This is a genomic window from Cupriavidus sp. 05T41 (assembly GCF_056396525.1).
The window spans coordinates 1-86,657 of the sequence record NZ_JBFTLQ010000030.1; the positions used below are offsets into that span (position 1 = coordinate 1).

Annotated in this window: 84 protein-coding genes and 5 tRNA genes; 28 read left to right on the plus strand and 61 right to left on the minus strand. The window is 66.0% G+C overall.

Translation table 11 applies throughout. The annotated features are described in order from the left end of the window. Window positions 1-202: 202 nt before the first annotated feature. The 6 genes from AC1DKV_RS18795 to AC1DKV_RS18820 all read right to left on the minus strand — a co-directional run bounded on the left by AC1DKV_RS18795 (window position 203) and on the right by AC1DKV_RS18820 (window position 6,324). Window positions 203-1,933: an ABC transporter substrate-binding protein gene (locus tag AC1DKV_RS18795; RefSeq protein ID WP_477137820.1), complete on the minus strand. Its 1,731-nt coding sequence runs from the start codon at window positions 1,931-1,933 to the stop codon at window positions 203-205. A gap of 156 nt (window positions 1,934-2,089) precedes the next feature. Continuing rightward, complete coding sequence (locus tag AC1DKV_RS18800; protein WP_477137770.1) at window positions 2,090-2,398, minus strand: DUF2160 domain-containing protein; 309 nt, start codon at window positions 2,396-2,398, stop codon at window positions 2,090-2,092. 10 nt (window positions 2,399-2,408) lie between these two features. After that, entirely contained in the window at window positions 2,409-3,230 is an 822-nt protein-coding gene (locus tag AC1DKV_RS18805) for a carbohydrate ABC transporter permease (protein ID WP_477137771.1), read from the minus strand. After that, window positions 3,223-4,107, minus strand: coding sequence for a carbohydrate ABC transporter permease (locus tag AC1DKV_RS18810; protein WP_477137821.1), 885 nt, complete (start codon window positions 4,105-4,107; stop codon window positions 3,223-3,225). Before AC1DKV_RS18810 ends, AC1DKV_RS18805 begins: the two co-directional genes overlap by 8 nt. A gap of 5 nt (window positions 4,108-4,112) precedes the next feature. Further along, complete coding sequence (locus tag AC1DKV_RS18815; protein ID WP_441624014.1) at window positions 4,113-5,219, minus strand: ABC transporter ATP-binding protein; 1,107 nt, start codon at window positions 5,217-5,219, stop codon at window positions 4,113-4,115. A gap of 1 nt (window position 5,220) precedes the next feature. Beyond that, complete coding sequence (locus AC1DKV_RS18820) at window positions 5,221-6,324, minus strand: ABC transporter ATP-binding protein (RefSeq protein WP_441624016.1); 1,104 nt, start codon at window positions 6,322-6,324, stop codon at window positions 5,221-5,223. Window positions 6,325-6,492: 168 nt separating this feature from the next. On the opposite strand from AC1DKV_RS18820, the gene AC1DKV_RS18825 reads away from it, so the two are divergent. Next, window positions 6,493-7,260, plus strand: a complete 768-nt coding sequence (locus AC1DKV_RS18825) for a DeoR/GlpR family DNA-binding transcription regulator (RefSeq protein ID WP_441624018.1) — start codon at window positions 6,493-6,495, stop codon at window positions 7,258-7,260. A gap of 130 nt (window positions 7,261-7,390) precedes the next feature. On the opposite strand, the gene purU is transcribed toward AC1DKV_RS18825, so the two are convergent. Further along, a complete protein-coding gene (purU, locus tag AC1DKV_RS18830; protein ID WP_477137772.1) occupies window positions 7,391-8,257 on the minus strand; it encodes a formyltetrahydrofolate deformylase in 867 nt (288 codons plus the stop codon). Window positions 8,258-8,286: 29 nt separating this feature from the next. After that, window positions 8,287-9,174, minus strand: coding sequence for an NUDIX hydrolase (locus tag AC1DKV_RS18835; RefSeq protein WP_477137773.1), 888 nt, complete (start codon window positions 9,172-9,174; stop codon window positions 8,287-8,289). A gap of 57 nt (window positions 9,175-9,231) precedes the next feature. Between AC1DKV_RS18835 and glpK the strand changes: the two genes are divergently transcribed. From glpK to AC1DKV_RS18855, 4 genes are all read left to right on the plus strand, one after another. After that, a complete protein-coding gene (gene glpK, locus AC1DKV_RS18840; protein WP_477137774.1) occupies window positions 9,232-10,806 on the plus strand; it encodes a glycerol kinase GlpK in 1,575 nt (524 codons plus the stop codon). Window positions 10,807-10,899: 93 nt separating this feature from the next. After that, window positions 10,900-12,504: a glycerol-3-phosphate dehydrogenase/oxidase gene (locus AC1DKV_RS18845; protein ID WP_477137775.1), complete on the plus strand. Its 1,605-nt coding sequence runs from the start codon at window positions 10,900-10,902 to the stop codon at window positions 12,502-12,504. Between the two features lie 31 nt (window positions 12,505-12,535). Next, entirely contained in the window at window positions 12,536-12,910 is a 375-nt protein-coding gene (locus AC1DKV_RS18850) for an MliC family protein (RefSeq protein ID WP_477137776.1), read from the plus strand. A gap of 76 nt (window positions 12,911-12,986) precedes the next feature. Beyond that, complete coding sequence (locus tag AC1DKV_RS18855) at window positions 12,987-13,373, plus strand: hypothetical protein (protein WP_441624030.1); 387 nt, start codon at window positions 12,987-12,989, stop codon at window positions 13,371-13,373. A gap of 665 nt (window positions 13,374-14,038) precedes the next feature. Here AC1DKV_RS18855 and AC1DKV_RS18860 read toward each other — a convergent pair. Both AC1DKV_RS18860 and AC1DKV_RS18865 read right to left on the minus strand, forming a co-directional pair. Then, window positions 14,039-14,314, minus strand: a complete 276-nt coding sequence (locus tag AC1DKV_RS18860; protein WP_441624032.1) for a hypothetical protein — start codon at window positions 14,312-14,314, stop codon at window positions 14,039-14,041. Window positions 14,315-14,404: 90 nt separating this feature from the next. Continuing rightward, window positions 14,405-14,632, minus strand: a complete 228-nt coding sequence (locus tag AC1DKV_RS18865) for a hypothetical protein (RefSeq protein WP_477137777.1) — start codon at window positions 14,630-14,632, stop codon at window positions 14,405-14,407. 168 nt (window positions 14,633-14,800) lie between these two features. Between AC1DKV_RS18865 and AC1DKV_RS18870 the strand changes: the two genes are divergently transcribed. Continuing rightward, on the plus strand, window positions 14,801-16,081 hold the full coding sequence (locus tag AC1DKV_RS18870; RefSeq protein ID WP_477137778.1) for a serine hydrolase domain-containing protein: 1,281 nt from the start codon (window positions 14,801-14,803) through the stop codon (window positions 16,079-16,081). Between the two features lie 73 nt (window positions 16,082-16,154). Here AC1DKV_RS18870 and AC1DKV_RS18875 read toward each other — a convergent pair whose 3' ends face one another. The 6 genes from AC1DKV_RS18875 to acs all read right to left on the minus strand — a co-directional run bounded on the left by AC1DKV_RS18875 (window position 16,155) and on the right by acs (window position 21,908). Then, window positions 16,155-16,370 carry a hypothetical protein gene (locus tag AC1DKV_RS18875; RefSeq protein ID WP_441624036.1) on the minus strand — a complete coding sequence of 72 codons (216 nt, stop codon included), beginning with the start codon at window positions 16,368-16,370 and terminating at the stop codon, window positions 16,155-16,157. Between the two features lie 82 nt (window positions 16,371-16,452). Continuing rightward, complete coding sequence (locus AC1DKV_RS18880) at window positions 16,453-16,656, minus strand: hypothetical protein (RefSeq protein WP_441624038.1); 204 nt, start codon at window positions 16,654-16,656, stop codon at window positions 16,453-16,455. Between the two features lie 78 nt (window positions 16,657-16,734). Next, complete coding sequence (locus AC1DKV_RS18885) at window positions 16,735-17,106, minus strand: DUF5594 family protein (RefSeq protein WP_477137779.1); 372 nt, start codon at window positions 17,104-17,106, stop codon at window positions 16,735-16,737. 512 nt (window positions 17,107-17,618) lie between these two features. Continuing rightward, window positions 17,619-17,709: transfer RNA gene (locus AC1DKV_RS18890), tRNA-Ser, on the minus strand. Between the two features lie 59 nt (window positions 17,710-17,768). After that, window positions 17,769-19,820 (minus strand): VC_2705 family sodium/solute symporter, encoded by a 2,052-nt coding sequence (locus tag AC1DKV_RS18895; RefSeq protein WP_477137780.1) that lies wholly within the window; start codon window positions 19,818-19,820, stop codon window positions 17,769-17,771. Between the two features lie 105 nt (window positions 19,821-19,925). Next, window positions 19,926-21,908, minus strand: a complete 1,983-nt coding sequence (gene acs, locus AC1DKV_RS18900; protein WP_477137781.1) for an acetate--CoA ligase — start codon at window positions 21,906-21,908, stop codon at window positions 19,926-19,928. Between the two features lie 305 nt (window positions 21,909-22,213). Between acs and AC1DKV_RS18905 the strand changes: the two genes are divergently transcribed. The 4 genes from AC1DKV_RS18905 to murI all read left to right on the plus strand — a co-directional run bounded on the left by AC1DKV_RS18905 (window position 22,214) and on the right by murI (window position 26,495). Beyond that, a complete protein-coding gene (locus tag AC1DKV_RS18905) occupies window positions 22,214-23,170 on the plus strand; it encodes a DMT family transporter (RefSeq protein WP_477137782.1) in 957 nt (318 codons plus the stop codon). 124 nt (window positions 23,171-23,294) lie between these two features. After that, window positions 23,295-23,849: a TIGR00645 family protein gene (locus AC1DKV_RS18910; RefSeq protein ID WP_477137783.1), complete on the plus strand. Its 555-nt coding sequence runs from the start codon at window positions 23,295-23,297 to the stop codon at window positions 23,847-23,849. 205 nt (window positions 23,850-24,054) lie between these two features. Next, window positions 24,055-25,578, plus strand: a complete 1,524-nt coding sequence (locus AC1DKV_RS18915) for a fumarate hydratase (RefSeq protein ID WP_477137784.1) — start codon at window positions 24,055-24,057, stop codon at window positions 25,576-25,578. A 104-nt stretch (window positions 25,579-25,682) separates the two neighbouring features. Next, on the plus strand, window positions 25,683-26,495 hold the full coding sequence (murI, locus tag AC1DKV_RS18920) for a glutamate racemase (RefSeq protein WP_441619456.1): 813 nt from the start codon (window positions 25,683-25,685) through the stop codon (window positions 26,493-26,495). Between the two features lie 29 nt (window positions 26,496-26,524). On the opposite strand, the gene AC1DKV_RS18925 is transcribed toward murI, so the two are convergent. Then, window positions 26,525-28,825: an AAA family ATPase gene (locus AC1DKV_RS18925; RefSeq protein WP_477137785.1), complete on the minus strand. Its 2,301-nt coding sequence runs from the start codon at window positions 28,823-28,825 to the stop codon at window positions 26,525-26,527. A 499-nt stretch (window positions 28,826-29,324) separates the two neighbouring features. On the opposite strand from AC1DKV_RS18925, the gene AC1DKV_RS18930 reads away from it, so the two are divergent. From AC1DKV_RS18930 to AC1DKV_RS18945, 4 genes are all read left to right on the plus strand, one after another. Then, window positions 29,325-29,981, plus strand: a complete 657-nt coding sequence (locus AC1DKV_RS18930) for an energy transducer TonB (protein WP_477137786.1) — start codon at window positions 29,325-29,327, stop codon at window positions 29,979-29,981. A 29-nt stretch (window positions 29,982-30,010) separates the two neighbouring features. Next, a complete protein-coding gene (locus tag AC1DKV_RS18935; protein ID WP_477137787.1) occupies window positions 30,011-30,745 on the plus strand; it encodes a MotA/TolQ/ExbB proton channel family protein in 735 nt (244 codons plus the stop codon). A gap of 29 nt (window positions 30,746-30,774) precedes the next feature. After that, the gene (locus tag AC1DKV_RS18940; RefSeq protein WP_477137788.1) at window positions 30,775-31,188 is read left to right on the plus strand and encodes an ExbD/TolR family protein; all 414 of its coding nucleotides are present in this window, start codon (window positions 30,775-30,777) and stop codon (window positions 31,186-31,188) included. 260 nt (window positions 31,189-31,448) lie between these two features. Next, entirely contained in the window at window positions 31,449-31,778 is a 330-nt protein-coding gene (locus tag AC1DKV_RS18945; RefSeq protein ID WP_477137789.1) for a hemin uptake protein HemP, read from the plus strand. Window positions 31,779-32,001: 223 nt separating this feature from the next. Here the strand turns inward: AC1DKV_RS18945 and AC1DKV_RS18950 are convergent, their stop codons facing one another. The 3 genes from AC1DKV_RS18950 to AC1DKV_RS18960 form a co-directional block, all read right to left on the minus strand. After that, window positions 32,002-32,412 (minus strand): heme-binding protein, encoded by a 411-nt coding sequence (locus AC1DKV_RS18950; protein WP_477137790.1) that lies wholly within the window; start codon window positions 32,410-32,412, stop codon window positions 32,002-32,004. 183 nt (window positions 32,413-32,595) lie between these two features. After that, window positions 32,596-32,859: a hypothetical protein gene (locus AC1DKV_RS18955; RefSeq protein ID WP_441619445.1), complete on the minus strand. Its 264-nt coding sequence runs from the start codon at window positions 32,857-32,859 to the stop codon at window positions 32,596-32,598. Between the two features lie 281 nt (window positions 32,860-33,140). Continuing rightward, window positions 33,141-33,491 (minus strand): hypothetical protein, encoded by a 351-nt coding sequence (locus AC1DKV_RS18960; protein WP_441619444.1) that lies wholly within the window; start codon window positions 33,489-33,491, stop codon window positions 33,141-33,143. Window positions 33,492-33,687: 196 nt separating this feature from the next. Here AC1DKV_RS18960 and AC1DKV_RS18965 point away from each other — a divergent pair. Then, window positions 33,688-33,774: transfer RNA gene (locus AC1DKV_RS18965), tRNA-Leu, on the plus strand. Between the two features lie 16 nt (window positions 33,775-33,790). Here AC1DKV_RS18965 and AC1DKV_RS18970 read toward each other — a convergent pair. After that, a complete protein-coding gene (locus AC1DKV_RS18970) occupies window positions 33,791-34,882 on the minus strand; it encodes a YeiH family protein (RefSeq protein WP_477137791.1) in 1,092 nt (363 codons plus the stop codon). A 127-nt stretch (window positions 34,883-35,009) separates the two neighbouring features. Between AC1DKV_RS18970 and AC1DKV_RS18975 the strand changes: the two genes are divergently transcribed. Then, complete coding sequence (locus AC1DKV_RS18975; protein ID WP_441619441.1) at window positions 35,010-35,939, plus strand: LysR family transcriptional regulator; 930 nt, start codon at window positions 35,010-35,012, stop codon at window positions 35,937-35,939. Window positions 35,940-35,945: 6 nt separating this feature from the next. Here the strand turns inward: AC1DKV_RS18975 and AC1DKV_RS18980 are convergent, their stop codons facing one another. Both AC1DKV_RS18980 and AC1DKV_RS18985 read right to left on the minus strand, forming a co-directional pair. Further along, window positions 35,946-37,181 carry a cation:proton antiporter domain-containing protein gene (locus AC1DKV_RS18980; RefSeq protein WP_441619439.1) on the minus strand — a complete coding sequence of 412 codons (1,236 nt, stop codon included), beginning with the start codon at window positions 37,179-37,181 and terminating at the stop codon, window positions 35,946-35,948. A 404-nt stretch (window positions 37,182-37,585) separates the two neighbouring features. Continuing rightward, on the minus strand, window positions 37,586-39,136 hold the full coding sequence (locus tag AC1DKV_RS18985; protein ID WP_477137792.1) for a methyl-accepting chemotaxis protein: 1,551 nt from the start codon (window positions 39,134-39,136) through the stop codon (window positions 37,586-37,588). Between the two features lie 50 nt (window positions 39,137-39,186). On the opposite strand from AC1DKV_RS18985, the gene AC1DKV_RS18990 reads away from it, so the two are divergent. Together AC1DKV_RS18990 and AC1DKV_RS18995 are read left to right on the plus strand one after the other, a co-directional pair. Beyond that, window positions 39,187-39,375: a hypothetical protein gene (locus AC1DKV_RS18990; RefSeq protein ID WP_441619435.1), complete on the plus strand. Its 189-nt coding sequence runs from the start codon at window positions 39,187-39,189 to the stop codon at window positions 39,373-39,375. Window positions 39,376-40,159: 784 nt separating this feature from the next. Next, window positions 40,160-40,477 (plus strand): hypothetical protein, encoded by a 318-nt coding sequence (locus AC1DKV_RS18995; RefSeq protein ID WP_441619433.1) that lies wholly within the window; start codon window positions 40,160-40,162, stop codon window positions 40,475-40,477. 140 nt (window positions 40,478-40,617) lie between these two features. On the opposite strand, the gene AC1DKV_RS19000 is transcribed toward AC1DKV_RS18995, so the two are convergent. The 5 genes from AC1DKV_RS19000 to uvrC form a co-directional block, all read right to left on the minus strand. Then, window positions 40,618-40,691, minus strand: a tRNA-Cys gene (locus AC1DKV_RS19000). Window positions 40,692-40,799: 108 nt separating this feature from the next. Beyond that, window positions 40,800-40,875: transfer RNA gene (locus AC1DKV_RS19005), tRNA-Gly, on the minus strand. Between the two features lie 78 nt (window positions 40,876-40,953). Continuing rightward, window positions 40,954-41,029, minus strand: a tRNA-Gly gene (locus tag AC1DKV_RS19010). A 166-nt stretch (window positions 41,030-41,195) separates the two neighbouring features. Continuing rightward, window positions 41,196-41,798 (minus strand): CDP-diacylglycerol--glycerol-3-phosphate 3-phosphatidyltransferase, encoded by a 603-nt coding sequence (gene pgsA / locus AC1DKV_RS19015; RefSeq protein ID WP_441619431.1) that lies wholly within the window; start codon window positions 41,796-41,798, stop codon window positions 41,196-41,198. Window positions 41,799-41,902: 104 nt separating this feature from the next. Beyond that, window positions 41,903-43,939 carry an excinuclease ABC subunit UvrC gene (gene uvrC, locus AC1DKV_RS19020; protein WP_477137793.1) on the minus strand — a complete coding sequence of 679 codons (2,037 nt, stop codon included), beginning with the start codon at window positions 43,937-43,939 and terminating at the stop codon, window positions 41,903-41,905. A gap of 113 nt (window positions 43,940-44,052) precedes the next feature. On the opposite strand from uvrC, the gene earP reads away from it, so the two are divergent. After that, a complete protein-coding gene (gene earP, locus AC1DKV_RS19025) occupies window positions 44,053-45,255 on the plus strand; it encodes an elongation factor P maturation arginine rhamnosyltransferase EarP (RefSeq protein WP_477137794.1) in 1,203 nt (400 codons plus the stop codon). A 191-nt stretch (window positions 45,256-45,446) separates the two neighbouring features. Then, complete coding sequence (gene efp, locus AC1DKV_RS19030; protein ID WP_477137795.1) at window positions 45,447-46,007, plus strand: elongation factor P; 561 nt, start codon at window positions 45,447-45,449, stop codon at window positions 46,005-46,007. 118 nt (window positions 46,008-46,125) lie between these two features. Here the strand turns inward: efp and nagZ are convergent, their stop codons facing one another. The 23 genes from nagZ to AC1DKV_RS19145 all read right to left on the minus strand — a co-directional run bounded on the left by nagZ (window position 46,126) and on the right by AC1DKV_RS19145 (window position 66,200). Continuing rightward, complete coding sequence (nagZ, locus tag AC1DKV_RS19035; protein WP_477137796.1) at window positions 46,126-47,175, minus strand: beta-N-acetylhexosaminidase; 1,050 nt, start codon at window positions 47,173-47,175, stop codon at window positions 46,126-46,128. 5 nt (window positions 47,176-47,180) lie between these two features. Then, on the minus strand, window positions 47,181-47,621 hold the full coding sequence (gene acpS / locus AC1DKV_RS19040; RefSeq protein WP_441619421.1) for a holo-ACP synthase: 441 nt from the start codon (window positions 47,619-47,621) through the stop codon (window positions 47,181-47,183). After that, window positions 47,618-48,400: a pyridoxine 5'-phosphate synthase gene (gene pdxJ / locus AC1DKV_RS19045; protein WP_477137797.1), complete on the minus strand. Its 783-nt coding sequence runs from the start codon at window positions 48,398-48,400 to the stop codon at window positions 47,618-47,620. The genes acpS and pdxJ overlap by 4 nt, the downstream gene beginning before the upstream one ends. 10 nt (window positions 48,401-48,410) lie before the next feature. Further along, on the minus strand, window positions 48,411-49,289 hold the full coding sequence (gene recO / locus AC1DKV_RS19050; RefSeq protein WP_477137798.1) for a DNA repair protein RecO: 879 nt from the start codon (window positions 49,287-49,289) through the stop codon (window positions 48,411-48,413). Further along, window positions 49,282-50,217, minus strand: coding sequence for a GTPase Era (gene era, locus AC1DKV_RS19055; RefSeq protein WP_477137799.1), 936 nt, complete (start codon window positions 50,215-50,217; stop codon window positions 49,282-49,284). The genes recO and era overlap by 8 nt, the downstream gene beginning before the upstream one ends. Then, window positions 50,214-50,984 carry a ribonuclease III gene (rnc, locus tag AC1DKV_RS19060; protein WP_020205117.1) on the minus strand — a complete coding sequence of 257 codons (771 nt, stop codon included), beginning with the start codon at window positions 50,982-50,984 and terminating at the stop codon, window positions 50,214-50,216. The genes era and rnc overlap by 4 nt, the downstream gene beginning before the upstream one ends. A 1-nt stretch (window position 50,985) precedes the next feature. Next, a complete protein-coding gene (locus AC1DKV_RS19065) occupies window positions 50,986-51,309 on the minus strand; it encodes a DUF4845 domain-containing protein (protein WP_441619413.1) in 324 nt (107 codons plus the stop codon). A 131-nt stretch (window positions 51,310-51,440) separates the two neighbouring features. Next, the gene (gene lepB / locus AC1DKV_RS19070; protein ID WP_477137800.1) at window positions 51,441-52,340 is read right to left on the minus strand and encodes a signal peptidase I; all 900 of its coding nucleotides are present in this window, start codon (window positions 52,338-52,340) and stop codon (window positions 51,441-51,443) included. A gap of 76 nt (window positions 52,341-52,416) precedes the next feature. After that, window positions 52,417-54,210: a translation elongation factor 4 gene (gene lepA, locus AC1DKV_RS19075; protein ID WP_477137801.1), complete on the minus strand. Its 1,794-nt coding sequence runs from the start codon at window positions 54,208-54,210 to the stop codon at window positions 52,417-52,419. A 219-nt stretch (window positions 54,211-54,429) separates the two neighbouring features. Further along, window positions 54,430-54,690, minus strand: coding sequence for a glutaredoxin family protein (locus AC1DKV_RS19080; protein ID WP_477137802.1), 261 nt, complete (start codon window positions 54,688-54,690; stop codon window positions 54,430-54,432). An 11-nt stretch (window positions 54,691-54,701) separates the two neighbouring features. After that, entirely contained in the window at window positions 54,702-56,156 is a 1,455-nt protein-coding gene (locus AC1DKV_RS19085; RefSeq protein WP_477137803.1) for a DegQ family serine endoprotease, read from the minus strand. Window positions 56,157-56,305: 149 nt separating this feature from the next. Further along, on the minus strand, window positions 56,306-57,379 hold the full coding sequence (locus tag AC1DKV_RS19090; RefSeq protein WP_477137804.1) for a MucB/RseB C-terminal domain-containing protein: 1,074 nt from the start codon (window positions 57,377-57,379) through the stop codon (window positions 56,306-56,308). Between the two features lie 8 nt (window positions 57,380-57,387). Next, entirely contained in the window at window positions 57,388-58,014 is a 627-nt protein-coding gene (locus AC1DKV_RS19095; protein ID WP_441619401.1) for a sigma-E factor negative regulatory protein, read from the minus strand. 128 nt (window positions 58,015-58,142) lie between these two features. Then, window positions 58,143-58,742: an RNA polymerase sigma factor RpoE gene (gene rpoE / locus AC1DKV_RS19100; protein WP_441619399.1), complete on the minus strand. Its 600-nt coding sequence runs from the start codon at window positions 58,740-58,742 to the stop codon at window positions 58,143-58,145. 129 nt (window positions 58,743-58,871) lie between these two features. Next, window positions 58,872-59,327: a hypothetical protein gene (locus AC1DKV_RS19105; RefSeq protein ID WP_477137805.1), complete on the minus strand. Its 456-nt coding sequence runs from the start codon at window positions 59,325-59,327 to the stop codon at window positions 58,872-58,874. Window positions 59,328-59,391: 64 nt separating this feature from the next. Beyond that, complete coding sequence (gene fabF / locus AC1DKV_RS19110) at window positions 59,392-60,624, minus strand: beta-ketoacyl-ACP synthase II (protein ID WP_477137806.1); 1,233 nt, start codon at window positions 60,622-60,624, stop codon at window positions 59,392-59,394. A 199-nt stretch (window positions 60,625-60,823) separates the two neighbouring features. Beyond that, complete coding sequence (gene acpP / locus AC1DKV_RS19115; protein WP_008644813.1) at window positions 60,824-61,063, minus strand: acyl carrier protein; 240 nt, start codon at window positions 61,061-61,063, stop codon at window positions 60,824-60,826. 170 nt (window positions 61,064-61,233) lie between these two features. Next, window positions 61,234-61,983, minus strand: coding sequence for a 3-oxoacyl-ACP reductase FabG (gene fabG, locus AC1DKV_RS19120; RefSeq protein WP_441619394.1), 750 nt, complete (start codon window positions 61,981-61,983; stop codon window positions 61,234-61,236). Between the two features lie 16 nt (window positions 61,984-61,999). Next, window positions 62,000-62,935, minus strand: coding sequence for an ACP S-malonyltransferase (gene fabD, locus AC1DKV_RS19125; RefSeq protein WP_477137807.1), 936 nt, complete (start codon window positions 62,933-62,935; stop codon window positions 62,000-62,002). A gap of 77 nt (window positions 62,936-63,012) precedes the next feature. Beyond that, a complete protein-coding gene (locus AC1DKV_RS19130; RefSeq protein WP_477137808.1) occupies window positions 63,013-63,993 on the minus strand; it encodes a beta-ketoacyl-ACP synthase III in 981 nt (326 codons plus the stop codon). A gap of 59 nt (window positions 63,994-64,052) precedes the next feature. After that, complete coding sequence (plsX, locus tag AC1DKV_RS19135) at window positions 64,053-65,129, minus strand: phosphate acyltransferase PlsX (RefSeq protein WP_477137822.1); 1,077 nt, start codon at window positions 65,127-65,129, stop codon at window positions 64,053-64,055. 165 nt (window positions 65,130-65,294) lie between these two features. Then, complete coding sequence (rpmF, locus tag AC1DKV_RS19140) at window positions 65,295-65,474, minus strand: 50S ribosomal protein L32 (RefSeq protein WP_010814675.1); 180 nt, start codon at window positions 65,472-65,474, stop codon at window positions 65,295-65,297. A gap of 120 nt (window positions 65,475-65,594) precedes the next feature. After that, on the minus strand, window positions 65,595-66,200 hold the full coding sequence (locus AC1DKV_RS19145; RefSeq protein WP_441619390.1) for a YceD family protein: 606 nt from the start codon (window positions 66,198-66,200) through the stop codon (window positions 65,595-65,597). Window positions 66,201-66,422: 222 nt separating this feature from the next. Between AC1DKV_RS19145 and AC1DKV_RS19150 the strand changes: the two genes are divergently transcribed. Then, window positions 66,423-67,022, plus strand: a complete 600-nt coding sequence (locus tag AC1DKV_RS19150; RefSeq protein ID WP_477137809.1) for a Maf-like protein — start codon at window positions 66,423-66,425, stop codon at window positions 67,020-67,022. Between the two features lie 45 nt (window positions 67,023-67,067). Further along, window positions 67,068-67,799 (plus strand): SAM-dependent methyltransferase, encoded by a 732-nt coding sequence (locus AC1DKV_RS19155; protein WP_477137810.1) that lies wholly within the window; start codon window positions 67,068-67,070, stop codon window positions 67,797-67,799. An 85-nt stretch (window positions 67,800-67,884) separates the two neighbouring features. Here the strand turns inward: AC1DKV_RS19155 and AC1DKV_RS19160 are convergent, their stop codons facing one another. The 4 genes from AC1DKV_RS19160 to AC1DKV_RS19175 form a co-directional block, all read right to left on the minus strand. Continuing rightward, window positions 67,885-69,054 carry a S49 family peptidase gene (locus AC1DKV_RS19160; RefSeq protein WP_477137811.1) on the minus strand — a complete coding sequence of 390 codons (1,170 nt, stop codon included), beginning with the start codon at window positions 69,052-69,054 and terminating at the stop codon, window positions 67,885-67,887. Between the two features lie 65 nt (window positions 69,055-69,119). Beyond that, a complete protein-coding gene (locus AC1DKV_RS19165) occupies window positions 69,120-69,530 on the minus strand; it encodes a Rieske (2Fe-2S) protein (protein ID WP_441619382.1) in 411 nt (136 codons plus the stop codon). Further along, on the minus strand, window positions 69,523-70,182 hold the full coding sequence (locus AC1DKV_RS19170; protein WP_441619380.1) for an HAD-IA family hydrolase: 660 nt from the start codon (window positions 70,180-70,182) through the stop codon (window positions 69,523-69,525). Before AC1DKV_RS19170 ends, AC1DKV_RS19165 begins: the two co-directional genes overlap by 8 nt. A gap of 19 nt (window positions 70,183-70,201) precedes the next feature. Further along, window positions 70,202-71,203: an RluA family pseudouridine synthase gene (locus AC1DKV_RS19175; RefSeq protein WP_477137812.1), complete on the minus strand. Its 1,002-nt coding sequence runs from the start codon at window positions 71,201-71,203 to the stop codon at window positions 70,202-70,204. 768 nt (window positions 71,204-71,971) lie between these two features. Between AC1DKV_RS19175 and AC1DKV_RS19180 the strand changes: the two genes are divergently transcribed. From AC1DKV_RS19180 to AC1DKV_RS19200, 5 genes are all read left to right on the plus strand, one after another. After that, window positions 71,972-75,127 (plus strand): Rne/Rng family ribonuclease, encoded by a 3,156-nt coding sequence (locus AC1DKV_RS19180; RefSeq protein WP_477137813.1) that lies wholly within the window; start codon window positions 71,972-71,974, stop codon window positions 75,125-75,127. A gap of 222 nt (window positions 75,128-75,349) precedes the next feature. Then, window positions 75,350-76,474: a GTP 3',8-cyclase MoaA gene (gene moaA / locus AC1DKV_RS19185; protein WP_477137814.1), complete on the plus strand. Its 1,125-nt coding sequence runs from the start codon at window positions 75,350-75,352 to the stop codon at window positions 76,472-76,474. A 103-nt stretch (window positions 76,475-76,577) separates the two neighbouring features. Then, window positions 76,578-77,177 carry a molybdenum cofactor guanylyltransferase MobA gene (gene mobA / locus AC1DKV_RS19190; protein ID WP_441619370.1) on the plus strand — a complete coding sequence of 200 codons (600 nt, stop codon included), beginning with the start codon at window positions 76,578-76,580 and terminating at the stop codon, window positions 77,175-77,177. Between the two features lie 33 nt (window positions 77,178-77,210). Then, complete coding sequence (moeA, locus tag AC1DKV_RS19195) at window positions 77,211-78,488, plus strand: molybdopterin molybdotransferase MoeA (RefSeq protein WP_477137815.1); 1,278 nt, start codon at window positions 77,211-77,213, stop codon at window positions 78,486-78,488. A 162-nt stretch (window positions 78,489-78,650) separates the two neighbouring features. After that, window positions 78,651-78,917, plus strand: coding sequence for a hypothetical protein (locus AC1DKV_RS19200; RefSeq protein WP_043347933.1), 267 nt, complete (start codon window positions 78,651-78,653; stop codon window positions 78,915-78,917). 106 nt (window positions 78,918-79,023) lie between these two features. On the opposite strand, the gene AC1DKV_RS19205 is transcribed toward AC1DKV_RS19200, so the two are convergent. The 6 genes from AC1DKV_RS19205 to AC1DKV_RS19230 all read right to left on the minus strand — a co-directional run bounded on the left by AC1DKV_RS19205 (window position 79,024) and on the right by AC1DKV_RS19230 (window position 85,776). Beyond that, entirely contained in the window at window positions 79,024-80,508 is a 1,485-nt protein-coding gene (locus tag AC1DKV_RS19205; protein ID WP_477137816.1) for a DNA recombination protein RmuC, read from the minus strand. A gap of 43 nt (window positions 80,509-80,551) precedes the next feature. Continuing rightward, entirely contained in the window at window positions 80,552-81,550 is a 999-nt protein-coding gene (locus AC1DKV_RS19210) for a 2-hydroxyacid dehydrogenase (protein WP_477137817.1), read from the minus strand. 10 nt (window positions 81,551-81,560) lie between these two features. Continuing rightward, window positions 81,561-82,979 carry a sodium:proton antiporter gene (locus AC1DKV_RS19215; RefSeq protein WP_477137818.1) on the minus strand — a complete coding sequence of 473 codons (1,419 nt, stop codon included), beginning with the start codon at window positions 82,977-82,979 and terminating at the stop codon, window positions 81,561-81,563. Window positions 82,980-83,187: 208 nt separating this feature from the next. After that, complete coding sequence (locus AC1DKV_RS19220) at window positions 83,188-83,874, minus strand: LutC/YkgG family protein (RefSeq protein ID WP_441619360.1); 687 nt, start codon at window positions 83,872-83,874, stop codon at window positions 83,188-83,190. 58 nt (window positions 83,875-83,932) lie between these two features. Further along, a complete protein-coding gene (pncB, locus tag AC1DKV_RS19225) occupies window positions 83,933-85,111 on the minus strand; it encodes a nicotinate phosphoribosyltransferase (protein WP_441619358.1) in 1,179 nt (392 codons plus the stop codon). Window positions 85,112-85,227: 116 nt separating this feature from the next. Further along, window positions 85,228-85,776 (minus strand): hypothetical protein, encoded by a 549-nt coding sequence (locus AC1DKV_RS19230; RefSeq protein ID WP_441619356.1) that lies wholly within the window; start codon window positions 85,774-85,776, stop codon window positions 85,228-85,230. Window positions 85,777-86,135: 359 nt separating this feature from the next. Here AC1DKV_RS19230 and fdxA point away from each other — a divergent pair, with 359 nt between their 5' ends. After that, window positions 86,136-86,459 carry a ferredoxin FdxA gene (gene fdxA / locus AC1DKV_RS19235; protein WP_477137819.1) on the plus strand — a complete coding sequence of 108 codons (324 nt, stop codon included), beginning with the start codon at window positions 86,136-86,138 and terminating at the stop codon, window positions 86,457-86,459. Window positions 86,460-86,657: the final 198 nt, after the last annotated feature.

Here is an 86,657-nt window from a genome sequence, read left to right on the forward strand (position 1 = left end):
GAATATTATCTACTGGTAGATAGATAGTCAAGGAGTTTTCAGAAGAATCTTTGGATGGGGCTTGCGCGTCTGCAATGGCGCACTTTTGCACGAATGCTGTCGCGCCTCCCCGCCATCCCCCAAAAAAAGCGGCGCAACCGACTGCGTTGCGCCGCCCGGCCGGACCAGGACGCCTGCCGCGTCCTGCCGGTTCACACCGTGCCTACCTGACCTTGCCTTCCTTCCAGGCCTGCAGCAGCTTGTCGTAGGCGATGGTCTCGCCCTTCGGTTTCTCGTTGGCCAGCTTCTTCCACGGCGCGTGCTCGTCCGACAGCCACTTGGCGGGATCGCTCTTGGGATTGAGCTTGGGCGCGCAGTTGCTCATGCCGGCGCGCTGCAGCCGTCCCATCACCTGGTCCATCTCGTCGGCCAGGTTGTCCATCGCGGCCTGCGGGGTCTTCTCGCCGGTCACGGCGGTCGCCACGTTCTTCCACCACAGCTGCGCCAGCTTCGGGTAATCCGGCACATTGGTGCCGGTCGGCGTCCAGGCCACGCGTGCCGGGCTGCGGTAGAACTCGATCAGGCCACCGTACTGCGCCGCGTTCTTGGTGAGGTAGTCGTGGTGGATATCGMTGTCGCGGATAAAGGTCAGGCCGGTGAGCGACTTCTTCAGCGACACCGTCTTCGAGGTCACGAACTGCGCGTACAGCCACGCCGCCGCGAGCCGGTTGGCATCGGTGTTCTTGAAGAAGGTCCAGGAGCCCACGTCCTGGTAGCCGTTCTGCATGCCCTGCTTCCAGTACGGGCCGTATGGCGACGGCGCCATGCGCCACTTGGGCGTGCCGTCGGCGTTGACCACCGGCAGGCCCTTCTTGGTCATGTCGGCGGTGAACGCGGTGTACCAGAAGATCTGCTGCGCKACCTGCCCTTGCGCCGGCACCGGGCCGGCTTCGGAGAAGGTCATKCCCATGGCCTGCGGCGGCGCGTACTTCTTCATCCAGTCGATGTACTTGGTAAGCGCATAGACCGCGGCCGGGCTGTTGGTGGCGCCCCCGCGCGACACCGAGGCGCCCTCCGGCGTGCACTTGTCCGCGCCGACGCGGATGCCCCACTCGTCCACCGGCATGCCGTTGGGCAGGCCCTTGTCGGCCGCGCCCGCCATCGATAGCCACGCGTCGGTGAAGCGCCAGCCCAGCGACGGGTCTTTCTTGCCGTAGTCCATGTGGCCAAAGACCTTCTTGCCGTCCAGCTCCTTCACGTCATTGGAGAAGAAGTTGGCGATGTCCTCGTAGGCCGACCAGTTGGTGGGCACGCCGAGGTCATAGCCGTACTTCGCMTTGAACTTGTCCTGCAGGTCCTTGCGCGCGAACCAGTCGGCGCGGAACCAGTACAGGTTGGCGAACTGCTGGTCGGGCAACTGGTAGAGCTTGCCGTCGGGCGCCGTCGTGAACTTCGTGCCGATGAAGTCCTTCACGTCCAGGTCGGGATTGGTCCATTCCTTGCCGGCGCCGGCCATGTAGTCGGTCAGCGGCAGGATGGCGCCGTAGCGGTAGTGCGTGCCGATCAGGTCGGAGTCGGAGATCCAGCCGTCATAGATGGACTTGCCGGACTGCATCGAGGTCTGCAGCTTCTCCACCACATCGCCTTCCTGGATGATGTCGTGCTTGACCTTGATGCCGGTGATCTCCTCGAACGCCTTGGTCAGCGTCTTGGATTCGTACTCGTGGGTGGTGATGGTTTCCGAGACCACGCTGATCTGCGTGACGCCCTTGGCCTTGAGCTTGGCGGCGGCGTCGATGAACCACTTCATTTCGGCGAGCTGCTTGTCCTTGGAGAGCGACGACGGCTGGAATTCGCTGTCGACCCACTTCTTGGCCTCCGCCTCGCCTGCCCATGCGGCATGGCCGCAGACAAGCGCCGCCGCGCAGKCCATGGCCGTCATKCCCAATTTCACGTGCACCTTCATGAACGTCTCCTCGAGAATCCCCCTCCCTGCTCTTTGTCTGGGTTGCGGTCCGGGGAAGGTGCAGGCCGCCATGCCCATTGACGAGATTTCCGTCGCTTTATTCCTGTCGTCGCGCTGCTCCCGTCCTGGCTTGTTCCACCAGCATCAGCCCTTGCGCATCACCAGTGCCAGCACCAGCATCGAAGTCACGAAGCTGATCCAGATCGACGGTTCYTCSGCCAGCSMRAACCAGGYCWSCATCTTCTCGCCCAGCCCYACCCASGCCAGGTTGATCCACGCGGCGMACATCAGSCCGATGAACAGGCGGTCGCCGCGCGTGGTGGCGATGGGCAGGAAGCCCTTGCGCTCCAGCGTGGGTGMGCGCGCCTCCCAGACCGTCATGCAGATCAGCATCAGCACCACGCAGATGAAGAACACGGCCACCGGGGTGGTCCAGACCATCCAGCTCAGCATGCACTCCCCCTTACACGCGGCCCATCGCGAAGCCCTTCGCGATGTAGTGCCGCACAAACCAGATCACGATGCCGCCCGGCACGATGGTCAGCACCCCCGCCGCGGCCAGCACGCCCCAGTCCATGCCCGAGGCCGAAACCGTGCGCGTCATGGTGGCGACGATCGGCTTGGCGTTGACCGAGGTCAGCGTGCGCGCCAGCAACAGTTCCACCCAACTGAACATGAAGCAGAAKAACGCGGCCACGCCCACGCCCGCCTTGATCAGCGGCAGGAAGATGGTCAGGAAGAAACGCGGGAACGAGTAGCCGTCCACATAGGCGGTCTCGTCGATCTCGCGCGGCACGCCGGACATGAAGCCCTCCAGGATCCATACCGCCAGCGGCACGTTGAACACCAGGTGCGCCAGCGCCACCCCCAGGTGCGTATCCATCAGGCCGATGGTCGTATAGAGCTGGAAGAACGGCAGCAGGAACACCGCCGGCGGCGTCATGCGGTTGGTGAGCAGCCAGAAGAAGACGTGCTTGTCGCCGATGAACTGGTAGCGCGAGAACGCATAGGCCGCGGGCAGCGCCACCGTGATCGAGATCACGGTGTTCATCGCCACGTAGATCATCGAGTTGATATAGCCGGAGTACCACGACACATCCGTGAAGATGGTCTTGTAATGCTCCAGCGTGAAGTCGTTCGGCCACAGCGACAGCGTGGAGACGATCTCCTCGTTGGACTTGAACGACATGTTCAGCATCCAGTAGATCGGCAGGATGGCGAACACCAGGTAGACCAGGAGAAAGACCGCGCGGCCGTAGGTCGCGCGCTGCTGGGCGTCACGCATGGGGCATGTCCTCGCTGCCGGCGGTGCCCGCGCGCTGCATCCAGTTATAGAGGATGAAGCACATGAGCAGGATKATGAGGAAGTAGACGATGGAGAACGCCGCGGCCGGGCCCAGGTCGAACTGGCCCACGGCCTTCTGCGTCAGGTACTGTGACAAGAAGGTGGTGGCGTTGCCCGGCCCGCCGCCGGTCAGCACGAAGGGCTCGGTGTAGATCATGAAGCTGTCCATGAAGCGCAGCAGCACCGCGATCATCAGCACGCCGCGCAGCTTGGGCAGCTGGATATAGCGGAACACCGCCAGGCGCGAGGCGCCGTCGATCTGCGCAGCCTGGTAGTAGGCGTCGGGGATCGCGCGCAGCCCGGCGTAGCACAGCAGCGCCACCAGCGGCGTCCAGTGCCACACGTCCATCACCAGCACCGTGACCCAGGCGTCCAGCGCACTGCCGGTGTAGTTGTAGTCGAAGCCCATGCCGGCAAGCGCCGCGCCTAGCAGGCCGATGTCGGTGCGCCCGAAGATCTGCCAGATGGTGCCCACCACGTTCMACGGGATCAGCAGCGACAGCGCGATCACCACCAGCACCGCCGAGGCCTTCCAGCCCCTGGCCGGCATCGACAATGCCAGCAGGATGCCCAGCGGGATCTCCACGGCCAGCACGGCGAGCGAGAAGCCGAGCTGGCGCAGCAGCGCATCGTGCAGCTCGCCGTCGCGCAGCACGGTGCGGAACCACTCGGTGCCGACGAACACGCGCCGCTCGGGCGAAATGATGTCCTGCACCGAGTAGTTGACGATGGTCATCAGCGGCAGGATGGCGGAGAACGCCACGCACAGCACCACCGGGATCACCAGCAGCCAGGCCTTCTGGTTGACGGGCTTCAGCGTGCTCATGCCACCAGCTCCTCGTTGACGTAGTAACAGGTATGACGGTTGAACACGGACAGCCACACGGTCTGGCCCTGCGCCAGCCCGGCGGCCTCGTTGCCGAGCCGCGCGCGGATGATGGCGGGCTCGCCGCCGGGCTCCTGCACGGTGGCGGTGACCAGCCAGTAGGTGCCGATGTCCTGTGCGCGCTCCACGCGCGCGGGCACCGCCTGCGGATCGGTGGCCGCGGCCAGGCGCAGGTACTCCGGGCGCACGCCGACCTTGAAGCCGCCGGCCGCCTGCAGCGCCGCCGCCGTCGTGGACGAGAACTCCGGCATATAGCGCCGCCCGGCGATCTCGAGGGCACCGTCGCGCCACGACCCGGCCAGGAAATTCATCCCCGGCGAGCCGATGAAGTTGCCCACGAACGTATGCGCCGGGCGCTCGAACAGGGCATCGGCCGAGCCCACCTGCACCGCCTTGCCGCGCGACATCACCAGCACCTGCTCGGCGAAGGTGAGCGCCTCGGTCTGGTCRTGSGTSACGTAGATCAGCGTSAGSCGGAAYTCGTGGTGGATCTCCTTGAGCTTGCGSCGCAACTGCCATTTCAGGTGMGGATCGATCACSGTSAGCGGCTCGTCGAACAGGATCGCSGAGACGTCCTGGCGCACCAGCCCGCGGCCCAGCGAGATCTTCTGCTTGGCGTCGGCCGCCAGCCCGCTGGCGCGCCGGTCCAGCGACGAGGAGAGATCCAGCATTTCCGCGACGCGGCCCACCCGCTCCCTGACCTGGGCCGGCGCCACGCCGCGGTTGCGCAGCGGGAAGGCCAGGTTCTCGCCCACGGTCATGGTGTCGTAGATCACCGGGAACTGGAACACCTGGGCGATATTGCGCGCCTGCGGCGTGGCCGCGGTCACGTCGCGCCCGTCGAAGGTGATGGTGCCGTGCGAGGGGCGCAGCAAGCCGGAAATGCAATTGAGCAGGGTGGTCTTGCCGCAGCCGGACGGCCCCAGCAAGGCATAGGCGCCGCCGTCGTCGAAGCTGAACTTCAGCGGCAGCAGCGCATAGTCTTCGTCCGACTGCGGGTCCGGCCGGTAGGAATGGGACAGGTCGAGGTCGATGCGCGCCATGTCAGGCTCCCTGCCCCGCGGTCACCGGCGTCGCCACCCGGAGCGGCCGGCTGGGCGCGTGGATGCGCTTGCCGGCGGCATCGAACAGGTAAAGCTGGGTCGGGTCGAGATGCAGCGTGAGCGGCGCGCCGAGCTGCAGATCCACCACCCCGGGAAACTGCGCCACCAGGTTGCCCACCGGCGAGTCCAGGTGGACGAAGGTGTCGGAGCCCGACAGCTCGGCCAGCGCMACCTTGCCGGCGAGCGGCACCGTGCCGGGCACGGCATCGAGCCGCAAGGCGCCGGCGCGCACGCCGACAGTCACCGGGCCGCCGTGGCCCGCGGCTTCCGGCAGCGGCAACGCAATGCCGCCCTGCAGGGCCACGGTGCCGGCTTTCAGCTCGCCGGACATCAGGTTCATCGGCGGATCGCTGAAGGCGCGCGCCACGCGCAGCGAGGCAGGATAGTGAAAGACTTCGGGCGTGGGTCCGTACTGCAGCAGCTCGCCGGCATCCAGCACCGCGGTATGGCCGCCCAGCAGCAGCGCCTCGGCAGGCTCGGTCGTGGCATAGATCACGGTGGCATCGCCGTGCGCGAACAGCTGCGTGAGTTCCTCGCGCAGTTCCTCGCGCAGCTTGTAGTCCAGGTTCACCAGCGGCTCGTCCAGCAGCATCAGCGGCGCGCCCTTGGCCAGCGCGCGCGCCAGCGCCACGCGCTGCTGCTGCCCGCCGGACAGTTCAGCGGGATAGCGCTCGAGCAGATGCTCGATATGCAGCCGCGCCGCCAGCGCCCGTACCTGCGCATCCATATCCTTGGCGCGGCGCAACCGCAGCGGCGAGGCGATATTGTCGAAGACCGTCAGGGATGGATAATTGATGAACTGCTGGTAGACCATGGAGACGTTGCGCTCGCGCACCGGCACGCCGGTCACGTCCACGCCGTCCACTTCGACGCGCCCGGCGCTGGGCCGGTCCAGTCCCGCCATGACCCGCATCAGGGAGGTCTTGCCGGCCTGGGTGGCCCCCAGCAAGATGGTCACTGCGCCCGCCACGGGCACCAGCGACATCGGATACAGATACGCCTGCGAACCAGCCTGCTGGGCGATGCCTTCCAATCTGAGCTGCATCGAGTCTCCGGAATTCGAATGCTCACCAAGTGTCTGCCGCATCACCTGTACGACGATGATGCAGACGCACAAATCCTTGCTTCCCGCTCGTTTTAGTGCATAAACGAACATAAAACAATCATGCACCGCATCATTTGTTTTCGTTTCTGTTTGAACTAGAATGCCGGCATGACGCTGAATCCACGCCAGACCGCCCTGCTCGAAGAGGTACGCAGCCAGGGCTTCGCTTCCATCGACGAGCTTGCGCGCAAGTTCGGGGTGACCCTGCAGACCGTGCGCCGCGACGTCAACCTGCTGGCCGAGAACGGCATGCTGGCGCGCTTCCATGGCGGCGTGCGCGTGGACGGCTCCACGGTGGAAAATATCGCCTACCGGCAGCGGCAGGTGCTCAACGCCGAAGGCAAGGCGCGCATCGCGCGCGCCGTGGCCAGCCAGGTCCCGGAAGGCTGCTCGCTGATCCTGAACATCGGCACCACGGTCGAAGAGATCGCGCGCGAGCTGATGCATCACCGCGGCCTGCGCGTGATCACCAACAACCTCAACGTGGCGAACATCCTGGCCGACAACCCCGATTGCGAGGTGATCGTGGCCGGCGGCGTGCTGCGCTCGCGCGACCGCGGCATCGTGGGCGAGGCCACGGTGGAGTTCATCAGCCAGTTCAAGGTGGATATCGGCCTGATCGGCATCTCGGGCATCGAGGCCGACGGCACGCTGCGCGATTACGACTTTCGCGAAGTGAAGGTCGCGCGGACCATCATCGAGCATTCGCGCGAGATCTGGCTCGCGGCCGATGCCAGCAAGTTCAACCGCCAGGCCATGGTGGAGCTGGCGCACCTGTCGGAGATMGACAGGCTGTTTACCGACCAGCCGCTCAAGTCACCATTCGAGCGCATGCTCGAAGACAGCGGAGTGCGTTGTGTGGTCGCGCAGGACTGAACGCGGCGGCTTGCCGCGCGTGCTGGTGCGCCCGCTGGTGCGCCCGCTGGCGCGCCCACCGATGCGCCCTGCAGGCGTCACCGGCTCGGGCGATGCCCGCGCATGTCGCGCCGGGCACGCACCGGGGGCCTTACTTGAAGACGACCGTCTTGTGGCCGTTCACGATGATACGGTGCTCGGCGTGCCATTTGACGGCGCGCGCKAGCGCCACGCACTCCACGTCGCGCCCCACCGAGGTGAGCTGCTCCGGATCCATGCTGTGGTCCACGCGCTCGATTTCCTGCTCGATGATCGGGCCTTCGTCCAGGTCTGCCGTGACGTAGTGCGCKGTGGCGCCGATCAGCTTCACACCACGGTCGTGCGCCTGGTAGTAGGGCTTGGCGCCCTTGAAGCTGGGCAGGAAGGAGTGGTGGATATTGATGGCGCGGCCGGCCAGCTTGCGGCACAGGTCGTCGCTCAGCACCTGCATGTAGCGCGCCAGCACCACCAGGTCGATGTTCTGGTCGCGCACGACTTCGAACACCTTGGCTTCCTGCGCGGCCTTCTGCTCGGCCGAGGCGTTCATCAGCGGCAGGTGGAAAAACGGGATGTCGTACGACGCGGCCAGCTGGTAGAAATCGCGGTGGTTCGACACGATGGCGGCGATCTCGACCGGCAKGCCGCTGGCCTTGGCGCGGAACAGCAGGTCGTTGAGGCAGTGGCCGATCTTGGACACCATGATCATCACGCGCGGCTTGACGCTGGCGTCGAACAATTCCCACTGCATGCCGAACTGGTCGCCCACCGGCGCGAAGGCGGCCTTCAGCGTGGCCAGGTCGGGACCGCCCGCGCTCGGCGTGAAATGCACGCGCATGAAGAAGCGGCCGGTGAACTCATCGCCGAACTGGTCGGAATCGACGATATTGCAGCCGTGCTGGAACAGCAGCCCAGAAACGGCATGGACGATGCCCGGCTGATCCGGGCAGGAAATGKTGAGAATGAATCCGGTATTGCTCATCGTGTGTTGTTCTGTCGAGTGCGCGCCGATCATGCGCGGTGGGTGCCGGGTGCGCTCCCGYCGCAGCCCCAGCCGCGGCGTTTGAGCGTATCCAGCGTCACCAGCGTCGCATCGACGGTCATGGCGCCATCCGCCATGATAGCAAGCAATGCCTCGGGCTCGATACGCCGGTGCTCGGCCACTTCGCCGTCGCGGTTATGCGGCACGAAGTCCGCGGGCAGCAACAGGTCGTACACGTACACGGCTTCCCACTGCACGCCCTCCGGGATCTCGCGCAGCACTTCGATCACGCCGTGCGCCTCGGCGCGCCGCGCCAGCGCAGGCGGGATGCCGGATTCCTCGTCGCACTCGCGCACCAGCGTGGCGAGCGGATCGCTGCCGTGCGGCATGCCGCCGGCCACCAGGTTGTCCCACATGCCGGGGTCGACCGCCTTGGCGGCGCTGCGCCGCGAGATCCACAACGCGCGCTCKCCATCGATCACGCCGTTCATGTGCGAGGCGAAAGTCAGCAAGCCGAGAAAGCGCGCGGCGGCACGCTCGATCACCGCGAACGCGGGCGCCTCCAGCGCCGGCGTCACCGCAAACAATTCATCGCGCCAGCCGCGCACATGGCCGGCGTCCGCCAGCCAGCGCGCCAGCGTGGCCAGCGCGGCGCTGCGCGCGGCAGGCTCCGTGCAGCCGGGCAGCAGCGCTGCGCCGCCGTCCGGCGCTTCCCMGAGTACCGCTGGCACGGCGGTTTGCGCGCGCAGGATCCGCGCATGCAGGCGCGGCAGCCAGCCTACGTGCCGGCCGTCCACGGTCAGCCTGAGATGGGCGCCKGCGTCGAAGCGGCTGCGCGCCGCCAGCGCGCCGGCGATGCGTGAGAGGGTCGGGGCGCCAGCGTCGCGGCGCCCGCTTTCGGGCAAGGTATCGGACATGAATGTTTCGGGCGGCCGCCACGGCGCGCCCGCGAAAATGCATCCAGGAAAAAAAGCATGAAGCAAAACCCGCCGCCGGGGCAAACCCCGGGCCAGCCACGCTACGTGCTGGCGCTGGACCAGGGCACCAGCAGCTCGCGCGCCATCCTGTTCGACCACGCCGGCAACGTGGTGCGGGTCGCGCAGCGCGAATTCCGGCAATATTACCCGCACCCCGGCCACGTCGAGCACGACCCCTACGAGATCTGGCAGTCGCAGCTGGCCGTGGCGCACGAAGTGCTGGGCGATGCCGGCGTCGCCGCCAGCCAGGTGCAGGCCATCGGCATCACCAACCAGCGCGAGACCACCGTGCTGTGGGACCGCAAGACCGGCGAGCCGGTCGGCCGCGCACTGGTGTGGCAGGACCGTCGTACCGCGCCGATGTGCGAGGCGCTGCAGGCCGAGGGACATGGCGACCTGTTCCGCGACAAGACCGGACTGATCATCGACGCCTATTTCTCCGGCACCAAGCTGCGCTGGATGCTGGACAACATCGAGGGCGCGCGCGAACGCGCGGCGCGCGGCGAACTCGCCTTCGGCACCGTGGACAGCTGGCTGATCTGGCAGCTCACCGACGGCCAGCGCCACGTCACCGATGTCTCCAACGCGTCGCGCACGCTGCTGTTCAATATCCATGACTTTGCGTGGGACGACGCCCTGCTCGGCCTGCTGGACATCCCGCGCAGCCTGCTGCCCGAGATAGTGCCCTCCAGCGGCGAGGTGGCGCGCACGGCCTTGCGCTGGTTCGGCGCCGAGATCCCCATTGCCGGCATCGCCGGCGACCAGCAGGCCGCCACCTACGGCCAGGCCTGCCTGTCGCCCGGCATGGCCAAGAACACCTACGGCACCGGCTGCTTCCTGCTGATGAACACCGGCGCGCAGCCGGTCGCCTCGCACAACCGCCTGCTCACCACCGTCGGCTGGCAACTGGGCGGTGACGCGCCGGCCGCGGGCCGCACCCAATACTGCCTGGAAGGCGGCGTGTTCATGGGCGGCGCCACCATCCAGTGGCTGCGCGACGGGCTGCAGATCATCAACAGCGCGCCGGAGGTGGAGCCGCTGGCGCGCCAGTGCGACGACACCGGCGGCGTGGTGCTGGTGCCGGCCTTCGCCGGCCTGGGCGCGCCGCACTGGGACCCGTTCGCGCGCGGCACGCTGGTGGGCATCACGCGCGGCACCGGACGGGCGCATATCGCGCGCGCAGCGCTGGAGTCGATCGCGCTGCAGAGCGTGGACGTGCTGGATGCGATGCAGAAGGATGCCGGCATCTCGCTGGCCGAGCTGCGCGTGGACGGCGGCGCCTCGCGCAGCGACCTGCTGATGCAGATGCAGGCCGACCTGCTGGGCACGGCCGTGGTGCGCCCGCGCGTGACCGAGACCACCGCGCTGGGCGCGGMCTACCTGGCAGGCCTGGCCACCGGCTACTGGAGCGGCGAAGAGGAAATCGCCAGCCAGTGGCAGGTGGAGCACCGCTTCGAACCCAATCTCGGCGCCGACGCGCGCGCCTACCAGCTGTGGCGCTGGCACCGCGCGGTGGAACGCGCGCGCGACTGGGCGCGCGAAGACGGCGCGCCGACGCGCACCACGCATTGAAGGCCCGGCAGCGGCACCTAGCCCCCGCCGGACGGCACCACACACATAGATAGCAGCACCCGCGCCAAGCGCATTCGCATCGAACAAGGAATCATGCAGAAACTGTTCTCCCCCACCCTCCCGCCAGACCGCGCCGCGCTGCTCGCCACGCTCGAGCGCGAGCCCAAGTGGGACGTGATCGTCATCGGCGGCGGCGCCACCGGTCTCGGCACCGCGGTGGACGCCGCCTCGCGCGGCTACCGCACGCTGCTGGTGGAAGCCGCCGACTTCGCCAAGGGCACCTCGAGCAAGGCCACMAAGCTGGTCCACGGCGGCGTGCGCTACCTGGCGCAGGGCAATATCAGCCTGGTGCGCGAGGCGCTGCACGAACGCGGCCTGCTGGCGCGCAACGCGCCGCACCTGGTGTGGCCGCTGGGCTTCGTGGTGCCGGCCTACCAGCTGTTCGACCAGCCCTTCTACGGCATCGGCCTGAAGGTCTACGACATGCTGGCCGGCGGACTCAACCTGTCCGGCAGCCGCTGGCTGAACCACCGCGAGACGCTGGCCGCCGCGCCGACGCTGGCCGAGCACGTGGGCGGGCGGCCGCTGCGCGGCGGCAACCTGTACTTCGACGGCCAGTTCGACGATGCCCGCCTCGCCATCKCGCTGATGCGCACGCTGTTCGACGTGGGTGGCACCGCCATCAACTACCTGCGCGTGAGCGGGCTGTCGCAGAAGAACGGCGTGATCGACGGCGTCACCGTCAAGGACGTGCTGGGCGACGCCAGCTTCGACCTCAAGGCATCCTGCGTGGTCAACGCCACCGGCGTGTGGGTGGATGCCATCCGCCAGATGGAAGACGGCCAGGCGCGCGGCATGGTGGCGCCCAGCCAGGGCGTGCACCTGACGTTGCCGCGCAGCTTCCTGCCGGGCGAACGGGCCATCCTGATTCCCAAGACCGATGACGGCCGCGTGCTGTTCGTGGTGCCCTGGAACGGCCACACCATCGTCGGCACCACCGATACGCCGCGCAAGGACCTGCCGCTGGAACCGCGCGCCGGGGCCGACGATGTCGATTTCATCCTGGAGACCGCGGCACGCTACCTGTCGCGCACACCGACCCGCGCCGACGTGACCAGCGTCTGGGCCGGCCTGCGTCCGCTGGTCAAGGCCACCGGCGAAGCCTCCACGGCTTCGCTCTCGCGCGAGCACACCATCCTGGTGTCCAAGGCCGGCCTGATCACCGTCAMCGGCGGCAAATGGACCACTTACCGCAAGATGGCCGAGGACGTGGTCGGCACCGCGATCCAGCGCCAGATGCTGCCCGCGGCGCCATGCGTGACCGGCGAGCTGCAGCTGCACGGCGCGAAGGGCCTGCCCGCGGACCTGCCGGCCCCCGGCGGCAGTTCGCCCGACCGCTACTACGGCAATGAACTCGGCATGCTGCGCGCCCTCCCCGGCAAGGAGGAAATCCTCGTGCCGGGCTCCGGCCTGAGCGCCGCCCATGTACGCTTCGCCGCGCGCTACGAGCTGGCACGGCGCGTGGAAGATGTGCTGGCGCGACGCAACCGCGCGCTGTTCCTCGAAGCCGGCGCCGCCATTGCGGCTGCGCCGCGCGTGGCGGCGATCCTGGCCGAAGAGCATGGCCACGACGCGGCCTGGCAGGCCGCGGAAGTGGAGAGCTTCCGCTCGCTGGCCAGCGGCTATATGCTGTCCTGACGCGCGCACGCCACCGCAACCAGGAGCCTCCATGCCGCTGCGTCCTCCCAGGCATTGCCTCGCGGCCGCCGCGCTGGCCGGCGCCGTTGGCGTGRCCGCCTTCCCGGCGGCTGCCAAACCCGCCATCGACGGTGTGCGTTTCGACGCGCCTGTCACCGTGCACTACCAGTGCGACGCGGGCAAGCGGCTCACCGCGCGCTACTTCAACAGCCCCGACAACCAGATCGCCATCGTGCGGCTCGACGGCAAGCCGCTGCTGTTCGTCAGCGTGCTGACCGGCTCCGGCGCCCGCTACTCGCACGGCATCCATCAATGGATCACCAAGGGCGACGAAGGCAGGCTCCAGGACCTGACGCAAGGCGACGATGCGCCCCCCGTCTATGCCAATTGCAAGGCCGTGAAATAGGCGCTCCGCTGCATAACATTGTTCGCGCGGGCCCCCGGTGAGCGATAATGCGGGTTATCGAATCAGGGAGAACACCATGGACGAGATTGATGATCTGTCCGATCTGCCGATGCCCCGCTTTATCTGGGGTTTCGCCATCTTCACGCCCAAGGGCGGCGAGGTGATGCATGACGAGTTTGAATATCTGACCCATACCCGCACCCCGCGCTTCACCTGCCGGGTGGTGGAACTGGAAGACATGCCGGCCGACAGCGAAGAAAGCGGCATCGACGGGCGTATCGTGCATTACGACGAGCCTGGCCGGCTGTTCTACATCACCGACGCCGGCCTGGCGCTGGTGAACTTCGAGCTGTTCGACAACCTGCCGGACAAGAACAAGCTCAAGAAAGTCTGCGACGAAGCCATCGAAAACTGGCTGCAGCGCCGCGATTTCCTCGAGTCAGAGGATGGCGAAGAGGCCTGAACGCCCTTTGCCAGCAGGCTGCCAGCAGGATTCCGGCAGTCACACCGGGATGACGGCCTGAGCGCCGTCATTGCCCGCGCGATGGCGCCACCCCTGCCACGCGCGCCCTTTCCCCCTCTGCTCTCCCCTTCCCCCTTCCCCCTTCGCCTTTCCCGCCAGCCCTTGCCACGCCGCGCGCCGCTGCCGGACCGTTCCGGCAATTGCTCTCGGTTGCTCTCGGCGATCGCCTGCGCCCACGTTCCGTCATCCCTGCCAGGTCAGTCCCGTCCTACAGCGCAAGGGGAAGTCGCCGGACATCGCGCGCGTTGACCGCTCCCTATATTGGAACCGTGGAAAACAGCGATAGAAAGGAAAGAAATCATGCCCTATATCCTCGCTTGGCTGCTCGGTGTCCCGGCCTTCGTGCTGCTGCTGATCTGGCTGTTCGTGCATTGATGCAACGGGAACCATGAGGCGTCTTCGCGCGCAAGGCAAGAAGACATGCAAGAGACAACAGCAACAAAAGCAAAACGCCCGCTGGCTACAGCGGGCGTTTTGCTTTGCAACGCCTGACGGGCAACCGGCGCCGGCCGGTCATGGCGCCCGATGCGTCACATCACCGGCACGCATCCTGCGATGCCAGCCACATCAATGGCTGCACCGGCGACCAACATCGGCGATGAATCTCAGGCAGACGCGGGCAATCCGCGTTCGAGCGCTTCCTTCAGCAGCCCGCTCATGCCACCCGGGTGGGCGGGCGCCAGCGCCTGCAGGCGCTTGACGATCTCGCCGTCGAGCTTGCAGGCGAACGGCACCAGGCCCTGCTCCTGGTCCAGCCGGCGCTGCTCGCGGCGATCGATCTTGGCCTGGCCGGCTTCGCGCACGCCGTGCGCGGCCGAGGACAGCTTCAGGCTATTGGCGAGCTTCAGCGCTTTGTTCTTTTCGAGGTCGGTCTTTTTCACGGCATGTTCCGCTAGAGTCAGTCTGGGGCGGTATTGTACGCAGGTCGGCGCCGGCCACGGCCGGCAATGTCCCGGGGCCTAGCGCACCGGCTATTCCTCGCCCCGCACTTCGATCAGGTCGGCGGCCACGCGCTMGATCTCCGCAAACACCGGCAGCGCGGACGCGGGCCCGGTGCATCCCACCCCGCTCGCACTGGCCGCGTCGGCGCCAGGCGGCAGGAAGACGAAGGCCATGCCGGGCTGCCAGCGCGGATCATTCTTCAGGCTTTCGTTGAGGATCGCCAGGTACTGGCTACGTGAGAACACGTGCTTTGCCATCTTCACCTCCAATACGTTGTCCGKATCGTAGCATGGCACGCCGGCCGATCCGGGTGAGCCTTGATACACGCGCGTCGCCACGCGTGCGATGATCACGATGCCTTTGCCGGAATCGAGCCCTTCGGCAAAGCGTAGCCAAATACAACAACAAGACAAAGGATGAGACAAATGATCAGAAGCACTTTGCCCGTGCTGGCGGCGGCGGTGCTGGCCGCTTGCGCCACGCCGGCTTCCATGCAGAACACGCAGAACGCCACGCCGCTGACCACCCGCTTCTCTGCCCCGCAACTCGACAACATGAGCGCGCGCGTACGCGCGGACGTGGCCCAGGGCCGCATTCCCGGCGCGGTGTACCTGCTCGCGCGCAATGGCAACCTCGTCAGCACCCAGGCCATCGGCTGGCAGGATGCCGCCGCCAGGGTGCCGATGCGCGAGGACGCCATCTTCCGAATCTACTCGATGAGCAAGCCGATCGTCTCGGTTGCGGTGATGATGATGGTCGAGGACGGCCGCGTGCAACTGGCCGACCCGGTCTCGAAGTATCTGCCCGAACTCAAAGGACTGCAGGTCGGCGTGGAGAAGACCGATGCGGCCGGCAAGCCGGAGCTCGGGCTGGTGCCCGCGCAGCGCGAGATGACCGTGCAGGACCTGCTGCGCCATACCTCGGGCCTGACCTACGGCGTGTTCGGCAAGTCCCTGGTCAAGGACGAATACAAGCGCGCGGGCGTGGACGCCACCGAGCAAAGCAACGGTGAGTTCATTGCGCACCTGGCCAAGGTTCCGCTGCAGTTCCAGCCCGGCACGACGTGGGAATACAGTCGCTCCACCGACGTGCTCGGCGCCCTGCTGGAACGCGTGTCCKGCCAGACACTGGCCGCACACCTGCAGCAGCGCATCTTCGCGCCATTGCAGATGAAGGACACCGGCTTCTGGGTGCCGGCGGCGCAGCAAGGCCGCATCGCCGAGCCCTTCGCCACCGATCCCGACAGCAAGGTGGCGGTCAGCCTGATCGATATCCGCCGCGCGCCCAGGCTCGAATCCGGCGGCGGCGGCCTGGTATCGACCGCGGCGGACTATTTCCGCTTTGCGCAGATGCTGCTCAACGGCGGGGAACTCGATGGCGTGCGGCTGCTGTCGCCGAAGACCGTGGCCAACATGACCGCCGACCATCTCGGCCCGATCCGCCTCGCATCGCAGGCGCGCGGACCCGCTTACCTGCCGGGACCGGGCTACGGCTTCGGCCTGGGCTTCGGCACGCGCCTGAGCACCGGCGGGCCGGCCACGGCGGGATCGGTCGGGGATTTCTACTGGGGCGGGGTCGGCGGCACCTACTTCTGGGTCGATCCGCAAGAGAAGACCGTCGCCATCTGGATGATGCAGGCGCCAGGCCAGCGCGAGTACTACCGTGCGTGGTTCAGGAACACGGTCTACGCTGCGATGACGCCCTGAGGCAGGAAGGCAGGAAGGCGGGAAGGCGGCAAGGTGGCGAGGCAGMGATGTCGCGCCCCGCCCGGAGATTGCGTCAGGCGGGCTCCATGGACCAGCCGGGTCCCTTTCCGTTCTTGTCGCTCTCGTGGCGCCAGCGGCAGCCGCAGTCCGCGCACGTATAGGTGGCAAAGGTGATGGCGGGCTCGCCGCGCGGCTTGATGCGCTGTGTATCGGTCAACAGCAGCCGCGGATGTCCGGTGCCGCCGGTAGAGCCCGGCCGGATCTGCGCGCACGCATCGCAAAGGTTCATCGTTGCTCCCACGCCGTACGCGCACGGCCGGAGCAACCCGGGCCACCACCCGGGGCGCGCTTGCCCGTAGCGCGGGCGGCCGCTATTTGTCCGCCGCCATCGCCTTGAGCTGGGCGTCGCCAGCCACGCGCGCGGCGTCCGAGGTTGTGAAGGTATCGTCGGAAACGATATTGCGCTTGACCAGCCGCGCGTCGAAATCAACCAGCGTGATCACCCATACGTAACGGCCGGCCTGCGGCGCGGTCTGGACGATCGCCTGCAGATGCGGCGTGGAATCCTTGGACATGATGCTCCTCCGGAGAACGCATCCGGGCACTGTAGCACGAGCCCGCGCCACGGGGCGGCGGCGCGGGCGGGACCGCGTTCAGTGCTCGAAATCGAGGCCGCCCAGCAGCACCATCGGGTCGGCCTGCGAACGCGTGCMGAAATCGATCTGCCGCGGCACCTGCCACGCGCGCATCTTGCCCGGCAGCGCCGCGAGATAGTGCGCGAACTTCACCTCGCCGCCGGCCGCGAACAGGGCCTCCACCTCGAGGCCGTCCCAGGACAGGTAGACATTCAAGGGATGCCTGAAGCGCCGCGCCTMGTCGAACGGCTCGCCGTAGATCCGAATCCGCGCGGGACTCTCATCCTGCACAAGTTCCACATGGATGCGCTGTCCGAACAACCTGGCGATCGCCTGTGCGATGCGCGGGGCGTATTCCGCGTCGAAGCGCGCGGCAATGTCATGGCTCACGTTTGTCTCTTCCGGTCTTTCCCGGGATCGTAGCATGCGAGCCCCGCGCGGCCAGGTGCGCCGAAACTCTGGTTGACCCCTGCCGCTGCCGACCTATACTGAAGTCMTGCCGACCGAGACACGCATAGCAAGCGAAGGTAAGTCGCAGAATGATCAAACTGGCCAGCAAGGCAGTGAGATCGTGCAAGCCGATTKGGCCTGCAAAGTCCGAACCGGATCCTAGTGCGTTTGCCGACCCGGTTCGGATCCCCCCTCTCACCTGCGGTGAGAAACCAAAGCACCTTTGCGGAGGTGCTTTTTTATTGCCTGTTTTTGTTGCCCGCTTTTGTTGCCCGCTCTTGCTGCCTACCGCACGCGCACGGTGAAGTGCCGGCCAAGTCACCGAGCTGTCCGGCTTGATACAAAGGGCGGCGAAGCAAGAAAAGCCAGCCAAAGAAAAAGGCCCGCAATTGCTTGCGGGCCTTTTTTACGGACATGCCACATGTCGATTGACGAGCATGTMTGCCAGATTCTGGCGGAGAGAAGGGGATTCGAACCCCTGATAGGCTATTAACCTATACACGCTTTCCAGGCGTGCGACTTCAACCACTCATCCATCTCTCCGGGAAGTCGGCGATTATAGCAGACTTGTCCAGCAAATCCAGTGTTTCGTGATGCGACCGCTAGCCGCGTCGCAAGTAGGTCACGAGCCGGTCGATCACTGGCGCGTTGCGTGGCGTCAGCAGGCTGACGATKATCGCCACCGCGAACCCTGCGGGAACGCCGAAGGCACCCGAGGCGATCGGGTCGACCCCGAACCAGCGGTTGCCGAAGATGCCGGTCATGCGCGTGAAGAACGGATAGTTGACGAAGATGTAGTAGACCGCCACGCTCAGCCCCGCGACCATGCCGGCGACGGCGCCGGCGGCGGTGGTACGGCGCCAGAAGATGGCCAGCACCAGGACCGGGAAGAAGCTGGAGGCAGCCAGCGAAAACGCCGCGCCGACCAGGAAGAGGATATTGCCCGGACGCAGCGACGTGACGTAKGAGGCAAACAGCGCTACGCCGAGCAGGACGATCTTGGCGGTGGTGACGCGCCGCTGGTGGCTCGCGCCGCGGTCGACCATGTGATAGAAGACGTCGTGCGACAGCGCGTTGGCAATGGTGAGCAGCAGGCCGTCGGCGGTGGACAGCGCGGCCGCCAGCGCGCCGGCCGCGACCAGCCCGGAGATCACGTAGGGCAAGCCGGCGATCTCGGGGGCCGCAAGCACGATCATGTCGGGCTGGATCAGGATCTCGGCCCATTGCACGATGCCGTCGCCGTTGACGTCACTGATGCCGAACACGGGCGGATCGACCTTGCGCCACTGCACTACCCACTGGGGCAGTTCGGCGTAGGGCGTGCCGACCAGGTGCTGGAAGAATTCGTACTTCACAAGTGCGGCCAGCGTGGGCGCCGAGACGTAGAGCAATGCGATGCAGAACACGGCCCAGGCTACCGAGTTGCGCGTTTCCTTGACCGACGGCGTGGTGTAGAGCCGCGTGAGKATGTGTGGCAGGCTGGCGGTGCCGAGCATCAGGCAGAACACCAGCAGCACGAAGTTCAGGCGCTTGGTCTTGCGCTCCGCTYCCGAGGCGGAGGGATAGGGCTCGGTGGAAGGCGTGGAAGGCTGGCTGCGCGCGAGCGCTTCTTCGCGCTGCTGGCTCCATTGCCGCTGGGCCGCCGCCGCGTCGCGCGGAAACTCCACCCGCTCGCGCTCGACGGCCTTGATCTCGCGCAGCGGCGCATTGCGCAAGCGCAGATCCTGCATGCGCGCGGACAGCGCATCGCGCTCCTCGGCGAATGACCGCGGCAGCCTGGCAATGCGTTCCTGCAGCCGGATCGCCTGCTGGCGGTAGAACTCACGCACGGCCCGCTCGGCAGGATCGCGTTCGAGGCTGCGCTCGCGCGCATCGAGCTGCGACAACAGCGTGCCGTAGCTGAGCTGCGGCAGCGCATCGTGATGATGTTTCCACGCGATCATCGATACCGTGACCAGGAAGGCCACGATCAGCATGATGTACTGCGCCACCTGGGTCCACGTCACCGCGCGCATGCCGCCGAGGAAGGAGCAGACCAGGATGCCGGCCAGGCCGAAGAACACGCCGACGGCGAACTCCACGCCGATAAAGCGCGTGACGATCAGCCCTACCCCCTGGATCTGCGCCACCAGGTAGACGAAGGAGCAGAGCGACGCGGCCAGCACGGCGATGGCGCGCACCKGCATGTTGCCGCCTGGCTTGCCGTTGCCATAGCGCGCCGCGAGGAAATCCGGGATGGTGTAGCCGCCGTACTTGCGCAGATACGGCGCGAGCAGGAAGGCCACCAGGCAATAGCCGCCGGTCCAGCCCATCACATAGGCCAGCCCGTCGTAGCCCGACGCGAACAGGATGCCGGCCAGGCCGATGAACGACGCGGCGCTCATCCAGTCGGCGGCGATCGCCATGCCGTTGAACATGGCGGGTACCCGGCGGCCGGCTACATAGTATTCATTGAGGTCCGAGGTGCGGCAGATMAGCCCGATGCATGCATAGATGGCGATCGTGACGAAGAGAAAGACGTAGCCGAGCCAGAGCGCATCGCCACTGGAGCGCTCCAGCAGGCCCATCATGCCGATGAAGGCAAACAGGCCGATGGTGAACAAGGCGTAGTACAGCAGCAGCCGACGGCGAAAACGCGACTGTTCGTCGGGCATGGGGAGCGTGGTTGGACCTGCGCTGCCGAAGCAGAAAAGACCCGCCGGCACGCACGGGGCGTGCCGGCGGGCCGGCGCGTAATTCCGCTATTGCTATTGCTATTGCTACTGGCCCTGCTTGAGCTGGTCCAGGATCGCGGGATTTTCCAGCGTGGAGGTATCCTGCGTGATTTCCTCGTTCTTGGCCAGCGAGCGCAGCAGGCGCCGCATGATCTTGCCGGAGCGGGTCTTGGGCAGGTTGTCGCCGAAGCGGATGTCCTTGGGCTTGGCGATCGGGCCGATTTCCTTGCCCACCCAGTTGCGCAGCTCGGCAGCGATCTGCTTGGCCTCTTCCTCGTTGGGGCGCGAGCGCTTGAGCACCACGAACGCGCAGATGGCCTCGCCGGTCATGTCGTCCGGGCGGCCCACMACGGCGGCTTCGGCCACGATCGGGTTGGCCACCAGCGCCGACTCGATTTCCATGGTGCCCATGCGATGGCCCGAGACGTTGAGCACGTCGTCGATGCGGCCCATGATGGTGAAATAGCCGGTCTCCTTGTCGCGGATCGCGCCGTCGCCGGCCAGGTAGAGCTTGCCGCCGAGTTCTTCGGGGAAGTAGCTTTTCTTGAAGCGTTCCGGATCGCCCCAGATGGTGCGGATCATCGACGGCCACGGGCGCTTGACCACCAGGATGCCGCCGCTGCCGTTGGGCACGTCCTGCCCGGTTTCATCGACGACGGCAGCCATGATGCCCGGCAGCGGCAAGGTGCAGGAACCCGGCACCAGCGGCGTCGCACCCGGCAGCGGCGTGATCATGTGGCCGCCGGTCTCGGTCTGCCAGAAGGTATCCACGACCGGGCAGCGCTCGCCGCCGATATTGCGGTAGTACCACATCCAGGCTTCGGGATTGATGGGCTCGCCCACCGTGCCCAGCAGGCGCAGGCTGGACAGATCGTATTGCTTGGGATGGATCTTCTCGTCGGCGTCGGCGGCCTTGATCAGCGAGCGGATCGCGGTCGGCGCGGTGTAGAAGATGCTGACCTTGTGGCGCGCGATCATGTCCCAGAAGCGGCCGGCGTCGGGATACGTGGGCACGCCTTCGAACACTACCTGGGTAGCGCCGGCGGCCAGCGGGCCATAGGCGATATACGTGTGGCCGGTGACCCAGCCGATGTCGGCGGTGCACCAGAAGAGATCGTCGGGCTTGACGTCGAAGCTCCACTTCATCGTCATCAGCGCCCACAGCAGGTAGCCGCCGGTGCTGTGCTGCACGCCCTTGGGCTTGCCGGTGGAGCCGGAGGTGTAGAGCACGAASAGCGGGTGCTCGGCGCTGACCGGCTCCGCCTCGCAGGTTTCCGGCTGGCCCTTGGCGACGTCTTCCATCGAGCGGTCGCGGCCTTCGGTCCAGGCGACCTTGCCGCCGGTGCGGCGATACACCACCACGTTCTTCACTGCCTCGCAGCCACCGAGCGCCAGCGCTTCGTCGGCAATGGCCTTGAGCGGCAGCGCMTTGCCGCCGCGCATCTGCTCGTCGGCGGTGATCAGCGCGACCGCGCCCACGTCGACCAGGCGCTCCTGGAGCGACTTGGCGGAAAAGCCGCCGAACACCACCGAGTGCGTAGCGCCGATGCGCGCGCAGGCCTGCATGGCCACCACGCCTTCGACCGACATCGGCATGTAGATGACGACGCGGTCGCCCTTCTTGATGCCGAGCCCCTTGAGGCCGTTGGCGAACTGGCAGACCTTGGCGTGCAGCTGCCGGTAGGTGACCCTGGTGACGCCACCGTCGTCGGCCTCGAAGACGATCGCCACCTTGTCGGCGTTGCCGTTGTCCAGGTTGCGGTCCAGGCAGTTGTAGGAGGCATTGATCTCACCGTCCTCGAACCACTTGTAGAACGGTGCATTGCTTTCGTCGAGCACCTTGGTGAAAGGCTTGCTCCAGTGCAGCTGCTCGCGCGCATGGCGTGCCCAGAAGCCTTCGTAGTCGCGCCCGGCCTCGTCGCATAGTGCCTGGTAGGCCTCCATGCTGGGGATTGCGGCCTGCTTTGCKAATGACTCCGGGGGATTGAAAACGCGATGCTCCTGCATCACCGATTCGATGGCGGACATTTATTTGTCTCCTGATTTGGCGTKGCTGCTTGGCTGCAAACTTACGCCCGACGGCTTACTGAATCCTGACGTGGTGCCTGGCAGCGGCAAACCCGCCCGAAATCGGCCCTGCCCTGCTGCAACGCAGCATGCACACGGGCGCCGCCAGCCAGGCACGCCCTCCACGAAGCCGTCCGCGTGGCGATGTGCAGCCTTCTCCATTAGGCTAGCACAGCTATAATGCCGCGAGCCCTATTCCCAACATGGCGCTGCGGCATTCGCCGGGTTTCCGTGCGCCGCACGCAGCACGCGCACGCCACGCCGCCTTGCCTATCCACTCCCTCCTCCTGATCGCCGCGATGGCCCTCGTCGGCAGCAATGTCGGACTGGGCAAGGCCATCGTGGCCTATGTGCCGATCMTGCTGTTCGCGCTGCTGCGCTTTGCCATCGCCATCGCATGCCTGGCGCCCTGGTACCGGCCCGCGCGCATGCGAGCCGTGTCGCGCGGCGAGTGGACCAACCTGTTCCTGCAGGCGTTCTTCGGCACCTTCCTGTTCACGCTGCTGATGCTGGGCGGCGTGCGCCTGACCAGCGCCATGGCCGCGGGCGTGATCACCAGCACCATCCCGGCCACGGTCGCCCTGTTGTCCTGGCTGATCTTGCGTGAACGCCTGTCGCGCCGCACGGTCTTCTCGGTCTTGCTGGCGGTGGCCGGCATCGTGGTGCTGAACGTGGCGCGCGGACCGGAACATGGCGGTGGCGGCGGCGTGAACAGCGGCGGGCATGCGCTGCTCGGCAACCTGATGATCATGGGCGCGGTGATCTGCGAGTCGATCTACGTGATCCTGTCGCGGCGCCTGGCGCAAACGCTTGCCGCCATCGAGATCTGCGCGTACACGCACCTGATCGGCGGGCTGTTGATGTTGCCGCTGGGCCTCGTGCCGCTGCTGACGTTCGACATGACCTCCGTCCCCGCCGGCATCTGGCTGATGCTGCTGTGGTACGCGCTGTCGGCCAGCATCTTCTCGTTCTGGCTGTGGATGAAGGGCGTGCGCCATGTGCCGGCGCAACTGGCCGGTGTGTTCACCGCAGTGCTGCCGGTTGCGGCGGCCACCTACGGGATCGTCTTCCTGGGCGAGCAGCCGGGCTGGGCGCATGGCGTGGCGCTGGCCTGCGTGCTGGCCGGCATCGCGCTGGCAAGCTGGCCGGGGCCGCTCGCCAGCCGGGCGTGGCGGGACGACAGGAACGCAGCGGGCGGCACTGGCCGGGATCGGGCAGGCTGAGCGGGTCGAAATGCCGGATGTGCTGGATGTACKGGATTTGCGCGATTCGCGGTATTTGCGGGATTTGCGAAATCTGCGCAATGTACAATCGCGGCCTCTCCCTTACGACCAGCTTTCAATACCCATGGCATCGAATCCCATGTCGAACCAGCCCAGGCGGCTCAACCCGCTTGCCAGCCTGATCTTCTCTTCGCGCTGGCTGCAACTGCCGCTCTATCTCGGCCTGATCGTCGCGCAGGCGGTCTACGTCTATCACTTCGGCGTCGAGGTCTGGCACCTGGTGGCGCACGCGACCGAGTATGACGAGACCAAGTTCATGCTGGTCGTGCTGGGCCTGATCGACGTAGTSATGATCTCCAACCTGCTGATCATGGTGATCGTCGGAGGCTACGAGACGTTCGTCTCCCGCCTGGGGCTGGACAACCACCCGGACGAGCCGGAATGGCTCGACCATGTCAACGCCGGCGTGCTCAAGGTCAAGCTGTCGATGGCGCTGATCAGCATCTCCTCGATCCACCTGCTCAAGACCTTCATCGACGCCGACCAGCGTGCCCCGAACACCATCATGTGGCAGGTGATCATCCACCTCTMTTTCCTGCTGTCGGCAGTGGCAATGGCTTTCGTGGACAAGCTGGTGTCGCATGCCCCGCCCGCGGGCGGGCACGAGAAGGCACACTGAGCCTGGCGTGCCGCGCACTGCCGGCCATGAAACCGCAGCCCCGGCTGCGGTTTTTTTTGCCCGCGGCACGGGTGTCGGGTACGCCGCACGCCACGCCCCCCGAGTCACTTTCCGCAATGTCGACACGCGCATGCAGGCCGGCGCCCGCCMCCGCCGCGGTGTATCATCCCGGGTTGAATTTCCCCTCGACTGTCCCCCCATAAAAATGACTGTCATCAAGCAAGAAGACCTCATCCAGAGCGTCGCCGACTCCCTGCAGTACATCAGCTACTACCATCCGATGGACTACATCACCAGCCTGGGCCGAGCCTACGAGCTGGAACAAAGTCCGGCCGCCAAGGATGCGATCGCGCAGATCCTGACCAACAGCCGCATGTGCGCSGARGGCAAGCGYCCGATCTGCCAGGACACCGGCATCGTCACGATCTTCGTCAAGGTGGGCATGGACGTGCGCTGGGATGGCGCCACCATKGGGCTGTCGGACATGATCAACGAGGGCGTGCGCCGCGGCTACACCCATCCGGACAACGTGCTGCGCGCCTCCATCGTCAGCCCGCCCGAAGGTKGCCGCAAGAACACCAAGGACAACACACCGGCCGTGATCCACTATGAAGTGGTGCCGGGCAACACGGTGGACATCCAGKTCGCGGCCAAGGGCGGCGGCTCGGAGAACAAGTCGAAGTTCGTCATGCTCAACCCGTCCGACTCGATCGTCGACTGGGTGCTCAAGACCGTGCCGACCATGGGCGCCGGCTGGTGCCCGCCCGGCATGCTGGGCATCGGCATCGGCGGCACCGCCGAGAAGGCCATGGTMATGGCCAAGGAATCGCTGATGGATCCGATCGACATCCAGGACATCATCGCCCGCGGCCCGCAGGACTGGATCGAGGAAATGCGCGTCGAACTGTACGAGAAGGTCAACGCGCTGGGCATCGGCGCGCAGGGCCTGGGCGGCCTGGCGACCGTGCTGGACGTCAAGATCATGGGCTACCCGACCCACGCGGCTTCCAAGCCGGTGGCGATGATCCCGAACTGCGCGGCCACCCGCCACGTGCACTTCACGCTGGACGGCAGCGGCCCGGCCAAGCTCGAGGCGCCTGACCTGTCGGCCTGGCCGAAGGTGGAGTGGGCACCGAACACCGAGACCTCCAAGCGCGTCGACCTGAACACTCTCACGCCCGAGGAAGTCGCTTCGTGGAAGCCGGGCCAGACCCTGCTGCTCAACGGCAAGATGCTGACCGGCCGCGACGCCGCGCACAAGCGCATCGCCGACATGCTGGCCAAGGGCGAGAAGCTGCCGGTMGATTTCACCAACCGCGTGATCTACTACGTCGKCCCGGTGGATCCGGTGCGCGATGAAGCCGTGGGGCCGGCCGGCCCGACCACCGCCACGCGCATGGACAAGTTCACCGAGATGATGCTGGCCGAGACCGGCCTGATCTCGATGATCGGCAAGGCCGAGCGCGGCCCGGTGGCGATCGAGGCGATCAAGAAGCACAAGTCGGCCTACCTGATGGCGGTCGGCGGCGCGGCTTACCTGGTGGCCAAGGCAATCCGCCATGCGAAGGTTGTCGGCTTCGAGGACCTCGGCATGGAAGCGATCTACGAGTTCGACGTCAAGGACATGCCCGTGACGGTGGCCGTGGACAGCGAAGGCACCTCGGTGCACAAGACCGGCCCCGCCGAATGGCAGGCCAAGATTGCCAAGATCCCGGTCGCCGCGCTGTAAGTCGGCTGCTCGATGACAGCCTCGCTGTCGACGCAAAGCCGGGTCGCTCGACCCGGCTTTTTGCTTGCCGGCCTCCCCTGTTTTCCACTATGCCCCACGCACTCGTGAACAACGCACCCATCGGCATCTTCGATTCCGGGCTTGGCGGCCTGTCGGTCTTGCGCGAGGTCCGCGCCCTGCTGCCGCACGAGTCGCTGCTATACCTGGCCGACTCAAGGTACAACCCCTATGGCGAGAAGCCCGAGCGCTTTGTCGAGGAGCGCACGCTGCAGGCCTGCGAGTGGCTGGTGGCGCAGGGCTGCAAGGCGCTCGTGATCGCCTGCAACACAGCGACCATGCATGCGGTGCACACGCTGCGCGAACGGCTGGCGCTGCCCATCATCGGCGTCGAGCCCGGCCTCAAGCCGGCAGCCGCCGCGAGCCGCAGCAAGGTGGTTGGCGTGCTGGCCACCGGCAACACCCTGAAGAGCGCGAAGTTCGCGCGGCTGCTGGCCTCGCTCGAAGGCGAGAGCCGCTTCGTCTGCCAGGCCGGTGCCGGACTGGTGTCGTTGATCGAGCAAGGCGATATCTCCGGACCGGCCGTGCGCGAAAAGCTCGACGCGTATCTGGCGCCGATGCTGGACGCCGGCGCCGACACGCTGGTGCTCGGCTGCACGCACTACCCCTTCCTTTCCGACACCGTGCGCGGCATGGTCGGCGAACGGCTGGCGCTGGTCGATACCGGCAGCGCCATTGCGCGGCAGCTKCAGCGCAAGCTGGCCGAGCACGGCCTGGCCGCCGGGCCCGGGGCGGCGCCCCGCGACCGTTACGTCACGACCAGGGACGCGGCGCATCTGCGCGACATGGCCGCCGCGCTGCTGCATGTGGAGGCACGCACCGAGATGGTGGCGATCGAGCCCGCGCCCGCGCTCGGCTGAGCCGACTCGCCGTCCTCCTGCCCGCCCCGCTACTGGAGAAAGCCCAGCGGCCGCCGCTGCCGCACGTCGGGCTTGACCGCATGTTCCTGGCGCAGTTGCGCCAGGAATTCGTCTGGCGTCAGCGACTCGCCCAGCAAGCCGCATTGCCGCTTGACGGTGGCGAAGTCGCCCGGCGTCAGGCAATCCATGCGGGCCAGTTCCTCGCGCATGGTGCTGTCAAGCCGTTCGGCATMGCCGTCCAGCGCTTCCTCCACGAACATCGCCGCGCGCTGATCCGGCTTGAGTGGCAGGAAGCGGATCTTGAACGAGAAACGCCGCAGCGCGGCTTCGTCGATGCGCTCGAACAGGTTGGTGGTGCAGACGAAGATGCCGTTGAAGCGCTCCATGCCCTGCAGCATCTCATTGACTTCGGAGACMTCGTAGTTGCGCACGGCGTTMTGGCGGCTCTGCATGAAGCTGTMGGCTTCGTCGAGCAGCAGCACCGCGCCGTCTTCCTCGGCACGCGCGAACATGGCGGCGATCTGCTGCTCGGTCTCGCCCACGTATTTGCTCATCAGGTCAGAGGCGCGGCGGATCATCAGCGGCTGCTCCAGCGCCGTAGCGATATGCTCCGCCAGCGCCGTCTTGCCGGTGCCGGGCGGCCCGTAGAAGCACAACGTGCCGCGCTGGCGCGCCTTGAGCGCCTGCACGATCTTCCCCACCTCGTAGCGCGTCTCGAGGTTGAGATAGTCGAGGCGATAGTGCGTGACCACCGGACGCACCTCCGCCTCCGGGCGCAGGCCCATGGCACGGTCGGCATGGTCGAGCTGGCGCAGGATGAGCGCCTCCACCGGCTCGGCCACGCCCGGCCGGGCAAGCTGCACGAAGCGCGCAGCCGATTGCACCTGTGCCGGGGTCAGCGTCTTGCGCGCGGCCAGAGAGGCGATAAAGGCATCGCTCACGTCGAGCGCGCCGAGGTGCTTGCGGATGATGTTCTCGCGCACCAGTGGCGGCGGGATCTTCAGCTCCAGGTGGAACTGGAAGCGGCGCAGGTAGGCCGGGTCGATCTGCCGTATCGAGTTGGATATCCAGATCACCGGCACCGGATTCTGCTCCAGCGTCTGGTTGACCCACGCCTTGCCGTTCACCGAGCCGCGTGGATCTTCCTGCCCGAACAGGCTGGTMAGCTCGCGCGCGCTGCCGGGAAACACGTCCTCCACCTCGTCGAACAGCAGCGCCGTGCGCGGGCGGCCGCGCAGGAAGGCCTGCGACACCTGCAGCGAGCGATAGCGGTCCTTGCCCGAGAGGCTGTTGCCGTCGCGGTMGAGGCAATCCACTTCGTACAGCTCGCAGCCTGCTTCGCGCGCCAATAGCCTGGCGAACTCGGTCTTGCCGGTGCCGGGCGGGCCGTAGATCAGCACGTTGACCCCGCAGGCGTGCTGGCTGGTGGCGTTGGACAGCAGCGCCGAGAGATAGCGCGCATCGGTCTCGACGTGCGGATAGTCGCCGGTGCCCAGCGTGGGCGCCGCGGCAGGCCGCGTGAACACAGCCATCATCTCCGCCTCGTTGGCGTAGTTGCCCAGCAGCACGTGCAGCAGGCGGTCGGACAGGCGCATCAGGTCGCCGAGGTCGGTCACGCTGTTCTCGGGCAGCGGCTGCTCGATCAGGTTGAGCGTCTCCAGGCGCGAGCCGGGCCGCAGCGAGGCGGCCACCGCTGCCGGGCTGGCGCCGGTCAGCCCGGCCAGGATCTGGAAGGCCTCCTGGCTATGCGCCACCTTGCAGTCCACCATCACGGCGCGCAGGTCGCGCTTGTACTTGGCCAGCGCGGCGTACAAGAGCAGCTTGCGCTCATGCTCCGGCAAGTCCAGCACGTGGCTGAGCATGTCGATATTGCGCACCAGCAGCACACGCTCGCCGTCCAGGCGCGTAGCCAGCGCGGCCGCGGAGACGTCGAACACGGCKAACATGTCCTTGGCGTGGTGCTTGACGTATTCGTCGAGGTAGTAGAACAGCGCGCTCTCGTCGAAGGCGCTGTTCCATTGGCCGTGCCGCTCCAGGAATTCCTCCGGCGTCAGGCGCGCGGCGCCCTTCCAGGCGGGCATGTCGGCGCAGCGCGCGGCCAGGAAGCGCTGCACGCGCAACACCACGCCGTAGGGCCACACCATGTCCTGTGCGCTGACKGTCAGGATGTCGTTGATATTGCTGCGCAGGTTGAAACGCGGCCCCAGCGCGCACACCACGCGCAGGGCGAACTGGGCGCACATCCAGTCGAGCGCGGAAGTGCACGGCGAGCCGGCAGCGGCACGCAGGAGCGTCGAGCGGTCATCATCGGCGAAACGGGTGAAGTCCATGGCCTGATCCTCTCGCACGGGGAGCGCCGTCGGGGCGCGACGAATTGCTCTTCTTTTTTCCTATGCTAGCGCGCTTTGTGGCAGATCGGGCATTGCCGGCAACCCTGTGCCGTAAGGGCCGCGAATTTTGCCTGGCCATCGGTTGCGGGAGTGGAAAGCAAAAGCAAAATCGGCGTATAAAGACGGCTGCGCGAACGAAAGAAGCCGGCCGCCGCAAGACCGCGGAGGGCGAGCACGAAATGATCTCGCCTCCACGAAAGGCCGCATTGCGCAGAATGCCAACAAATAAGAATCATTATCGTTTATACTGATGGCCTGACACGCTGCCCCTAGAGCGGCGCTCCCACCGGCATACCCTGTTGAAGGAGCGTTTATCATGGAATTGCTGCTTAGCTTGCTGGTCGGTTGTGGCATCTCGCTGATCCTGTTCTATCGCAAATAGGCCCTATCGCTAATAAAGCCGGCGCCGCGCCAGACCGCCGACATCTGCTGTTTTCACATGTTCGATCAACGTTTTCTCAAGATCACGCTAGCCGTCCTGTTGTTCCACGTCGGCCTGCTTTACCTGATCCAGAGCGGGCTGGGGCGCAAGATCACGGAAGCCGTGATCTCCCCCGAAATCGTMGCCCGCATCATCCCGCTCGAACCACCGCAGAAGCCTGCGGTCGAGACGCCCAAGCCAAAGCCGGAAACCCCGCCCAAGCAGGTCAAGGTCACTACGCCCAAGCCCACGCCGCCGCAGCCCAGGCCCACGCCGCTGCCGGTACCGTCGCTGCCGCCCACGCCAAACGCCGTGGAAGCGCCGCCGGCACCGCCCGCGCCGCCTGCGCCGCCGGCACCTGCGCCTGAGCCGGCCGCTCCCGTGTCGTCCGCGCCGCGCGCCGTCGGCATCGGTGAAATCCAGTGCACGCCGCCGCAACCGGCTTATCCGTCGCAATCGCGTCGCATGGGCGAAACCGGCAAGGCCGTTGTCCGCCTGACCACGGATGAGAGCRGCAAGGTGGTAAAGACCGCGATCGTCAGCTCGAGCGGGTCCTCACGCCTGGACCAGGCCGCCGTGGATGCGGTCCAGCGCATGCGCTGCAAGCCATACATGGATAACGGTCGCGCCGTGGCGGTCACCGCCCAGCAGCCGATCGGMTTCGAACTCAACTGATTTCAATACCGACCTCACCAGGAACCATCATGCAGGACCTAGGACTTTCGCATCTCTGGACGCAAGGCGATTTCGTCATGCGCGCCACCGCCATCATTCTGCTCATCATGTCGCTGGCTTCGTGGATCGTCATCCTCACCAAGGCATGGGATCTTGTCCGCCTGAAGAAGATGGCCCACGGCGCGGAGAAGCGCTTCTGGCATTCCGACGATTTCGACCATGCCCTCGAGACGCTCGGCGGCAACGATGCCAACCCGTTCCGCACGCTCGCCGTGACCGGCAAGGAAGCCACCCAGCACCACCGCGCCAGCCAGCCCCAGCTGCATGACGTGATGGACATTTCCGACTGGCTGACCCGCTCGCTCAAGAGCGCCATCGACGACGCCGTCGCGCGCATGCAGTCCGGCCTGGCAGTGCTGGCATCGGTCGGCTCGACCGCGCCGTTCGTCGGCCTGTTCGGCACCGTCTGGGGCATCTACCATGCACTGATCAATATCGGCGCCTCCGGCGTGCCGACCATCGACAAGGTGGCCGGCCCGGTGGGCGAATCGCTGATCATGACCGCGTTCGGCCTGGCCGTGGCGATCCCGGCAGTGCTGGGCTATAACGCGCTGAGCMGCGGCAACAAGGGCGTGATCTCCAAGCTGAATCGCTTTGCCCACGACCTGCACGCATACTTCGTGACCGGCGCCCGCGTGCGCCCGAGCAATTCCCGTGGCGCCACCGACGATGCCGGCATGCGCCTCGCCGTCAAGAACCAGTAAGGCCGCAGCAAGGCAAGAAGGAAGTCATCATGGCATTCGGTACCCTCGACGGAGACGATGACGAGGTGATGAGCGAGATCAACATGACGCCGCTGGTCGACGTCATGCTGGTGTTGCTGATCATCTTCATCATCACCATTCCCGTKATCAACCACGCGGTCAAGATCGACCTGCCGCGCGCAACCAACACGCCCAACGATCCCAAGCCGCAGAGCATCAACCTGTCGATCGATGCGGCCGGCAAGGTGTTCTGGAACCAGGTCGAGGTGGACGAGGCAGCGCTCGACGCCAACATCTCGGAGGCGGCCCAGCAGCAGYCGCAGCCTGAACTGCACCTGCGCGCSGACCGCGASGTCCGCTACGARCGCGTGGCYGAAGTCATGGCTGCCGCGCAGCACGGCGGGCTGGGCAAGATTGGCTTCATCACCGAGCCCAAGCACTGAGCCGGTTGAAGCAAGCAGCGAAAAGGGCACTCCACGGAGTGCCCTTTTTTATTTGGCGTGATGCCTTTCGTCGCCCTCTCCCCTGCTCTCTTGCAGGGCCTTGTCGCACGCCGCAGACAGCGCCAGGTTTTTGCATCGGGCCATTGAAAAACGCTATTGTAATGATAACGGTTCTCATTTAAGATTAGACCAACTTGAACCCGGTCGTGATGGCGCGCAGCCCGCTTCGCCACCACAGACCACCGGACCGGAGCCTACCGATGAGMACTCTGACCCTGCCGCTGTCGCAACCCGCAGTCACCMGTCGCCGCCTGTCCCTGCGCCGGATCGAGGTCGCCCCTGGCAAGCCCGCGCAAGCGCGGCGCGAGACCACGGCCAGCGCGGCAATCGAATCGATGAAGTCCKCCGTGGCCGCCCTGCCCGCGCGCCTCGAAGCCCTTGTGCGCGACAGCCTGCCCGCCGCGCCGGCGAGCGATGCGGTGCCGCTGGAAACGCTGATGCGCGGCAATAACCTGCTGCCGATCCTGCACAACGGCGAGGTCTACACGCTGCGCATCACGCGCTACGGCAAGCTGATCCTGACGAAGTAAGTCCCCCTGCCGCGCGGTCGCCGCGGCAGCGCATGCCACAAGGAAGGGAAGGAAGGGACTGCGTCGGGAGAAACGCCCGCGGGAACCCGCAGGCAGTKCGCACGGCCGGCAACGGCCGCGGCACGGCAGGCAAGACAGCGATCCGGCGCGGTTGGCGCCAGTGCCGCCGGCAGTGAGCGGGGCTCCCCGCCGGCAGGTGCTTCTACAGCCTTGGGGGCAAGCCTCAGACGCCCACCAGGGCGGCGATGCCGGTGCGCGCGATCTGCGCGTCTTCGGTCGACTTCACGCCCGACACGCCGACGGCGCCCACCACCTGCTCATTGACGATGATGKGCACGCCACCTTCGAGCATGCCTTGCAGCATCGGCGCGGTCATGAACGAGTGACGGCCGTTGTTGATCATGTCTTCGTAGACCTTCGACTCGCGGCGGCCCAGCGACGCCGTGCGCGCCTTCTCGGTGGCGAGGTAGCTCGAGATCGGCGCGGCGCCGTCCAGGCGCAGCAGGGCCAGCAGGTGGCCACCATCATCCACGATGGCGATCGACACCGCCCAGTGGTGATTCTTGGCYTCGACCTCTGCTGCGGCCAGCACCTTTTTCACATCGTCTGCCGTCAGCACGGTTTTTTGCTGCATACCWCTCTCCTCGAAATCGGTTCGGTAATTCAGTTCAATGAGCCGGAAGTATAGCGCCCCGGACATTGGCATGACCACGGCACACTGCCTGTGGCCGCCATGAACCCAGGAAAGCAAAAAGCCCGCGCGAGGCGGGCCTTTTGCTGACTGCAGCGCTGCCGTGCGCAACGCTGCCAGAGCTTGTCAGGCTCCGTCGGTGAACTGGTCGCGGCGATCGCCAACCTTGGCGCCGTCGGTGTACGGGTCAACCTTGCCCATCTTGGCGCCATCGGTGAACGGGTCAACCTTGCCCATCTTGGCGCCATCGGTGAACGGGTCAACCTTGCCCATCTTGGCGCCGTCGGTGTAGGGGTCGGCCTTGGCGATGCCAGCGGCGAATGCGGAAGCGGAGAGTGCGGAAAGCGCGGTCAGTGCTACGATCGCCACCAGGCTGTTCTTGATCTTCATGGTCGGATCCTTTTGGGTAGTAGTGTGCTGGAGCGGCACTGGACGAGAACAACTTTGCGGAATCATTTCATCGCAGTGCAACACAGGCAGTGTAGGTGAAAACCCTAATAAAGATCCAGCCAACCGTTTGATGAAACTATTCAAATAATTTGACCCCACTACCAGCGCGGGAACCACCAGCGTTTTGCCGCGTCGGCAGTGCTTTTCCGGGATGCGCCGGAAAAATCAAAGGGCCCCGCGGGGCCCTTTTTTACGATCCGCGCAAGACAGATCGTTCATGCTTATCGCCAGTGGCGATGCTCGTGGCGCCAGTGTCCCGGCGGGCCATAGTCGCCGCGACCGTAGTAGCCGCGACCGTAATAGCCGCGACCATAGTAGCGCGGGCCGTAATAGCCGGGGCCGTAGTAGACCGGGGCCGGACGCACCACGACCGGCGGCGGACCATAGTAGACCGGCGCGGGAGCTACCATCACCGGAGGTGCTGCAATGTACGCGGGCGGCGGATAGTACGCCGGGCCGCCAACCACCACGCCGGGAACACCGACCGCCACGCCGACGCTGACATGCGCCATTGCCGCACCCGATGCCATCACCCCCAGCAATGCAAGTCCTGCGAGCAGCCAACGTTTCATGATCCTTGCCTCTTGCAAGTCGTTATTMGATAAGCCGTATTGTAGGGGCTACCCGAATTCCAGGTGAAACCGGGGGTTCTACATTGTTACGAGGCGTAACAAGCGCCACATATACACATGGCCGCCCCGGCTTGCGGTTGCGTAGCGCGGAGCTTGCATCACCGCGCCCAACCKAACACAATACCGGGCTTGCCGTGCGGCCGTGGAGAAATTGGTAGACTCAGCAGACTTAAAATCTGCCGCCCTTCCGGGCTTACGGGTTCGACCCCCGTCGGCCGCACCAGCAGCATTCCATCCGCTCAGGCCACMGCGCCGCAAAGTAGCGCACCGCCCAACACCAGGAACACGAACAGTGCGCCAGCMAGCGCCAGCGGCTTGCGTCCTGCGCGCAGCAAGGTTCCGATGCGCGTGTGCAGTCCGATCGCCAGCATCGCGCAGGCAAGCAGCCAGTTGTCGAAGGCCAGCAGCGCGGGCTTCCAGTCCTGCGGCACCATGCCGGCGGAATGCACGGCCATGACCGCCACAAACCCGACTGCGAACCACGGCACGGCCTTCAGGATCGCGCGCCAGGGGCGTGCACCGTGCGCGGCCTCGTCTGCGCCTTCGGCATGCGCCTTCGGCCACAATGCCAGCACCAGCAGCAACGGCCCGAGCGCCAGCACCCGCACCATCTTCGCCACCACCGCGGCGTCCGCGGTGGCGTCGCTGACCATCTTGCCCGATGCGATGACCTGCGCCACCTCGTGCAGCGTTGCCCCCGTGTAGATGCCGAACGTGCGCTCGCTGATGGCCCAGTGCCAGTGCTGCGTGGCCAGTTCGAACAGATAGGGATAGAGCAGCATGCCGGCCGTGCCGAACAGTACGACGGTGGCGACTGCCACCGCGGTCTGCCGGTCATCGGTGCGCACCACGGAAGCCACCGCGATGGCCGCGGCAGCGCCGCATACCGCACTGCCCGCGCTCACCAGGATCGCCTCGCGCCGGCTCAGGCCCAGCAGGGAAGTGCCGATCCAGACGCCGACCAGCAGCGTCGCCACGAGCATGGCCAGCGGCACCAGCACGCCGGCCGCGCCCAGATCGACGATGGCGCCGAAAGTCAGCCGCAGCCCGTACAGCGCCACGCCGAGGCGCAGCAACTGCTGGCGGGCCAGCTGCATGCCGGGCGCCAGCGGCGTCAGCCAGCGCTGCGGCAAGGTATTGCCCGCGATCATGCCGGCAAACATCGCCAGCGTCAGCGCGCTCATGCCCAKGTGCGAGACCGCGGGATGCGCCGAGAAGACCATCGCCAGCCAGGCAATGAAGCCTAGCGGGAGCAGTGTCAGTAACCTGGCAGCCCATGAAGGCGGCTCGGCGCCGAGATTGGCAGCTACGGTCGAGGGTGCGGAAGACATGGCAGGCTCGCTATTTATCCCTGCAGCAAKGCGGCTTCGGGACGTATTGGAAGATGACCTCAGAGTACTGAGCCGCCCTAAACCTGTAAAACAGGTAATATCGTTTTACCTTACCTGAATTTCAGATATGAACCAGCGCCCGCTCCGCCTCACCCTGCGCCAGCTTTCCGTCTTTGTCGCCGTAGCGCAGCACGGCAGCACGGTGGCGGCGGCGGAAGCACTGGCCATGTCCCAGTCGGCCGTGAGCGCCGCGCTGGCGGACCTGGAAACCGCGCTGGGCGGCGCGCTCTTCGATCGCGTCGCGCGCCGGCTCAGCATCAATGAAACCGGCCGGATGTTCTTCCCGCGCGCACTGTCGTTGCTCGACCAGGCGCATGAGCTGGAGCGCTTCACCGTCCAGCCCGGCGTGCAGCTGCGCATCGCCGCSAGCAACACCATCGGCAGCTATATCCTGCCCGCCCTGCTGGCTGGCTTTCGCCACGCGCAGAGCGGCCCGTGCACGCTGGACATGCGCATCGGCAATACGCGCGACGTGCTGCAAGCGCTACTGCACTTCGAAGCGGATATCGGCCTGATCGAAGGCACCTGCCACGAACGCGACCTGCGCAGCGCGCACTGGCGCGACGATGTCATGGTGGTGGTGGTAGGCCCTGCGCATCCGCTGGCCGGCAGGCCCGGCGACCTGGCCGCCTTGCGCGACGCCGACTGGGTAGTCCGCGAACCCGGCTCGGGCACGCGCGAGGTCATCGAGCAGCGGCTGGCGCCACTGCTTGGCGAATTGCGCTTTGCGCTGGAACTCGGCAATACCGAAGCCATCAAGCGCGCCGTGATGAGCGGCTACGGCGTGAGCTGCCTGTCGCTGCAGGTGGTGGAAGACGAACTGCGGCGCGGCACGCTGGTAGCGCTGCGCGAAGGCCTGCCCGATGTGGTGAGGCCGCTGCAGCTCGTGGTCCACCAGGACAAGTACCCTACGCAGGGCCTGCTTGCCTTCACCGAGTATCTGCGCCGCGACGCGGCCGCGGAACAGGCCCGCGCGGAACAGGACGGCGCAGCATAGACGTGCTCAGGCCGGCTGCGGATCGGCTTCGCTCTGCTGTTTCGCGTTGTAGCGGTCGAGCAGGTGGAACAGCAGCGGATTGAGCACGATGGACAGCAGCGCGCCGGCCAGGATCAGCGCCTGGCCGCGCTCCGGCAAGATCTTCAGGTAGACGCCGAGGCCGGCGAGAATGAAGGAGAACTCGCCGATCTGGGCCAGGCTGACCGCAATGGTCATGCCGGTGCGCGTGGAATGCCCGAACACGCGCACGATGCACAGCGCTGCCACCGACTTGCCCACCACGATGATAAACAGCGTGGCCAGCACGCCCCACGGATCCGTGATCAGTACCATGGGATTGAACAGCATGCCCACCGACACGAAGAACAGTACCGCGAATGCATCGCGCAGCGGCAGGGACTCCTCCGCCGCGCGATGGCTGAACTCCGATTCGGCCAGCACCATGCCGGCAAAGAACGCGCCCAGCGCGAACGACACGCCGAACAGTGAGTAGGCGCCGAACGCCACGCCCAGCGCCGTGGCCAGCACCGCGAGCCGGAACAATTCGCGGCTGCCGGTCCAGACGATGCGCTCCAGCATCCACGGAATAAAGCGGCGGCCGACCACCAGCATCACCGCGACGAAGGCCGCGACCTTGCCCAGCGTGGAGAACACCGTGAACAGGATCTCGCCGGATCCCGGCGCGGCCGCCGCATCCGCGCCCTCCCCCGCCGGCGCGAGCAAGCCGGCGACCGCCGGCAGCAGCACCAGCGTCAGCACCATCGCGAGGTCTTCCACGATCAGCCAGCCAACGGCGATGCGCCCCTGCGGCGACTCGACCAGGTCGCGCTCCTGCAAGGCCTTGAGCAGCACCACCGTGCTGGCCACCGACAGCGCGAGGCCGAACACCAGGCCCGGCCCCCACTCCCAGCCGAAGCCCCACGCCACGCACATGCCGAGCACCGTGGCAATGGCGATCTGCACCACCGCGCCCGGGATGGCGATCTTCTTCACCGCCATCAGGTCCTTGAGCGAGAAATGCAGGCCAACGCCGAACATCAGCAGGATCACGCCCAGTTCCGCCAACTCCGGCGCCAGCGCCTGGTCCGCGGTGTAGCCCGGCGTATGCGGCCCTACCACGATGCCCGCGCACAGGTAGCCGATCAGCGGGGGCAGCCTGAGCCGGTTGGCCAGCGCACCCAGGATGAATGCCAGGACAAGGCCGCCGACGATCGTGCTGATAAGCGGGGTAGCGTGATGCATGCGTTGTGGATTCCTCGTGGGGTGCCGGGAAGGCATTGACTGGACGGCCCGCCCGCCCCCGCACGGTGCAAATGCCGGGGACCACAAGGCATCCCCGCGCACCGCGGCGTGCGACGCCGGGAGGGCCAGGGAGATACCACGCTGATCGGGGAGAACGGGAACGGAAGTCTTGCAGCAGCCCTCGGGCGCAACGCGGCGCGGTCCATGCGGACGACATGGGCGCGCGCTCCAGGTCGGATAGCCCCTGAACGCCCTGTGAAGACTACGACATGCAATGTAACACGATCATCCGCGCGTCAAAGCGCGGAATCGCCAGGCAATGTGCCCCTATAAGCGCCGAGGCTGGCACTGTGATGCGGATCTGGCCGCGCGCAGCGGCCATGCACGGGACGGGCCGGCCGCGGCTAGGCAGCCGCTGGCGACAGCCGGAAAGTCGCCACCGTATCGCGCAGCCTGTGCGACTGCTCTTCAAGCGATTGCGCGGCCGCTGCGGCCTCTTCCACCAGTGCCGCGTTCTGTTGCGTCACCTCGTCCATCTGCCCGACCGCCTGGTTGACCTGCTCGATACCCGTGCTCTGCTCCCGCGAAGCGGCGGCGATTTCGCTKATGATGTCCGATACGCGCCGCACGGCCTGGCGCAGATCCGTCATGGTCCTGCCGGCGTCCTCGGCCTGCGACGAGCCCTTGCGCACGGTGTCCACCGAGGTATCGATGAGATCCTTGATTTCCCTCGCGGCGCTCGAAGAACGCTGGGCCAGGCTACGCACCTCGCCGGCCACCACCGCGAAGCCCCGCCCCTGTTCGCCGGCACGCGCCGCCTCCACCGCGGCATTGAGCGCCAGGATATTGGTCTGGAAGGCAATGCCTTCGATCAAGTTCGTGATCTCGGCAATGCGGGCGGAACTGGTGCTGATGGCACCCATGGTGTCCACCATCTGCTGCACCGCCGTGGCGCCATGCTCCGCGACGTCTGCGGCGTTATCCGCCAGCCCGCTGGCCTGGCGCGCGTTGTCGGCGTTCTGTCGCACGGTCGCGGTCAGCTGCTCCATGCTGGCTGCGGACTGCTCCAGCKAAGCGGCCTGTTGCTCGGTGCGCGAGGACAAATCCGCGTTGCCGGCCGCAATCTGCTGTGCGKCCGTGCTGACCGAGTCGGTCGACATGCGCACCGCGCGCAGCGCCGATGCGACCCGCTCGATCAGATGGTTGAAAGCCACCGCGGTACGCCCGATCTCATCCTTGTGCCGCACCAGGGCCCGGCGGTCGAGATCAAGCGAATCGCTGACATAGCGCAGGGTTTCTTCGATCTCGGCCAGGCTGCCATGGATGCGCCGATAGAGCGAATAACCCATCGCCACGCAGGTCGCGAAGGCAAGGGCGATGATGACCGAGAACATCTTCAGCGCCGCCTCGTAGGCAGCGCCATTGCGCGCGACCACCTCCTCGCCCAGGCCGGCGTTGTAGGCAACGTGTTCGTTGATGGCGGCGCGCAGCTCCACCGCCGCGTCGTACAGCGAGCCGCCCATCAGCATGCCTAGCGCAGTCGCGCTATCGCCGGCAGCGAACCGCTCCAGGAAGCGCTCGCGCTCGGCGCGGTAGCGTTTGGCCGCGGCACGGTCCGCCTCGAGCAGTTTGCGATCGGCGTCACCGGACAGGATGCTGCGCTGATAGTAGGCGAGCTTCTCATCGAAGCTCTTGTCGGCCGCCGCCAGCGCCGCGAGCGCCTCTGCGCGGCCCGCGTCGGTTGGCGACAAGGGATAGAGATAGGTAGCGAGCCGCATGCTGCTGACGGTGTCCCGAAGGTCGCTCAGCGTGCGCACGCTGGCCAGGGTGTTGTCATTGAAATAGGAAAACCGCTCCTGCGCCGAGCGCAATTGCCAGATGCCGTCGAGCCCTACGGCGAGCATGGCGAACAGGAGCAGCGACAAGGTGGCGAGCAGGCGTTGAGTGATATTCATGGCGCATATTCCGGCGCCGCAGGCGCGAACGCCGATCCTCCAGATGGACAATGAAAGGGAACACCCGCGAGCGTGCGCAGGCGCGGCGCGTGCCGCCCCACCCGTTCCCGCAGGCCCAGGACTTCTGCTTGCAAAGCGCGCTTCCGACATCTCCGGATTTGGTGAGCCGTCTTTTGAATGGCTCCTCCTGCCTTTACGGCAAGGAGAGAAAAGCACTGAAGGGTTTTATGGATAAATAGTGAAATTGAACGACAAAGATAGGAGTAATCCGATTTTTTGACGAAGATAGAAAACAGATCACCCCGCGGCAGCAGGACCCCGACGCCCCGGGCAGGGGTCGATTCAGGAATGGCCGAGACTGCCCCCACCCGCGGCGGCAAGGACCGCGCCCGCGCTTGCGGGAGGGCGCGACCACGATCGGGCGCGTCCGCGCCCTGACTTCATCCACCCGGATACGCCCACCACCATCAGTCATGAGGCTGACTGCATGCATGTCGAAGGTCCGGTACGGTGCGCCACGCCACAAATCCGTGAAACTTCTGGTGGATAGCCTGCCCGTCGGCGCTTGCTTAGTCTTACTGGACCCGACCACTGAGGAACGCCATGTCGATCTCACTCACCCTCCGCCCAGTGTMCGTCGCGCGCTTCAGCCTTACTGCGTTGGCACTTGGACTTGCGCTCGGCGCCCAAGCCCAGACCCAAGCTCAGACCCAAGCTCAAGCCCCGGCCGAGATGCCAGCCGTGGCTACCGCGCAAGCGGATGCCTCGATCAAACCGGGAACACAGGTGGAGGTGGCTCCCGTAGCCGTGCAGTCCGAGACCTCGCCGTCGCGGCCGCAATCGATTACTGCTCCGGCCGAGGTGTTTGCTCCGCCACTGGCCATCCCCCGGGCTGCACTTCCGCCGGCGGAACCAGCCCAGGCACAGGCCGAGGCCCCGCAATCACCGCCTGCGGCCGCCGTTGCGGATACGCCTGCCCCGACGATGCCACGCCCGCCATTGATGGCGACGAGATCGCAACCGATGACACCGCGAACGGTGGGCGGTGTCACCTATATCTGCGGTGGCTCGGATAGCGAGGAGAACGAGCAGTTGACGCGCCTGGAGGAGCAGTACAACCTCGGCGTGGTCTTTACCGAGGGCCCGAATGGCGTATCCGCGACGGACGTGGATGTACGACTGCGCCGGCATGGCAGGGTGCTGGCATCCATCCCGGCGACAGGCCCGCGCTGCCTATTCAAGCTGCCGCCCGCAGACTACCGCGTGGAGGCCACTTACAAGGAACGCATGCAATACGTGATCGTGGAGACCGGGTCCATGGGGACAGGCTTGCGCTGGTAATCGCGTCCTGCCCTGATGCATATCGGGGATGTGGAGGACATGGCGGACATGGCAAGCAAGGATGGCCGGCATTGCGCACAACACCGGCGCCGGAAAGCAAAAAGCGCCACCGGCTAGGGTGGCGCTTTTTGCTTGAATCCTGGAGGCGGGGGTCGGAATCGAACCGGCGTACACGGCTTTGCAGGCCGCTGCATGACCACTCTGCCACCCCGCCGGGTGACTTGCTGCTGGATTGTAGCCGCAATCGCCCGACCCTGCCGGGGCCGCGCCTTGCGCACCATMATCACAAACAAAAAGGGAAGCGGCGCTTCCCTTTGGGATTTGGAGCGGGAGACGAGTCTCGAACTCGCGACCTCAACCTTGGCAAGGTTGCGCTCTACCAACTGAGCTACTCCCGCATTACATACCGCATAACTACTAAAAGTCGACCCGGATAATACACGGCATCGGCCGTCACCATCGAATCTGGCAAAAACTGGAGCGGGAGACGAGTCTCGAACTCGCGACCTCAACCTTGGCAAGGTTGCGCTCTACCAACTGAGCTACTCCCGCATGTTCCTGCTGACTTCTGAGCTAAAACGCAACTTCTGACCCGATATTGCTGCCATCTCGATGCGTTCTTGCTGCATTTCGCTTCGTTCGGTTTGTTTCGTCAGAAGCGAKAACAGGATTATTGCAAACCGGAACACCCTCGTCAAGCATATTTTTCACCGAGCCATTATTTTTGTGCGGTGGCTTCTCCGCCCAGCCGGCTACGCTCCCGGATCTGCGGCCAGGCGAGCTTCATGTAATAGAACATCGACCACAGCGTCAGCACGGCGGCCACATAGATCATCCACGTACCGAGCACCGAGGCGTCGACGATGCCGAGCAGGCTGTCATTGAACAACAGCAAGGGGATGGCGATCATCTGGAAAGTCGTCTTGAGCTTGCCGAGGAAATTGACGGCCACGCTCTTGGAAGCGCCGATCTGCGCCATCCATTCGCGCAGGGCCGAAATGGTGATCTCGCGGCCGATGATCACCAGTGCGATCAGGTCGGCGACGCGGCCCAGCGCCAGCAGCGAGAGCAGTGCCGCCGCCACCATCAGCTTGTCGGCCACCGGGTCGAGGAAGGCGCCGAATGACGAAGTCTGGTTCCAGCGCCGGGCAAGGAAGCCGTCCAGCCAGTCGGTGACCGCCGCCACGATGAAGAAACCGGCGGCCGTCATGTTCTTGGCGTGCATCGGGAGCCACGCCTCGGGCAGGTAGTACACCCCCACCACKAGAGGAATCATGGCAACGCGGAGCCAGGTCAGCAAGATCGGAATATTCAGCGGCATTGGGGGCTCGAAACGAGACAACGGCGATGGGTAACTCCGCGATTGTCGCCTATTTCAACGCCAGCCGAGCATTTCGCGCCGCGCGCGGCGCGCGCGGGTCCGAATCAATGCAGCTGGCGGTAGATTTCCTCGGCCAGCGCATGCGAGATGCCGTCGACACTCGCGATCTCGTCGATGCTGGCTGCCATGACCCCGCGCAAGCCGCCGAAGCGGGTCAGCAGCTTCTGCCTGCGACGCGCCCCGACGCCTTCGATCTCCTCCAGCCGCGAGGTGGTGCGCGCCTTGGCGCGGCGCGCGCGCATGCCGGTAATGGCGAAGCGGTGCGCCTCGTCGCGTATCTGCGCGACCAGCATCAGCGCCGCGCTGCCCTGCCCCAGTTCCAGCGACGGCCGTCCGTCGGCGAACACCAGCGTCTCCAGCCCGACCTTGCGGCCCTCGCCCTTGGCAACGCCGACCAGCAGGCCGATATCGAGACCAAGCTCCTCGAACACCTGGCGCGCCACTTCGACCTGGCCCTTGCCGCCGTCGATCAGCACCACGCTGGGCACCAGCGCACCGGCGGCATCGCCCTGGCCGCCATCGACACCGGCCTCGCGCGCCTGCTCCAGCATCTCCACCAGTTTCTGGTAGCGGCGCGTAAGCACCTGGCGCATGGCGGCATAGTCGTCGCCCGGCGTGATGTCCTGGATGTTGTAGCGGCGATATTCCGCGTTCTGCATCTCGTGATGATGGAACACCACGCAGGATGCCTGCGTGGCTTCGCCGGCGGTATGGCTGATGTCGAAGCACTCCACGCGCAGCAGCGCCAGGTCTTCCATGTCGAGAGCGATGGTCTCGGCCAGCGCGCGCGTGCGGGCTTGCTGGCTGCCCTGCTCGGCAAGCCGGCGCGACAGCGCCAGGGCGGCGCCCTGCTGCGCCATCTCGAGCCAGGCGCGGCGCTGCCCCTGCGGCTGGCGCACCAGCGTGACCTTGCGCCCGGCCTGCATCGACAGGGCCTGCAGCAGCGCCCTGTCCGGCGGCAGGTGGCTCACTACCAGGATCGGCGGCACGGCCTGGTCGAGGTAATGCTGGGCCATGAAGGCAGACAACACTTCGGCGGCGATGCGCTCCGCCGCGATGCCTGCGGGGGCCTCGGCGCCTGCCTCGCTGCCGGCACCGGCCTCGGCGTCCTCATCCTCGACGATCATCGCGCCTTCTTCCACGTGCGCAGGKAAATAGGCCTTGTCGCCGAGATGCCGGCCACCGCGCACCATCGCCAGGTTGACGCAGGCACGGCCGCCTTCCACGGCTACCGCCAGCACATCGATATCGCTGGCCTGGCCGACTTCCTCCACCGCCTGGCGCTTGAGCACCGTGGACAGCGCACCGATCTGGTCGCGCACCGCCGCCGCCTGCTCGAACTCGAGCCGCCCGGCATGCTCTTCCATCTTGGCCTGCAGGCCTTCCAGCACCTCGCTCTGGCGGCCCTGCAGGAAGCGCGCCGCATTGCTGACGTCACGCGCATAGTCTTGCTCGCTGATGGCGTTGACGCAGGGCGCGGTGCAGCGGTGGATCTGGTGCAGCAGGCAGGGCCGCGTGCGGTTGGTGAAGACAGTGTCCTCGCAGGTGCGCAACTGGAACACGCGCTGCAGGATCTGCATGCTCTCGCGCACCGCATGCGCGCTCGGGAACGGCCCGAAGTACTGGTGCTTGCGATCCGTCGCGCCGCGGTAGTAGGCCATGCGCGGAAAGCGGTGGCTGGTCAGCTTGACGAAGGGATAGGATTTGTCGTCGCGGAACAGGATGTTGTAGCGCGGCGCCAGTGCCTTGATCAGATTGTTTTCCAGCAGCAGCGCCTCGGCCTCGGTGCGCACCACGGTGGTCTCGATGCGCACGATCTTGGCCACCATCAGGGCGATGCGCGGCGACGGCAGGTTCTTGTTGAAGTAGCTCGAGACACGCTTCTTCAGGTCGCGCGCCTTGCCGACGTAGAGCACATTGCCCTGCGCATCGAAGTAGCGATAGACCMCCGGCAGGCCGGGCAGCTGCGCGATCGCCGCCTTGGGATCGAACTGTGGCTCGGGCGCGGCCGCGTGGCCGGGCTCGGCAGCCGCCGGGGCGGGCGTGCCTGGATTCTGGATTTCGGGTTCCGGCAGGGACATCGGGTGGGAATCGACCGTGTGGAAGCGGCCGGTCAGCGCACGGCCGGCAGGCGACGGCGCGACAGGCTCTAAAATCGCAAGTTTAGAGCAATTCCTTGTCGCCTCACGCCGCCATGACCACCCGCCCCGACCGCACCGTCCGCTCATGGGACATCTTCTGCACCGTCATCGACAACTTCGGCGATATCGGTGTCTGCTGGCGGCTGGCGCGCCAGCTTGCGCAGGAGCACGGCCACGCCGTGCGGCTGTGGGTGGACGACCTGCATAGCTTCGCGCGGCTGGCGCCGGGCCTCGACGTGAACGCCGGACAGCAGGAACTGGCCGGCGTGACGATCCGCCCATGGCGGCGGCCCGACCAGGAGAGCGGGCAGGACAGCGCCGCGMGCTTCGCCGGCGTCGTGCCGCACGACGCGGTGATCGAATCGTTCGCATGCGACCTGCCGGCGACATTTCTTGGCGCCATGGCTGCGCGCATGCCCAGGCCGGCCTGGATCAACCTCGAATACCTGAGCGCCGAGACATGGGTGCGGGAGCACCATCGCATGAGCTCGCCCCATCCGCGCCTGCCGCTGGTGAAGTATTTTTTCTTCCCGGGCTTCGAGCCCGGCACCGGCGGGCTGTTGCGCGAGTCCATGCTTGGCACGCAGCGCGAGCATCTGCGCGCCGCGCCTGCCGCCCAGGCCGCGCTGTGGCACCGGCTTGGCACGCGCCCCATCGACGGCGCGCTCAAGGTCAGCCTGTTCGCCTACCCCAACGCGGCCCTGCCGTCGTTGCTGGCGCAGTGGCGCGACGGCGCGGAGCCGGTGCAGTGCCTGGTGCCGGCCGGCCTCGCCGCCGAGCAGGCGAGCGCCTGGTTCGGCACGCCCGGTGCCAGGCCGGGCGACACCTTTTCCACCGGCAACCTGACGGCCCACGTGGTGCCGTTTGTGCGCCAGGAGCACTACGACGAGCTCCTGTGGCTGTGCGATGTCAACTTCGTGCGCGGCGAGGATTCCTTTGTCCGCGCGCAATGGGCGGGCCAACCGCTGGTCTGGCATATCTACCCGCAGGAAGACGCGGCGCACCTGGTCAAGCTGAATGCCTTTCTCGACMTCTTCACGCAACGGCTCGAGCGTGCCGGCAACGGGGCGGCGGCAGCGGCGTTCGCGGCGTTCTGGCGCGCATGGAATGCGCCTGGCGATTCACTCGACTGGCCAGCATTTCGCCTGCATTTGCCGGTGCTGCGCGAGGCGACCGAGCAATGGCAGCGCAGCCTGCAGCACCTCGGCGATCTGGCGGCAAATCTCGTGGGCTTCTGCGAAAATCAGGTAAAATAATCGGTTGATTTGATGGYGACCGGCCGGAAAACGGGGGAACGCGCAGAAGATGACAGTGGCACCCGCCACCGCATCGGCAGCGGAACCTGGGCGTACTGGACGGGCCGCGTGCGCACGGCCACCGCCGTGCGCTGGCAGCGCGCCTTCGCCACACCGAATTCCGAGACAATTTTTTCAGGAAAACAGTTCAGATGAARAYCGCACARGAACTCCGCGTCGGCAACGTATTCATGATCGGCACCGACCCGATGGTCGTGCAGAAGGCCGAGTACAACAAGTCGGGCCGCAACTCCGCCGTGGTCAAGATGAAGTACAAGAATCTGCTGACCGAAGCCCCGGGCGAGTCCGTCTTCAAGGCCGACGACAAGTTCGAAGTCGTGATGCTGGATCGCCGCGAATGCACCTACTCGTACTTCGCCGACCCGATGTACGTGTTMATGGACACCGAATTCAACCAGTACGAAGTCGAGCAGGACAGCATGGGCGACTCGCTGAACTACCTCGAAGACGGCATGAACGTCGAAGTGGTGTTCTACAACGACAAGGCCATCTCGGTGGAAATGCCCACCACGCTGGTGCGCGAGATCATCTACACGGAACCGGCCGTCAAGGGCGACACCTCGTCGGGCAAGGTGCTCAAGGGCGCCAAGATCAACACCGGCTTCGAGCTGCAAGTGCCGCTGTTCTGCAACATCGGCGACAAGATCGAAATCGACACCCGTACCGGCGAATACCGCAGCCGCGCAAACTAAGCGCAGCTGGTTCGCCGCTGCCCTCGCGGGCAGCGCAACGGCAAAAAAGGGCAGCCTCGGCTGCCCTTTTTGTTTCCCCGCACCGCAGCGCGGCTACCCGCCCGCGGCTTGCGGGTCGTCACGCGATCAGGCCGTGCCCTTTCAGCTCGCGCACGGCGACGGCGTAGTCKGGATCCTGCATCAGCTTGTTCCACGGCAGTGGCTTGCGGCGGCCAAACAGCTTGCGGATACGGCGCTGCGACGCCTTGCCGGCATCGACGTCGAGTTCGTTGAGCAACTGGTCGGCGCGCTCCGGATGATTGCAGAWCAGCACCATATCGCAACCGGCAGCGAGTGCCGCGCGCGCGGCCTCGGTGACCGTGCCCGCAACGCTGGCGCCCTCCATGCTCAGGTCATCGCTGAAGATGACGCCCTCGAAACCAAGCTGGGTCCGCAGCACGTCCTGCAGCCAGTAGCGCGAGAAGCCCGCCGGGTTCGGATCGACCTTCGGATAGATGACGTGCGCCGGCATCACCGACGACAGCGTCATGCCCATCCACTCGTAGGGACGCGCATCCTGCGCGAGGATCTCGTCGAGGCTGCGCTCGTCCACCGGCACCGCCACGTGCGAGTCCGCGGCGACAAAGCCGTGGCCGGGGAAATGCTTGCCACAGTTCGCCATGCCGGCGAGCAGCAGGCCGTGGGTCAGGTGGTTGGCCAGCATGGTCACCACGCGCGGATCGGCGTGGAAGGCCCGGTCGCCGATCACGGCGCTGCGGCCATAGTCCAGGTCCAGCACCGGCGTGAAGCTCAGGTCGATATCGCAAGCGCGCAACTCGGCCGCCAGCACGTAGCCGCAATGCACGGCAGCCTTGGTCGCGGCAAGCACGTCGCGGTCCCACAGCTCGCCCAGGCGACCCATGGCCGGCAGGTGCGTGAAGCCGTCGGTCCTGGCGCGCTGCACGCGGCCGCCTTCGTGATCGATGCAGATCAGCACGTCCTCGCGCACGGCACGGATCTCATGCGTCAGCGCCTGCAGCTGCGCACGCGACTCGAAGTTGCGCGCGAACAGGATCACGCCGCCGGTGAGCGGATGGGAGATGCGGCGGGTGTCTTCGGCATCGAGGTGCTTGCCCTTGACATCGAGTACGACGGGGCCCGGCCGCTTGCCGGAAATCTTCTTGATCATTGGGATTATTCGCTAGGCTGGGAAGCGAGCGGCAGCGCGCCGGGAGCGCCGGCGCCACCAAGCTCTGCGATCGCAAAGGCGACCGCGTATTCGTGTTCGTCGCTGACACTGACCCGCACCGTCACGCCGCGTTCCCGCAGCCAGGCATCCAGTTCGCCATGGCAGTGCGGATACGGCTCGCCGGACGGCAGGTTCAGCAGCTCCATCGCGCGCCACGTCATCGGCCAGCGCATGCCCAGCCCGATGGCCTTGGAAAAGGCCTCCTTGGCGGCAAAGCGCGTGGACAGGAAGGCGAGGCCGCGCTTCTCCGAACGCGCGCGGCGCGCATGGTATTTCTGCAGTTCCTGCGGCCCGAGCACCTTCTCGGCAAAGCGCCCGCGCGTGCGCTCCATCACGCCTTGCACGCGGTTGATCTGGATGATGTCGGTGCCGATGCCGTAGATCACGCTGCTGCGTCCGGGCGCGGATAGGTGGTGCCGAGGCGCGCAGCGACCATGATGGCCTTCATCTCGCGCACGGCGTTCTGCCAGCCGACGAAGACCGCATGCGCGACGATGGCGTGGCCGATATTGAGTTCCTTGATGCCGTGCATGGCGGCGACCGGCTGCACGTTGGTGTAGTGCAGGCCGTGGCCGGCATTGACCACCAGGCCAAGCCGCACGCCGGTATCGACGCCTTCGGCCACACGCTGCAGTTCCGTGGCCTGCTCGGCCGGCGTGTGCGCATCGGCATAGCGCCCGGTGTGCAACTCCACCACCGGCGCGCCGCAAGCGGCGGCCGCTTCGATCTGCTCGGCCTGCGCATCGATGAACAGCGACACGCGGATGCCCGCGTCGGCCAGTTGGCGGCAGGCTGCCTTGACCTGCTCGAAGCGCCCCGCCACATCGAGCCCGCCCTCGGTGGTGACCTCCTCGCGCCGCTCGGGCACGAGGCAGACATCCTGCGGCCGGATCGCGCAGGCGATGTCGAGCATCTCCTGGGTGATCGCGCACTCCAGGTTCATGCGCGTGGCCAGTAGCGGGCGCAGCGCGTGCACGTCGGCATCGCGGATATGGCGACGGTCTTCGCGCAGGTGCAGCGTGATCAGGTCGGCGCCGGCCTGCTCGGCCTGCAGCGCGGCCTGGATGGGATCGGGATAGACCGTGCCGCGCGCGTTGCGCAGCGTGGCCACGTKGYCGATGTTKACGCCAAGGTCGATGACGCCGGGATGCGCGTGGAAAATCATGCGGACGGACTCAGAGATAGTGCAGGTCGATCAGGATCTGGCGCGTCTTCAGCGGCGCGCCTTGCAGATAATAATGCAGCAGGAAGCGCATCAGCGCACGGCTTTGCGTCACCGTCTGCGCCCGGCGGTAGTCGTCCTGCGACATATCGAGCAGCGTCTGCCCGGAAACCACCGGCCAGGACGACGGATCGCTGGGCTGTGCGCGGCGCACGCCGCGCTCCGGCTGGTACACGTAGTCCAGCCCGGGCTCCACCGCCTCGCCAGAATTCGCGCATTGGTCGAAGGCCACGGCAAAGCCGGTCTCCTGCAGCAGCACGCGCTCGAAGCCGCGCAGCACCAGGCCGGCCTGCTCGCCGTGCGCGAGCCGCGTGAGCGTGGCCATGTACTGGCGGAACAGCGCCACGTGGGCGTCTTCGCGCGGGCAGAAACGCAGCAGCAGTTCGTTGAGATAGAAACCCGAGAGCAAGGCGTCGCTGGCCAGCGGCAGCATGCCRCCGACCCACTCAGCGCGTGTCAGCGTCTTGACCTCGCMGCGCCCGCTCCATGACAGCGAGATCGGCTGGAAATGCTGGAGCACCGGGCGCAGCGCCGAATGCGGGCGCTTGGCGCCCTTGGCGACCATGGCCATGCGCCCGTGGTCACGCGTGAACACGTCGAGGATCAGGCTGGTTTCGCGGTAAGGCCAGGCGTGCAGTACGAAGCCCGGCTGGTTGGCTACGCGCAACTCGGTGCGCGCCKGGACGATGCGCAGCGCGCGGTCCATCATGGCGCGCTGCTMGGCCACCGCCATGCCGGGCACGGCCTGGCTGCCCAGCAGCTCGGCGGCTTCTTCCGCCACCGGATCGACGCGGCGGGCCTTCAGTGCAGGCCCGCCCGCTCTGTCATTCATAGCCGTAGGCGCGCAATCCAGCTTCGTTGTCGGCCCAGCCGCTCTTCACCTTGATGAACATTTCCAGGTAGACCTTGCCGTCGAACAGCTTTTCCATGTCGATGCGGGCTTCGGTGGAAATGGTCTTGAGCTTGGCGCCCTTGTTGCCGATGATCATGGCCTTGTGGCCATCGCGCTCGACCAGGATGGTGGCGAAGATGCGCCGCAGCCTGCCTTCGGTCTCGAACTTCTCGATGACGACCGTGCTGGTGTACGGCAGTTCGTCGCCGGTCCAGCGGAACACCTTCTCGCGGATGATTTCCGAGGCCATGAAGCGCTCGCTGCGATCKGTCATGGAATCGGCGTCGTACATCGGCTCGCCCTCCGGCAGGTAGGGCCGGATGATGGCGAGCAGGCGGTCGATGTGGTCTTGCGTCTTGGCCGACATCGGCACCACTTCCGTGAACTGGAACTGATGCCCCATCTTCTCGAGGAAGGGCATCATCACCTCAGCCCGGTCCGCGCCGAGGCGGTCCAGCTTGTTGGTGATGAGCAGCACCGGCACCTTCTTGGGCAGCAGGGACAGCACCTTCTCGTCATCGGGGCCGTAGTGGCCAGCCTCGACCACKAACAGCACCAGGTCCACGCTCGACAGCGTGGACGTCACCGCACGGTTCAGCKAACGGTTCAGCGCGCTGGCGTGCCGCGTCTGGAAACCCGGCGTGTCGACGAAGACGTACTGCGCGTCATCCGTGGTCTGGATGCCGACGATGCGGTGGCGCGTGGTCTGCGCCTTGCGCGAAGTGATGCTGACCTTCTGTCCGACCAGCGCATTCATCAGTGTGGACTTGCCGACGTTGGGACGCCCGACAATGGCCACGGTGCCGCAGCGGAACGCAGCGGTTGGGGTACCCGCGGCGTCTGGCCGCGGATCGGTAGATTCGGTCATTCCTTCAACCTGAGAGACAACTGGGGATCGGGTGGCACCGGCTGCTTGCGCGTCTTGCCGGTGCGCTCGGCCCGGCTGCGCTTGAGCAGCTGGGGCACGAGCTTCTGCACCTCGTCGAGCGCCAGCTTGGCGGCAGCCTGTTCGGCCGCGCGGCGCGACGCGCCGGTACCGAACACCCGCACTTCCAGTTTAGGCACGGTGCACTCGACTTCAAACTGCTGGTTATGCGCGGCGCCGTGGGTGGCGATCACGTTATATTGCGGCAGGGCGATCTTGTGGCCTTGCAGGTACTCCTGCAACAGCGTCTTGGCATCCTTGCCCAGCGTGCGCGGATCGACCTGCTCGAGAATCGGGATATACAACTTGCGGATCAGGGTGCGTGCGCCCTCGAAACCGGCATCGAGGAACACGGCACCGACGATCGCTTCCAGTGCATCGGCAAGGATCGAGGGACGGCGGAAGCCGCCGCTCTTGAGTTCGCCCTCGCCCAGGCGCAGCGCCTCGGACAGCTGGAGCATCTGCGCGATCTCGTACAGCGCCTGCTGCTTGACCAGGTTGGCCCGCACGCGGGACAGATCGCCCTCGTCGAGCTTGCTGAACATGCCGTACAGCATATCGGCCACGGCGCAGTTGAGCACCGAATCGCCCAGGAACTCAAGGCGTTCGTTGTGCAAGGCACTGTGGCTGCGGTGCGTCAGCGCCTGCTGCAGCAATTCTGGCTTGCTGAAGCGGTAGCCGAGGCGTTGCTGTAAGGCGTCGAGGTTCATGTCAGTACTGCGTTCCCGAGTAGGTAATCAAAAGGCTMAGCGGGCCGTATAGCGGCACCTCGTTGCGGTAGGAAAATCCCACYGAGCGGATCGTGCCGTTGTCATCCTCGTGGATATCCAGATCGTCGCTGCGCACGGCGGTAATACGGTCGATCTGCGCCTGCTTACTGAAATAGTCGGCAATTTCGCGCTTGTTGGATGCCTGCTGCTTGGCATAACTGACCGCGCGTTTGACCGAGAAATACTCCAGCAGGCTCGGTATCGCCCTGACCGCCGGGATCACCACGCCCCCAACGACCAGGATAACGACGAGCAAGCTGCCCATCGAGAAGCCGCGCCGCCTGTCATTCCCCGCCAGGCGCGCCCGCCCCCCGACTGCACCAACTACCTGACCCGATCGACCCATAATGCGCTTTCCCTCGCTTGACTGGAGTGGTTATTCGCGCCGCGGGGATGCTACTTGAACGATCCCACGCGTCCGATATTGCCGAGGTTCATCCAGATCAGGAACGCCTTGCCGACGATATTCTGATYGGGCACGAAGCCCCAGTAACGTGAATCCAGGCTGTTGTCGCGATTGTCGCCCATCACGAAATAGTGACCCTGCGGTACCTTGCAGGTCAGCCCCTGCTGATTGTAAGTGCAGTTCTCGTGGAACGGAAAATCCGGATCGGCGCCGGAGACGAAGGMGGGACGATCCGTGTCGTTCAGGATACCGTGCACGGGGCCGTCCGGCAGTTTCTCCTGGAAGTGCTTGGAGTACGACAAGCGCTCCTCGTCGAGGTAGTCCGGCAGCGCGCTGTATTCGGCCGGCTTGCCGTTGATGGTCAGGCGCTTGTTCTGGTAGCTCACCACGTCGCCCGGCACGCCGATCACACGCTTGATGTAGTCGAGCGACTGGTCCTTCGGGTAGCGGAATACCATMACGTCGCCGCGCTGGGGCTCACCCACCGCCATGATCTTCTTGTTMACCACCGGCAGACGGATGCCGTAGTCGTACTTGTTGACCAGGATGAAGTCGCCGATCAGCAAGGTCGGGATCATCGAGCCGGACGGGATCTTGAAGGGCTCGACCACGAACGATCGCAGCACGAACACGGCCAGGATCACCGGGAAGAAGCTCGCCGAATACTCCAGCCACCAGGGCTGGCGCAGCTTTTCCTCCGCCAGGCGGCTGCGCGATGTATCGATCTCGCCGACGCCGTAGCGGCCCTGCAGGTCAGTCCTGCGCGCATCGAACTCGGCCAGCGCGGCCTGGGCGGACACCCGCCGCTGCTTCTCGAACACCAGCTTGTCGGCCATCCAGGCAACGCCCGTGATGACCACCAGCACAAAAAKAATCAGTGCAAAATTCATGACGGCTAGATCTTGGTGATGTTTTGTTAGAGTCTGCTTCGCCAACGGCCGGGCCGACCGGCCCCGCCGCTTTCTTTTATTTGTCGCTCACCTGCAGGATCGCCAGGAATGCTTCCTGGGGAATCTCCACCGTGCCCACCTGCTTCATGCGCTTCTTGCCCGCCTTCTGCTTCTCGAGCAGCTTCTTCTTGCGCGAGATATCGCCGCCGTAGCACTTGGCCAGCACGTTCTTGCGCAGCGCCTTGACGTTCTCGCGCGCGATGATGTTCGCGCCGATGGTGGCCTGGATGGCCACGTCGTACATCTGGCGCGGGATGATCTCGCGCATCTTAGAGACGACCTCGCGGCCGCGGTACTGCGAGTTGCTCCGGTGCACGATCACCGACAGCGCATCGACCTTGTCGCCATTGATCAGGATGTCGACCTTGACCACGTCGGCGGCACGGTACTCCTTGAACTCGTAGTCCATCGAGGCGTAGCCGCGCGACACCGACTTGAGCYGGTCGAAGAAGTCCATKACGATTTCCGCCATGGKGATCTCGTACGTGAGCTGCACCTGCTTGCCGTGGTAGCTCATGTTGATCTGCGTGCCGCGCTTCTGCGTGCACAGCGTGATCACCGAGCCCACGTAATCCTGCGGCATGTACAGATTGACCGTGACGATCGGCTCGAGGATGTTCTCGATGCGGCTCGGGTCCGGCATCTTGGCCGGGTTTTCCACCGTCAGCATGGTGCCGTCGCGCATCTGGACCTGGTACACCACCGTCGGCGCGGTGGTGATCAGGTCCATGTCGAATTCGCGCTCCAGGCGCTCCTGCACGATCTCCATGTGCAGCAGGCCGAGGAAGCCGCAGCGGAAGCCGAAGCCCAGCGCCTGCGACACTTCGGGCTCGTACTGCAGCGACGCGTCGTTGAGCTTGAGCTTCTCCAGCGATTCGCGCAGCGCTTCGTACTGGTTGGATTCGACCGGGTACAGGCCGGCGAACACCTGCGGCTTGACTTCCTTGAAGCCCGGCAGCGGCGCGGTGGCCTTGCGCGCCATGGTGGTGATGGTATCGCCCACCTTGGCGGCCTTCAGTTCCTTGATGCCGGCGATGACGAAACCCACCTGCCCCGCCGTCAGCGACTCGCGCTGCAGCGACTTGGGCGAGAACACGCCGACCTGCTCGACCAGGTGCTGCGAGCCAGTGGCCATCAGCAGCACCTTGTCCTTGGGCTTGAGGACGCCGTTGACCACGCGCACCAGCATCACCACGCCGACGTAGTTGTCAAACCACGAGTCGATGATCAGCGCCTGCAGCGGCGCGTCCACGTCGCCCTTGGGGGCGGGCACGCGCGCGATCATGGCCTCGATCACGTCCTCCACCCCGACCCCGGTCTTGGCCGAGCACGGCGTGGCATCCTGCGCATCGATCCCGATCACTTCCTCGATCTCGCGGATGGCGTTTTCCGGATCGGCCTGCGGCAGGTCGATCTTGTTGAGCACCGGCACCACTTCCACGCCGAGTTCGATCGCCGTGTAGCAGTTGGCGACAGTCTGCGCTTCCACGCCCTGCGAGGCGTCCACCACCAGCAGCGCGCCTTCGCAGGCGGACAGCGAGCGGCTGACTTCATAGCTGAAGTCGACGTGTCCCGGCGTGTCGATCAGGTTCAGGTTGTAGACCTKGCCRTCGCGCGCCTTGTAGCTCAGCGCSGCSGTCTGGGCCTTGATGGTAATGCCGCGCTCCTTCTCGATGTCCATCGAGTCGAGCACYTGYGCTTCCATCTCGCGATCGGACAGGCCCCCGCAGAGTTGGATGATGCGGTCGGCCAGGGTCGATTTGCCGTGGTCGATGTGAGCGATGATCGAGAAGTTGCGGATATGGTCCATCTGATGTTCAGGGGTGCGCCATGTCTGGCCGCGATGTGCCCGCTTGAGCACTTCGGGTAGCGCAGCAATTATGGTCGGCCCGGGACAGGCACCCCGCAGGGGCACGCAGCTCGGGGCCGCAGGTTGGTGACGCTGAGTTTGCGCCAAAGTGCGATTTTACCGTACTTTCAAGGACTTCCGTATTGCGAAATGGCGCGCCGCGCCCCGGGCGGCGGCCTGTCAGTCCGCCTGCCCCGCGAGCCATGCCCGCACGCGTGGCGCATCGAGGAAATAGTGGCACAACTCCTCGCCGGCACCGGCGGGCACGCCGGTCATCAACACCGGCACCAGTTCGCCGAACCGTGCCTCGGTGGCGGCGTCGCCATCCACGTCCACCTCATGCAGGACAAAGGAAAAATCGCGCCGGAGCKGCTCCAGCGCGACCTTCATGTCCTCGCACAGATGGCAGTAGGTMCTGCCATACAGCGTGAGATCCGCCATCGGGGCGATGCCTAGCGCGAAGACACCGTGCTCGGGCGCAGCGTGAGCACCTGGGTGGCGTCGCCGCGCCTGACGAACACCGCGGCGATCTTGCCCTTGTCCAGGGCCTTGACCAGTTCGTTGAACTGGCGCGGGCTGGTCACGTCGCTGTCGCCCAGCCGCAGGATGATGTCGCCCGGGCGGATGCCGGCGCGCTGGGCCGGGCCATCGGCCTGCTCGACTTCCACCCCGGACTTGATCTTGAGCTCCTTGAGCTTGGTGTCGGGAATCTCGTTGACGATCAGGCCCAGCGCATTGGGCTTGGCCACCGGCGCATTGCTCTCGTCGCGCGGCGCATTGCCGCCGCGCGTCTTGACCTTGTTGTCGGCGTCCAGCTCGGCCACGGTGATGCTGACCTCGCGCGTCGCGCCCTTGCGCCACAACTGCAGCGGCACGCGCGTGCCCGGCTTGATATCGCCGACCATGCGCGGCAGGTCCGAAGCCTTCTMGATATCGCGGCMGTTGAACTTCAGGATGATGTCGCCGGCTTCGATCCCCGCCTTCTCGGCMGGGCCGCCGGGCTCCACGCTGCCCACCAGCGCGCCCCGGGCACGGCCCAGGCCGAGCGAGTCGGCGACTTCCTTGGTCACGCCCCCGATCGCCACCGCGATGCGCCCGCGCGTGACTTTGCCGTTCGCCTTGAGCTGCTCGGTCACGCGCATCGCTTCGTCGATGGGAATCGCGAAGGAAATGCCCATGTAGCCACCGCTGCGGCTGTAGATCTGCGAATTGATGCCGATCACTTCACCACGCAGGTTGATCAGCGGGCCGCCAGAATTGCCCGGATTGACCGCGACATCCGTCTGGATGAACGGCAGGTAATCCCCCGTATCGCGGCCCTTGGCGGAGACGATGCCGGCGGTCACGCTRTTGTCCAGGCCGAACGGCGAACCGATCGCCAGCACCCATTCACCCGCGCGCACCTTGTCGGAATMGCCMAGCATCAGCTTGGGCAGGMCGGTGGCATCCACCTTCAGCAACGCCACATCGGTGCGCTTGTCCGAGCCGATCAGCTTGGCCTTGAACTCGCGCTTGTCGGGCAGGGTGACGTAGATGGTTTCCGCATCCGCCACCACGTGGGCGTTGGTCATCACATAGCCGTCMTGGCTGATGACGAAGCCGGACCCCACCCCGCGGCTCTGCTCCTCGCCCTGGGGCGGCTGGCTGCGGCGCGGCGTGCCCGGCGGCGTGGGCGTGCCGGGCATCGGCACGCCGAAGAAGCGGCGGAAGAACTCCGCCATCTCGTCGTCCTCGGGGCTGGAGTTGTTRCCACGCGCGCGCACCCGCTCCGTGGTGCGGATATTGACGACGGCCGGACCCGCCTTTTCGACCAGGTCGGTGAAATCGGGCAGGCCATAGGATGGCGCGGCGGCCTGGGCGTGGCTCAGTTCTGCGACCAGCGGCACAAAGGCGAGAATGGCAGCCATGAGCACGGTCCGAGCCAAGGCTGGAGATCTTGGTGACATCATCGACTCCCGGAAATCAGCGAAAAGGAAGGAAGCAAGGCATTGGAGGGGCCAGATCGCGGCGCGCCAGCGACGAGCAAACGCCGCTGGTGCCTTGTTCGCAAACCGGCTCAGTGCGCCTTCGGCGGTTTATATTCTACTGCCGAGGCAAACTGGCGGACTGTGGCGGGGGGGACCTCGCCCACCACGGTAATCCAGAAATCGGCAACCMGGCGCACCACCACCTGGGTGGCGCCGAGCGAGGCGACGCCTTCGCGGCGTACGCGCTGCTCGGAAACGGGCTCGATGAAGACCGACAAACCGGTCAGCCCGTCGCTGTAGACGATCTGGAGCACCTCGAAAACCTGGCCGCGCGGGTTCGCCTGCGGCGAGCGCAGCTCGCCGAGCGGGCGACGGACCTCGCGGATCTTCAGGAAGCCCTTGACCGGAATCCCAATGGTCCAGCCTTCGTCGGCAATATTGGCCGGCTGGTTGGTGACTTCGTAATGATTCCAGGCCCCGGAATTCTTGATGGCGGTGAGGATGCGCTGCTTCTCGGAGGGCACGCCGATCTCGACCTGCGAGAACGCAACCTGCTCCAGCACCTTGCCGCCCTCTCCCACGGTCTGGGCGCGCATCAGCAGGCCGGAGTTTTTCTCCGCCCACAAGCGTACGCCGTAGCGCGCGGAATCGTGCGGATCGAGCGAGAACACTTCGCACTCGACGCCAGCCACGCGCTCGCCGGGAAGCTTGCGCATCTCGTAGATATCGAGAACGTCGCTTTTATTGGTGGCGAGCAAGGCCGGGAAGCGATCCTTCGCCTCCTGCTTCTCCACCACCACCAGCTTGGCTTCGKGGATCAGGCTGTGGACGACATCGTTCTGGCGCAGCACTTCGCGCGGCTTGCCATCGAGCGTTTCCAGCCGTTCGTACTCGTTGTTMACGAGATCGCTGTAGTGCTKGATGCGCGAGGCATGCATCACGCTGCCGCGCTGATAGATCAGCGTACCGACATAGTTCTCGCGCTGGGCGGCGCGGTGGATCTTGTTGAGCCAGGCCGTCGCATCGCGGCGGGCCAGCGTATTGTCCGGCGGCTGCGCGCTTGCCGCGGCCGCAGTCAGACACAAGGCCAGAAAAAAGGACCTGCGAAGGGCCCTTATTCTGTGTGCGCCCGCTACATTGGCGGGCGACCATCCTTTATGCATGTCCGGCATTATTCCTGCGAGTTGTCCTGAGAAAAGTTTGCGCTGTTGGCAACAGTGCGCATGGTCGGCACGACTGCGTCGGTGGCGACCGATACCCGATGGGCACGCAGGTACTCGTCGAGGCGCGGATCGCGGATCATCTGCGCACTGTCGGCGGCAACCGTCACGATACCGCCAGTCTTGGGCACTGCAGGCTGCTCGACGCGCGCGACCACGGCGTCCGGCGTGCCGAGATCGGTGACACCGCGCATCTGCGGCACCACCACCCAGCTCACGGCAGCCACCGCGGCGGCGATGGCCGTACCCGGCATCACCCTGCGAACCCAGGACGGCTTGAACAGCATGCGGTGCGCCGACGCCTGCGCCACCGCCGGCACCAGCACATGCGGTTCGCTATCGAGGCGCGCGGAAAAACGGGCGAGAAAATCTTCGGTGGAGCCGGCATGCGTCAGTTCTTCCGAACGCAGCGCGTCGCCGATCAGCTGATATGTCGTCCAGCTCGCCATGCCCGGCTCGCTCTTGGCGAGATCCAGTACGGCATTGATTTCGTGCGGCGCCAGCTCGCCATCCATCAGCACGGAGATCTGCTCCGCTGCTTCCACTACATGAACCGACTGCTTATGAGCCTGACCCATTTCCCGCCCCTAGAAAAACCATTGAACACCGACAATCCCGTCTACTGCTTTGTCGTTTATCGATGCAGGAATAGGCTGCAACGCTGGCCGCACGACATTTCTTGCTACTTTTTCTTGCTACTTACCACTTACCACCGCTTGCCCTCTGCCGTTCCCAGCAGCGGACGCAATTTCTCGGCAATCGCCTCACGTGCCCGGAAGATGCGCGAGCGGACGGTTCCGATCGGGCATCCCATGGCTTCGGAGATCTCCTCGTAACTGAGGCCCTCGATTTCACGAAGAGTGATGGCAGTGCGCAATTCCTCCGGTAGTGCCTCCATGGCCCGGTTGACCGTTTCGGCGACCTGGCGGGTATGGAGCATCGACTCCGGCGTATTGATATCTCTTAGTTGCTCGCCGTCCGCAAAAGTTTCAGCCTCTTCGGCATCGATATCGCTGGAGGCTTCGGGCCGGCGTCCCTGGGTGGCCAGGTAGTTCTTCGCCGTGTTCACCGCAATCCGGTACAACCAGGTGTAGAACGCCGACTCGCCACGGAACTGCGGCAAGGCACGATACGCCTTGATGAAAGCGTCTTGTGCCACATCCTCCACTTCCGCCGAATCCCGGACCAAACGCGAAATGAGCCTGATGATCTTGCGGTGGTATTTGGCCACCAACAATTCAAAGGCTCGCTTGTCGCCCTTCTGGACGCGTTCAACGAGGAGCTGATCGGCTTCGCGTTCGCTCACGAATGGGTCACCTGCAGTGTATCTCTTGGTATCGTCTTCACGACAAACGTTGTATTTTACCTACGTTGCCCACTGCACAGTCAGTGCGGTGCAACGCATTTTGTGAAGAATGCCCGCGGCCATTGCCCATCAGGCGACGCCACCGGCCGCGGCCTGCTCGCGCCGGGCGACGCCCAGGGCACGTTTCAGCGCTCTCAATGAGGAGGGTGCCGCCGAACCCCGGCTGATGACGAGGATCCCGGGCGGCTTGCCGCTGACAGGCTCCATGGCCAGCAAAAGAGCCAGTCTGCCCAGCTCCCAGCTGGAGCGCACGCGCGCCACCGCGTGGGCGCCATCCGGCAGGCGAACCAGAATGGCCGCGCGGCCGGTGGCGTCGCGGCCTTGCACCAGTCCCGCATAGGTACAAGCCGCGCCGCGCCACAGCGCGGGCCAGTGGCTCAGCATCCACGCGCAGGACGCCGCCAGTGTGGACACCGACAGCCATTGCGCCAGATTCCAGCCATGTGCCGAGCGGCCAAAGCCCCATATCGCCTCGCGCGCAAGCAGCGCAAGGGCCGCCATCTCGCAAGACAGGAACAGCGMCAAGACCCACCGCAAGCGATGGGTCCTGAGCGAAGTCCGGAGGAGCGATAACCGGCAGCCGCCGGATTCAGGCGCGACGGAAGACAAGCGTGCCGTTAGTGCCGCCRAAACCGAARTTGTTCTTCACCGCCACATCGATCTTCAGGTCGCGTGCCGTGTTGGCCACGTAGTCCAKGTCGCACTCGGGATCCTGGTTGAAGATATTGATGGTCGGAGKCGAGACCTGATGGTGTAGAGCCAGCACCGTGAACACGGATTCGAGGCCGCCGGCGCCGCCCAGCAAGTGGCCGGTCATCGACTTGGTGGAATTGACGGCCAGCTTGTAGGCATGGTCGCCAAAAGCCAGCTTGATGGCTTCGCTTTCGTTCTTGTMGCCCAGCGGCGTCGAGGTGCCGTGCGCGTTCAGGTAGCCGACTTCGTCGGCGTTGACGCCGGCGTTCTTCAGCGCGCTGACCATGCAGCGGCGCGGACCATCCATATTCGGGGCGGTCATATGGAACGCGTCGCCGCTCATGCCGAAACCGATCAGTTCGGCATAGATCTTGGCGCCACGCGCCTTGGCCGACTCATATTCCTCGAGCATCATCACGCCGGCGCCCTCGCCCAGCACGAAGCCGTCGCGATCCTTGTCCCACGGACGGGACGCGGCAGCGGGATCGTCGTTGCGGGTCGACAGCGCGCGCGCGGCGGCGAAACCGCCAATGCCGAGCGGCGAAACCGTAGATTCCGCACCGCCGGCCAGCATGGCGTCCGCGTCGCCGGCCTGGATCAGGCGGGCGGCCAGGCCGATGCTGTGCAGGCCGGTGGTGCAGGCCGTCACGGCGGCCAGGTTCGGGCCCTTGAGTCCATGGTAGATGGACAGGTGACCCGCGATCATATTGATGATCGAGCCCGGCACGAAGAACGGCGAGATCCGGCGAGGACCCCGATTGGTCAGCTCGGCGTGGGTATCCTCGATCATCGGCAACCCGCCGATGCCMGAACCGACCAGCACACCGATGCGCTCGGCATTGTCCTCGGTCACTTCGTAGCCGCTGTCCTTCAGCGCCTGCGAACCCGCCGCGATGCCATAGTGGATGAACGTATCCATGTGGCGGGCTTCCTTGGCAGGGATGTAGTCCTCTGCCTTGAAACCCTTCACCTCGCCGGCGAAATGCACGGCAAGCGCGGAATGATCGAATTTGGTGATGGTGGCGATGCCAGACTGACCTGCAACCAGGTTGGCCCAGCCTTCGGCAACCGTGTTTCCGACCGGAGACACAAGGCCAAGCCCAGTGACGACGACGCGACGACGGCTCACTATGATTTCCTACGRGTRCGTGAAGCAGAACCGGAACGATTGCCGGGGCTGGCCATGGGCCGGCGCCGGGCCACGCCGATCGCGGCGCGGACTATCCGATTGTGCTTCTTCGAACAGACGAAAGCCACAGAAAACAGCGCGGACGACCCAACGGCCCGTCCGCCTGCCTTCTGTGGCTCGGAATCCAGATACGACAGGCTTAGGCCTTGACGTGTGCGGTGGCGTAATCGATAGCCTGTTGCACGGTCGTGATCTTTTCGGCTTCCTCATCGGGAATTTCCATGCCGAATTCATCTTCCAACGCCATCACCAGCTCAACCGTGTCGAGCGAATCCGCACCAAGGTCGTTCACGAACGAGGATTCGTTCTTGATGTCTGCCTCGGCCACGCCGAGTTGCTCTGCCACGATTTTCTTGACGCGTTGTTCGATATTGTCCATGTAACCCTCCAGGGAAGTTCGACAAAAAGTGGGCGCATTTTAGCAGGTTTGGGCCATAAAAATCCCACCCGCCTTCTATTGCAAGAACGGCGCCCGTTTAGTTMAAAAAACAACCACTTCACGCGGCTTCTGCCGGCTTCTCCCTCGAAACCGGCCGCCGCGAAAGGTGATCAATTCATGTACATGCCACCATTTACATGGAGCGTCGTACCGGTGATGTAGGCCGCCTGGGGACCGGCCAGAAAAGCCACCGCGTGTGCGATGTCCTCCGGCTGGCCCAGCCGACCCAGCGGAATCTGGGTCTTCAGTGCTGCGTGCTGCTCATCCGACAGGACCTTGGTCATGTCGGTGTCGATGAAACCGGGCGCCACGCAATTCACGGTCACGTTGCGGCTGCCGATCTCGCGGGCCAGCGCCCGGCTCATGCCTTCCACGCCGGCCTTGGCGGCGGCGTAGTTCATCTGGCCGGGATTGCCGGTGGAGCCGACCACCGACGTGATATTGATGATACGGCCACCGCGCGCTTTCATCATCGGGCGCAGCACCGCGCGCGACAGGCGGAACACCGCGGTCATATTGGTCTCGACCACCGCGCCCCAGTCCTCGTCCTTCATGCGCATGGCAAGCTGGTCCTGCGTGATGCCGGCGTTGTTGACCAGGATGCCGAGGCCGCCATGGGCCTTGACCAGCTCGTCGATGAGCGCCTCGGATGCMGCGGCATCGTTGACGTTGAGCACGGCGCCGCGGCCCTTGCCGCCGGCCGCCGCCAGGTATTCGCTGATGGCAGCCGCACCCGCTTCGCTGGTGGCGGTGCCGACTACCGTGGCGCCCTGCGCGGCCAGCTCGAGGGCGATGGCCCGGCCGATGCCGCGCGATGCGCCGGTTACCAGTGCGACCTGGTTTTCCAGAAATTTCGTCATTGCGTGGGTCCTAGTCTTACTTCAGCAGCGCCAGCGTGTCYTGCAGCGAGGCCGGATCGAAGATCGCGGCGCCGGTCAGGTTGCCGTCGATGCGCTTGGTCATGCCSGCCAGCACCTTGCCGGGGCCGCATTCGATCACATGGGTGACRCCCTCSGCAGCCATCTTCTGCACGCACTCCACCCAGCGCACGGGCGCCGCCGCCTGGCGTACCAGCGCATCCTTGATCGACTGCGGATCGCTGACGATGGCCACGTCCACATTGTTGACCAGCGGAATGGCCGGCGCGGCGAAGGTCATGCCCGCCATGCGCTCGCGCAGGCGGTCCGACGCCGGCTTGAGCAGCGAGGAATGGAACGGGGCCGACACCGGCAGCGGCAGCGCGCGCTTGGCGCCGCGCGCCTTGGCCATTTCGCAGGCCTTCTCGACCGCCGCCTTGTGGCCGGCGATCACCACCTGCGACGGCGCATTGAAGTTCACGGCTTCCACCACGCCGGCGCCCGCGGCCACAGCCTMGGCGCACGCGGCGCGCACATCGTCGTCGGACAGCCCGAGGATCGCCGCCATGCCGCCCTCGCCCACCGKAACGGCTTCCTGCATGGCTTGCGCACGGAAGCGCACCAGCGGCACCGCTTCGGCGAACGGAATCACCCCGGCCGCCACCAGGGCGGAATACTCGCCGAGGCTGTGGCCCGCGACCATGGCAGGCGCCGCGCCGCCGGCATCGATCCAGGCGCGGTAGACCGCTACCGCGGCGGTCAGCATCACCGGCTGGGTATTGGTGGTGAGGTTCAGTTCCTCGGCCGGGCCTTCGGCGATCAGGCGGCCCAGGTCTTGCCCGAGCGCGGCGGAAGCTTCGTCCAGCGTGGCACGGACCACGGCGTTGTCGGCGAAGGCGTTGAGCATGCCGACGGCCTGCGAGCCCTGGCCCGGGAATACAAAGGAAAATTTCATCGCAATCGAATCTAGAAGATGAATACGCAAAACCGACGCGGCGTGCGGGACGGCATGCCGCCCCGCACGCCCGGATGTCACATGCGCGCCAGCACCGCACCCCAGGTGAAGCCACCGCCCACGCCTTCCATCAGCACGTGGTGACCGGCGCGGATACGGCCGTCGCGCACCGCGACGTCCAGGGCCAGCGGGATCGAGGCAGCCGACGTGTTGCCGTGCTCGTGTAYGGTCGCCACCATGCGCTCGGCAGTCAGGCCGAGTTTCTTCGCCGTGCTCTGCATGATGCGGATATTGGCCTGGTGCGGCACCAGCCAGTCGACCTTCTCGGCCGGGAACTGCGCGCCGGCAAGTGCCTCGCGCGCAACCCTGTCCAGCACGGTCACCGCCAGCTTGAAAACGGCCTGGCCGTCCATGTGCAGGAACGCGTTGCCGGTGATATTGCCGCCGGCGACATTGCCCGGCACGCACAGGATCTCGACGTGGCTGCCGTCCGAGTGCATCGCCGAAGACAGGATGCCGGGTTCCTCGGACGCCGACAGCACCACCGCGCCKGCGCCGTCGCCGAACAGCACGCAGGTAGTGCGGTCATTGAAATCGAGGATACGCGAGAACACTTCCGAGCCAATCACCAGCACATTGCGATGCKAGCCKCTACGGATGAACTTCTCGGCCGTGGCCAGCGCGTAGACGAAACCGGAACACACGGCCTGCATGTCGAATGCGGCACAGTGATTGGTAATGCCGAGTTTCTGCTGCACCAGGCAGGCGGCGCTCGGAAAGACGAAATCGGGAGTCGACGTGGCGACGATGATCAGGTCGATGCTCTGGCGGTCGATGCCGGCCGCTTCCAGCGCGCGCTCCGCGGCCTTCACCGCCAGGTCGCTGCAGGTGACATCCGGCTCGGCCCAGTGGCGCGCCGAGATGCCGCTGCGCGAGAAGATCCACTCGTCGCTGGTCTCGATGCCCTTCTCAGCCAGTTGCGCCGCAAGCTCCTGATTGGTGACACGCCGGGGAGGCAGATAGCTCCCGGTCCCGATGATTTTTGCGTAGCTGGTCATGTAATGTCGGATCGATCGTGTGGCCACGGGTCGTCGCCCGCGGCATCTGCATCAGAACCTCAGGCGGCGTGCGGGCTTGGACTGGGATCCTGGGCGCCTGACTGCGGGCCGGAAGCCGGGGTGCCGGTACCTGACTTGTTGGCGAAAGCCTGAATGGTGCGAGCGATCACACCATTACTGGCCGCATCATACCCGCGTTTGATAGCCCACTCAAAAGCGTGCGCGTCGGCCGAACCGTGACTCTTGATCACGAGCCCGCGCAGGCCCAGCAGCGATGCGCCGTTGTAGCGCGCGGGGTCGAGGCGACGGGACAGGCGCTTGAGCACAGGCATGGCCAGCCCCGCCAGGAGCTTGGTGAACCACGAGCGCGTAAACTCTTCCTTGATCATGTTGCCGATCATCTTGGCCAGGCCTTCGCTGCTMTTGAGCGCGACGTTGCCGACGAAACCGTCGCAAACGACGATGTCGGTGGTGCCCTTGAAGATATCGTTGCCTTCCACGTTGCCGTAGAAGTTGAGCTCGGATGCGCGCAGKAGCTCGCCGGCCCGCTTGACCACGTCGTTGCCCTTGATCACTTCCTCGCCGATATTCAGCAGGCCGACGCTGGGGCGGTCCTTGTGGTCCACCACGGCGACCATGGCTTCGGCCATGCGCGCGAATTGCAGCAGATGTTCGGGCTCGCAATCAGCATTGGCGCCGAGGTCGAGCACGGTGGTGCCCCAGCCCTGTTCGTTGGGGATKGAAGTGGCGATCGCCGGGCGCTCGATCCCGTCGAGCGTCTTGAGCACGTAGCGCGACACTGCCATCAGCGCGCCGGTGTTGCCCGCCGAGATACAGGCATCGGCCAGCCCCTCTTTCACCTGGGTCACCGCCACGCGCATCGAAGAATCCTTCTTCCTGCGCAGCGCCACCTCGACCGGATCGTCCATGGTAATGACTTCGGTCGCGGCCACGACGCGCACGCGCGGATGATCGAGCGCGTGCAGCTTCCTCAGCTGCGCCTCGATGCTGTCGCGCAAGCCGACCAGCACCACTTCGGCGTCGTTATGGCTGGAGAGAAAACTGATCGCCGCAGGGATTGTCACGGAGACACCGTGATCGCCACCCATGCAGTCGATAGCTAGTTTGATCGTCATTGTTTCCTGGTGCAGAAGCGCATGTCGGCATGACTTATGGCCGGAAGCCTGCACTACGGTTGCGCGGCGAGCGCGCAACAAAAAAGCGGCAACGATTTTGCCGCTTTCTTGTTTTTGACCTACCAACGTGCGCGTACGAGACGCAAAGTCACGCCGAACGATCTGTCAGTCGTTCTTGGTCTTGATGACCTTGCGGCCACGATAGTAGCCGTTCGGGCTCACGTGGTGACGCAGGTGGGTCTCGCCCGTGGTCGGTTCGACTGCCAGCGGCGCTGCCGACAGGTGATCGTGCGAACGGTGCATGCCGCGCTTGGACGGCGACTTCTTGTTCTGTTGAACTGCCATGATGACTCCTTCGAGAATTTTTCAATGGTAACACACGCATCCCGCACGAGGCGTAGCCGGGCCCGGCCGGATGCTGATCCTGGTGCCTTGCGGACGTTGCCTGAAACCGGTGAACCGGCCTCAGTGCTTCGTCTTCAGGCCGGCCAGCGCCGCAAAGGGCGAAGGCCGTTTTTCTTCTTCCGGCGGTTCCTCTGCTTCGGGTTCCACCAGCCCGTCGGCCCCGGTCACGAGGCTTTCGTGCACCTCCGGGCAAACGTCATGCTTGGGCGCCACCGGCAAGGCCAGCAGCACTTCATCTTCAATCAGCGACAGCAGGTCGAAGCGCTTGGAGCCGACGATCACGTCGACCTCATCGTCGTCCATGGCCGCCGCATCGGCCTCTTCCTCGCTGGCCATCACCTCGAAGCACATGTCCGTGGCAATGGTCTCGGCAAAAACGCGCAGGCAGCGCTGGCAGTCCAGCCACACTCGCCCGTTCACGGTCAGATCGACGAACTGGCGCTGCGTCGCCGGCGCGCCGGGTTCGCCCTCTTCTTCCTCGACAAAGCCGGAAAGCACATAGGCGAACACTTCGTCGGGCGCCGATGCTGGCGCTTGCGCGGCGGTCTCGGCTATGATGCGCGGCAAATCGCGCACCGGAACTTCGCCKGCAGCATGGCCACCGGCGCGGCAAAATGCGAAGAGATCGAGCGCGCGCAGATCAATCGGCTGAATCGGCTGGGTCATGTCTTCTCGTGCCGTCTGTCGTGCCTTGCCGGAAGCACCCCGCTGGCCGGTTTCATCGCCAGGGCGACCCGAAACGTGGCCCGGGAGCCGCAAACGCCGGTATACACACAGCAATGCGCCGGACTTGCTTGGCTAAACAGACGATTATACGTCTATTTTTCTACTGCGGTCAAAATTTTGGATGACGACCATAGGTCGCTTTCCCTTTCCACTCAATTACTTATGTCGCAATCATCCCGTCCCGTGCTGATCCTCGGCTCCAGCTCGCCCTACCGCCGCGAATTGCTGGAGCGCCTGCGCATCCCGTTCGAGGTGGCAGTGCCGGATATCGACGAAACCCCGCTGGCGGGCGAAAGCCCGGAAGCCACCGCGCTGCGGCTGTCCCGCGCCAAGGCGCAGGCGATTGCAGACCGCCACCCGGGCACCCTGGTGATCGGCTCGGACCAGGTCGCCACGCTGGACGGCAGGCAGATCGGCAAGCCGGGCACCCATGAAAAGGCCCTCGCGCAACTGCAATGGATGCGTGGGCGTACCGTCACTTTCCACTCTGCCCTGTGCCTGTTCGACGGCCGCACCGGCGCGGCGCAACTGGCCGATGTACAGACACGCGCGACCTTCCGCGAACTGTCCGATCAGGAGCTGGAAGCCTACCTGCGCATCGAACGCCCCTACGACGTGGCGGGCAGCGCCAAATCGGAAGGCCTCGGCATCGCCCTGCTGTCGCACATGGAGTCCGACGACCCCACCGCCCTGGTGGGCCTGCCGCTGATCGCGCTGACCACCATGCTGCRCCACGCCGGCTACCCGCTCTTCCAGGCCTGAGCGCGCCGGCAAGGACAGCACCGATAACACTGACAGGAAACAAGCATGAGCGGCATCCTTTACCTGATCCCCAACACCCTGGGCAAGCGCGACGAGACCGACCCGCTGCCGGACGTCATCCCGGCTGGCGTGCAGCAGATCGCCGCCGGGCTGGATTACCTGGTGGCGGAGAATGCCAAGACCGCACGGGCCTTCCTGAAGAAGCTCGGCGAGACCTGCCCACTGGCCAGGCCGGTCCAGCAGATCGAAATCCGCGAACTCAACGTCAACACGCGCGACGATGCCCTCGCCGCCCTGCTCGCCCCGATCCGCGAAGGCCGCGACGGCGGCCTGCTGTCCGAAGCCGGCGTGCCGGCCGTGGCCGACCCCGGCGCCAACCTGGTGCGCCTGGCACATGCCAGGGGCGTGCGGGTGCGCCCGCTGGTCGGGCCCAGCTMCATCCTGCTGGCGGTCATGGGGTCCGGCCTGAATGGCCAGAGCTTTGCCTTCAACGGCTATCTGCCGGTCGATGCGGGCGAGCGCGCCCAGCGCCTGCGAGAGCTGGAGCAATTGTCGCGCAAGGCGCACCAGACCCAGGTCTGGATCGAGACGCCCTATCGCAATGGCCAACTGCTCGATGCCCTGCGCCAGCACTGCGCAGGCAATACCATGCTGTCCATCGCGGTGGACCTGACCTTGCCGAGCGAGACCATCGTGACGCTGCCCGTTTCCGAGTGGCGTCCCGAGCGGCTTGCGCTGCATAAACGCCCGGCCATCTTTTCACTGCTGGCCACCTGAACCGGCTCCCGCATAGCCCGGGAGCGAAAACGAAAAAACGGGGCGCTTGCGCCCCGTTCTGCATTTCCGCGCGYCAGCGCCCGGCTCAGTGGATTGCCTGCAGCCGCGTACCGAACAACATGGTCTTCATCGCCGCTGTACCCATCGCCGCGCCGAAGCGCTTGGCAACCCGCTCCGCGATGTTTTCCTTCACCGTGTAGTCGACGATGTCCTCGGCCTTGAACAGGTCGCGCGCGACATAGTCCGCATTGCCCAGCCCGTCGGCCAGGCCCAGCTCCACGCTGCGCTGGCCGGACCAGAACAKGCCGGAGAACAGGTCCGGATCGTCCTTGAGGCGGTYGCCACGGCCTTCCTTGACCACGTCGATGAACTGCTGGTGGATCTGCTTGAGCATGGTTTCCGCGTACTGCTTCTGCCGCGGTACCTGCGGCGAGAACGGATCGAGCATGCCCTTGTTGGCGCCCGAGGTATAGAGCCGGCGCTCCACGCCGAGCTTGTCCATCAGCCCGGTGAAGCCGAAACCATCCATCAGCACGCCGATGGAGCCGACGATGCTGGCCTTGTCGACGTAGATCTTGTCGGCGGCCGCCGCCACATAGTACCCACCCGAGGCGCAGATCTCCTCCACCACCACGTAGAACGGCTTGTTCGGGTACAGCGTGCGCAGGCGGTGGATCTCATCGTTGATCATGCCGGCCTGGACGGGCGAACCGCCGGGCGAATTGATCTTGAGGATGATGCCGGCGGCGCTGGAATCGGCGAACGCGGCCTGCAGTGCCGCGTTGATCGATTCGGCGCTGGCCGGCGTACCGGCCGCAATCTCGCCGTCGAGCKACACCATTGCCGTGTGCCGGCCGGACGTCGTGATGCCGCCGTCGCCCTTGAAATCGAAGATGGCGAAGAAGATCAAGGCAAGCAGGGCCAGCCCGGCGAAACGGAAGAAGATGCGCCAGCGGCGCGCGGCGCGCTGCTCGCGCAGGGTCGCCATCAGCACTTTTTCCAGCACATCGCGCTCCCAGCCAGCTCCGGTTGGCACCGGCCCGGCACCGCTGCCGGCCAGGCGCGCCTTGCGCTCGCTGGCTTCGCGCTGCGCGGCGGCGTCGCCCGCCCGCAGGTCCTGCTCCAGCGGAAAATCGGCGGCGGCGGCGGTTTCCAACCGGTCGTCCGATGCGGCGGACACCCCGGTGCTGGCAGGAGTGGCCGGATCCTTCGGCTTGCCAGTTTCGTCCTGGGGCGGTTTTTGCTCTTCAGTCATGCAGTTGGCTCTTGGTTCGCTCTTGGTTATCGACGGGCGCGCTCGACGGGAATGCGGGGCCGGGGCTAGGCCGGCTGGGCCGCGGGCGCCTCGTACGGGCTTTCCGGCATCCAGTACACGCTGCCGCCGCGCTCTTCCACGCGCAGCCTGGACAGCGAAGCGCCCCGACACGGACCGCCCACGCACAACCCGCTATCTGGCGCATAAATCGCGCCATGTGTCGCGCACATCAAGTATAGGCCCGAGGACTCGAAAAACTGGCCTTCTTGCCAGTCGAGCTCCATCGGCACATGGGCGCACTGGTTCAGGTAGCCGTGCACCGCCCCCTCGAAGCGCACCACGAACGCACCCACCTGACGCCCGCCGATCTCGACCACGAAACGCACACCAGCGCCGCCCTCCGCCAGGTCATCGGCGGCGCACAGGCGCCGGCCGTCCGGCGGGCCGGAGACCGCACTCTCGCTCGTCTCAGGCATGCGTCAGCAACCAGTCTTTCAGGTCGGCGATYGACGCCGCGCAGTGCACCGGCGCCATCGCGCGCAAGGCATCGGCGGGATGGGCGCCGTAGCCCACGCCAATGCCGGCGGCGCCCGCGTTGGCAGCCATCTGCAGGTCATGGGTGGTATCGCCGATCATCACCGTACGCTCCATTTCCTGGCCCAGCTCMCGCGTCAGTTCATGCAGCATGGCCGGGTGCGGCTTGGAGAAGGTTTCGTCGGCGCAGCGGGTGCCGTCGAACAGGGGTCCGAGCCCCGTCGCTTCCAGCGCCCGCTGCAGCCCTGCGCGCGTCTTCCCGGTCGCCACGCCGAGGAAGTAATGCTGGGCATGCAGTGCCTCCAGCATCTCACGCGCGCCGTCGAACAGCACCAGTTCCGCGTCGCGGGTGAGGAAATGGAAGCGGTAGCGCTCTGCCAGCTTGGGATAGTCGGCCGGGTCCAGCGTTGGCACGGCATAGGACAGCGCATCCTTGAGGCCTAGCCCGATCACGTGGCTGGCCGCACTGTCATCCGGCACCGGCAGGCCGAGATCGCGGCTCGCCAGTTGTATGCACTTGGCAATGGTCGGGGTGGAATCCATCAAGGTGCCATCCCAGTCGAACACGATCAGGTCGAAACGTTGCCTGGCCATTGATATCCTTGTCGGCGCCTCAGTCGTGGGCGCGCTGGTTACGGGCTTGCTGCAGGAAGGCTTCGCATTCCGGCGGCATGGGAGCAGCGACCGTGACGCTTTCGCCACTGGCCGGATGCGTGAAGGTCAGGCTGTGCGCATGCAAGAACATGCGCTTGAGGCCAGGGTTGGCGCCGCTGCGGGCCAGCGCCTTGTTCAGGCCGTAGTCGCCATATTTCTCGTCGCCGAGGATCGGGAAGCCCGAATGCGCCAGGTGGACGCGGATCTGGTGGGTGCGGCCGGTCTTCAGTTCGGCCTCGAGCAAGGTAAATCCATGCAGCACTTCCAGCCGGTTGAAGACGGTGTGCGAGGGCAAGCCGTCTTCCTGGACCCGCACCCGGCGCTCGCCGTCCGCCGTGGTGTACTTATATAGAGGCAGCTTGACGTGCTGGCGGGCATTMTCGAACTGGCCGGCCACGCAGGCAAAGTATCGCTTGTCCAGTGCGTTGCCGCGGATCTGCTCATGCAGGTTKACCAAGGCAGTGCGCTTCTTCGCCAGCATCAGCAGCCCCGAGGTTTCGCGGTCCAGCCGGTGCACCAGCTCGAGGAACCTGGCCTGCGGCCGCGCGCGGCGCAACTGCTCGATGACGCCGAAGKCCACGCCCGAGCCGCCATGCACGGCCACGCCGGCAGGCTTGTCGATCACCAGCAGGTGATCGTCTTCGAACACCACGGGAAAACTCGCCGCCGGCACGAAACGGGCGTTATCGGACGCTTTCTCCGCCACGCGCATGGGCGGAATGCGTACCACGTCGCCCACCTTCAGGCGGTAGGTGGCGTCGATCCTGCCCTTGTTGACGCGCACTTCCCCCGACCGCAGGATGCGGTACACATGGCTCTTGGGCACCCCTTTCGACAGCTTCAGCAGGAAGTTGTCGATGCGCTGCCCTTCGGMCTCTTCGCCAATTGTTACGTACGCCACCTGGGGCGTGGCCGCGGCGGGCCGCACCTCTTTTTCAATTTGATGGCGTAACTCATTCATTTTCAATATAATTTCCTCGCTGTCCCGGCCAAAGACCGGCAGCGCAAGTCAGGTGTAGGCGATTCGTCGTATTTTACACTTTGGGTTGCCGCCAGCCCTGCCAGCCTCCCGCTTCTTTGCGTACCCCGCGAGCCCGCGGCTGGTGAATGGCAGCAAAAACGCAGCACGCACGGTATCGCCCGCGCAGGAAGTCGCCCAAAGGCAACTTCGGCGCTGACGGCGGTCACGTGGGAAGAGTGTTCAGGTAGAACAGAATTTGATCGCGGATGCCCTGTTGGCATCCGCTCTGGTGAGAGAAGTCCCGCCCGCACCGGGAAACGGTGCCGCCGGCATGCTTCAGACGCCACCTGACTGGTTTATACCGGCGCCCGGTCGCAGAACTCCAAGAAGTAGTAGGTGCGCCCGCCAGGAGATGTCAGGTAGCGAAGCAGCATTGCCGTGACGACAAACTTGCTCTTTGACGCGTCTAGGCCTTCCGCGGCCGGCCGCGATGCGACCGGCGCCTTTTGCGCCCGYATCGCCGCCAATGCCAGTCGGAAACCCGCCGGAAACGCTGCGCAGAGCAGCACACCGGCGTTCTCTCTGACCATGCGGACGGCGCTTCGACGTCGTTACCTCTCTTTCACCCGCGCCCAGCCGGGCCGCGCCTGCCGGCGCGCCGGCGCTTTCGGCAATTCTCGCGCCCTCACTCGCTCCCTCGCGTGCTCCACGGAACGCCGCGGGCACCGCATGCCGGTGCAATCCACGGCATTGGAGTGAGGTAATGCGATGAAACGCATGTTGTTCAACGCGACGCAGCAGGAAGAATTGCGCGTCGCCATTGTCGACGGTCAGAAACTKATCGACATCGACATCGAAGCTGCCGGTCGCGAACAGCGCAAGGGCAATATCTACAAGGGCGTCATCACCCGCATCGAGCCGTCGCTGGAGGCCTGCTTCGTCAACTACGGCGAAGAGCGCCACGGCTTCCTGCCGTTCAAGGAAGTGGCGCGCGCCTTCTTCAAGGAAGGCGTGGACGTGCGCAACGCGCGCATCCAGKACGCGCTGCACGAAGGCCAGGAACTGATCGTCCAGGTCGAAAAGGAAGAGCGCGGMAACAAGGGCGCCGCGCTGACCACCTTTATCTCGCTGGCCGGCCGCTACCTGGTGCTGATGCCCAACAACCCGCGCGGCGGCGGCGTGTCGCGCCGCATCGAGGGCGAGGACCGCCAGGAACTGCGCGAAACCATGGGCCAGCTGACCGTGCCCGATGGCATGAGCATCATCGCCCGCACCGCCGGCATCGGCCGCTCGGCGGAAGAACTGCAGTGGGACCTGAACTACCTGCTGCAACTGTGGAAGGCCATCGACGGCGCCGCCGGCGACAACAAGGCCCCGCTGCTGATCTATCTCKAATCCAGCCTGGTGATCCGCGCCATCCGCGATTACTTCCAGCCGGACATCGGCGAGATCCTGATCGACACCGACGAAATCTACGAGCAGGCGCGCGCCTTCATGAGCGTGGTCATGCCCGACAACATGAACCGCGTGAAGAAGTACCGGGACGACGTCCCCCTCTTCTCGCGTTTCCAGATCGAACACCAGATCGAATCGGCCTACTCGCGCATGGTGATGTTGCCCTCGGGCGGCGCCATCGTGATCGACCACACCGAGGCCCTGGTCTCGGTGGACGTGAACTCGGCCCGCGCCACCAAGGGCGCCGACATCGAGGAAACGGCGCTGCGCACCAACCTCGAAGCCGCCGACGAGATCGCCCGCCAGCTGCGCCTGCGCGACCTGGGCGGCCTGATCGTSATCGACTTCATCGACATGGAAGCCAGCAAGGCCCAGAAGGACGTGGAAACGCGCCTGAAGGACGCCCTGCGCCATGACCGCGCCCGCGTGCAGATGGGCAAGATCAGCCGCTTCGGCCTGATGGAGCTGTCGCGCCAGCGCCTGCGCCCGTCGCTGTCGGAAGGCTCGCACATCACCTGCCCGCGCTGCAACGGCACCGGCCATATCCGCGATACCGAATCCTCCGCCCTGCAGGTCCTGCGCATCATCCAGGAAGAAGGGATGAAGGAAAACACGGCCGCCATCCACTGCCAGGTGCCGGTGGAAGTGGCCGCGTTCCTGCTCAACGAGAAGCGCCAGGACATCAACCTGATCGAGATGCGCTTCAAGGTCAACGTCCTGCTGATCCCGAACAAGCACCTCGAGACCCCGCACTACAAGCTCGAGCGCCTGCGCCACGACGATCCGYGCCTGGAAGACAGCACCGCCAGCTACAAGATGGCCGAGGCTGCCGCCAAGGAACTGGAAGCCGACACCAGCTACAGCAGCCGCAAGAAGGAAGACGCCAAGCCGCGCCAGGAAGCCGCCGTCAAGGGCATCACGCCGGAACAGCCGGCGCCCGTGTCGGTGCCGCGCGCCGAACGCACCCCGCGCCCCGAAGCGCCGGTTGCCCGCCCGGTGCCGGCCACCCAGCCGGTCGCCAGCGGTGGCTTCATCGGCTGGCTCAAGAGCCTGTTCGGCGCCAAGCCGGCGGCACCTGCCATCGAGCCGGCCAAGCCGGCTGAGGCGGAACAGCGCAACGGCGAAAACCGCCGGGAACGCGGCCAGCGCGGCGAACGCGGCGAAGGCCGTGGCCAGCGTACCGAGCGTGGCKAACGCGGTGAACGTGGCGACCGCCAGGGCCGCGGCCAGCGCGGCGAGCGCGCGCCGCAGGAGCGTGGCGAACGTGCTGAACGTGCCGAGCGCGGTGAACGCGTCGAGGCCCGTGGCGAACGTGGCGAGCGCACCGAGCGTGGCGAACGCACGGAACGCGGCGAGCGCGGTGAGCGCAATGGCCGCGCCCCGCGCCAGGCCGCGCTGGAAGCCCAGCCGGCCCGCCAGCCGGAAGGTGCGGCAGCCGAGCGCACCGAGGGCCGCSGGGAAGGCCGCCGCGACCGCAACCAGGAGCGCCGCGAGCGCCAGCGCGAACGCCAGCGCGGCGACGCGCCGCGTGAAGACGAAGCCGGCGAAGGCCTGGCTGCTGAAGCCGCTGGCGTCGCCATCGTGGCCGCAAGCGCGGTTTCCGTGGCTGCACCTGCCGCAGCCGCGCCGGTAGCCCAGCGCGACGAAGCTGACAACGCACGCACGGATCTGCCGGAAGCGCCGGAAGGTGCCGAGAACGGCGAAGGCGAAGAACGCCGTCGCCGCAACCGCCGCGGCCGCAACCGCTATCGCCGCGAACGCGACGATGGCGTGCAGGCCGGCGAAGGCACCGAAGGCGCCGAGGGCGCGGACGGCGAGCAGGCAGTGGAAGCGCGTGAAGTGGCAGCCGATGCCGCCGCGCCCGTTGCCGCAGTCCAGACCGTCGAGGCTGTCGAGACMGTMGAAGCCGTGGTGACMGAGTCGGTCGCCGCCGTGATCGCCGAGCCCGCGGCCAGCGTCCCGGCCTATCAGCCGGCCGAAGCCGCCGTGGCAGCGCCCGCGCCGACGGTACTGCCAGCCGAAACGCTGGCCGCACCGGCAGCCGAGCCCGTCGAGGCAGTCCCGGCAGCGCAAGCCCCGGTGGCAGAGGCCCCGGTAGCACAAGCCCCGGTGACGCAAGCCGTCATCGCCAGCCCCGCCGCCTATGCGCCGGCGCCCGCCCCCGTCGTGGAAGCCGCTGTGCAGGCTCCCGCGCCGGTGGAAGCGCCCGTGGCAGCACCTGCGACCGTGACCCCGGCGGCTCCTGCGCCGGTGGCCATCGAAGGCCTGCAACCGATGCTGGCCTCGGCCGGTCTCGAKTGGGTGAGCACCKACAGCAGCAAGCTGCGCGCAGCCCAGGAAGCTGCCGCCAGCATTCCGGCGGCGCCGCGCGTGGTTCGCGAGCGCAAGCCGCTGGCCCCGCTGCCGGAAGGCCCGATGGTGCTGGTCGAGACGGCGCCCGCMGTCAAGGAAACGACGCCGCAGGAATAAGCGGCCTCGGCCAGGAAGCAAGGAAGCAAGGAAAGGGACGGCGATGCCGTCCCTTTTTTCATATCTGCACGCCGCGTTCGCACCCGTGCGGCCTGGCAGCGACGGTACAGGCACAGGCTCGGCTAGAATGACAGCATGATGGCGCCCCGATAAGGTGCCCGAGGACAGCCCCCGGAACGGGCCCTGCCTGCCCGTCACAGATTCGCCCCCCAACCCCAGGCCATGACCGAATCCGTCATTCCCATCTTCGACCTGCGCGACCACCGCTACCGCTCGATGACGCCCGTCATCCCGGACTTGCTCGCCCCGCCGTCGGGACTGGTTGCCGACAGGCGCGGCAGGCCGCTGCATGACCTGCGCATCTCGGTCACGGACCGCTGCAACTTCCGCTGCGTGTATTGCATGCCCAAGGAGGTGTTCGACAAGGACTACACCTTCCTGCCCCATTCMGAATTGCTCAGCTTCGAGGAAATCGAGCGCGCCGCCCGCCTCTTCGTCGCGCACGGCGTGGAGAAGATCCGCCTGACCGGCGGCGAGCCGCTGCTGCGCAAGAACATCGAGAAGCTGGTGGAAATGCTGGCCCGCATCGAGACGCCCGCGGGCAAGCCGCTCGACCTGACGCTCACCACCAATGCTTCGCTGCTGGCGCGCAAGGCGCGCTCCCTGCGCGATGCGGGCCTGACGCGCGTGAGCGTGAGCCTGGATGCCATCGACGACGACACCTTCCGCCGCATGAACGATGTCGATTTCGCGGTGGCCGACGTGCTGGACGGCATCGAGACCGCCCAGGCGGTGGGCCTGGCGCCGATMAAKGTCAATATGGTGGTCAAGCGCGGCACCAACGATGCCGAGATCGTGCCGATGGCGACGCATTTTCGCGGCAGCGGCATCATCGTGCGCTTCATCGAGTTCATGGACGTGGGCGCCAGCAACCACTGGCAAATGGACGAGGTGCTGCCCTCCGCCGATGTGGTGCAACGCATCCACGAAGTGTTTGCGCTCGAAGCCATCGCCGCCAACTACAGCGGCGAGACCGCCGAACGCTGGCGCTACCGCGACGGTGCCGGCGAGATCGGCGTGATCTCCAGCGTGACCCACGCCTTCTGCGGCGACTGCAGCCGCATCCGCCTCTCGACCGAAGGCCGCCTCTACCTCTGCCTGTTCGCCACCGAGGGCTACGACCTGCGCGCGCTGCTGCGCGGCCCGCACAGCGACCTGGAAATCGCCAACGCCATCGCGCAGGTCTGGCAGGCCCGCACCGATCGTTACTCCGAACAGCGCAGTGATCCGGCGGTGCGGCAGGCGCGCGCCGAAAGCAAGATAGAGATGTCCTACATCGGCGGCTGAGGGCGCACCTTCGCACTGCGTTCCGCAACCTTTCCGCACCTTTCCGCACCTTCCCGGACCTTCCGTCAACGTGCCGCCCGCGCCGCAACCCAACTTCCACCCGATGATTTCACGMGACGACATTACCGGCCTGATCCTCGCCGGCGGCAGGGGCAGCCGCATGGGCGGGACCGACAAGGGCCTGCAGCCATTCCGGGGCGCCCCCATGGCCATGCATACGCTGATGCGCCTGGCGCCCCAGACCGGCGGCTTGCTGATCAATGCCAACCGCAACCTGGCGGCCTATGAGTCGTTCGGGGTACCCGTGGCGACCGACTCGGTGCCCGATTTCGCCGGGCCGCTGGCCGGCATGCTCGCCGGGCTCGAACAGTGCCAGACCGCCTGGCTGCTCACCGCGCCCTGCGACTCGCCGTTCCTGCCGCCCGACCTGGCCTCGCGCCTGGCGGCCGCGATCGAGGCGGAAGGCGCCGAGATGGCCATCCCCGTCACCGTCGATGCCCAGGGCCGACGGCAAACCCAGCCCGTGTTCTGCCTGATGCCGGTGACGGCACGCGACAGCCTGGTGGCATTCCTCGATGCCGGCGGCCGCAAGATCGAGACCTGGGCCGCGTCCCACCGCCTTGCCGAAGTGCCGTTCGACGACGCCGGCGCCTTTGCCAATATCAATACGCTGGACGAGTTGCGCTCGCTGGAAGCGCGCTGACAAACCAGGCCACTGCCTCTCCGGGACCGCTCCATGCCTTCTCTGCAATCCGTCATTTCCTGCCTGTCCGACTACGATCCCGGCGCCTTGCCGGTGGCGCAGGCCAGCCAGATCATCCGCGAAGTGATCGAACCGGTCCGCGGCACCGAACAGMTCGCCATCCGCACCGCGCTGGGCCGCGTGCTGGCCKAGGACGTCATCTCCACGCTGGACGTGCCGGCGCACGACAACGCCGCCATGGACGGCTACGCCTTCGCCGGCGACGAACTGGCCGGCGGCGGCGAAGTCACCCTGGTGGTCGCCGGCAGCGCCTTCGCCGGMGGTGCGGGTAGCCAGCGCGCAGGGCGTGGCCAGGCGGTGCGCATCATGACGGGCGCGATCATGCCGGCCGGCTGCGACACCGTGATCCCACAGGAGTTCGTGGAGGTACACGGAGAGCAGATCCGCTTCGACGCCGCTTCGGTGCGCGCCGGGGACAACCGCCGCCTGCGCGGCGAGGATCTCGCGCTAGGCCAGGCGGCGCTCGCCGCGGGCCGCATCCTGCGCCCGGCCGACCTGGGCCTGCTCGCATCGCTCGGCGTGGCCGAGATCAAGGTCCGGCGCCGCCTGCGCGTCGCCTTCTTCTCCACCGGCGACGAACTGCGCTCGATCGGCGAGCCGCTCGATCCGGGCTGCGTCTACGACTCCAACCGCTATACGCTGCACGGCATGCTGCGCCGGCTGGACGTGGACCTGGTCGACATGGGCGTGGTGCGCGACGACCCCGAGGCGCTCGAAGCCGCGTTCCGCAGCGCCTGCGAGAATGCCGATGCCGTCATCACCTCGGGCGGCGTGTCGGTCGGGGAAGCCGACTACACCAAGCAGATCATGGCGCAGCTGGGTGACGTCACGTTCTGGAAGATCGCCATGCGCCCGGGGCGGCCCATGGCCTTCGGCCGCATCGTCTCCCATGGCCGCGAAGCGCTGCTGTTCGGGCTGCCGGGCAACCCGGTGGCGGTGATGGTGACCTTCTATCACTTCGTGCGGGCCGCCTTGCACCGGCAGATGGGTGCCAATGTGCCGCCGCTGCCGCTGATGCGCGTGCGCAGCGTGCAGCCGATCCGCAAGAAGCCGGGCCGCACCGAATACCAGCGCGGCATCCTKACGCAGGCGGAGGACGGACGCTGGCAGGTAGGCGTGACCGGCCAGCAGGGATCGGGCGTGTTGCGCTCGATGAGCGAGGCCAACTGCTTTATCGTCCTCGGGCACGATCAAGGGCGGGTGGAGGCCGGCGACGAAGTCGAGGTGATGCTGTTCGACGGGCTGATGTAGGCTGCGCCACGGTGTCGTTTTTGTGCCGCAGTTTTTTGACCTTTAGCCGACGTTTAGCCGCCAGATCGGCCGTTTTCCGTACCCTGCGGGTGGCGGACTATGCGCCGCTGCACCCATTCGATACACTTGCGCAACATTACTCTGCCTATGCCCCAAGCTGTCATGAATCAGGAGATTGCGTACCTCCACCCGGTCAAAACCGCCCGCGCGCTGGTGCTCGTGTACCTGTGCTTTTCGGTACCGATCGTCTCGCTGGGACTGTTCGTGGCCTTTATCCGCTACGGTGACCTCCCGGGCATCACGGTGTTCACGGCACTGATCCTCAATGCGCTGATCGGCTTCGGCCTGTTGTGGCTGGCCTGCAAGGCCTACAACTGGGTCGCGGCGCGCTTCGGTGGCATCGAGGTCACGATCCGCGACCTGCCCTGAAGCCCCGGCCGCCCGGCCAGCCTCAAAAAAGAAAAGCGCATCGGTTCGATGCGCTTTTTTCGTCATGGACACCCTCGCCCCGGGGCTCCCTCGCCAGGGGCTTGCTTCAGCCGCCCTCGCCTTCGCCTTCCTCGCCCTGCGCCTGCTCCACGGCACCCAGGCCCAGCAGTTCCTGCGCAGCCTCGCCGGGCATCGCCTCCACCGCGCGCAGCTTGCGCTCCATCTGCCGCGTGCGTACTTCGGCCAGCTCGATATTGCGCGCCGCCCGTTCCAGCGTGTCGCGGGTCTTGGACAGCACCACGCCGAACTTGCCGAACTCGGTCTTGACCGCGCCCAGCACGCTCCATACCTCGCTCGAGCGCCGCTCCAGCGCCAGCGTGCGGAATCCCATCTGCAGGCTGTTGAGCAAGGCCATCAGCGTGGTCGGCCCGGCCACGGTGATGCGATGGTCCCGCTGCAGCAGGTCGACCAGGCCGGGCCGGCGCAACACCTCGGCGTACAGGCCTTCGGTCGGCAGGAACAGGATGGCGAAATCGGTGGTGGCCGGCGGCGAGACGTATTTTTCCGAGATGGTCTGCGCCTCGCGCCGGATCGCCACTTCCAGTTCGCGCCCGAAGGTGGCCACGCCATCCACATCGCCCCGCTCCTGCGCATCGAGCAGCCGCTCGTACTGCTCCTTCGGGAACTTGGCATCGATCGGCAGCCAGACTTCCCCGCCCGACGGATCCTTGCCCGGCAGGCGGATGGCGAACTCCACCCGCGCGCCAGAATTGCGCACGGTCTCGACGTTCTTGGCGTATTGCTCGGTGGTCAGCACCTGTTCGAGCAGCATTTCCAGTTGCACCTCGCCCCATGTGCCGCGCGACTTCACATTGGTCAGCACCCGCTTGAGGTCGCCCACGCCCTGCGCCAGCGCCTGCATCTCGCCCAGCCCGCGGTGCACCTGCTCGAGCCGCTCCGACACCAGCTTGAACGATTCGCCGAGACGCTGCTCCAGCGTGGCGTGCAGCTTCTCGTCGACGGTGCGGCGCATCTCCTCGAGCTTGGTGGCGTTGTTGGCCTCGATCTCCTTGAGCTTCTGCTCGAGCGTGGCACGCACCTCGCCCAGGCGGCGCTCGTTGCCTTCGGAGATCTGCCCGAGCTGCTGCTGCAGCACGTCGCCGAAACGGCGCAGCGCCAGGCCTTGCTCCTCGCGCGCGTGCTGGCCCTGCTGCAGCAGGTTTTGCCTGACCTGGTCGAGCTGCTGGGCATTGGACTCGGTCAGCTTGGCAAGCTGCTGCGCGAACATGTCGATCTGGTTGTTCTGCAGCGTGGCGATGCTGGTCAGCTGCGACGACAGCGTCTGCTGGAAGCGCATCATCTGCTGGCCGGCTTCTCCCCGGCCGACGCTCGCGCTCTGCGCAATCTCGGTGCGCAACTCGCGCTCCAGCCGCTMGGTGCCACGCGCGCCTTCGGCACGCAGCTCGGCGAGCAGGCGCAGCAGTTCCGGGCTGGCGTCAGCCGGCGCGCCGCGCTGGCGCAGCAGCAAGACCACCAGCAACAGCACCGCGGCGGCGGCCAGCGCGAGCGTCAAAAGAGAAATCAGGTTCATGTATGTCGGGAGTGATCGAAGGCGCCGTGGCAACCAGGATGCATCAGCGGCGGCGTGCCATCACTTCGGGATTGATCACCGAAGGCGGATGGCCCGCCTGCGGGCCTGCGTCCAGCGCGGCGATCAGGTTGTCGGCGGCTAGATCGGCCATGGCGCGCCGGGTCTTTTCGGAGGCGCTGGCGATGTGCGGGGTCAGCACGACATTGGGCACCGCCAGCAAGCCGGGATGGACGCTCGGCTCGCCCTCGAACACATCGAGCCCGGCGGCGAAGATACGGCGCTCGCGCAGCGCCTCGGCCAGCGCGGCGTCGTCCACGACACCGCCGCGCGCAAGGTTGACCAGCGTGGCCGACGGCTTCATCTGCGCCAGCTCGGCGGCGCCGATGCTGTGATGGCTCTGCGCGCCATAGGGCAGCACCAGCAGCAGGTGATCGGATTGCGCCAGCAGTTCGGCCTTGCTGACATAGCGCGCATTGAGCGCGCGCTCGGTTTCCTCGGGCAGGCGGCTGCGGTTGTGATAGATCACGGGCATGCCGAAGCCTGCCCCGCGCCGCGCCAGCGCCTGCCCGATGCGGCCCATGCCGAGGATGCCGAGCGTGCTGCCGTGCAGGTCCACGCCGAGGAACATGTCGAAGCTCCAGCGCTGCCAATTGCCCGCGCGCAGCCAGTGCTCGGACTCGGTCACGCGGCGCGCGGTGGCCATCAGCAGGGCCCAGCCGAAGTCGGCCGTGGTTTCCGTCAGCACGTCGGGCGTGTTGGTCGCCACSATGCCGGCSGCGCTCAGCGCGGGCACGTCGAGGTTGTTGTAGCCCACCGCCATGTTGCAGACCGCGCGCAAGGCCGGCAGGCCTGTCAGCAGCTCGCCGTCGATGCGATCCGCGGCATTGGCCAGCACGCCGGCCTTGCCCGCCAGGCGCGCCTTCAGCGCGGCGGCGTCGAGCGCCTCGTCCTGCTGGTTGCTGTCGACATCGAAATATTGCGCGAGCCGGTCGATCACTTCGGGAAAGATGGCGCGGGTCACGAGGACGGAGGGCTTGCTCATGGTTGCGTGCTCACACGTGGAAAAAGATAAAAGTCATCATCAGGAACAGCGGCACCAGCACGCACGCCGACCACAACATATAGCCGAAGAAGCTGGGCATGCGCACGCCGCGGCTCTCGGCAATCGCCTTGACCATCAGGTTGGGCGCGTTGCCGATATAGGTATTGGCGCCCATGAACACGGCGCCGGCCGAGATCGCCGCCAGCGTCGACGCATCCCGCGTCATCAGCGTCACGGGGTCGCCGCCGGCGGTGTTGAAGAACACCAGGTAGGTCGGCGCGTTGTCGAGGAACGAGGACAGGATGCCGGTGGCCCAGAAGTACATGCTGTCGACGGGCCGGCCGCCCGCATCGCTGACCAGGCGGATCACGCCGGCAAAGGCGCCATCGGTGCCGGCCTTGAGCATGGCGATCACCGGGATGATGGTGAGGAAGATGCCGGCGAACAGCTTGCCCACTTCCAGGATCGGCTCCCAGGTGAACTCGTTGCCGCTGCGCGCCGTGGCCGGCGTGATCCACAACGACAGCAGCGCTACCGCCACCAGCAGGACATCGCGCGTGGCCATCTGCAGGCCGACCACCGTGCCCATCACGTCGAACTCGATGCCGGGCTTCCACAGCCCGCTCATCAGCACCAGGGCAACCACCGCCAGCAGCAGGATGAAATTGCGCTTGCCTTCGATGCGGATGCCTGCCGAATCGGGCGTGGGATCGGCGGCCGCCGGCAGCTCTTCCTCACGGCGCAGATAGTAGTGCCGGTCGACGAAATAGAAGATCACCAGCAGCGCGCTGCAGATGAACAAGGTCTCGGGCAGGATATTGCGCAGCGTCCAGAAGAAATCCACGCCCTTGAGGAAACCGAGGAACAGCGGCGGATCGCCCAGCGGCGTCAGCGCGCCACCGGCATTGGCAGCCAGGAAGATGAAGAACACCACCACATGCGCCACATGGCGCCGGTTATCGTTGGCGCGCAGCAGCGGCCGGATCAGCAGCATGGCCGCGCCCGTGKTGCCCATCAGGCTGGCCAGCACCGTGCCGAGCGCGAGCAGCCCGGTATTCAGCCGCGGCGTGCCGTGCAGATTGCCACGCACGCAGATGCCGCCGGCCACGACGTACAGCGCGGCGATCAGCGCGATGAACGGGATGTACTCGGAGAGCAGCGCATGCACGGCGCCTGCGGCCGCGGCATGCCCGCCAAAGGCCTGCGCGAACGGGACCAGGAACACCAGCGCCCAGGCCGCGACGATCTTGCCGTAGTGGTGATGCCAGAAACGTGGCGCGATCAGCGGCAACAGCGCGATCGAGAGCAGCGTGCCGGCAAACGGCAAGGCCCACAGCGGCGACAGCGTGGCGCCGTCGAGCTCCGCGGCACGGGCCAGTCCGGGCGTCGATGCAAGCAACGGTAAAAGCAATGCGAGGGCACGACGCATCGGCCGGGATCTCCTTGTTCTGGATTGCGGCACCCGCGCCGGGCGGCGGCAGGCGGAGACCGCGCGCGCGCCGGTCTGCTCAGCGCAGGTCAGCTMAGGACAGGACAGGACAGGCGCGACGGGCCACCGGCGTGCTGCCAAGCCCTCAAGTGTAAAGCAATCGCGCGGGCATTCCGGCCACGCGGCGAAGCATGTCGATGCGCGGGATTCAGTCCCGCTCGACCAGGATCACGTGCACGCGATACGGTCCGTGCGCGCCGAGCACGATGGTCTGCTCGATGTCGCCGGTGCGCGAGGGACCGCTGATGATATTGGTCGCGCGCGGCAGCTCGCCGCGCTCCCTGCGCATCAGCGCGAAAGCATCTTCCATCCCGTCGACGATGCGCGAAACCGGCACCACCGCGATATGCGTCTCCGGCAGCAGCGCGGCCGAGGCGAAGGTCTGCGGGCCGGACAGCAGCATCAGCGAACCGGTCTCGGCAATGGCGCAGAAGCAGCCCGTGATGCCGACCATGTCGCCATGGTCGTGGTCGGCCTGCGCGTCGCGCACCGGTGGCCGGCACTCCACCGTCAGGCCCTGCGCCTGCCAGTCGAGCACGCCGAAGCTGTCCCAGGCAACGGCCCTGCGCACCAGGCCCAGGCTGTCCAGGTAACGCGCGGCGGCGGCCGGCACGTCTGCCATGGTCGCCACGCGCTCCACCGTGGAAGCCAGCTTCACTGCCTGCTCCTGGAAGGTGGCGACCCGGTCCGCCGGTGCCGGCGGGCGCGGGCCGGCGGGATGGCGCGCAAGGTAGTCGGCCACAGCGGCGCGTTCGCCGTTGCTGACGCCGGCGGCGCGGCCCTGGGCCCCGCGGATGCGGGCAAAGATGCGGTCGCGGGCGGAAGTGGTGTTCATGGCATGGGTTCCGAAAAAGGGTACTGGGATAGCTGGCGGGATCTTGGTGCGCGTCGCTTCAGGCCGGTGCCTGGATGCCGAACACCTGCCGCAGGTACGTCATGTATGCCGGGTCGTCGCACATGGTCTTCTCGGGCGTGTCCGACAGCTTGGCCACCGGCTGCCCGTTGCAGCGGGTCATCTTGATGACGATCTGCAGCGGCGTGTAGCCGAGGTCGTTGGTCAGGTTGGTGCCCACGCCGAACGCCAGGCGGCAGCGTCCGCCGAAGCGCTCGTACAGCTCGATCACACGCGGGATGTCGAGGCTGTCGCTGAAGATCAGCGTCTTGCCCTGCGGGTCGACGCGGCCCGCCGCGTAGTGGGCCAGCATGCGCTCGCCCCAGGCGAAGGGATCGCCCGAATCGTGGCGCACGCCGTCGAACAGCTTGCAGAAATAAAGGTCGAAATCGCGCAGGAAGGCATCGAATCCGTAGGTGTCGGACAGGGCGATGCCGAGATCCCCGCGGTATTCCTTGGCCCATACCTCGAGCGCGAACACCTGCGAATCGCGCAGCCGCGGGCCCAGCGCCTGGCAGGCCTGCAGGTATTCGTGCGCCATGGTGCCGAGCGGGATCAGGTTATGCAGCCGCGCGAAATGCACGTTGCTGGTGCCGGCCAGCTGGGGCCCAAGCACGCGGCGCATGGTCTGCAACACTTCTTCCTGCCAGTCGCGCGAGAAGCGGCGCCGCGAGCCGTAGTCGGCGATCACGCAATCGGCGTGGCCGGGCATCTTCAGCAGGGCCAGCTTGTCCTCGAGGCGGCGGCGCCCTTCGCTCCAGTCCGGCTTCGGCTGGGTATTGCGGAAGTAGACTTCGTTGACGATGGCCAGCAGCGGCACTTCGAACAGGATGGTGTGCAGCCACGGCCCGCGGATGGTGATCTCGATCTCGCCGCTGCCCGGCGCGACAGGCGCGACCGTGACGTATTTCTCGTTGAGGTGGAACAGGCCGAGGAAATCGACGAAGTCGCTCTTGATGAAGCGCAGGCCGCGCAGGTAGTCCAGCTCCTCCTGCGTGAAGCGCACCTGGCAGAGCTGGGTGATCTCGTCGCGGATCTCGTCGACATAGGGCGTCAGGTCGACGCCCGCGTTGCGGCACTTGAAGCGGTACTCGACCTGCGCCGCCGGGAAATGATGCAGCACGACCTGCATCATGGTGAACTTGTACAGGTCGGTGTCGAGCAGGGAGGCAATGATCATGTCGGGCCAGACGGCAAAGCCGAGTCAGTGCKACATGCTAACCGAAAGTGCGGCTGGCGGCCCGGGATTGCGATCCGGGATTGCGACCCGGCCGGCGACCGTCCGTGGCGCCTGTCTCACGCACCATCGAGGAAGCGGTCGGGCTGGCGGCCGCGGGCGCTGCCACGCAAGCACCATAGCTGCTCGCCCTTGTAGCCGGGGCAGACCACCAGCATGGCCTGCGCGCGCGGCACGGCGTCCGGCAGCGGTTCGGCGAAGGCGGCGGAGCGGACCGTGATGCGCTCCCAGTAGACCCGCGTAGCCGCGCGGCGGAACACCAGCACCTGCACCGGCGCGCCGCGCGCCGGTTGCAGGCCTGCGTCGCAGGGCATGAAGCCGGCCTGGCCGCAGTTGGCCATGGCCTCGCCGGCCGGCTCGACCACCACGCCGAAGTCGTCCCACTCGAAGCGCGTCAGTGCCTCCAGGGGTACCGGCCGGTCGGTCTCCATGCGCCATGCCATCAGGCGCGCCACCACGCTCTCGGGCGGCAGCCCGGCCTGCGCGAGCGTCTGCGCATGGGCAAGGGGCGCGGCCACCGCAAGCAGCAGCGCCAGCCGGGCAAGCAGACCAGCCGCAGGGAAACGCCGGGCGCCGCTGGCTGGCGGCTTGCAGACGGGTACAGGCATGGCGCTCTCCTCGGGTGGACGCGCGGCAGCACCGCGCGGGCAGGCTCAGGCAGCATACAACGGCGCCGCGCCATGGGCCAGCGAAGCACATTCGCGCCAGGCCGCGGCACTGCGTTGGATCAAATGCGCATAAAGAAATAAGAAAACTATCTGATCCGGCTATATAGGAGGATTACCCTAGGTTTGTGGCTCGGCTACAATATCGGTCTTTGAAAGGCCACGGCCTGCGCTCGCGTCGCGTACGGTGAATGGATGGTGACCCCAAGGGAATTCCCATCCCGCCCGCATGGCGGCGTGACCCGCAACGCACAACAAGCCTGTTCCCCCATCGAAGCCGATCCCGTTTTTCTGGAACCGAAATGACTCACGTTGTCACCGAATCCTGCATCCGCTGCAAATACACCGACTGCGTCGATGTGTGTCCGGTTGATTGCTTCCGCKAAGGTCCGAACTTTCTCACCATTGACCCGGACGAGTGCATCGATTGCGCGGTGTGCGTGGCGGAATGCCCGGTGAATGCGATCTATGCAGAAGAAGACGTGCCTGGCGACCAGCAGCCGTACATCGACCTGAACGCCGAACTCGCGCGCAACTGGCCGTCCATCACCAAGACCAAGTCGCCGCTGGCGGACGCGKACCAATGGAAGGACGTGAGCGAGAAGCTGCAATACCTCGAGCGCTGATCGACACGCCGGCCAGGGCACAAGACCAAAAGCAGGCCAGAAAGCCGTCCCCACACGCGAGCTTTCCCGTAATGCCGGGCACGCCCGTGCCCACAACGTATCAGGACGAATATGGACTTGAGCATCCCTAACCCCGTCGCCGACGCCGGCCACAACGTCGCCTCCGGCAACGCCGCTGGCGGCCAGCCGCTGGAAATC

Coding starts and splice junctions, on each gene's coding strand:
- AC1DKV_RS18855 (WP_441624030.1), top strand. CDS start 12,987: ATGGACGAGATTGATGATCTGTCCGATCTGCCGATGCCCCGCTTTATC.
- AC1DKV_RS18875 (WP_441624036.1), bottom strand. CDS start 16,370: ATGAACCTTTGCGATGCGTGCGCGCAGATCCGGCCGGGCTCTACCGGC.
- AC1DKV_RS18880 (WP_441624038.1), bottom strand. CDS start 16,656: ATGTCCAAGGATTCCACGCCGCATCTGCAGGCGATCGTCCAGACCGCG.
- AC1DKV_RS18955 (WP_441619445.1), bottom strand. CDS start 32,859: ATGAAGATCAAGAACAGCCTGGTGGCGATCGTAGCACTGACCGCGCTT.
- AC1DKV_RS18960 (WP_441619444.1), bottom strand. CDS start 33,491: ATGAAACGTTGGCTGCTCGCAGGACTTGCATTGCTGGGGGTGATGGCA.
- AC1DKV_RS18980 (WP_441619439.1), bottom strand. CDS start 37,181: ATGCATCACGCTACCCCGCTTATCAGCACGATCGTCGGCGGCCTTGTC.
- AC1DKV_RS18990 (WP_441619435.1), top strand. CDS start 39,187: ATGAAAGGGAACACCCGCGAGCGTGCGCAGGCGCGGCGCGTGCCGCCC.
- AC1DKV_RS18995 (WP_441619433.1), top strand. CDS start 40,160: ATGACACCGCGAACGGTGGGCGGTGTCACCTATATCTGCGGTGGCTCG.
- rnc (WP_020205117.1), bottom strand. CDS start 50,984: ATGAACCTCGACGCCTTACAGCAACGCCTCGGCTACCGCTTCAGCAAG.
- AC1DKV_RS19095 (WP_441619401.1), bottom strand. CDS start 58,014: ATGGGTCAGGCTCATAAGCAGTCGGTTCATGTAGTGGAAGCAGCGGAG.
- acpP (WP_008644813.1), bottom strand. CDS start 61,063: ATGGACAATATCGAACAACGCGTCAAGAAAATCGTGGCAGAGCAACTC.
- rpmF (WP_010814675.1), bottom strand. CDS start 65,474: ATGGCAGTTCAACAGAACAAGAAGTCGCCGTCCAAGCGCGGCATGCAC.
- AC1DKV_RS19165 (WP_441619382.1), bottom strand. CDS start 69,530: ATGCCTGAGACGAGCGAGAGTGCGGTCTCCGGCCCGCCGGACGGCCGG.
- AC1DKV_RS19200 (WP_043347933.1), top strand. CDS start 78,651: ATGAATCAGGAGATTGCGTACCTCCACCCGGTCAAAACCGCCCGCGCG.
- AC1DKV_RS19220 (WP_441619360.1), bottom strand. CDS start 83,874: ATGAACACCACTTCCGCCCGCGACCGCATCTTTGCCCGCATCCGCGGG.
- pncB (WP_441619358.1), bottom strand. CDS start 85,111: ATGATCATTGCCTCCCTGCTCGACACCGACCTGTACAAGTTCACCATG.
- AC1DKV_RS19230 (WP_441619356.1), bottom strand. CDS start 85,776: ATGCCTGTACCCGTCTGCAAGCCGCCAGCCAGCGGCGCCCGGCGTTTC.